This is a genomic window from Bradyrhizobium sp. SZCCHNR3119, from assembly GCF_032487775.1.
GTDB lineage: Bacteria > Pseudomonadota > Alphaproteobacteria > Rhizobiales > Xanthobacteraceae > Bradyrhizobium.
In genome coordinates, this window is sequence record NZ_JAUEUV010000001.1 from 1,306,121 (window position 1) to 1,420,519 (window position 114,399).

The 114,399-nt window shown below is 63.9% G+C and carries 101 protein-coding genes, 1 tRNA gene and 2 pseudogenes (1 of these 104 running past the window's edge); 54 read left to right on the forward strand and 50 right to left on the reverse strand.

Going from position 1 to position 114,399, the window contains the following annotated elements; genetic code table 11:
• Positions 1-245 precede the first annotated feature (245 nt).
• Positions 246-842 (reverse strand): hypothetical protein, encoded by a 597-nt coding sequence (locus tag QX034_RS06320; RefSeq protein WP_315706641.1) that lies wholly within the window; start codon positions 840-842, stop codon positions 246-248.
• Between the two features lie 104 nt (positions 843-946).
• Here QX034_RS06320 and QX034_RS06325 point away from each other — a divergent pair, with 104 nt between their 5' ends.
• From QX034_RS06325 to QX034_RS06350, 6 genes are all read left to right on the forward strand, one after another.
• Positions 947-1,702: a 16S rRNA (uracil(1498)-N(3))-methyltransferase gene (locus QX034_RS06325; RefSeq protein ID WP_316195078.1), complete on the forward strand. Its 756-nt coding sequence runs from the start codon at positions 947-949 to the stop codon at positions 1,700-1,702.
• Between the two features lie 118 nt (positions 1,703-1,820).
• Positions 1,821-2,981: an ATP phosphoribosyltransferase regulatory subunit gene (locus QX034_RS06330; protein WP_315706639.1), complete on the forward strand. Its 1,161-nt coding sequence runs from the start codon at positions 1,821-1,823 to the stop codon at positions 2,979-2,981.
• A complete protein-coding gene (gene hisG, locus QX034_RS06335; protein WP_315706638.1) occupies positions 2,978-3,955 on the forward strand; it encodes an ATP phosphoribosyltransferase in 978 nt (325 codons plus the stop codon). Before QX034_RS06330 ends, hisG begins: the two co-directional genes overlap by 4 nt.
• Before the next feature lie 79 nt (positions 3,956-4,034).
• A complete protein-coding gene (locus tag QX034_RS06340) occupies positions 4,035-5,078 on the forward strand; it encodes a glycosyltransferase family 2 protein (protein ID WP_315706637.1) in 1,044 nt (347 codons plus the stop codon).
• On the forward strand, positions 5,075-5,914 hold the full coding sequence (locus tag QX034_RS06345; RefSeq protein ID WP_315706636.1) for a ChbG/HpnK family deacetylase: 840 nt from the start codon (positions 5,075-5,077) through the stop codon (positions 5,912-5,914). The genes QX034_RS06340 and QX034_RS06345 overlap by 4 nt, the downstream gene beginning before the upstream one ends.
• Before the next feature lie 129 nt (positions 5,915-6,043).
• Positions 6,044-6,868: a DUF2076 domain-containing protein gene (locus QX034_RS06350; protein WP_315743992.1), complete on the forward strand. Its 825-nt coding sequence runs from the start codon at positions 6,044-6,046 to the stop codon at positions 6,866-6,868.
• Between the two features lie 71 nt (positions 6,869-6,939).
• On the opposite strand, the gene QX034_RS06355 is transcribed toward QX034_RS06350, so the two are convergent.
• Entirely contained in the window at positions 6,940-7,725 is a 786-nt protein-coding gene (locus QX034_RS06355; RefSeq protein ID WP_315747615.1) for a L,D-transpeptidase, read from the reverse strand.
• Positions 7,726-8,035: 310 nt separating this feature from the next.
• Here QX034_RS06355 and QX034_RS06360 point away from each other — a divergent pair, with 310 nt between their 5' ends.
• Positions 8,036-8,815: a protein phosphatase CheZ gene (locus tag QX034_RS06360; RefSeq protein ID WP_315706633.1), complete on the forward strand. Its 780-nt coding sequence runs from the start codon at positions 8,036-8,038 to the stop codon at positions 8,813-8,815.
• 115 nt (positions 8,816-8,930) lie between these two features.
• Here QX034_RS06360 and QX034_RS06365 read toward each other — a convergent pair whose 3' ends face one another.
• Positions 8,931-9,437, reverse strand: coding sequence for a hypothetical protein (locus tag QX034_RS06365; protein WP_315706632.1), 507 nt, complete (start codon positions 9,435-9,437; stop codon positions 8,931-8,933).
• A gap of 324 nt (positions 9,438-9,761) precedes the next feature.
• Between QX034_RS06365 and groES the strand changes: the two genes are divergently transcribed.
• From groES to QX034_RS06380, 3 genes are all read left to right on the forward strand, one after another.
• Complete coding sequence (groES, locus tag QX034_RS06370) at positions 9,762-10,058, forward strand: co-chaperone GroES (RefSeq protein WP_315706631.1); 297 nt, start codon at positions 9,762-9,764, stop codon at positions 10,056-10,058.
• 118 nt (positions 10,059-10,176) lie between these two features.
• A complete protein-coding gene (groL, locus tag QX034_RS06375; protein WP_315727605.1) occupies positions 10,177-11,820 on the forward strand; it encodes a chaperonin GroEL in 1,644 nt (547 codons plus the stop codon).
• 209 nt (positions 11,821-12,029) lie between these two features.
• Positions 12,030-13,223 (forward strand): hypothetical protein, encoded by a 1,194-nt coding sequence (locus tag QX034_RS06380; protein WP_316195080.1) that lies wholly within the window; start codon positions 12,030-12,032, stop codon positions 13,221-13,223.
• Between the two features lie 57 nt (positions 13,224-13,280).
• Here QX034_RS06380 and QX034_RS06385 read toward each other — a convergent pair whose 3' ends face one another.
• Positions 13,281-13,691: a hypothetical protein gene (locus QX034_RS06385; protein WP_315706628.1), complete on the reverse strand. Its 411-nt coding sequence runs from the start codon at positions 13,689-13,691 to the stop codon at positions 13,281-13,283.
• A 142-nt stretch (positions 13,692-13,833) separates the two neighbouring features.
• Complete coding sequence (locus QX034_RS06390) at positions 13,834-15,498, reverse strand: L-lactate permease (protein ID WP_315706627.1); 1,665 nt, start codon at positions 15,496-15,498, stop codon at positions 13,834-13,836.
• A gap of 340 nt (positions 15,499-15,838) precedes the next feature.
• Between QX034_RS06390 and QX034_RS06395 the strand changes: the two genes are divergently transcribed.
• Positions 15,839-17,605: an ABC transporter ATP-binding protein/permease gene (locus QX034_RS06395; protein ID WP_316195082.1), complete on the forward strand. Its 1,767-nt coding sequence runs from the start codon at positions 15,839-15,841 to the stop codon at positions 17,603-17,605.
• Between the two features lie 290 nt (positions 17,606-17,895).
• On the opposite strand, the gene QX034_RS06400 is transcribed toward QX034_RS06395, so the two are convergent.
• The 4 genes from QX034_RS06400 to QX034_RS06415 form a co-directional block, all read right to left on the reverse strand.
• Positions 17,896-18,891, reverse strand: coding sequence for a TorF family putative porin (locus QX034_RS06400; protein WP_315744106.1), 996 nt, complete (start codon positions 18,889-18,891; stop codon positions 17,896-17,898).
• Positions 18,892-19,341: 450 nt separating this feature from the next.
• Entirely contained in the window at positions 19,342-19,860 is a 519-nt protein-coding gene (locus tag QX034_RS06405) for a hypothetical protein (RefSeq protein ID WP_316195084.1), read from the reverse strand.
• Positions 19,861-19,909: 49 nt separating this feature from the next.
• Entirely contained in the window at positions 19,910-21,229 is a 1,320-nt protein-coding gene (gene glcF / locus QX034_RS06410) for a glycolate oxidase subunit GlcF (RefSeq protein ID WP_315706624.1), read from the reverse strand.
• Positions 21,226-22,464, reverse strand: coding sequence for an FAD-binding protein (locus tag QX034_RS06415; RefSeq protein ID WP_316195086.1), 1,239 nt, complete (start codon positions 22,462-22,464; stop codon positions 21,226-21,228). The genes glcF and QX034_RS06415 overlap by 4 nt, the downstream gene beginning before the upstream one ends.
• Positions 22,465-22,832: 368 nt before the next feature.
• Here QX034_RS06415 and QX034_RS06420 point away from each other — a divergent pair, with 368 nt between their 5' ends.
• Positions 22,833-23,171, forward strand: coding sequence for a putative quinol monooxygenase (locus QX034_RS06420; RefSeq protein ID WP_316195087.1), 339 nt, complete (start codon positions 22,833-22,835; stop codon positions 23,169-23,171).
• 272 nt (positions 23,172-23,443) lie between these two features.
• On the opposite strand, the gene QX034_RS06425 is transcribed toward QX034_RS06420, so the two are convergent.
• On the reverse strand, positions 23,444-23,887 hold the full coding sequence (locus QX034_RS06425) for a very short patch repair endonuclease (RefSeq protein ID WP_316195089.1): 444 nt from the start codon (positions 23,885-23,887) through the stop codon (positions 23,444-23,446).
• Between the two features lie 34 nt (positions 23,888-23,921).
• Between QX034_RS06425 and QX034_RS06430 the strand changes: the two genes are divergently transcribed.
• Positions 23,922-26,003 carry a Z1 domain-containing protein gene (locus QX034_RS06430; protein WP_316195091.1) on the forward strand — a complete coding sequence of 694 codons (2,082 nt, stop codon included), beginning with the start codon at positions 23,922-23,924 and terminating at the stop codon, positions 26,001-26,003.
• A gap of 3 nt (positions 26,004-26,006) precedes the next feature.
• Positions 26,007-27,113, forward strand: coding sequence for a DNA cytosine methyltransferase (locus QX034_RS06435; protein ID WP_316195092.1), 1,107 nt, complete (start codon positions 26,007-26,009; stop codon positions 27,111-27,113).
• Positions 27,114-27,986: 873 nt separating this feature from the next.
• Here QX034_RS06435 and QX034_RS06440 read toward each other — a convergent pair.
• On the reverse strand, positions 27,987-29,480 hold the full coding sequence (locus QX034_RS06440; RefSeq protein WP_316195094.1) for an FAD-linked oxidase C-terminal domain-containing protein: 1,494 nt from the start codon (positions 29,478-29,480) through the stop codon (positions 27,987-27,989).
• Between the two features lie 214 nt (positions 29,481-29,694).
• Here QX034_RS06440 and cycA point away from each other — a divergent pair, with 214 nt between their 5' ends.
• On the forward strand, positions 29,695-30,090 hold the full coding sequence (cycA, locus tag QX034_RS06445; RefSeq protein WP_315706614.1) for a cytochrome c-550 CycA: 396 nt from the start codon (positions 29,695-29,697) through the stop codon (positions 30,088-30,090).
• A gap of 107 nt (positions 30,091-30,197) precedes the next feature.
• Here cycA and QX034_RS06450 read toward each other — a convergent pair whose 3' ends face one another.
• Positions 30,198-31,163, reverse strand: a complete 966-nt coding sequence (locus QX034_RS06450; protein WP_316195095.1) for an alpha/beta hydrolase — start codon at positions 31,161-31,163, stop codon at positions 30,198-30,200.
• A gap of 259 nt (positions 31,164-31,422) precedes the next feature.
• Between QX034_RS06450 and QX034_RS06455 the strand changes: the two genes are divergently transcribed.
• Entirely contained in the window at positions 31,423-31,605 is a 183-nt protein-coding gene (locus tag QX034_RS06455; protein WP_315706612.1) for a hypothetical protein, read from the forward strand.
• 96 nt (positions 31,606-31,701) lie between these two features.
• Here the strand turns inward: QX034_RS06455 and QX034_RS06460 are convergent, their stop codons facing one another.
• From QX034_RS06460 to ykgO, 3 genes are all read right to left on the reverse strand, one after another.
• Positions 31,702-31,944 carry a hypothetical protein gene (locus QX034_RS06460; protein WP_315727581.1) on the reverse strand — a complete coding sequence of 81 codons (243 nt, stop codon included), beginning with the start codon at positions 31,942-31,944 and terminating at the stop codon, positions 31,702-31,704.
• Between the two features lie 151 nt (positions 31,945-32,095).
• Positions 32,096-32,725 (reverse strand): tetratricopeptide repeat protein, encoded by a 630-nt coding sequence (locus QX034_RS06465; RefSeq protein WP_315729669.1) that lies wholly within the window; start codon positions 32,723-32,725, stop codon positions 32,096-32,098.
• A 91-nt stretch (positions 32,726-32,816) separates the two neighbouring features.
• Positions 32,817-32,942, reverse strand: coding sequence for a type B 50S ribosomal protein L36 (gene ykgO / locus QX034_RS06470; protein WP_006611362.1), 126 nt, complete (start codon positions 32,940-32,942; stop codon positions 32,817-32,819).
• A gap of 366 nt (positions 32,943-33,308) precedes the next feature.
• On the opposite strand from ykgO, the gene QX034_RS06475 reads away from it, so the two are divergent.
• From QX034_RS06475 to QX034_RS06485, 3 genes are all read left to right on the forward strand, one after another.
• Positions 33,309-34,193 (forward strand): amidohydrolase family protein, encoded by an 885-nt coding sequence (locus QX034_RS06475; protein ID WP_315706609.1) that lies wholly within the window; start codon positions 33,309-33,311, stop codon positions 34,191-34,193.
• Positions 34,194-34,304: 111 nt separating this feature from the next.
• Complete coding sequence (locus tag QX034_RS06480) at positions 34,305-35,045, forward strand: haloacid dehalogenase type II (RefSeq protein ID WP_315729670.1); 741 nt, start codon at positions 34,305-34,307, stop codon at positions 35,043-35,045.
• Positions 35,042-35,509: a YbaK/EbsC family protein gene (locus QX034_RS06485; RefSeq protein WP_315706607.1), complete on the forward strand. Its 468-nt coding sequence runs from the start codon at positions 35,042-35,044 to the stop codon at positions 35,507-35,509. Before QX034_RS06480 ends, QX034_RS06485 begins: the two co-directional genes overlap by 4 nt.
• 44 nt (positions 35,510-35,553) lie before the next feature.
• On the opposite strand, the gene QX034_RS06490 is transcribed toward QX034_RS06485, so the two are convergent.
• Positions 35,554-35,886: a hypothetical protein gene (locus QX034_RS06490; protein ID WP_315729671.1), complete on the reverse strand. Its 333-nt coding sequence runs from the start codon at positions 35,884-35,886 to the stop codon at positions 35,554-35,556.
• Positions 35,887-36,107: 221 nt separating this feature from the next.
• Between QX034_RS06490 and QX034_RS06495 the strand changes: the two are divergent.
• A pseudogene (locus QX034_RS06495) lies at positions 36,108-37,451 on the forward strand (ATPase domain-containing protein).
• Positions 37,448-39,148, forward strand: a complete 1,701-nt coding sequence (locus tag QX034_RS06500; RefSeq protein ID WP_315729672.1) for a response regulator — start codon at positions 37,448-37,450, stop codon at positions 39,146-39,148. Before QX034_RS06495 ends, QX034_RS06500 begins: the two are co-directional and overlap by 4 nt.
• A gap of 7 nt (positions 39,149-39,155) precedes the next feature.
• On the opposite strand, the gene QX034_RS06505 is transcribed toward QX034_RS06500, so the two are convergent.
• Positions 39,156-40,070, reverse strand: coding sequence for a LysR family transcriptional regulator (locus QX034_RS06505; protein WP_315706603.1), 915 nt, complete (start codon positions 40,068-40,070; stop codon positions 39,156-39,158).
• Positions 40,071-40,215: 145 nt separating this feature from the next.
• Here QX034_RS06505 and QX034_RS06510 point away from each other — a divergent pair, with 145 nt between their 5' ends.
• The 3 genes from QX034_RS06510 (at position 40,216) to QX034_RS06520 (ending at position 41,821) form a co-directional block, all read left to right on the forward strand.
• Positions 40,216-40,914 (forward strand): pirin family protein, encoded by a 699-nt coding sequence (locus tag QX034_RS06510; RefSeq protein ID WP_315729673.1) that lies wholly within the window; start codon positions 40,216-40,218, stop codon positions 40,912-40,914.
• An 81-nt stretch (positions 40,915-40,995) separates the two neighbouring features.
• Entirely contained in the window at positions 40,996-41,595 is a 600-nt protein-coding gene (gene wrbA, locus QX034_RS06515) for an NAD(P)H:quinone oxidoreductase (protein WP_315806222.1), read from the forward strand.
• A 94-nt stretch (positions 41,596-41,689) separates the two neighbouring features.
• The gene (locus QX034_RS06520) at positions 41,690-41,821 is read left to right on the forward strand and encodes a hypothetical protein (protein WP_315706600.1); all 132 of its coding nucleotides are present in this window, start codon (positions 41,690-41,692) and stop codon (positions 41,819-41,821) included.
• Between the two features lie 16 nt (positions 41,822-41,837).
• Here QX034_RS06520 and QX034_RS06525 read toward each other — a convergent pair whose 3' ends face one another.
• The 9 genes from QX034_RS06525 to QX034_RS06565 form a co-directional block, all read right to left on the reverse strand.
• The gene (locus QX034_RS06525) at positions 41,838-42,698 is read right to left on the reverse strand and encodes a D-amino-acid transaminase (protein WP_315729674.1); all 861 of its coding nucleotides are present in this window, start codon (positions 42,696-42,698) and stop codon (positions 41,838-41,840) included.
• A 67-nt stretch (positions 42,699-42,765) separates the two neighbouring features.
• Positions 42,766-43,497: an amino acid ABC transporter ATP-binding protein gene (locus QX034_RS06530; protein ID WP_315706598.1), complete on the reverse strand. Its 732-nt coding sequence runs from the start codon at positions 43,495-43,497 to the stop codon at positions 42,766-42,768.
• Between the two features lie 208 nt (positions 43,498-43,705).
• Positions 43,706-44,398, reverse strand: coding sequence for an amino acid ABC transporter permease (locus tag QX034_RS06535; protein ID WP_315706597.1), 693 nt, complete (start codon positions 44,396-44,398; stop codon positions 43,706-43,708).
• The gene (locus QX034_RS06540; protein WP_315706596.1) at positions 44,399-45,130 is read right to left on the reverse strand and encodes an amino acid ABC transporter permease; all 732 of its coding nucleotides are present in this window, start codon (positions 45,128-45,130) and stop codon (positions 44,399-44,401) included.
• A gap of 219 nt (positions 45,131-45,349) precedes the next feature.
• Entirely contained in the window at positions 45,350-46,267 is a 918-nt protein-coding gene (locus tag QX034_RS06545) for an amino acid ABC transporter substrate-binding protein (protein ID WP_315769722.1), read from the reverse strand.
• Positions 46,268-46,362: 95 nt separating this feature from the next.
• Entirely contained in the window at positions 46,363-47,643 is a 1,281-nt protein-coding gene (locus QX034_RS06550) for an MFS transporter (RefSeq protein WP_315729675.1), read from the reverse strand.
• Positions 47,644-47,671: 28 nt separating this feature from the next.
• Positions 47,672-49,054: a M20 family metallopeptidase gene (locus QX034_RS06555; RefSeq protein WP_315764652.1), complete on the reverse strand. Its 1,383-nt coding sequence runs from the start codon at positions 49,052-49,054 to the stop codon at positions 47,672-47,674.
• 837 nt (positions 49,055-49,891) lie between these two features.
• Positions 49,892-50,371: a GFA family protein gene (locus QX034_RS06560; RefSeq protein ID WP_315706592.1), complete on the reverse strand. Its 480-nt coding sequence runs from the start codon at positions 50,369-50,371 to the stop codon at positions 49,892-49,894.
• Between the two features lie 146 nt (positions 50,372-50,517).
• Entirely contained in the window at positions 50,518-51,642 is a 1,125-nt protein-coding gene (locus QX034_RS06565; RefSeq protein ID WP_315706591.1) for an alkene reductase, read from the reverse strand.
• Positions 51,643-51,779: 137 nt separating this feature from the next.
• Between QX034_RS06565 and QX034_RS06570 the strand changes: the two genes are divergently transcribed.
• On the forward strand, positions 51,780-52,154 hold the full coding sequence (locus QX034_RS06570) for a LysR family transcriptional regulator (RefSeq protein ID WP_315706696.1): 375 nt from the start codon (positions 51,780-51,782) through the stop codon (positions 52,152-52,154).
• Positions 52,155-52,333: 179 nt separating this feature from the next.
• Here the strand turns inward: QX034_RS06570 and QX034_RS06575 are convergent, their stop codons facing one another.
• Entirely contained in the window at positions 52,334-53,830 is a 1,497-nt protein-coding gene (locus QX034_RS06575) for an aldehyde dehydrogenase family protein (protein ID WP_315706590.1), read from the reverse strand.
• Positions 53,831-54,055: 225 nt separating this feature from the next.
• Between QX034_RS06575 and QX034_RS06580 the strand changes: the two genes are divergently transcribed.
• Positions 54,056-54,907 (forward strand): SDR family NAD(P)-dependent oxidoreductase, encoded by an 852-nt coding sequence (locus tag QX034_RS06580; protein WP_315706589.1) that lies wholly within the window; start codon positions 54,056-54,058, stop codon positions 54,905-54,907.
• 47 nt (positions 54,908-54,954) lie between these two features.
• Here the strand turns inward: QX034_RS06580 and QX034_RS06585 are convergent, their stop codons facing one another.
• From QX034_RS06585 to QX034_RS06605, 5 genes are all read right to left on the reverse strand, one after another.
• A complete protein-coding gene (locus QX034_RS06585) occupies positions 54,955-55,332 on the reverse strand; it encodes a hypothetical protein (RefSeq protein ID WP_315706588.1) in 378 nt (125 codons plus the stop codon).
• A 158-nt stretch (positions 55,333-55,490) separates the two neighbouring features.
• Positions 55,491-56,690 carry a hypothetical protein gene (locus tag QX034_RS06590; protein ID WP_316195098.1) on the reverse strand — a complete coding sequence of 400 codons (1,200 nt, stop codon included), beginning with the start codon at positions 56,688-56,690 and terminating at the stop codon, positions 55,491-55,493.
• A complete protein-coding gene (locus QX034_RS06595; RefSeq protein ID WP_316174449.1) occupies positions 56,687-57,691 on the reverse strand; it encodes a hypothetical protein in 1,005 nt (334 codons plus the stop codon). Before QX034_RS06595 ends, QX034_RS06590 begins: the two co-directional genes overlap by 4 nt.
• A 240-nt stretch (positions 57,692-57,931) precedes the next feature.
• Entirely contained in the window at positions 57,932-58,207 is a 276-nt protein-coding gene (locus QX034_RS06600; protein WP_315706585.1) for a YiaA/YiaB family inner membrane protein, read from the reverse strand.
• Positions 58,208-58,256: 49 nt separating this feature from the next.
• Positions 58,257-58,946: a PspA/IM30 family protein gene (locus QX034_RS06605; RefSeq protein WP_315706584.1), complete on the reverse strand. Its 690-nt coding sequence runs from the start codon at positions 58,944-58,946 to the stop codon at positions 58,257-58,259.
• Positions 58,947-59,048: 102 nt separating this feature from the next.
• Between QX034_RS06605 and QX034_RS06610 the strand changes: the two genes are divergently transcribed.
• From QX034_RS06610 to QX034_RS06620, 3 genes are all read left to right on the forward strand, one after another.
• Positions 59,049-59,657 carry a TetR/AcrR family transcriptional regulator gene (locus tag QX034_RS06610; RefSeq protein WP_315706583.1) on the forward strand — a complete coding sequence of 203 codons (609 nt, stop codon included), beginning with the start codon at positions 59,049-59,051 and terminating at the stop codon, positions 59,655-59,657.
• 149 nt (positions 59,658-59,806) lie between these two features.
• Entirely contained in the window at positions 59,807-60,292 is a 486-nt protein-coding gene (locus QX034_RS06615) for a hypothetical protein (RefSeq protein WP_315706582.1), read from the forward strand.
• Between the two features lie 117 nt (positions 60,293-60,409).
• Entirely contained in the window at positions 60,410-60,667 is a 258-nt protein-coding gene (locus QX034_RS06620) for a hypothetical protein (RefSeq protein WP_315706581.1), read from the forward strand.
• A gap of 13 nt (positions 60,668-60,680) precedes the next feature.
• Here QX034_RS06620 and QX034_RS06625 read toward each other — a convergent pair whose 3' ends face one another.
• The 3 genes from QX034_RS06625 to QX034_RS06635 form a co-directional block, all read right to left on the reverse strand.
• On the reverse strand, positions 60,681-62,168 hold the full coding sequence (locus QX034_RS06625; protein ID WP_315706580.1) for an MFS transporter: 1,488 nt from the start codon (positions 62,166-62,168) through the stop codon (positions 60,681-60,683).
• Between the two features lie 83 nt (positions 62,169-62,251).
• Positions 62,252-63,997, reverse strand: coding sequence for an amidohydrolase (locus QX034_RS06630; protein WP_315706579.1), 1,746 nt, complete (start codon positions 63,995-63,997; stop codon positions 62,252-62,254).
• A 130-nt stretch (positions 63,998-64,127) separates the two neighbouring features.
• Positions 64,128-65,624, reverse strand: a complete 1,497-nt coding sequence (locus tag QX034_RS06635) for an amidase (RefSeq protein ID WP_315706578.1) — start codon at positions 65,622-65,624, stop codon at positions 64,128-64,130.
• Positions 65,625-66,055: 431 nt separating this feature from the next.
• Here QX034_RS06635 and QX034_RS06640 point away from each other — a divergent pair, with 431 nt between their 5' ends.
• Together QX034_RS06640 and QX034_RS06645 are read left to right on the forward strand one after the other, a co-directional pair.
• Positions 66,056-66,346: a GlsB/YeaQ/YmgE family stress response membrane protein gene (locus tag QX034_RS06640; RefSeq protein ID WP_315706577.1), complete on the forward strand. Its 291-nt coding sequence runs from the start codon at positions 66,056-66,058 to the stop codon at positions 66,344-66,346.
• 343 nt (positions 66,347-66,689) lie between these two features.
• A complete protein-coding gene (locus QX034_RS06645; protein ID WP_315706576.1) occupies positions 66,690-68,324 on the forward strand; it encodes an ABC transporter substrate-binding protein in 1,635 nt (544 codons plus the stop codon).
• Between the two features lie 41 nt (positions 68,325-68,365).
• On the opposite strand, the gene galE is transcribed toward QX034_RS06645, so the two are convergent.
• Complete coding sequence (galE, locus tag QX034_RS06650; RefSeq protein WP_315706575.1) at positions 68,366-69,361, reverse strand: UDP-glucose 4-epimerase GalE; 996 nt, start codon at positions 69,359-69,361, stop codon at positions 68,366-68,368.
• Positions 69,362-69,759: 398 nt separating this feature from the next.
• On the opposite strand from galE, the gene QX034_RS06655 reads away from it, so the two are divergent.
• From QX034_RS06655 to QX034_RS06665, 3 genes are all read left to right on the forward strand, one after another.
• Positions 69,760-70,899, forward strand: a complete 1,140-nt coding sequence (locus QX034_RS06655) for an HlyD family secretion protein (RefSeq protein ID WP_315744317.1) — start codon at positions 69,760-69,762, stop codon at positions 70,897-70,899.
• Positions 70,886-72,514, forward strand: a complete 1,629-nt coding sequence (locus QX034_RS06660; protein ID WP_316195100.1) for an MFS transporter — start codon at positions 70,886-70,888, stop codon at positions 72,512-72,514. The genes QX034_RS06655 and QX034_RS06660 overlap by 14 nt, the downstream gene beginning before the upstream one ends.
• A gap of 246 nt (positions 72,515-72,760) precedes the next feature.
• On the forward strand, positions 72,761-74,347 hold the full coding sequence (locus QX034_RS06665; RefSeq protein ID WP_316195102.1) for an OprO/OprP family phosphate-selective porin: 1,587 nt from the start codon (positions 72,761-72,763) through the stop codon (positions 74,345-74,347).
• Between the two features lie 519 nt (positions 74,348-74,866).
• Here the strand turns inward: QX034_RS06665 and QX034_RS06670 are convergent.
• Positions 74,867-76,333 (reverse strand): M81 family metallopeptidase, encoded by a 1,467-nt coding sequence (locus QX034_RS06670; protein ID WP_316195104.1) that lies wholly within the window; start codon positions 76,331-76,333, stop codon positions 74,867-74,869.
• A gap of 365 nt (positions 76,334-76,698) precedes the next feature.
• Here QX034_RS06670 and QX034_RS06675 point away from each other — a divergent pair, with 365 nt between their 5' ends.
• Positions 76,699-77,346 carry an HAD family hydrolase gene (locus tag QX034_RS06675; RefSeq protein ID WP_315806199.1) on the forward strand — a complete coding sequence of 216 codons (648 nt, stop codon included), beginning with the start codon at positions 76,699-76,701 and terminating at the stop codon, positions 77,344-77,346.
• Positions 77,347-77,679: 333 nt separating this feature from the next.
• Here QX034_RS06675 and QX034_RS06680 read toward each other — a convergent pair whose 3' ends face one another.
• From QX034_RS06680 to QX034_RS06690, 3 genes are all read right to left on the reverse strand, one after another.
• Positions 77,680-78,009 carry a hypothetical protein gene (locus tag QX034_RS06680; protein ID WP_316195106.1) on the reverse strand — a complete coding sequence of 110 codons (330 nt, stop codon included), beginning with the start codon at positions 78,007-78,009 and terminating at the stop codon, positions 77,680-77,682.
• A 260-nt stretch (positions 78,010-78,269) separates the two neighbouring features.
• The gene (locus tag QX034_RS06685) at positions 78,270-78,536 is read right to left on the reverse strand and encodes an HAD family hydrolase (protein ID WP_316195107.1); all 267 of its coding nucleotides are present in this window, start codon (positions 78,534-78,536) and stop codon (positions 78,270-78,272) included.
• 713 nt (positions 78,537-79,249) lie between these two features.
• The gene (locus QX034_RS06690) at positions 79,250-79,579 is read right to left on the reverse strand and encodes a hypothetical protein (protein WP_316195109.1); all 330 of its coding nucleotides are present in this window, start codon (positions 79,577-79,579) and stop codon (positions 79,250-79,252) included.
• Positions 79,580-79,848: 269 nt separating this feature from the next.
• On the opposite strand from QX034_RS06690, the pseudogene QX034_RS06695 reads away from it, so the two are divergent.
• Positions 79,849-80,061 (forward strand): annotated as a pseudogene (locus QX034_RS06695) (MerR family transcriptional regulator); the annotation flags it as partial.
• A 36-nt stretch (positions 80,062-80,097) separates the two neighbouring features.
• Positions 80,098-80,886: a MerR family transcriptional regulator gene (locus QX034_RS06700; RefSeq protein ID WP_315764799.1), complete on the forward strand. Its 789-nt coding sequence runs from the start codon at positions 80,098-80,100 to the stop codon at positions 80,884-80,886.
• Positions 80,887-81,582: 696 nt separating this feature from the next.
• Here QX034_RS06700 and QX034_RS06705 read toward each other — a convergent pair.
• Entirely contained in the window at positions 81,583-82,182 is a 600-nt protein-coding gene (locus QX034_RS06705) for a TetR/AcrR family transcriptional regulator (protein WP_315747602.1), read from the reverse strand.
• A gap of 214 nt (positions 82,183-82,396) precedes the next feature.
• Between QX034_RS06705 and QX034_RS06710 the strand changes: the two genes are divergently transcribed.
• The 6 genes from QX034_RS06710 (at position 82,397) to QX034_RS06735 (ending at position 91,716) form a co-directional block, all read left to right on the forward strand.
• Positions 82,397-83,635, forward strand: a complete 1,239-nt coding sequence (locus tag QX034_RS06710; RefSeq protein ID WP_315747601.1) for an efflux RND transporter periplasmic adaptor subunit — start codon at positions 82,397-82,399, stop codon at positions 83,633-83,635.
• A 234-nt stretch (positions 83,636-83,869) separates the two neighbouring features.
• Positions 83,870-87,058 carry a multidrug efflux RND transporter permease subunit gene (locus QX034_RS06715; protein WP_316195111.1) on the forward strand — a complete coding sequence of 1,063 codons (3,189 nt, stop codon included), beginning with the start codon at positions 83,870-83,872 and terminating at the stop codon, positions 87,056-87,058.
• A 528-nt stretch (positions 87,059-87,586) separates the two neighbouring features.
• Positions 87,587-88,627, forward strand: a complete 1,041-nt coding sequence (locus QX034_RS06720; protein WP_315747599.1) for an ABC transporter substrate-binding protein — start codon at positions 87,587-87,589, stop codon at positions 88,625-88,627.
• A 67-nt stretch (positions 88,628-88,694) separates the two neighbouring features.
• Positions 88,695-89,789, forward strand: a complete 1,095-nt coding sequence (locus QX034_RS06725) for an ABC transporter ATP-binding protein (protein ID WP_315706565.1) — start codon at positions 88,695-88,697, stop codon at positions 89,787-89,789.
• 35 nt (positions 89,790-89,824) lie between these two features.
• Complete coding sequence (locus tag QX034_RS06730) at positions 89,825-90,940, forward strand: ABC transporter permease (protein WP_315706695.1); 1,116 nt, start codon at positions 89,825-89,827, stop codon at positions 90,938-90,940.
• The gene (locus QX034_RS06735; protein ID WP_315706564.1) at positions 90,937-91,716 is read left to right on the forward strand and encodes an ABC transporter permease; all 780 of its coding nucleotides are present in this window, start codon (positions 90,937-90,939) and stop codon (positions 91,714-91,716) included. The genes QX034_RS06730 and QX034_RS06735 overlap by 4 nt, the downstream gene beginning before the upstream one ends.
• Before the next feature lie 40 nt (positions 91,717-91,756).
• Here the strand turns inward: QX034_RS06735 and QX034_RS06740 are convergent, their stop codons facing one another.
• The 3 genes from QX034_RS06740 to cpdR form a co-directional block, all read right to left on the reverse strand.
• On the reverse strand, positions 91,757-92,656 hold the full coding sequence (locus QX034_RS06740) for an NAD(P)-dependent oxidoreductase (protein ID WP_315706563.1): 900 nt from the start codon (positions 92,654-92,656) through the stop codon (positions 91,757-91,759).
• 511 nt (positions 92,657-93,167) lie between these two features.
• Positions 93,168-93,242: transfer RNA gene (locus tag QX034_RS06745), tRNA-Val, on the reverse strand.
• Between the two features lie 126 nt (positions 93,243-93,368).
• A complete protein-coding gene (cpdR, locus tag QX034_RS06750) occupies positions 93,369-93,728 on the reverse strand; it encodes a cell cycle two-component system response regulator CpdR (protein ID WP_006610087.1) in 360 nt (119 codons plus the stop codon).
• Between the two features lie 362 nt (positions 93,729-94,090).
• Between cpdR and QX034_RS06755 the strand changes: the two genes are divergently transcribed.
• Both QX034_RS06755 and hisN read left to right on the forward strand, forming a co-directional pair.
• Positions 94,091-94,975, forward strand: coding sequence for an N-formylglutamate amidohydrolase (locus QX034_RS06755; protein ID WP_315706562.1), 885 nt, complete (start codon positions 94,091-94,093; stop codon positions 94,973-94,975).
• A gap of 648 nt (positions 94,976-95,623) precedes the next feature.
• Positions 95,624-96,406: a histidinol-phosphatase gene (gene hisN, locus QX034_RS06760; RefSeq protein WP_315706561.1), complete on the forward strand. Its 783-nt coding sequence runs from the start codon at positions 95,624-95,626 to the stop codon at positions 96,404-96,406.
• 26 nt (positions 96,407-96,432) lie between these two features.
• Here hisN and QX034_RS06765 read toward each other — a convergent pair whose 3' ends face one another.
• Positions 96,433-97,323, reverse strand: a complete 891-nt coding sequence (locus tag QX034_RS06765) for a LysR substrate-binding domain-containing protein (protein WP_315727574.1) — start codon at positions 97,321-97,323, stop codon at positions 96,433-96,435.
• Between the two features lie 221 nt (positions 97,324-97,544).
• Here QX034_RS06765 and QX034_RS06770 point away from each other — a divergent pair, with 221 nt between their 5' ends.
• Entirely contained in the window at positions 97,545-98,297 is a 753-nt protein-coding gene (locus QX034_RS06770) for a sulfite exporter TauE/SafE family protein (RefSeq protein WP_315706559.1), read from the forward strand.
• Between the two features lie 2 nt (positions 98,298-98,299).
• On the opposite strand, the gene QX034_RS06775 is transcribed toward QX034_RS06770, so the two are convergent.
• Entirely contained in the window at positions 98,300-98,938 is a 639-nt protein-coding gene (locus tag QX034_RS06775) for a LysE family translocator (protein WP_315706558.1), read from the reverse strand.
• 120 nt (positions 98,939-99,058) lie between these two features.
• Between QX034_RS06775 and QX034_RS06780 the strand changes: the two genes are divergently transcribed.
• From QX034_RS06780 to QX034_RS06790, 3 genes are all read left to right on the forward strand, one after another.
• Positions 99,059-100,849, forward strand: coding sequence for an adenylate/guanylate cyclase domain-containing protein (locus QX034_RS06780; protein WP_315706557.1), 1,791 nt, complete (start codon positions 99,059-99,061; stop codon positions 100,847-100,849).
• Between the two features lie 175 nt (positions 100,850-101,024).
• Positions 101,025-103,817: a di-heme-cytochrome C peroxidase gene (locus tag QX034_RS06785; RefSeq protein ID WP_315706556.1), complete on the forward strand. Its 2,793-nt coding sequence runs from the start codon at positions 101,025-101,027 to the stop codon at positions 103,815-103,817.
• A gap of 98 nt (positions 103,818-103,915) precedes the next feature.
• Complete coding sequence (locus tag QX034_RS06790; protein WP_315706555.1) at positions 103,916-104,725, forward strand: hypothetical protein; 810 nt, start codon at positions 103,916-103,918, stop codon at positions 104,723-104,725.
• 728 nt (positions 104,726-105,453) lie between these two features.
• Here the strand turns inward: QX034_RS06790 and QX034_RS06795 are convergent.
• Both QX034_RS06795 and QX034_RS06800 read right to left on the reverse strand, forming a co-directional pair.
• Positions 105,454-105,972, reverse strand: a complete 519-nt coding sequence (locus QX034_RS06795; RefSeq protein ID WP_315706554.1) for a hypothetical protein — start codon at positions 105,970-105,972, stop codon at positions 105,454-105,456.
• Positions 105,973-105,984: 12 nt separating this feature from the next.
• Positions 105,985-106,815: a class I SAM-dependent methyltransferase gene (locus QX034_RS06800; protein WP_315706553.1), complete on the reverse strand. Its 831-nt coding sequence runs from the start codon at positions 106,813-106,815 to the stop codon at positions 105,985-105,987.
• A gap of 92 nt (positions 106,816-106,907) precedes the next feature.
• On the opposite strand from QX034_RS06800, the gene QX034_RS06805 reads away from it, so the two are divergent.
• The 3 genes from QX034_RS06805 (at position 106,908) to QX034_RS06815 (ending at position 110,759) form a co-directional block, all read left to right on the forward strand.
• On the forward strand, positions 106,908-107,849 hold the full coding sequence (locus QX034_RS06805; protein ID WP_315706552.1) for a LysR family transcriptional regulator: 942 nt from the start codon (positions 106,908-106,910) through the stop codon (positions 107,847-107,849).
• Between the two features lie 288 nt (positions 107,850-108,137).
• On the forward strand, positions 108,138-108,647 hold the full coding sequence (locus tag QX034_RS06810; protein WP_315706551.1) for a Spy/CpxP family protein refolding chaperone: 510 nt from the start codon (positions 108,138-108,140) through the stop codon (positions 108,645-108,647).
• 552 nt (positions 108,648-109,199) lie between these two features.
• Complete coding sequence (locus QX034_RS06815; RefSeq protein WP_315706694.1) at positions 109,200-110,759, forward strand: TadE/TadG family type IV pilus assembly protein; 1,560 nt, start codon at positions 109,200-109,202, stop codon at positions 110,757-110,759.
• Between the two features lie 82 nt (positions 110,760-110,841).
• Here QX034_RS06815 and QX034_RS06820 read toward each other — a convergent pair whose 3' ends face one another.
• The gene (locus QX034_RS06820; RefSeq protein WP_315727562.1) at positions 110,842-111,516 is read right to left on the reverse strand and encodes a GntR family transcriptional regulator; all 675 of its coding nucleotides are present in this window, start codon (positions 111,514-111,516) and stop codon (positions 110,842-110,844) included.
• A 145-nt stretch (positions 111,517-111,661) separates the two neighbouring features.
• On the opposite strand from QX034_RS06820, the gene QX034_RS06825 reads away from it, so the two are divergent.
• A complete protein-coding gene (locus QX034_RS06825; protein ID WP_316195113.1) occupies positions 111,662-112,864 on the forward strand; it encodes an ABC transporter substrate-binding protein in 1,203 nt (400 codons plus the stop codon).
• Positions 112,865-113,018: 154 nt separating this feature from the next.
• Entirely contained in the window at positions 113,019-113,729 is a 711-nt protein-coding gene (locus tag QX034_RS06830; RefSeq protein ID WP_315727560.1) for a hypothetical protein, read from the forward strand.
• On the opposite strand, the gene QX034_RS06835 is transcribed toward QX034_RS06830, so the two are convergent.
• A protein-coding gene (locus QX034_RS06835; RefSeq protein WP_315706547.1) for a tetratricopeptide repeat protein crosses the window boundary here: on the reverse strand, positions 113,726-114,399 show its 3' portion. It continues 148 nt past the right edge of the window; only the last 674 of its 822 coding nucleotides appear in the window; its start codon lies off the right edge, out of view; it ends in the stop codon at positions 113,726-113,728. The genes QX034_RS06830 and QX034_RS06835 overlap by 4 nt on opposite strands.

Genomic DNA, 114,399 nt, shown 5'->3' on the forward strand with positions numbered 1-114,399 from the left:
AGCGAGGGCCACCAGCGGTTTCAACGAACGTCTGATCATCAACTCGGTCCTCCGCCCGGGCATCATGCGCTCCCGGACGCCCTCGGAAGAAGGCCTGCGGGTCACAATCGATTTTGGCGAGGAATAGAGCTTGAGAAATCTGTCAGGAGCGCGGCGCGGCTTGGTTCCGCATTGCCGGCCCATGATTGCCGGCTCATGGCCCGCATGCATCTGCGCGGAAATCGCGTCGCCGCGCCGTTGAGGTCTTATTTTATGCTTTCGAAATCCCCGGTCGGCCCATTGGGAGGCCAAACGCGAGTCGGGGCCGTCGGCGCCGGACCCAGCATGTCTGGGCCCGCCTTTCCCGCCGGTTGTTGCGTCACTTGCTCCGCCAGCGCGCAGACCTTCTGCAGTAGCCGCTTCGTGTTCTCGTGACCGCTCTTGAGCTGATCGGAGACCTGAACGGAAATTCCGCAAGCGTGTGCGTGGGTCTCGACATATTTGACCATCTTGGCTTCCGCCTGCTCGAAGCTTCCGATCAACCGGCAGGCTTCGTCGGGCGGCGCGTGGCGATCGCTCGCCGCCTTGATCAGCCTGCTGCGCTGCTCGGCTTCCCCTCGCAGAGAAACCAACTCCACCGTGCAGTCGTCGCTCGGGGCGGCAGCTGGCGCGCTGCTGCCGGAAAAAGGGCTATCGAGAAAACCGATGGAGCCGTTGCCGGCATCTTTGCTCGGGGAGAACGTCGGATCGCTCGTCTGGGCCTGATTCGGCAGAGGCGCAGGAAAAGTGTCTTGGGCCAGGGCCTGTTGGCATCGGATGATTCCCACAGAGATGAGCAGCAGAATCAGCAAGCGAAGGGTCAAGGCGCGCTCCGAGCCCGATCGAGATTTCCGCAACGCGCGCTATTCGCGCTACAAGTGTGCGTCCGAGATCATCTTACCTCGTTCCAGCCAGCCCGAACAACCGCATGCCGAACTACGATTTCTCCGCTCCGCGCCTGTTCATCGATGCGTCCTTGAGCACCGGCCAGGTGATCACGCTGGAACGCGACCAGAGCAACTATCTCGGCAATGTCCTGCGGCTGTCCGCAGGCGATGCCGTCCTGGTGTTCAACGGACGCGACGGCGAATGGCGCGCGGCGATTGCCGGCCGCAAGTGTGCCGAGCAACTGACCATCCAGGAGCAGATGCGGCCACAGGACCACCTGCCCGACGTGGCCTATGTCTTTGCGCCGCTGAAGCACGCCCGCCTCGATTACATGGTGCAGAAGGCGGTGGAAATGGGCGCCAGCCGACTGCAGCCGGTCATCACGCGCTTTACCCAGGTCTCGCGGGTCAATAGCGAGCGCATGCGGGCCAATGTGGTCGAGGCCGCCGAACAATGCGGCATTCTCAGTCTCGCCGAGGTGGCCGACCCGGTGCCGCTCGCGCGCTTCCTTGCCCAGCGTCCGCCCGAACGGCTGCTGGTGTTCTGTGACGAGGCCGCTGAGGTCGCGAGCCCGCTTCAGGCTCTCCACGCCGCCGGCGCACCGGCCACCGGCATCGATTTACTGATCGGACCGGAAGGCGGCTTCGCCGACGAGGAACGGGCCTTGCTGCTCCGGCAGCCGCGACTGGCCCGGCTTGCGCTGGGACCGCGCATCTTGCGGGCAGATACCGCTGGCGTCGCTGCGCTCGCCCTGATTCAAGCGGTCCTTGGCGATTGGCAGGGCGACATCCGTTAAGACCGCCGCGAAGAGTCCGGCCGGAGCGACCCGTTCCCTGTCGAAACCGCGGATGTGGCATGCTAAGGGGGCCGCGCGCCCGGCCGGGCGCTACCCGAGTTTTGGAACCTTGAAGACGATGACCGGATCCGCCACTCCCGGAACCGCCGCCTGGGCGGACACGCTGCTGCAATCCCTTGCCCAGGCCGGCTATGTCAGGGCCGAGCCGGCCATCCTGCAGCCCGCCGAGCCGTTCCTGGACCTTTCGGGCGAGGATATTCGCAAGAGCCTGTACCTCACCACCGACGCAAGCGGCGAGGAACTGTGCCTGCGTCCCGACCTGACCATCCCCGTCGCCCGCGATTATCTCAGCTCGCCGCAGTCCGGCCAATCGGCCGGTTTCAGCTACCTCGGACCGGTGTTCCGCTACCGCGACGGTCGCCGCAGCGAATTCCTGCAGGCGGGCGTCGAATCCTTCGGCCGCCATGACCGTGCCGAGGCGGATGCCGAGATGCTGGCGCTCGCACTCGAAGCCGTCACAGCCGTCGGGATCAAAGACGTTGAGATCCGGACCGGCGATGTTGCGTTGTTCATCGCGCTGATTGACGCGCTCGATCTTTACCCCGTCTGGCGCCGCCGGCTGATCAAGGATTTTAATCGCAAGATCACGCTGGAACAGGATCTGGAACGGCTCGCCCTCGCCTCGTCGACGGTCCGTAACGAATATGAGGGCGTGCTGGCCGCGCTTGCCGGCAGCGACCGCAAGGCGGCGCTGGCGCTGGTGACGGACATGATGTCGATCGCGGGAGCCACCGCCGTCGGCGGCCGCACCGTGGCCGAGATTGCCGACCGCTTCCTCGAACAATCGACCTTGAAGGGCGGCGCCCTGCCCCGCGACGCCCTCAATCTGATCAAGCGATTTCTTGCCATCAGCGGCGCTCCGGACGAAGCCATCGCGACCTTGCGGAGCTTGGCCGGCGAGGCCAAGCTCGACGTCGGCGCCGCCATCGATCAGCTCGAAGCGCGGGTCGGCTTCATGGCCAAGCGCGGCATCGACGTGAAAACGATCCGCTTTGCCACTGCATTCGGACGGGGCCTGGACTACTACACGGGTTTCGAATTCGAGCTGCATCGCAAGGGGGGCGGCCCCGAGCCGCTGGTCGCCGGCGGGCGCTATGATGGGCTGCTGAGCCAGCTCGGCGCGCCGACGCCGATTCCCGCGGTCGGCTTCTCGATCTGGGTCGAAACGCTGACGCAAGCGAATGCTTCGCGTGCCGCCTCGCGCGGGAGAGTATCATGAGCGGTCCCCTTGTCGTCGCCGTCCCGTCCAAGGGACGCCTGCAGGAAAACGCCGAAGCGTTCTTCGCTCGGGCCGGCCTGACCTTGTCCAAGCCCGGCGGCGCCCGCGACTATCGCGGCACGATCGCCGGCCTGGACAATGTCGAGATCGCCTACCTTTCGGCCAGCGAGATCGCCTCACAGCTCGCGCGCGGCGCCGTCCATCTCGGCGTCACCGGCGAGGACCTGCTCCGCGAGAGCATCGTGGATGCCGACAGACGCGTGCTGCTGATCGACACGCTCGGCTTCGGCAGCGCCAATGTCGTCGTCGCCGTGCCGCAGGCCTGGATCGACGTTCGCACCATGGCCGACCTTGACGACGTCACCACCGGCTTTCGCGCCCAGCACGACCGGCGCATGCGGGTCGCGACCAAATATATCAACCTCACCCGCAGCTTCTTCGCCGCCCATGGCGTGGTGGATTACCGCATCGTCGAAAGTGCAGGCGCCACTGAAGGCGCGCCGGCCGTCGGAACGGCCGAGCTGATCGTGGACATCACCACCACGGGCGCCACCCTCGCCGCCAACGGGCTGAAGGTCCTCGACGACGGGGTGATCCTGCGCAGCCAGGCCAACCTGGTCGCCTCGCGCGAGGCCGATTGGTCGGAGGGGCCGCGCGAGAGCGCCCGGGTGATCCTCGACCACATCCACGCCCGCGCGCGCGCCAGCAAATACCGCGAGGTGCGCACCCGCTTCAAAGGCTGTGACGCCGCCATGCTCACCGAGGCCCACAACCGCTTCGGCGTGGTCGCCCCGTTCGGCGGCCCGACCTCGTCAGGGATGCTGACCCTTCATTGCCCGCCCGGGCAGATCTACGCGCTCGGCACCTTCCTGCGCAGCCATGGCGCAGAGACCGTGTCGGTCGCTGCGCTCGACTATGTGCTGGACCGCGAAAATCCCCTGTTCGCGAAACTCGAAGCCTTCCTGCGGTCATAAGTCGCCGTTCATCGTAGCGACAGGTCGTCGCGCCTACCATATGTTGAGGCTATGACCCGGGGGCCTGGGAACCTGACCGATGATGCTGGGTACTGACGTTTCGGATCTTTCGACGACCAAGGCCGATGCCGCGGCGCAGGGGCTGTCGATCGTGATCCCTGTCTACAACGAAGCGGCCGGACTGGTCGCGCTGCATGAGCGTCTCAACGGCTTGGCGCGCACGCTCCGGCAGCGCTTCGGGCTGCCGTGCGAAGTGGTCTATATCGACGACGGCAGCACCGACAATACGCTCGCGGTCGCGCGCAACCTCTCCGCCGACGCGTTCGACGTGCAGGTGATTTCGCTGTCGCGCAATTTCGGCAAGGAAGCCGCGCTGATGGCGGGGCTCGATCATGCCCGGCGCGGCGCCGTGATGTTCATGGATGGCGACGGACAACACCCGCCGGCACTGGTCGAGCAACTCGTCGCGCACTGGATCAATGACGGCTACGATGTCGTCTATACCGCCAAAGCCCACCGCGACAACGAGCCTTTGCTGCGCCGGGTCGCCGTGCACGGCTTCTACGCGCTGATCAATTGGGGCGCGCGGCAGAAGATCCCGGAGGACGCCGGCGATTTCCGTCTGTTGTCGCCGCGCGCGGTGGCCGCCTTGCGGCAGCTTCCCGAGCGCAACCGTTTCTTCAAGGGGCTTGCGAGCTGGATCGGCTTCCGCCAGATCCGGGTCGATTATGAACCGGCGCCGCGCGCGCACGGCGTCACCACGTTCAACCTGATGCGGCTGCTCGGGCTGTCGATCGAGGGCCTGACCTCGTTCTCGGTGGCGCCGCTGCGATTTGCCAGCCTGCTCGGGCTGCTGCTGGCGACGGCGGCCTTCCTGTTCGGTCTGTCGATCCTGTGGGAGACCTTGACGACGGGCAAGTCCGTGCCGGGCTATCCGTCCCTCGTGGTCGGACTGATGACGATCGGCGGCGTCCAGCTGATCATGATCGGCATCATGGGCGAATATATCGGCAAGATCCTATCGGAGTTGAAGGCACGCCCGATCTACTTCGTCGCCGAGCACAACGAGAAGCGCGCGGCGGATGCAGCCGCCGGCCGGCCCGAAAGGACTGCGGCTGAATGAGCGAGGCACACCGGCGCATCTGGCTGTGCGCCGATGATTACGGCATCAGCCCGGGCGTGAACCGCGCCATTCGCGACCTGATCGGGCGCGGCCGGCTGAATGCGACCTCGGTGATGACGGTCGGCCCGGCCATCGGCCGCGACGAGGTCGCCGAACTGCGCAAGGTCGCGGCTGACAGCGCGCGCTGCGCGATCGGCCTGCACGTGACCCTGACCGCGCCGTTTCGTCCGCTGACGATGCATTTTCGTCCGCTCCACGGCGGGCTGTTTCCGCCGTTTCCGAAGCTGCTCCGCACCGCGCTCATGCGTCGCATCGATCCTGAGATCATCCGCGCCGAAGTGATGGCGCAACTGACTGCGTTCGGCGAACTGTTCGGACAGGCGCCGGACTTCGTCGACGGCCATCAGCACGCGCAGCTCTATCCGCGAGTCAGCGAAGGCTTCCTGGCGGCGGTCAAGCATGCGGCGCCGTCGGCCTGGGTGCGGCAGGGCGGCCGCAATGCGCCGCTGTCGCAGAGTCTGCGATCACCGAAGGCGCTCGTGCTCGACATGCTCAGCGCCCGATTCCGGCAGCGCGCGGCGCGTGCCGACATCACCTTCAATCCCGCCTTCGCGGGGGCCTACGACTTCACCCGCGATTCCGACTTCGGCGCGCTGATGGGTGGCTTTCTCGCCGGCTTGCCCGAACACGGTCTCGTGATGTGCCATCCCGGCTTCGTCGATGACGTCCTGATCGAGCTCGACCCGCTGACCGTGCAGCGCGAGCATGAGCACAGCTATCTCGCCGGCGAACAATTTCCCGACCTGCTTGCCGAACACGGCGTGCGGCTGGATTGACGACGCTGCCGTGAACGCGGCGGTCACTTTGACGCATACAGAAATTTAATCCGCCCCCCACTAGCTGCCACATAAACCGCCCTTAGATTCTTGGCCGCGCTTCGCCAGACGAGGCGGCAGGAGGATCTGATGACACCGCAAGAACGCCAACTGATCGACGATCTGTTCGACCGGCTTGCAAAGCTGGAGAGTGCACCGCGTGATCCGGAGGCCGCCGCCGCTATCTCCCAGGGACTGCAGCGCGCGCCGCACGCGGTCTATCCCCTGGTGCAGACCGTGCTGGTGCAGGACGAAGCGCTGAAGCGGGCCAATGCGCGAATCGAAGAGCTGGAGCAGCAGGCGCAGGCGCCGCAGCAGAGCCAGTCCGGCGGCTTCCTGGACTCGATGCGTGAGACGATCTTCGGCTCCGGCCAATCCCGCGGCTCGGTCCCCAACGTTCCGCCTCCAAGTGCCCCTAGCCGGCCGGTGTGGAACAGCGGCCAGGCGATGCCCCAGGGGCAACCCGGCTATTACGGTCAGGGCGGCTACGGCCAGAGCGCCGGCTACGGCCAGGGCGGCGCCTACGGTCAAGGCGGCTACAGTCAGCCGCAAGGCGGTATCTTCGGCGGCGGCGGGGGCTCGTTCCTCGGCACGGCTGCAGCCGCGGCAGCCGGCATGGTCGGGGGCTCGCTGCTGTTGGGCGGCATCCGCAACATGATGGGCGGCGGCCAGCATCAGGCCTTCGGCGACACCACCATCATCGAGGAACGTCCTGGATCGAGCTCGCCCTGGAGCGATCAGTCCAACAGTTCGCTGGCGCGCGATGCCGGCATCGACGATATCGGCCGCTCCGGCGACAGCGGCCGCTCCGGCCTGTTCGACCAGGCCTCTAATGATGACAATGATCGCGACGACATGGATGCGGATGCCGGCGATTATGACAATGGCGGTGACGACGGCAGCGACTACGCGTAATAGCCCCTCCCTCTGCTAAGAAAAAAGGCCGCCTATTGGGGCGGCCTTTTGCTATTGAAAGCCGATCGGCTTCAAATGACGATCACCCTGGTACCCACATTGACGCGGCCATACAGGTCGATCACATCCTCGTTGCGCATCCGGATGCAGCCGGACGACACATTGGTCCCGATCGTCCAGGGCTCGTTGGAGCCGTGAATCCGATACAGCGTGGACCCCAGATACATCGCGCGCGCGCCGAGCGGGTTCTGCGGCCCGCCTTCCATGTGCCGCGGCAGGTCGGGCCTGCGGGCCAGCATCTCCGCCGGCGGCGTCCAATCCGGCCACTCGCGCTTGTTGGTGATGGTCTTGACGCCCGACCAGGTGAAGCCGGGACGGCCGACACCGATCCCATAACGCAACGCCTTTCCGTCTCCCTGAACCAGATAGAGGAACTTGTTGGGCGTATCGATCACGATCGTGCCCGGCCGTTCTCTGCCGTCATACTCAACGATCTGCTTCTCGTATTTCGGATCGAGCGGGCGCTGCGGATCATAAGCCTCCTCCTGCTCGGGGACTGCCCCGCCGGAGCGCTCCGGCTCATAGTAGGACGGCTGCTGCTGATAGATCGGCCGCTCCGCCGGATCGTCGCGGTAGCCCCGTCCCTGCGGGTCGCCAAACAGGAATTCGATGAAGCCCCCACCCATGCGCGAACGCTCGACATAGGCGGAGCGGACGGGGGCGCTCTGCTCCGGTGGGCCGGCATAGATCACGGTCGGCTGCTGAAATCCCGCGGCGTCGATCGCCGCGGCCCGATCGACCGCCATACAAGAGAAGCACGCGCCGGCAATCAGCGCTGGAAAGATGGACTTGAACATCGACGTACTCTGTACTGTTTCGTCTTGAAGATTGTTCATCGCGCGAGGTCGAGCATCCGCCCGCGCATGCCGCCAACTAAGATCAAAAGCCGATCGGTTTGGTAAACACGGGCCGTGTTTTGATTCACCATCGCGCCAAGCCGGGGCGGATTCGGCGGCTAGCGTTTATTTTGGATGAAGGGCTCATCGGCATGGTTAACCGCGGCTAACCGCGGCCGCAAACACGTGTCCGTTGAGAGTTTCCGTTGTGAACGTGATGTTAAATAGCGTTCGCTTAGAACAGACTGAAGTTGAGGACAGGGATTATCTCATGTCGGTTCGCAAGCGTTTTCGTATCGAAGAAGGAATTCTCGGCCATATGCCCGAGCCCGATTTCGCGGGCGGCGAGATTGGCCCGCAGCACAAGGAAATCATGGACGAGCTCCGCGCGATCCGCACTCAGATGGCCAATGTCATGCGCAACGGTGGCACCAGCTCGGCAAACGCCGCGATCGAAGAATCCGCAGCTCGCGAGGTCGCCGAAGCGCGCGCGCTGCTCGAGACCTACCGTGCGCAAATCGAGCAGTGCGAGAAGCTCAAGGTCGAACTCGACCTGATCCACGACGCGATCAACCGCACCAAGGGCGAGATCGCGGTACTCCATGCCAAGAGCTTCGACGGCCAGGAAATGGCCAAGGTCAATGGCGAACTCGGCGCGGTGGTCGGCGGCACCGAACAGGCGACCCAGCAGATCCTCGAAGCGGCCGAAGCGATCGACCAGGCGGCGAGCGCGCTAGCCAAGGTCGACTCGGCGGATCAGCAGCGAATCCTTTCCGAGGATATCCAGGAGCGCGTGGTCTCGATCTTCGAGGCCTGTAACTTCCAGGACCTCACCGGTCAGCGCATCAACAAGGTGATGACCACGATGAAATTCATCGAGCACCACATCGTGGTGATGATGGAGATCTGGGGCGGCGTCGACGCCATCAAGGCGCATACCCCTCCGATCGTGGACACCCGCGAGGGCGATGCGCGCCTGCTCAACGGCCCGAAGGCTGAAGGCGAGGTCGGCCATGCCTCGCAGGACGACATCGACGCCATGTTCAACTGAGCCATCGACCGCGCCGGACGGAGGGGCCGGCGTCAGGGCGAGAGACAAAACGCCGGCACAATGCCGGCGTTTTTCATTTTGATGGATGAAGACCGTCCAACGGTCGGTTCGATCGTCAGGCCCGCGGCCCACAACGGACATAGACCATGTTGCCGTAGCGGGTCGCGGCATCCTTGTCGACGAAACGGGTCACCAGCACCCGCCCGTCGAACGACAGCACCTCGCGATCCTGCTCGCCGCCGGGAGGCCCGGCCGGGCCGATATAGTTCTTGCCGCTGGATGAGCCTTTCAGCCGCAGCTCCTGCGGCGTGGCCTGATCGGCGAGATGCATCACCACGCCGCCCGAAGTGCCGGCCCCGATCGTATAGGGCTGCTTGCACTGCGCCACCGCCATCTTCTCGGTGCGCGCGCGGTCGGTGGGGTTCTGATACGAGGCGAGCCCCCACTTGCCGACCAGCTCATCGGGGCGGATCGTCGACGGGACCTCAGGTTCGACGCCGGGTTCGGGCGCGACGGGAGCCGAGGGCGATAGGCTGAAGCTGCTGCACGCGGCGAGAAAGATCGTGAGCGCTGAAGCGATTCCCAGATTGGCAACCGCCCGCGCGCACCGTGAACTCTTCATGGGATCCCCTTAGAAACAAGATCATGGCTGCCCCGTCCGGCAACCAAGCGCAAATCAGGCGCAAGGGCAACGACGTCGGATGCCGCCGTTGCCTCGCCACCATGGTTTACCCCAGGTAGCATCTTATAACAGCCTCAAGAACGGCTTAACCGGTTTGCTTGACAGGATCGGCGTCAAGCCATATTTCCCGAGCGACCTTAGCACTCGGAGGGCACGATTGCCAAAGGGGCGAGTCAGTTGGCGCCAGCTTCGCGCTAAATGTGGCCGCATTCAGATTCTTTTCCGACAGCAACCCCGTTCGAAGCGCCCGCAAAGGGAAACGTCATGGCCAAATCGAAATTTCGTCCGCTGCACGACCGCGTCGTGGTGAAGCGTATCAGCGCCGAGGAGAAGACCAAGGGCGGCATCATCATCCCCGACACCGCCAAGGAAAAGCCCTCGCAGGGCGAAGTGGTGGCTGTCGGCCCCGGCGGCCGCGATGAAAGCGGCAAGCTGGTGCCGATCGACCTCAAGGTCGGCGATCGCGTGCTGTTCGGCAAGTGGTCCGGCACCGAAGTCAAGCTCGACGGCGAGGAACTCCTGATCATGAAGGAGTCCGACATCATGGGCGTGCTGGCCTGATCCCCTTCGCGCCCCGCGCGTCCAAGCGCGACGGGGCGACAGATTTTGCAAACCTCATCAGCCACCGAAGGGCGGACACAGCCCTGGCGATGAGGTCCCACCAGAGGAACATTCAAAAATGGCAGCCAAGGACGTCAAATTCGCCGGAGACGCGCGCGATCGCATGCTGCGCGGCGTCGACATTCTCGCCAACGCCGTCAAGGTCACGCTGGGTCCGAAGGGCCGCAACGTCGTGATCGAGAAGAGCTTCGGCGCCCCCCGCATCACCAAGGACGGCGTCACCGTCGCCAAGGAGATCGAGCTGGAGGACAAGTTCGAGAACATGGGCGCGCAGATGCTGCGCGAGGTCGCCTCCAAGACCAACGACACCGCCGGTGACGGCACCACCACCGCGACCGTGCTGGCCCAGGCCATCGTGCGCGAGGGCGCCAAGGCGGTTGCCGCCGGCATGAACCCGATGGATCTCAAGCGCGGCATCGACATCGCGGTGGCCGCCGTGATCAAGGACATCGAAAAGCGCGCCAAGCCGGTCGCCTCGTCCTCCGAGGTCGCCCAGGTCGGCACCATCTCCGCCAATGGCGACGCCGCGATCGGCAAGATGATCGCCCAGGCGATGCAGAAGGTCGGCAACGAGGGCGTCATCACGGTCGAGGAGAACAAGTCGCTCGATACCGAGGTCGACATCGTCGAAGGCATGAAGTTCGACCGCGGCTATCTCTCGCCCTACTTCGTCACCAACGCCGAGAAGATGACCGCCGAGCTCGACGACGTCTACGTGCTGCTGCACGAGAAGAAGCTGTCCGGCCTGCAGGCGATGCTGCCGGTGCTCGAAGCCGTGGTGCAGTCGGGCCGTCCGCTGCTGATCATCGCCGAGGACGTCGAGGGCGAGGCGCTCGCGACCCTGGTCGTCAACCGCCTGCGCGGCGGCCTCAAGGTCGCCGCCGTCAAGGCGCCGGGCTTCGGCGATCGCCGCAAGGCCATGCTCGAGGACATCGCGATCCTGACCGGCGGTCAGCTGATCTCGGAAGACCTCGGCATGAAGCTCGAGAACGTCACCATCAAGATGCTCGGCCGCGCCAAGAAGGTCGTGATCGACAAGGAGAACACCACGATCGTCAACGGCGCCGGCAAGAAGGCCGACATCGAGGCGCGCGTCGGCCAGATCAAGGCGCAGATCGAGGAGACCACCTCGGACTACGACCGCGAGAAGCTGCAGGAGCGGCTGGCCAAGCTCGCCGGCGGCGTGGCGGTGATCCGGGTCGGCGGTGCCACCGAGATCGAGGTCAAGGAGAAGAAGGACCGCGTCGAGGACGCCCTCAACGCGACCCGCGCCGCGGTGCAGGAAGGCATCGTCCCCGGCGGCGGCGTCGCGCTGCTGCGCGCCAAGAAGGCGGTCGGCCGCATCACCAACGCCAATTCGGACGTCCAGGCCGGCATCAACATCGTGCTGAAGGCGCTCGAGGCTCCGATTCGCCAGATCTCCGAGAACGCCGGCGTCGAGGGCTCCATCGTGGTCGGCAAGATCCTGGATGAGAAGTCCGAGACCTTCGGCTTCGACGCCCAGACCGAGGACTATGTCGACATGGTCGCCAAGGGCATCATCGACCCGGCCAAGGTGGTCCGCACCGCGCTGCAGGACGCCTCGTCGGTCGCCGGCCTCCTGGTCACCACCGAGGCCATGGTCGCCGAGCTGCCGAAGGAGCCGGCACCGGCCATGCCGGCCGGCGGCGGCATGGGTGGGATGGGCGGCATGGGCTTCTGAGCCTGCCCTTTCGCACCTGCCAGAGATGACGAAGGCCGCCTCCGGGCGGCCTTTTTCTTGCGAAAGATGAGTGAGGCGCGGACCAACCGTTCGGAACTTCAAATTCGCCACACGCGATTTGCTTAAGGCGGATCACGGCGGATATGTAGCGGACCTCGAAGTCGGGACATTCGGGTCATTCGATTCTTACCCAAAGCAGGATTTTCATGATGCGCGCGATTTTGCTTGCTGGTGCCGTGGTTGTCGCGGCAGTGCCGGAACTCGGTTGGTCCCAGAGCAAGGTGGGCAAGACTGCCCCAAGCACGAGCGAGACCAGATACTTCACCGCGATCGACGGGCTGATGGACGGCAATGCGGATGTGATCCTGAAGGAAACCAGGCAGGGCAAGACAATCACCGCGGCGACGCTGGATGTCTGCTATCCGGTGGAGAAGAATTCCGAACGCAAGGATCGCTTCGTGGCCAATCTGGCGGTGAACGGCCAGACACTGACCGGCACCGCGCAGAGCAACGGCACCAAGGATCCCGTATCGGTCAAGCTGACCCAGAAGGCCAGCGGCGACACGTTCGAATTCCGCGGCCAGATCACGGTCGGCAAGACGGTCACGGAAGTTGCCTCGACGGACAATTCCGACATCAGCGAAAAGGAGTTCCAGGACAGTCAGTCGACCGACGACGGTATCGTTGCGCAGCCGAAGGATTTCACCGACGTGTCGCCGGAAGCCGTCGCCGTGCGCATCAAGCTGGATGCGGCGCTCGATTTCCTGAAGAGCCTCAGGGGCCAAGACGTCGAGCTCGGGCTGTCCAGCCTGACCGTTGGCTGCGATGCGCTGCGTGCGGGTGAGCAGACCATCAGCATGACCGTCGATCCCGATCGCGCCCCGGCGCTGATCGCCAAGGCGCGAACGATGAACGGAGTCGTCACTGCCGGCTGGACGGCGGGTGCCGTCGAGATGGACCGCACCTTGCGTTTCGCCGCGGCCGACTGGCGCGATGGCGACAAGATCAACCGGGACAAACTGGCAGCGACGGTCTCCGACGTGCTCGCCAAGAGCTACGGCGCCAAGGCCGTGGCTACGACCTGGAGCCCTGTCTCCGGCAAGATGAAGCTCACCTTCAAGCGGCCGAGCCAGTTGATGCCGGGCCTCGATCTCACCGAGGTCATCGAAGTCACCGGCTTGGTCGCACCGGACAAGCCGGGTGAATCGGATGCCTTGATGTTGTGGGTCGGCAGTCCCGTCACGACCACGGTGGACGAGGCCGGCGGCACAAAATTGATCCTGGCGGAGGAATCGTCCGGGGACGAGGAAGGCGACCAACGCGACGATGGCGGCACCATCGCTGAGCTGGCCAAGGTGCTGAAGGCGAAACGCTGGGACGCCGACAACTCCGTCTGGAAATAACTGCGGACCCGATCCGCTCGGTCGCAGCCGAACCTGCGACCGGGCGCGTCCACGGGCTCAATTGGTATTGAGCCGAAAGTGAAGCGTCTTCGGTCCGACGAAGAAGATCGAATCACCCTGCCGTTTCCAATTCGTTGCTGCCGTCAGTGCGGCAATCAGCTCGTCATCGGCCTGCGCGCGCGAGGCCGGGCAATTGCGATCCTCGATGGTTCTGGCCAGGAAAATCACGCTGTCGCCCGCGACCGAGAACTGCCCTTTCGCGCCTTTGCACCACAGCTCCAGCACGGTCTCGCCGTTGTCGCCAATATCGAGATCGGGCACCCGCTTCGATCCAGGTTGCGGCAGCGCGTCGAGGGTCATCTCCATGCCGAATGGAAAGCCCGCGTCGGCACGGGCCGCCTGCAAGCCTGCTATCGCGACAAACAACACGGCCACGCATCCAGCAGCCCCTCGCTTCACAGAAACCATAGCCCCCTCTCGATCGTTCAACGTTCGCCTTCATCCACTGGCGATCACGGCGGCGGCACGGCTCCCGCATAATTGTGACCCAAAAATAGCAATCCCCGCGCGAGCTGGCCTCGCGCGGGGATTTTTCCAAAGTGAAGCGGCTTTACTTCAGCACCATCGCCGTGAACGGATAGACGTAAGCCTGCAGCGTCACGAAGATGCCGACCAGGCAGGCCAGCACGATCGAATGCAGGAAGACGTAGCGCAGGATCGAGCTTTCATGCCCGTACCAATTGGTCGCAGTAGAGGCGACGACGATCGACTGCGCGTCGATCATCTTGCCCATCACGCCGCCGGACGAGTTCGCCGCCGCCATCAGAATCGACGGCAGGCCGAGCTGCTCCGACGTGATCTTCTGCAGATTGCCGAACAGCACGTTTGAAGCGGTGTCCGATCCTGTCAGTGCCACGCCCAACCAGCCCAGCAGGGTGCCGAAGAACGGATAGAGCACTCCGGTTGCAGCGAAGGCGAGACCAAGCGTGGCGTCGACGCCGGACAGCCGCGTCAGCGTTCCGATCGCAAGCATCGCCGAGATGGTGATCAGCGAGATCGCGCAGAGCCTGATCGTCCGGCCATATTCAGCGATGAGCTTGCCGGGCTTCACCCCCATCAGGAAGCCGGAGATGATCGCCGCGATCAGCATGCCCGTGCCGGTAAACGACAGGTAGGTGAACGAGAACACCGCTCCCTCCGGCGTCGGCTTCGCCGCAACCGGCGGCATCTTGTAGATCATCTTGTCCAGCTCGGGCACGGCGTAGTTCCAGGTGAAGATCGAATTCGCCCAGGTCTTGAAGCCGCCATTGCCCCAGATCAGCATCACGATGCAGACGATGATCCACGGCAGCAATGCGCTCCACAGCTCGGCTTGCGTCAGCGGCGTGCGATCGAGCGGCTTCGGCGCGGTCATGGTCGCAGCCGATTCGTCGCGGCCACGCAGGGCGGGCGACAGCCACAATTGCTTCGGCTGCCAGACCCGCAGGAAGAGGATCAAGGTGCCCATCGAGATCAGCGAGGCGCCGATATCGACGATCCAGGGGTTGACGTAGTTGGAGATCAGGAATTGCGGGACCGCAAAGGAGATGCCGGTGACCAGCACGGCCGGCCAGACGTCCTTCATGCCCTTCCAGCCCGCGAATGCCCACACCACCCAAAACGGAACGATCAGGGAGAACACCGGCAGTTGGCGTCCAACCATCGCGCCGAGAATGTAGGGATCGAGACCCGTCACCGAAGCGAGGCCCTGGATCGGCGTGCCCAGCGCGCCATAGGCCACCGGTGCGGTGTTGGCGATCAGCGACAGGCCGGAGGCCGCCAGCGGCGAGAAGCCGAGGCCGATGAGCACGGCACCGGTGATCGCCACGGGCGTGCCGAAGCCGGAGGCGCCTTCGAAAAATGCGCCGAAGGAAAACGCGACCAGCAGCAATTGCAGTCGCCGATCCTCGGTCACGCCGCCGACCGCACGCTTCAAGAGTTCAAAGCGGCCGGTCGAAACCGTAACTTGGTAGAGGAAGATGACGTTCAGCACGATCCAGCCGATCGGGAAAAAGCCGGTCACGATGCCGAGCACGGTGGCCCGGATCGACATATTGGGTGGCATCGTGAAGATGAAGATCGTGATCAGGTTGGTCACGATCACGGCGATGATGGCCGCGATATGCGCCTTCACCTTGCCGCTGGCGATCAGCACCAGCAGCGTGACCACAGGGATTGCGGCCGCGATGGTCGACAGCGCGGCGCTCCCGAGTGGGTTATAGATTTGGTTCCACATGACTTTCCTCCCCAACTCCCCATTTGAGCTTCTTGGGCCTTTGCCCGGCAGGGCGGGTCAGGCCGATATGGCGCCGGGGGCGCGAATCACGCCGGAACACGGAACCTGATCACATGCTTGGCAGCGCCAAACTGTGCTCAAATTCTCGCGAAATCTTCGGCAGTTCCCACCCCGCGCCGTGGCCCATGCTAGGGTCTGAGGCAACTGAACCACAAGTGAACCCCGGTCGCGCCGCTTACGACTTTAGTCTACCCTCCATGAGGGTCCACCCCGGCTATTTGCGCCGCGGCATTCTTTCCCGGTTGGGGGCCATGAGCCCTGTCTTCGGAGCAGTCAGCTAGTGAACAATCTGCGCTCGACCATCGCCATCGTCTGGCGGATCGCCATCCCCTATTTCCGGTCCGAGGACAAGCTCGCCGGCCGGGTTCTGCTCGCGGCCGTGATCGCGATCGAGCTCTCGCTGGTCGCCATCCAGGTCCTGGTCAATGAGTGGCAGAACCGGTTCTACAACGCCCTTCAGCAGTACGACTGGAACACCTTCGTTTGGCTGATCGGCGTCTTTCTCGTCCTCGGAGCGGCCTTCATCGTCCTGTCGGTCTACCAGCTCTATCTCAATCAGTGGCTGCAGATCCGCTGGCGACGATGGATGACCGAGGTCTATCTCCGCCGCTGGCTCGACGGAGCCAACCACTATCGGATGCAGCTCAAGGGCGATGCGGCCGACAATCCCGACCAGCGCATTGCCGAGGACGTCAAGCAGTTCATCGAGCAGACATTGGGCATCACGATCGGTCTGCTCAGCTCGATCGTGTCGCTGGCGTCCTTCGTCGTCGTGCTGTGGGGTCTGTCAAACGCCGCTCCGCTGCGCCTGTTTGGCGGCGAAGTCGCGATCCCCGGCTATCTCGTCTGGATCGCCTTGATGTACGCGATTTTCGGCACCGCGCTCACGCAGTGGATCGGCTCTCCGCTGGTCAACCTCAATTTCGAGCAGCAGCGGTTCGAAGCCGATTTCCGCTTCAATCTGGTCCGTGTCCGTGAAAACTCCGAGCAGATCGCGCTGTTGAGAGGCGAGCAGGCGGAGCAGGGACAGCTGTCGACGCGCTTCGGCCGCGTGGTGAACAACTGGTACCAGATCATGAGCCGGACCAAGCGGCTGACAGCATTCACAGCCGGCTATTCGCAGGCGGTCGTGATCTTTCCTTATGTCGTGGTTGCACCCGCCTATTTCGCCAAGACGATCGCGCTGGGCGGCATGATGCAGACTGCTTCCGCGTTTTCGACCGTACAAGGTGCATTGTCGTTTTTCGTCAGCGCATACCGAACGCTTGCTGATTGGCGCGCGACAGTCGCCCGCCTCGACGGCTTCGAGATGTCGATCGACAGCGCGATATCGCTGTCCAGCGAGCCGGAAACCGTCGACCTTGTCAGTGCGGCCGGCCGCGACGCGATCGAGATGGAGCAGCTGCTGCTCAAACTTCCGAACGGCCTGCCGTTGATCTCGGCGGATGGCTTCAGCATTCGCGGCAGTGAAAGCACCCTGGTGACCGGCCCATCAGGGGCAGGCAAGTCGACCTTATTCCGCGCCATCGCCGGCGTCTGGCCATTTGGCGCCGGCGTCATCAGCGTGCCCGCCCATGCCAAGCTGATGATGTTGCCGCAGCGGCCCTATTTCCCGATCGGGGCTCTGAAAGCGGCGATCGTCTATCCGGCGCCATCCGATGCCTTCAGCGACGACCAGGTCAGGGCTGCGCTCGCGGCGGTGGGGCTGCCGCAGCTCAGCGAGCAGCTGGAAGACGATGGACACTGGAATCGCACGCTGTCGCTGGGCGAACAGCAGCGGCTCGGGATCGCGCGGGCGTTGCTGCATGCGCCTCAATACCTGTTCCTGGACGAGGCGACGGCCTCCCTGGACGAGCCGTCCGAGGCCACGCTCTATCGCATGCTGCAGGAGCGCCTGCCCGATACCACCATCGTCTCGATCGGCCATCGCTCGACGCTTCACGAGCTTCATGACCGCAGGGTCGAACTGACCCGCGAGGGCGATCGGTTTGCCCTCCGCAACAAGGACCAGCAAGCGAAAGCCTACTCCGCCGGAAGCGGCGAGTAGAGGGAACGGCGAAGCCGCTGGCGGCCTACGGTGCGGAGTTGGCCTGTTGCAGGCTGCAACGGAGGTATTGCTGGCGTTGCGCATGTCGCAATCCTCCGCCGTCCAGTGCCAACGGCGGAGCTGGACCGATGCGGTCGCGAGCGCCAATCATCGGCTTCCCCGCGAAGTCCCATTGGTTCGCATGTCGATCCGACGCCGGCCGTTTGTCCGCCTTCGATGATCCCCACGCAAAAGCAAAGGGGCGGCAGATCGCTCTGCCGCCCCTCGTCCTCAAGTCTTGAGGACCGAACTTACTTCAGATTGCTCATCGCCGTCAGGTCGAACGAGAGCTTGGCGATGCCAGCCGCGCCGCACCAGTTCGAACTGGCTCCCAGCGGATTGTTGCCGGTAACGGGCGCCGCTCCGACGGTCGCGTTGAAGGCACCGGTGAAGACGCTGCAATCACCCTTCGACAGGTTGGTGTCGGAGTAACGCAGGTCGAGCGTGAACACCTTGTAGGTGAAGCCGATGCCGACGTTCCAGGTGTTGTAGTCGGCGTAATGGATGCCATTCGGGAATACCGCAGTGCCGTAGAAGCTGTCGGTGGTGCCGAACCACTGACGGCCGAACTCACCGGAGACATACATGCCGACGCCGCTCGAACCGAACAGATCAGCCGGCGCGGTCCACTTGCCGGTGACCGAGGTGTAGTTGCCCCAGGCGCCGGAGTTCAGGAAGCTCGGCGTATAGAACTCGGTGAAGCCGACGGCCCAGTTGTCGTTGATGGTGTAGGTGCCCTTGCCGTAGACCTCGAAGAAGCTGACGTCCTTCTTCATGGTGTTGCCGTTGAGCAGGAAGTTGGTGGCGCACTCGGTGCCCTGGAAATTCCCGGCGAAGTCAAACCCGGTGCCGCCGAACTGGCAGGTGCCGCCCGGATACAGATAGCCCCACACGCCGATGTCGAAGGCGAAGGCGCCGAAGGTCGGGCGGATACCGCCGTAGACGTCGATCTCAGCCGCGGCGCGGTTGGCGAAGGAAATGCTCTCGCCGGAGACGCCCAAATAGAGCTGCAGGTCCTTGGTGACGTTGTAGCGCGGCTCGATGTAGGCGGCGACCGACGGCTTGTGGTTCGACTGGGTGACGCCGCGGAAGATGTAGTCGTTCATGATCGCGCCGCCGAAGGCGACATCCCAGGGCTCGAAGGCCGGAGCCGGAGGCGCCTTCAGAGCTTTCATCGGCAGATCCGCCGCGAAAGCCGACCCCGATACCATTGCCAGCGCCGTTGCCAACAAAGTCCATTTCCGCATGACGATCCCCATCACCTAGCTTCCAAACATCAGTCCGATTTCCGATCCCCCCGGGACACAAACAAACCGACTGCGTCAAACCATCGGCAATTTGTGTCAGGTCCCAGGCATTGGAGAAGCAAAAAAGCGCGGCATTTGCCGCCTTTTTAGGCGTTTTGGCGCTTCTACGGCAGGTTGTCGGCAGCTGTTGCATTTGAACAACAAACTTTACCGCGAGTAGAAGTATCGGGAATGCATCCGAGACATGACAGCCACACCAGGATGGCACGGGGCGCAGCCGAGCGAATCAGCCCGCGCATTTTGCGCCGGGCGTCGAGATCAATGTCGCGGCGGGAAACCCTGGCCCGCGAGTAGGTTCGAGCCAGCGCAAGCAAGTTCGAGCCGGCGCAAGCAAAAAGCCGCAGCAATCGCTGCGGCTTTCCGAATGATTCAAGCAGGGACTAGCTTCAGCTACCGGCCCGCGCCGGCGGCCGTTTCATCGTCGCCGGTTTCGACGGGCTCGGACGTCGGTCCCGCCCAGCTTTCACCCTGCGCCGATTCGGTTTCGGGCGTTTCGGCGTGGCTCATGTCGAAGATCGGCTCGGCTGGCGCGGCCTTCGGGGCGCGCTTCTTGGCGGCTTTCTTCTTCGGCGCCGGTACGGCTGCCGCCGCCTTCTTGGCGGGCGCCTTGGCCGCCTTCTTCGCCGCAGCCTTCTTGGCTTTCTTCGCCGGAGCCTTGGCTACCTTCTTCGTCGCCTTCTTTGCAGCTTTCTTCGCGGTCTTCTTGGCGGCTTTCTTGGTGGCTTTCTTGGCTGCCTTCTTCGGAGCCTTTTTCGCGGCCTTCTTTGCAGACGTCTTGGCGGATTTCTTCGCCGTCTTCTTGGCTGCCTTCTTGGCCTGCGCCATCAGCTTCTTTTTCTTTTTATCCTTCTTGTCTTTCTTGTCCTTTTTGTCTTTCGCCATCGTGATCCTCCTGTTGCCGCCGAGCATTCCGGCGGACGCCGGATGGGGCCGGCTGGTCGCGCACGACGCCCATCGCTCAATTGATTCCTGGCCGAGGACCGCCCGTCGCCCAGTCGAGAAGCTCAATCGTGTGGACCACAGGAACTGACGTGCCACTGGCGATCTGCATCATGCAGCCGATATTGCCCGCAGCAATCACATCCGGCTTGACGGTTGCGATGTTGGCGACCTTCCGATCACGCAGCCTCACCGCGATGTCAGGCTGGAGAATGTTGTAGGTCCCCGCCGAACCGCAACACAAATGACTCTCCGGCACATCTTTCACTACGAATCCCATCTTGGAAAGTAATTCTTTCGGAAGGGCCGTGATTTTCTGACCATGTTGCAGCGAACATGCGGAGTGATAGGCCACCACGATCTCAGCTTTAGGTGCGGCCGATCTCAGTTCGATCGCGCCGAGATACTCGGTGATGTCCTTGGCCAGGGCCGAGACGGTCGCGGCGGCCGCGGCATATTGCGGGTCTTCCCGCAGCATATGGCCGTAGTCCTTGATCACGGTTCCGCAGCCGGATGTGGTCACCAGGATGGCGTCCAGGCCGCCGCGATCGCGCTCCGCGGTCCACGCCCGGACGTTGGCGCGGGCCCGCGCCAGCGCGTCTTCGTCCCGTCCCATGTGATGAGTTAGCGCGCCGCAGCATTGCTCGTCCCGGACCAGCACCACCTCGACGCCGTGCCGCGTGAGCATGTTGATCGCGGCCTGATTGATGCGCGGCGCCAGAGCCTGTTGCGCACACCCCTGCAGCAGGGCGACCCGGCCACGGCGCTCGCCCTGGGCCGGAAACACCGCGCCGCCGGAGGGGCCTGGCGGCGGCAGCTCGGCCGGCGCCAGGTCCAGCATGGCCCGCACCCTGCGGAGCAGGCTCGGTGTGGGGCCACTCGACGCCGAGGGCTTGGGCAAGAGGGCGGTCACCGGCCGCCCCAGCCGCGCAAGCCGCGTGGCGAGCCGAAACGCCTTGGGGCTCGGCAGGACGGCGGCGAGCACGGCCCGCAGCAGTCGATCGGCCAGCGGCCGCCGATAGGTCTTCTCGATCCGCACCCGCGCCTGGTCGACCAGGTGCATGTAGTGGACGCCGGACGGACAGGTCGTCATGCAGGACAGGCACGACAGGCAGCGGTCGATATGCTTGACGACGTCAGCGGTCGGCGCCTGGTCCTTCTCCAGCATCTGCTTGATCAGGTAGATCCGGCCGCGCGGACTGTCGAGCTCGTCGCCGAGCAGCACATAGGTCGGACAGGTCGCGGTGCAGAACCCGCAATGCACGCAGGCCCGCAGGATCTTGTCGGCGACTGCGATATCGGGATCGGCGAGCTGCGCCAGGCTGAATTCGGTTTTCATGGCGCAACACTCCGCCGCAGACGGCCGCGATTGAGAATGGCTTTCGGATCGAAGGAGGCGCGCACGCGCTCCTCGAGTGCGGCCACACCGGCCGATTGCGGCTGGAAGACGTCCACCCTGTGCCGGACGTCTTCGGAGGCGCGCAGCAGCGTCGCGTGGCCGCCGGCGGCGCCGACATGCCGGCGCACCTGCGTCGCCGCGGCCTCGGGCTGCGGCGGCAGCGCCAGCCAGATCAGGCCGCCGCCCCAATCGTAGATCACCTGCCCGCCCGTCTCCCGCGCGAGAACCTGGCCCAGCCTGCCGCCCGAGCCCGGCGGACAGACGATGCGCCACACCGGCCAGGTCCCGAGCGGACCGTGGGCGGCGAACGGCAGCACGTCGCGCACGGCGCTCCAGATTGCGGCCGATGCGTCATCCTCAAGGATCTCGGCCGTTCCGAACGGCATCAGCTGCTTGGCAAGCGAGGCGGCGCGATCCACCGCCGACGCGGTGATGCCCTCCAGGCGCAGCAGGGTCATGGACTGTCCCGGAGCAGCAATTTTCGTCAGCCCGTCGGCCTCGGTGCCGGACAGCGATGCAGGCAGATGCGCCGCCCCCGACACGTCGAAGGCCGACCCAAGTGCCGCCGTCATCGCCTGATTGGCCCTATCGGCGTCCAGGCCGCGCAGCACCAGCGTCCGCTCGGCCTCGGGACGCGGCATCACCTTCAGCGTCACCTCGGTCATGACGGCGAGCGTGCCCCAGGACCCCGCCAGCAGCTTGCAGAGGTCGTAGCCGGTGACGTTCTTCACCACCTTGCCGCCGGTCTTGAAGCTCTCGCCGAAGCCGGACACCGCGTGCGCGCCGAGCAGATGATCGCGCGCGCCGCCGGCCTTGATCCGGCGCGGACCGGCCAGCCCGGCCGCGATCATGCCGCCGATCGTCCCCCTGCCCGGCAGGCCCAGCAGCGGCCCGGTATCGACCGGCTCGAAGGCGAATTGCTGGCTTTTCGAATCGATCAGCGACAGCACGTCAGCGAGCGGCGCGCCGGCCTGCACCGTGATGATCAGCTCGTTCGGCTCGTAGGAAATGACGGCGTTCAGGGCCGAGAGGTCGAGCACCGCATTGGTCGCCGTCGGCTGGCCGATTGGCCGCTTCGAGCCGTGCCCGATGATCTCGAGCGGCTGATCGCCGGCGATGGCGGCGCGCACCGCCTCCTCGACATCGGCTGCATTCCGTACTTTGAGGGCGTCCACCACTGCTGCCTTGCTTGTTGATGATCCCAGGCGGCCGCGCGAGGCGCCGCCACCGGCGTTGGCATCCTTCTAGAGCATGAGCTGCGAAAAGTGCAGCCCGCTCTGGCGAAAAAATCGTGCTCAATCAAGCAGATGAGATCATGATGCGATTCCTGCCGATCGCATCATGATCCCGAGCGTTGGAGGCCGGACACAAGGGTGGGCGTGACGGAACGTGCAGCCTGCGCGTGGCGCATCCGGTTCGATGCCGCGGAACGCTCGGGCGCGCGCGCCATCCCGCATCCATTGTTCATCCACGATCGAACTATCCGCTACCGGAACGGAGCTATCGATGGCCTCGCGGAACCCCGAACGAGAGGATGACGACAATGGCGCGATATGCAATCGACACGACAACGGTGAACGAGGCCGTCAGCGGCGGCGGCCTGCTGGTGGTGGCGCAATGGGAAGCCAAGGACGGCGAGGCCGACCGCGTCGCCGAGATCCTGTCACGCTTCCTCCCGGAGGCGCAGAAGGAGCCCGGCGCCCAATTGTTCCTGATCTCCCGCGCCAAGGACAACCCGGCGCAGTTCCTGTTCTACGAGCTGTTCCGCGACGAGGCCGCGTTCCAGGCGCACCAGGAGAGCGCCCACTTCAAGACCTACATCGCGGGCCAAGCCTTGCCGCTGCTGGCGCGGCGAGAGCGGATGCAATACGGGCTGATCTAGGCCGTGACCCATAAAGGCCGGGGTTAGGGAGATAGCGGTCTGTCCGTTTCCTGCGAGGTAAGGGACAGACCGGCGTCAGATGCGATTTTTCAGCGGCAACGTCCGGCGCGCTACGCCTTAATAAAATGCACTGTCACCGCAATTCTGTCACTGAAATTATCGTGTCTCACTTCAGGGGTGCAGTCCAGCACTGTCACCGCAATTCCACAGCCCATGGTTCGGCGATTTGGCCAAGGCGCTGGCGGAGTTTGGCGAAACCGAATACGGAGGTTCTAGCGTTCCGCCTTCGACAACTGCTTCTTGATCTTATGGACAACCCCAGCGGGATCGATCTTTATCTCGGCCTCGCCAAACCGCATCACGGTCCAGCCGTCCTTGCGCAAGGCTCGATCGACCTCTTTGTCGCGCTCCATGTTGCGCTCGATTTTGGCCCGCCAGAAAGGCGTCATCCGCGACTTTAGTCTAGGATAGTTCCGGCCATGCCAAAAATCGCTGTCGAAAAAGACCGCGATCCGGAGCCCGACGAAGGCGATGTCCGGCGTTCCTTTGGCAGCGCGATAGTGTTTTCGATAGCGATAGCCGAGAGGATAAAGCTCGGCGCTGAGCCTGCGCATCATCGCTAGTTCGAAGCGCGTATTTCGGCTTCGCACTAAGCCCATATGTCGGCTGCGTTCGGCCTTTGACATCCAATCGGGCATTATGAAATGATACTTCATTTACACGTTTCAACTTAAACTATAATCGAGAATCATGATCACCGACGGTCCATATTTCACGAGAACGCTTGATGCGCTGGAGCTACGGGATGCCCAGCGCGACGACACTGTACGAAATGCCCGCAATATCGTCAGCGCCGTAATGACGTCTTATGGAGTTCCGCCCGCCAGAGACGTCACTGTGGCACCCGCGCCAAACCGTCCTCCGACCGGCCTCGTTTATGGTCGCATCCAGAGTGGCAAAACACGGGCGATGATCGCGAGCACGGCCCTGGCCTTTGACAATGGATTTAGGGTTTCGGTCGTAATGACCAGCAACATCAACGATTTGGTGTCGCAAACTCATATCGACTTTTCCAGCGGGCTGCCAGGTATCGTAACCTTCACCAAAGATAACGATCTTGACCGCGAAGTGCCGACGACGCGCCTACATCTCGAGCGCGGCGACGGGCGATTGCTGCTGATCTGCTCGAAAGGCTCCCAGAGCTTGTCGAACATCGCCGCCTTTCTGCGGGAAATCGCCGCCGACCGGTTTCCGGCGATCATCTTCGACGATGAGGGCGATCAAGCATCGTTGGACACCAATATGCGGCGGCGCTCGAGAGGCATCGCCGTCGCGCCTAGCGCCATCAACAACATCATTCAAAGCACATTGCGTCCGGCCTTGCCGCGGCACGTGTACGTCAGCGTGACCGGAACTCCACAAGCCGTCCTTCTACAGAGCGCCGATTCCAACAATCGGCCGTCTTTCAACGTAATGCTGCCGCCCGGCTCCACGTATGTCGGTGGAGATCAGTTCTTCGACACGGACGAGCCCGAAAACAATGCCGCGTTGATCTCGCTAGTTGACCGGAATGATCAACAGCTGCTTTTGAATCTCGCCCGTCCGATGCCGGCGGGCCTCCGGTCCTCCATCTTGTTCTTCCTCGTGTCGGCTGCATCGGCAATCATCAATCGAGGCCTGCCGGAGCGTGGATACTCTTACCTCTGCCATCCCAGCTTGAAAAACGACGAACAAGCGAACGCCGAGCAGAGGATCAACGTCTTTTTGACCAACGTGTACGGCGTCACGCTTGGGGCGACCGACCCGACCGACATCATGGGCGGGCTTAGGACGGCCTATACAGAACTGACCGCGACGCTTGGCACCAATACCCCCCAATTTGATGATGTCGTGCGAACGATCCGCGAATATCTCCCCGGACGCCGGATACTCGTCGTCAACGCTCGGACGAAGCGGACGGGCATAGACTATGGCCGTTGCCTCAATTTCTTGATCGGCGGGAATACCTTAGGGCGTGGCATTGCAATCCGCGACCTTCTGGTCACATACTACGTGCGGGAAACGAAAATTTCTCAAATTGACACGATGCATCAGCACGCTCGCATGTACGGCTACCGAACCGATACGCTTCCGTACACGCGGCTTTTCATTCCCCGTCACTTGTACTATCGGTTCCGCGACATTCACCGTTCCGACATGGACTTGAGGCAGTTCGTGGAAGACAACATCGCGCGGCTGCCGACGACATTTCCGGTCCAGGTGGCGTTCAGCCTCCGAGCAACGCGGCAAGGCGTGCTGGAAGTCGGCAAGATCGACACGCTTCAGCCAGGGCAGCACATCTATCCGAATGTAATTGTCGTGCCGCAGAACCCGCGCGCCTATCAGCGAGTGCTGGGACAGCTTCGGGTGCTGTTCAATGTCGCAAACGGTACCCCTGATCAAATCGAGGCCGCCGCAGCGGCCGGAGTAGTGATCAATCCTGGTACCGCGGCGGCGCTCGTCGCGCCCATTCGCACGAATTCGCGTAATACCTGGCGGGATGGCACGATCGCCGACGTAATGAAGAAAGTCGCTGGCGAATTTGGCGACCAAATCCGCGTTCGGTTCCGTACTGCCGATCGTACCGTTGGTCAGGACGGCTTCATATCGACTGGTACGCTTTCGGGCGACGAGTTGCGCCAAGCGCGCAACGCGGCGATACCGACCCTCTGGATCATGTCCGCGACAACGACGGCGGCGAGCGCGGTTGGCGGCGGCCAGCTTTTCATGTACCCGACGTTCGTCATTCCGAACGGCTTCCCCAATCTCTTCATCTTCAATCGCGGTTCTTGAGTCATGTCCGGTGTGCGGCGCGTGGCGAAGCGGAAGCTTCCTTCCTTTCACAAACGCAAAATAAAAGTCGTCGACGCTTATTGCGGCATCGGGGGCCTCTCGCACGGCCTCGTCCTCGAAGGCTTCAACGTCGTGGCTGGTATCGACAGCGACGCGAGCTGCAAAACAGCGTTCGAAGCGAACAACGACGCGATTTTTATTTCAAAAGACATCGCGCGATTCACGGCGCGCGAACTAAATGAGCTATTTGGCGATGCCACGATCCGAGTGCTAGTCGGCTGCGCGCCTTGTCAGCCGTACTCGACGCTTACGCGGCGCAAGCTCTCCGAGAAAGAGAAGCGCGAACGTTGGTACCCACTTTATCGTTTCATGCGGCTCGTGAGGGCGACGAAACCCGAGGTCGTCTCCATGGAAAACGTGCCTGATCTGTCCAACACGGACAAGTATCCGGTATTTGCCGATTTCGTCAGGGCGCTGAAGAAGGCGGGCTATCACGTCGCATATGAGACGGTCGATGCTTCTCGCTACGGCGTTCCTCAACGCCGCAACCGGCTCGTTCTCCTCGCGTCGAAGCTCGGCGAGATAAAGCTGATTCCGTACACGCATGACGACGCTACGCTGGTCACCGTGCGTGACACGATAGAATCGCTTCCACGGCTTAAGGATGGCGGTGTCGATAAGAATGATCCTATGCATCGGGCGAGCAAATTGAGCGAGCTGAACAAAAGGCGCATTGCTGCTACGCCGAAGAACGGTGGAAGCGCCAAGAGCTGGGGACCGGATCTGAAACCCAAGTGCTATCGCCGCGAGTCCGGCCGGTCGTACATGGTCACGGTTTACGGCCGCATGCGATGGGATGATCCGGCGCCGACGATGACAACGCAGTGCACGACGTTGGGTACGGGAAGATTCGGTCATCCTACGCAAAATCGCGCGATCTCGTTGCGCGAGGCAGCGCGATTTCAGACCTTCCCAGACAGCTACATTTTTGGCGATCCGGCGGACGTGGGAATCACGCATACAGCCCGACACATTGGTAATGCTGTTCCGGTAATGCTTGGCCGAGCCATCGGGAGAAGCATTAAGCGGCATGTCAGACCCTATATGTGATAGATAGTCGGCTTGGGTTCAAGCTTGCGTTCTCGCGCGCCGGCCGGCGCGTTGGGCAAATCACCTCAGCGGTTTTGCGCGATCGATGCGCATTCGCGGTCGGCTGGGGCACGATAGCCCCGCGCGGAAAAACTCATTTCGCGAGCGATTTCAACGCAGAACAGCGAGCCTGCTTCGAGACGACAAATTTTTCTATTTCGTTTTTACAGAAATCGTGCAATCCTGCGCGTATCCTGCCTTGCCGAGAGGGGCGTACGCGCGGTCGTCACGATACGTGAGGTGGGGATGCGGTGGCCGTGTCGGGTCGCAGCGTGGCAGCATGATCCGGAAAAGTGCGAAGCGGTTTTCCGATAAGATCATGCTCAATCAAAGCCATGCCGACGAACGACTGCGACGCGGACGTGAAATCGTGTGGGCCTGGCCTCCCGGTGCTGAGGCCTAGCGCAACGCGCTGACAGCGCATTGCGCGACGCGATGAAGCTTTGCTTCACGCGGACGGGGGCAATCGAGCCGGTCCCCGGGGCGAGCACGTATAAGCGTTAAAACCAGCGCGCGGGGAATGCCGGATGACCGGCTGAACCTGTGGTGACTGCCGCCTGCTTTTTTTCTGCAGGCGGGCCATGGGTGAGGCCTTCACCCGGCATTCCCCGCGCCCTCTCGATCGTTTCGAAGGGTGTGTCGGTCGCAACACCCGGGCGCAACGCGCCGCGGGACTGCTGACGTGTGTCTGCGGGGTGGGATGTGATGGGATGAGGACGACTCTCTGCGCCGTCATTGCGAGCGAAGCGACGCAATCCAGAGTCCCGCCCACGACTCTGGATTGCTTCGTCGCTTGCGCTCCTCAATGACGACGCTGAAGCGCCGGCGCCCCCTTCAGAACCGCGGAATGTCCGGGAAGGCGAGCTTGCCGCCATGGACGTGCATGCGGCCGAGTTCGGCGCAGCGATGCAGGGTCGGGAAGACTTTGCCGGGATTGAGCAGGCCTTGATTGTCGAAGGCGCATTTGACGCGCTGCTGCTGATTGAGGTCGATCTCGGTGAACATCTCCGGCATCAAATCGCGCTTCTCGATGCCGACGCCATGTTCGCCGGTCAGGACGCCGCCGAGCTCGACGCAGCAGCGCAGGATGTCGGCGCCGAAGGCTTCCGCCCGCTCGATCTCGCCGGGCTTGTTGGCATCGTACAGGATCAGCGGATGCAGATTGCCGTCGCCGGCATGGAAGACGTTGGCGCAGCGCAGCTGGTATTTTTCGGACAGTTCGCGGATCCGCGCCAAGGCCTTCGGCAGCGCGCCGCGCGGAATCGTGCCGTCCATGCAGAGATAATCCGGCGAGATGCGGCCGACGGCCGGAAACGCCGCCTTGCGGCCGGCCCAGAACAGGTTGCGTTCCGCCTCCGAGGTCGAGATGCGGCAGGTGGTCGAGCCGCAGCCATTGGCGATCGCCTCGACGCGGGTGATCAGTTCGTCCACTTCGACGGCCGGCCCGTCGAGCTCGATGATCAGGAGCGCTTCCACGTCGAGCGGATAGCCGGCATGGACGAAGGCTTCCGCCGCATGAATGGCCGGCTTGTCCATCATCTCCATGCCGCCGGGGATGATTCCGGCGCCGATGATGCGCGCGACGCATTCGCCGGCCGCCTCGACCTCGGCGAAGCCCACCATCAGCGCGCGAGCCGTTTCGGGCTTTTGCAGGATGCGCACGGTGACTTCCGTGACGACGCCGAGCAGGCCTTCCGACCCCGTGATCAGCCCCATCAGGTCGTAGCCCGCGTTCTCCGCGCACTTGCCCCCGATTCGCAACACCTCGCCCGTCATCAGCACGAACTCGCAGCCGAGCACGTTGTTGGTGGTCATGCCGTATTTCAGGCAATGCACACCGCCGGAATTCTCAGCGATGTTGCCGCCGATCGAACAGGCGATCTGCGAAGACGGATCGGGCGCGTAGTAGAAGCCGGCATGCGCGACCGCCTGGCTGATCGCGAGATTGGTGACGCCAGGCTCGGTGACGACGACGCGGTTGTGGAAATCGATTTCGCGGATTCGCTTGAACTTGCCGAGGCCCAGCAGCACGCCATCCGCAAGCGGCAGCGCGCCGCCGGAGAGGGAGGTTCCCGAGCCGCGCGGAACCACCTTGATGCCATTCTCGTGGCAGTATTTCAGAACTTTCGAGACCTGTTCCGTCGAGTCCGGCAGCACGACGACCATCGGAGGCTGCCGGTAGGCCATCAGTCCATCGGACTCATAAGGAAGCATCTCGGCAGGGCTGTCGATGACGCCTTCGCCCGGTACGATAGCGCGCAAGGCGGCGACGATTTCGCTGCGGCGCATCAGCACCGCCTGATCGGCTTCCGGCATCTTGATGGCCATCGCGGCTCTCCCAGCGTTTCGATTTATCGAGCCATATCAATCACAACGACAGCGGCTTGGATAGGCTGCGAGACCGGCTTTCGATCTTTGCTGCTGCGCAAACAGATCGGAAAGATTGATAACTCCAACGGGAGCGTGGCGGCTTGTCTCTGCGGAAACGTCATGCCACAACCGCAGTGCACATTTGTCTCGCAACCACAGAGCCTGAAAATCCATGAACAAGCTGACTTTGAGTGCGCTCGTTGTCATCACCGCATCGTCGCTGGCTTCCGCTGCGCTGGCGGAGGATCTGGCGGCCGGCAAGACCTCGTTCAACAAGTGCCTGCCCTGTCACTCGATCGGCGAAGGCGCGAAGAACAAGGTCGGCCCCGAGCTCAACGGGCTCGATGGCCGCAAATCGGGCACGGCACCGGACTACAACTATTCGGACGCCAACAAGAACTCCGGCATCACCTGGAACGAAGCCCAGTTCAAGGAATACATCAAGGATCCGAAGGCCAAGATCCCCGGGACCAAGATGACCTTCGCCGGAATCAAGAACGAGAACGAGGTCAACAATCTGTGGGCCTACATCTCGTCCTTCGACAAGGACGGCAAGCAGAAGCAGTGATAGACGGCGATGTTGCAGCGCCGCATGGCGCTGCACATTGGCTCTGTGAGCAACAGCGCCTGATCATAGCCCCGGTCCCGCGGCCGGGGCTTTTTCATGCCGAGCGATCAGAGCCCCGCCGGCAACGCGTCCGCGAGCGCGATCCCGGCGACCATCCGATCGATCTCGCCGATCACGAGCTCAGGCACCGCGTTCTGCACCATGTGCCCGAGACCCGCCCGCACGATCAGCCTGGTCTGCGGCACGGCCTGCGCAAACGGGCGCGAGTGGATATCCGTAAAGACAGTCCGGTCGGCGTCTCCCGCGATGATCGTGACCGGGACCTTGATCTCGCCATAACGCGGCACCTGCTCGATGACCGCCTGCTTGAGGGTCACGAGATCCTGCGCATTGGCGATGAATTCCCGCGGCCGGAGCAGCAGGGGCGTTGCGGTCCGATCCAGGAAATCCTCCGGCACGGGCTGGGGCAGGAACACGCTCCTTGCGGCAGGCCTCGCCAGCAACAGGCCGAGCGGCAGCGTGATGGTATGGGCGAGGAGCGGCCCAAGGAGAGGCGTCGTGACGGCCTTGTTGTACCGGCCGACGCCGCCACGCCAGGGATAGGCCACCGGCGCCAGCATCACGAGGCCGGCCACGCGTTCCGGGAAATCCAGCGCCATCCGGGCGCCAAGGGCGCCGCTCCAGGAATGGACCACCAGGATCACGCTGGTGATGCCGAGCTTCTGCAGCGCATCCGCCAGCATCCGGGCCTGGGCGGCGGGGGTCGAATCCCGCACCCGGTCGCGATCGCTCCAGCCATGACCGGGACGGTCCACCAGGAGCACCCGGTACCGCTTGGCGAGGAGATCGCCGAGCGGCTGGCGCATGGCTTCGAGGTTCGAACTCGCGCCGTGGAGCAGCAGGAGCGGCGGCGCATCCGGCCTCTCGAAACCGATATCCACAAGATTAATGTTCGCGCCGTCGATTTTGATCGCCGTGCCCTGTGCCGGGTAGCGGCGCTCGACCAGCGCCACTCCAAGACGCGTGACCGCAGCAAGCAACCCCAAAGCGCAGATAATGACTATTGAAATCATTGATAATTTTCTGCCCGTCACATTCCCGATACGAAGTCAGCATGGCAAAGGTTGCGAATCATCGCTGCTCTGCAGCCGGTTACGCGCGGGAAGGCTGTCATCAGCGCGTCGTCGGCCATTTTATAACCATGGTCCGGACTTTTTGTTGGACGTGGGCGCATGCCAAGAACCGTTCGCGATCCGATCCATCCACGTGATTCACAGCAACAAGGATCGGAGTGCCGGAGTTAGTCGAGTAGGTTTTGGGAGGGGGTATCCGATGAGTTTACGTTCAAGCGAGGCGGCTATCGACGAGATCGTCGCGAGCTGCAATGGCGATCTGCGTGGCGCACTGAAGGCGCTCCTCTTGGTCAACGAGCACCTGGAAGCGGAAATTGCCCAGCTCTATGCGGCCGCCGCCCAATACGGCCTGACCGAGCGTCGCAGCAACGCGCTGCACTGATCGCGGCCTGCGAAGGTTCCGATGACGGGTGTGCGGGGAAATTGATCGCAAGCTCAATTCGCCGCGCTCATCTTGCCCGCATCAATCCTGCCCGCATCAATCGTCGGCAGGGTCATCCTTGTTGGGACAGGCGCGGATCGTCGATCGCGCCAGCTTCGCATCGGCAAGCGTCTTGTAGGGACCGTCGGCGAACCAGATATCGCCGTCCACGACCGGATTACTGGTGACGATGGCGCATCGGTCGGTCGCGCGGTTGCCGACCACCCAGAACAGATCTTCCGCCGAACTTGGCGTCGTGACCAGGACGGTCAGGCTCGCGGCCAGCATCCAACGGTTCATCGCAACAGGCTCCTGCCCCATTCATGGCAGCCGATCGCGAGTTAAGAACGACCGCTCCGACGGGCAAGGCCGCCGCAGCAATCATGGTTAATCGAGCGTGAATTCGCTGACGATGTCGCTGCGAATGCAGTGCGCCTTCGGGATTGCCGCACTAGATGTCGCGCCCTTCGACCTTCTCGCTCAGCGTCTTGACGAGCTCCGGCACCTTCTCCAGGTGCGGATTGATCTCCAGCGCTTTGCGGAAGGCGTCCAGCGCGCGCTTATCGTCGCCGAGATCCTGCATGATCATGCCGAGCCCGGCCAACGCGCCGAAGTGCCGGGGCTCTCGGATCAGAACCTGCTGAATGTCGGCGAGGGAATGCGCGTAATCGTTCTGCAGATAATACAGCGTCGCGCGGCGATTCCAGGCCTCGACATAATCCGGGCGCAGCTTGATCACCGCGTCCAGCAGCTTGCGAGCCACCTCGGTCTGATGCCCGTCCAGGGCGGCCTTGGACCGCGACATCAGCAGCGCGACCGTGTCGCTCGGTGTCTGCAGCCAAGTCGCCCAGATTCGCGCCTCGACATGGCGGGCGCTTACCTCGTCCGGCGCGGCCTTCAGCGCTCCGAAGAGAAAGTCGAGGCCGCGCGTCTTGTCGGCGCCGACCCTGGGCAGCTTCGCCGGAGCTTCCGGCAGCTTGGGCTTGGGCTTGGCGTGCGGATTGTCCTGCGCGCAGGCAAGGGAGGATGTCGCAGCGAAAAGCGCGGCGAGCAGGATCGCGCGGAAAGATCTCAGTGTCATTGCCGAAGTGTAGATGCTCTCAACCGACCTTGCAAAGCAAGGTCCGTCTCAAACACCCGTGAGCAGCACTTCGGCGGCGCCGAGCCGTCAATCAGCCCTGGCGGGCCTTGAAACGGCGCTGCACCTTGTTGATGACGTAGACGCGGCCCTTGCGACGGACAAGGCGATTGGCGCGATGGCGGCCACGCAGCGATTTCAGCGAGTTACGGACCTTCATGGGACGTCCTGATGCTTCGAAAGGCCGTGTTGAACAGGCCGAAAGTGGCAAAAACGAATTCTTTCCCGCTGGCGGCCGAGCCGCCCGAGACGACCGGTTCTTAACCACCGTCCGGCCCGATGTCAACCAAATGGGCCACTTGCCGTGGCGGGAACCTTCGCCATTTGTCGGGACCGGATTGAACGGCAGCGCGTTTCCGTCCGAATTCACACGCGCCAGACGGCTCCGCTCACGATCAGGCTGGAGACGGCGCGGCCACAGCCCTGCTCCGGCAAGTGCAGGGAAACGGCGCGAGTCCTGCTTGCCAAATTTGTTATATCATATAATCAATTTTCCAACGCCTAAAGAAGCAATCCAGGAACGCCCATGCCCAAGCTCGCTCTGCCGAAGATCGACGACGTCGTCGCCATCGACATCCACACCCATGCCGAGGAGCCTTGCGGCATGCATCCCGACGACGGCTATGACGACTTCCAGGCGCAGATGGCTGACTACTTCAAGTCCCCGCACAAGCATCCGCCGACCGTGCCGGAGACTGCTGCCTATTATCGTTCGAAGAACATCGCCGCCGTGATCTTCCCGGTCGATGCCGAGCGCGAGACCGGCTTCCGCCGCTACAACAATTACGAGATGCTCGAGGTCGCCTCAGATCATCTCGATGTGCTGATTCCCTTCGTCAGCATCGATCCGCACAAGGGCAAACTCGGCGTGCGCGAGGCGCGGAAGCTCATGGAAGAGTACGGCGTCCGCGGCTTCAAATTCCATCCGACCATGCAGGGCTTCTACGCCAATGATCAGCTGGCCTATCCGCTTTATGAAGCGATCAATGACGGCGGCGCCATCGCACTGTTCCACACCGGCCAGACCGGCGTCGGCTCGGGCATGCCCGGCGGCATGGGCATGCGGCTGAAATATTCCAATCCCATGTATATGGACGACGTCGCAGCCGACTTCCCCGACCTCAAGATCATTCTCGCGCACCCCTCCTTTCCCTGGCAGGAAGAGGCGCTGTCGGTCGCAACCCACAAGCCGAACGTCTATATCGACCTCTCCGGCTGGTCGCCGAAATATTTCCCGCCGATCCTGGTCCGCTACATCAACTCGATTCTGCAGGACAAGATGCTGTTCGGCTCGGACTGGCCGGTGATCACGCCGGACCGTTGGCTCGCCGATTTTGCCAAGCTCGACATCCGCGACGAGATCCGGCCGAAGGTGTTGAAGGCGAACGCCCGCAAGCTGCTGGGCATCTGATCGGCTCACGTTTCAAAGCAAACGTGATCCGGTCCCCGGTCTCCTGTGCGGCGTTGACATGATACGGTCGAGCGCGGCGGAACGCCGCGCTCATGCTGTCGGGAGAGTGCCGTGCCGATCAAAGCCGTGGTGTTCGATGCCTATGGCACGCTGTACGACGTGCAGTCTGTCGCCGCCGTGACTGAACAGGCGTTTCCCGCCCGCGGCGATCTGATCACGCAGTTGTGGCGCATCAAGCAGCTCGAATATAGCTGGCTGCGCTCCCTGATGGGCCGCTACGAAGATTTTGCCACGGTCACTCGCGACTCGCTCGCCTACACCTTGCGGGTGCTCGGCCTCACGGCTGATGCCGCCGCCTTCGAACGCATCATGGCGAAGTATCTGCATCTCGATCTTTATCCGGATGCGCTGGCGGCGCTCGCCGCGATGAAGGACCGTAAGCTCGCCATTCTGTCGAACGGCAGCCCCGCCATGCTGAACGCGCTGGTTCGGAACAGCGGTCTTGAGCCGGTGCTCGACGCCACGATCAGCGTCGATATGGCCAAGATCTTCAAGCCGAACCCACAAGCCTATGCGCTGGTCGAGCCGGCGCTCGGCATCGGTCCCGCCGAGGTGCTGTTCGTCTCCTCCAATCCCTGGGACGCCTGCGGGGCCAAGGCATTCGGCATGAACGTGGCATGGATCGAGCGCGTCACTCCCGAATCGATGGCAGCGGCCTGCGCCAACAGCGTATCCCTACCGCCGCTGACCATGTTCAAGGCGTTGCGGACGCAGATGGACGAGTTGGGTTTTGCGCCAGACTATCGTATTACTGCTTTGTCCGAATTGCCCGAGATCGTCACCTCAGCATGAGCCTAGAATCCGTCCGCGCCTTCTTCGCCGAAAAAGCCCCCGACATCGACGTCCTCGTCTCCAGCCAGAGCTCGGCCACGGTCGCGCTCGCGGCAGAAGCCTATGGCGTTGAGCCGGCCCGTATCGCCAAGACGCTGAGCCTGCGGGTCGGCGAGCGCGTCATCCTGATCGTCGCGGCCGGCACCTCGCGCATGGACAACAAGAAGGTGAAAGCGCTGTTTGGCGGCAAACCGAAGATGCTCGGGCTTGACGAGGTCGCCGAGATCACAGGGCATGAGGTCGGCGGCGTTTGCCCGTTCGGGCTGAAGGCACCGCTGCCAGTGTATTGCGACCTCTCGCTGAAGGCGTTCGACATCGTCGTTCCCGCGGCAGGCTCCACCCACAGCGCGGTCAAGATCACACCCGCACGCCTGTCCGAATTGACCGGAGCCGAATGGGTCGACGTATGCGAATCCAAGGATTGATGACGTGAGCAAAACCGAGGAACGATAGGGAGCGCCCGAAGGGCTCACTCCTCGTCATCGGCGTCATAAGTCCGCCGCTGCGCCGGATAGGCTCGGGGCGACGCCCGCCGATGCTGTACGACGCGCCGCGCCGAATGCTGCTGAACCTGTGCCGTGCTCGGCTCAAAGACGGCGCGACATGGCCCCGACAACTGCGGCGTGTTCTGTTTCAGGCATGCGACGATGCTGTCGCGATCCGGAATATACGCGCTGCAGAGCCGCCATACGTCCGGCGTGCAGGCCATCTGTTGATCCATCGTGCCGCGGTTGTCCTCGGCGAGGGCGGCACCAGCAGCGAACATCGGAGCCAGTACGATCATCATGTGCTGCAGGCGCATGCCTAAGTCCCTTTCGTCCAAATTAACGGCCCGGCCCCGCCGCTCTGCCAATGAACGGAACATTCAAAGGTTCGGTCCAGACAAACAGACGTGATCAGAACACCGCCGAGGCGACATGCGGCAGCGATTGTTCCCTGGGCAGCCACTACGGAACTCGCCCTGGTGTCCCGCGTTAGAGGTTCCGTTAAAGCTCATTATCGCAAACGACCTCTTTCAGCCGGATGACCACGACCTTTCAGCCTCTCCCGCGCGTTCTTCCGCGCGCTAACACGGGAATTCCGGGCCTCGACGACGTGCTCGTAGGCGGGCTGGCTCGCAATCGCCTTCATCTGCTGGAAGGAATCCCAGGTACGGGAAAGACCACCATCGCACTGAGATTCCTGCTAGCGGGCGCCGAGGCTGGTGAGAGCGGGCTCTATGTAAGCTTGGCGGAAACCGAGGAAGAACTTCGTGACGGCGCGGCATCGCATGGTTGGCGGATCGGAAATCACATCAAGATCTGCGAGCTCGTGCCGCCCGAAAGCATTCTCGACGCGAGCCAGCATCAGAGCCTGCTGTATTCGTCGGATCTCGAACTCGGCGAAACCGTAGAACGCATTTTCGAAGCGATCGAAAAGCGCCGGCCGCAGCGCATCGTCATCGACAGCTTGTCCGAGATCCGCCTTCTGGCGCAAAGCTCGCTGCGCTACCGCCGTAAGATCCTGGCCCTGAAGCACTATTTCGCGCGGAACAAATCCACCGTCATCACGCTGGACGATCTCACGACCGAAAGCACCGACCGTGCCGTTCACAGCATCGCCATAGTGTGATCCACCTCGATCAGCTCGCGCCGACTTACGGCGCCGATCGCAGGCGGCTGCGTGTCGCAAAATGCCGCGGCCAGAGTTTTCGCGGCGGCTATCATGACTTCACCCTCGCTCACGGCGGCGTGCAGGTGTTTCCGCGCCTGGTTGCGGCCGAGCATCGCCGCGGCTTCACCGGCTCGCTCATCGGAAGCGGCATCACGCAACTCGACGATCTCTTGGGCGGCGGCATCACCGGCGGCTCCAGTACTCTGATTATCGGTCCGGCGGGCACCGGCAAATCGCTGCTCTCGCTGCAATTCCTCGCCAGCTCCGTTCGCCGCGGCGAGCGCGCGGGCCTGTTCGTCTTCGATGAAGAGCTTGGGCTTCTGATATCGCGCGCCAAGAGCCTCGGCATCGACATCGAGGCGATGCGCAATCCTGCACCTGCACGAACTGCTGCAATATCTCAACCGCCGCGGTGCCGCCACGCTGCTCACCGTCGCTCAGCACGGCATGATCGGCGAAATGAGGCAGCCGATCGACGTCACTTATCTCGCCGATACCGTGATCATGCTGCGCTATTTCGAAGCGCGTGGTCGGGTGCGCCGCGCCATCTCGGTGATCAAGAAGCGCACGGGCGCTCATGAGGACACGATTAGAGAACTGATGATCAACGGTGGCGGCATCAAGATCGGCGAACCGCTCGTCGACTTCCAAGGCGTACTCCGCGGGATTCCGACCTATGTCGGAGGCGCCGCGCCGCTGATGGAAACACCGTGAACAGGTCCGACAGCATCGAACCGGCTGAGCGAACGCTGATCCTGGCGCCACGCGGAAGGGATGCCAAGCTCGCGCAGAGCATCCTGCAGGAAGCGGATATCAGCGCGCAGATCTGCGGCTCCCTCCAGGAGCTCCTTGGCGGAATTGCCCGAGGCTGCGAGCTTGCGATCGTGACGGAGGAGGCATTCCGCGGCATCGACATTCGCCCACTCGTCGACTGGGTCAGCCGCCAGCCGGCCTGGTCGGATTTTCCTTTCATCGTGCTCACCGAACACGGCGGCGGCGTCGAGCGAAATCCGACCGCCGCGCAGCTTACAGAAGCGCTCGGCAGCGTGAGCTTTCTCGAGCGCCCGTTTCATCCGACCACCCTGATCAGCGTCGTCCGCACCCATCTGCGCGGACGACGACGACAATATGAGTGCCGCAGACTAAACGAAGAGCTCGAGGAACGGGTGCAGGAGCGGACCAAGGAACTCGGCGCAGCCAATCGGCAGCTGCTAGCGCAGATGGAGGAACGCGAGCGGGTCGAAAGCACGCTCCGCCAGATGCAGCGGCTCGAGGCGATCGGTCAGCTGACCTCCGGCGTTGCGCATGATTTCAACAATCTGCTCACCGTCGTGCTCGGCAATATCGCCTTCATGGAAAGGGATTTCGCTGCCCGCGGCATCGACGGCAAGCTGTCGCAGCGGCTCCAATTCATGCGCGGGGCGGCCGAGCGCGGCGCCAAGCTGACGGACCTGCTCCTGTCGTTCTCGCGCCGCCAGCGGCTCGAGCCGAAGGTGCTCGACCTCAATCACACCATTGCCAATATGCACGATCTCCTGCACAGCACGATCGGCGGCAGCGTCCAGATCGAAACGTCGCTTGCGGACGGGCTCTGGCACGCCCTTGTCGATCCCACGCAGCTCGAGCTCGCCGTACTTAACCTCGCGATCAATGCGCGCGATGCCATGGGCGTCGGCGGCCGACTGACGGTATCGACGAACAACGCGACGTTGGGAGAGCCGGTTTCGCCGGAAGAGCCTGCAGCCGGTGACTATGTCGAGATCTGCGTATCGGACAGCGGCTCCGGCATGAGTCCGAGCGTGCGTGCGCGCGTGTTCGAGCCGTTCTTCACCACCAAGGAAATCGGCAAGGGCTCGGGCCTCGGCCTCAGCCAGGTGCTTGGTTTTGCCAAACAGTCAAATGGCGGAGTCCGCATCGACACCGTCGAGGGTCGCGGCACCTCGATCCGCATATTCGTGCCGTGCTCGGACTTGGCCGAAGATCGCGCCGAGACCGCCGAGCCCTATGACGGTGGAGCTCCCAGGATGCCGACACGTATCTTGATAGTCGATGACGACGACGCCGTGCGTCAGATCGCCGCCGACATCTTGCGCGACCGTTGCTATGATGTCGTCGAGGTTGGCAGCGCCGGCGCTGCCTTCGACGTGTTGCAGTCGCAGACCGATATCGACCTTTTGCTGCTCGACTTCGCGATGCCCGGCATGAGCGGCGCCGAGGTGGCGCAGCGGGTCCGCACCCGTTATCCGAAACTCCCTATCCTGTTCGTGACGGGCTACGCCGACCGCACAACGCTCGCCGGCATCAACGAGGCCCAAACCATCGGCAAGCCATTCCGCAGTGATGACCTCTGTACGAAGATCGCATCGGCATTGAACCGAGACGCGAGAGGCATCGCGCAGCAAACGGCATAGCAAACCCTCAGCCTGTGCGCTTGCGATCCTTCGCGAGTTGTTTGACCAGAAAATCGGCCAACGCTTCGACGCGGGCGGGGCGCGGCCCACCGGGCGGCATGACCAGATGCATGGCGCCTTCCGGCTGTTTCCAGCCTTTCAAGATCACTTCGACCTGGCCGGACGCGATGGCATCTCCGACGATGAACTCCGGCAGATCCGCGATGCCGAGCCCCGCAATCACCGCAGGCAGGACCGCTTCGCCATTGTTGACCCGCAACTGACCGGCGGGGCGGACGCTCGCCTGCTCGCCGGCCGCATTGGTGTAGTGCCAGACGCCGGCGGTCGCGAGATAGGCATAGCCAAAGCATTTGTGCTCGGCGAGATGCATCGGATGCGTCGGCCGGCCGTAACGCTTCAGATAGGACGGCGCCGCCACCGTGTAGCGCGGAATCGCACAGAGCCGGCGCGCAATCAGCGAGGAGTCCGGCAGTCGGGCGATCCGCAGCGCCAGATCAAAGCCTTCACCGATCAGATCGACCGTGGCATCACTGAGATGCAGATCGATCGCGACTTCCGGGTACTGCTCCAAGAAGCTGGGTAGGAGTGGCGCGATCTTCTTGACGCCGAAGGTCATCGGCACTGCGAACCGTACCAGCCCACGAGGTACCACGGACTGGGCGAGCGCTTCGGTCTCGGCCTCCTCACCGTCCGCAAGCAGCCTGATCGCGCGCTCCGACAGCCGCTGCCCGGCGTCAGTGAGGGCGAGACGGCGCGAGGTGCGGTTGAACAGCCGCGTGCCGAGCCGCTCCTCGAGCCGGCTCACCGCCTTGGAAACGGTGGCCTTCGAGAGCGTCAGTTCCTGCGCGGCGCCAGCAAAGGAGCGCTGCTCGACCACCTTGGCGAAGATCGCCATCGCTTCGAAATCGGGGAGTTTTGCCATCGGACCATTGGTACGTTTTTAGAAACAATACGTTTCAACAGTTTCTATTTCTATATCACGGGGAACTGCATATCCAAAGGCCAACAGCGCGGACCAAAGCATCTTTCGCCGGAGGTCTCGCGTTCAGATCACAAGGAGCAGTTCGATGATTGAACTCAGGCCATTTTCGAAGCTGGGCGGCGCCGACCACGGCTGGCTGAAGGCCAAACATCATTTCTCGTTCGCCAGCTACTATGACCCCAACAACATGGGCCATGGCGCGCTCAGGGTGTGGAACGACGACGAAATCGCGCCCAACACCGGCTTTCCGGCGCATCCGCATTCCAACATGGAGATCATCACTTACGTCCGCGAAGGGGCGATCACCCACCAGGACAGCCTGGGCAACAAGGGCCGCACCAAGGCCGGCGACGTCCAGGTCATGAGCGCGGGCAGCGGCATCCGGCATTCCGAGTACAATCTGGAGCCGACCACGACCCGGATCTTCCAGATCTGGATCGAACCGACCACGGACGGCGGCCAGCCGACCTGGGGCGCCAAGCCGTTCCCGAAGGCGGACCGTTCCGGCAAGCTCGTGACGCTCGCCAGCGGCTTCGCCGAGGACAGCGATGCGCTGCCGATCCGGGCCCAGGCGCGCGTGCTTGGCACCACTTTGAAGGCTGGCGAGTCCGCCGAATATGCCGCCGACACCTCGCACCATCTCTATCTGGTGCCGGCGGCCGGCAGCCTCGAGGTCAACGGCGTCCGGGTGAATGCCCGCGACGGTGCAGCGATCCGGAACGAAGCCACGCTGAAGATCACCGCGCTGGAAGATTCCGAGCTGGTGCTGGTCGACGCCGCCTGAGCCACGCTCCCCGACACGGCCGGAGGTCCGGCCGTGTCCCCTTCTTTTTTCCCTGACCGTTCAAGCCTACGGAGCACTTCAATGACCAAGGTCCTCGTCCTCTATTATTCCGCCTACGGCCACATCGAAGCGATGGCCAAGGCGGTGGCGGAAGGCGCCCGCGAAGCCGGCGCGACCGTCGACATCAAGCGCGTACCGGAGCTGGTGCCGGACGAGATCGCCAAGGCCTCGCACTACAAGCTCGACCAGGCCGCGCCGGTCGCCAAGGTCGAGGAGCTCGCCGATTATGACGCGATCATCGTCGGCGTCGGCACCCGCTTCGGCCGCATGGCTTCGCAGATGGCGAACTTCCTCGATCAGGCCGGCGGCCTCTGGGCCAAGGGCGCACTCAACGGCAAGGTCGGCGGCGCCTTCACCTCGACCGCGACCCAGCATGGCGGGCAGGAGACGACGCTGTTCTCGATCATCACCAACCTGCTGCACTTCGGCATGACCGTGGTCGGGCTCAACTACGGCTTTGCCGGCCAGATGAAGCTCGACGAGATCACCGGCGGCTCGCCCTATGGGGCCACCACGATCACCGGCGGCGACGGCAGCCGGCTGCCGAGCGAGAACGAGCTGGCCGGCGCGCGCTATCAGGGACGCGTGATCGCGGAGACGGCCAAGAACCTCCACGGCTGAGATTCACGGCTGACTGCATGGCAGATGCGATGCGGTCGGCACTTCTCCAAGAGATGTGCCGACCCATCTCTCACGTCGCGGGAAGGAGATCGCGATGCTTGATCTATTGATGTTCGCGCAACTGGCGCGCAATCCGCTGCAGGTGATGGCGCGCCGTTGGTATTGCAAGAGCCTGTACCGCGCCACGCGCGGACAACGCCGCTGTGCGGAATGCGCGCGCGCATAGCGCGCGCCTGTCCCGCTTACACCGCCGTCGCGCGGGCAAACTCGATATAGATCTCGCGCAAGCGCGCGGCCATCGGCCCCGGCCTGCCCTCGCCCACCGGCTTGCCGTCGATCGAGATCACCGGCTGCACGAACGAGCTCGCGCTGGTGATGAAGGCCTCCTTGGCAACAAGCGCTTCCGCGACCGTGAACGGTCGCTCCTCGACCTTAAGCTGACGCTCCTCGGCGAGCGCGACCACCGCTTTGCGGGTGCAACCCGGCAGGATCGCGTTGGAATTCGGCCGCGTCACGATGACGTCGTCCCGGGTCAGGATGAAAGCAGACGACGAGCCGCCCTCGGTGACAAAGCCGTCCTCGATCATCCAGGCTTCACCCGCCCCGGCGGCGGCCGCCGCCTGCTTCGCCAGCACCTGTGCGAGCAGCGCCACGCTCTTGATGTCGCGGCGTTCCCAGCGGATGTCGGGCACGGTGATGACCCCGATGCCGGCCTTGGCCGAAGGCGCGTTGACGATGTCCTTGGCGGTTACGAACATGACCAGCGTCGAGGACACCTCGCCCTTCGGGAAGGCGAAGTCGCGGCCCGTGTCCGCGCCGCGCGTCACCTGCAGATAGACCATACCGTTGTCGAGCTGGTTGCGCGCGACCAGCTCCTTCTGCAGCGCCTCGATCCGGGCGATGCTTTCAGGGAGCGCAAGCTGGATCTCGCCGACCGAGCGCTCCAGCCGGGCGAGATGAGAAGCGCTGTCGACCAGCTTGCCCTCGAGCACCGCGGCAACCTCGTAGATGCCGTCGGCGAACAGGAAGCCGCGGTCCAGCACCGAGACTTTCGCCTCGGACAGCGGGATGAACGAGCCGTTGACGTAAGCGATCGGGTCCAAGTTCTTTCTCCTAACTTCGAGATTCCGGGCTCGCTCGCGCCGCGAGCGCCCCGGAATGACGTGCCTGTCAATGCGACAAGATCTTCGACAGGAATTTTTGCGCCCGCTCGCTGCGCGGTTTGCCGAAGAAATCCTCTTTCTGCGCGTCCTCGACGATCTCGCCCTGGTCCATGAATATCACGCGGTTGGCGACCTTGCGGGCAAAACCCATCTCATGGGTGACCACCATCATGGTCATACCTTCGCGGGCGAGGTCGACCATCACGTCCAAGACCTCGCTGATCATCTCCGGATCGAGCGCCGAGGTCGGCTCGTCGAACAGCATCGCGATCGGGTCCATCGCAAGCGCCCGCGCGATGGCGACGCGCTGCTGCTGGCCGCCCGACAGCTGCGCCGGAAACTTCTGCGCATGCTCCTTCAAGCCCACGCGCTCCAGCAGCTTCATCGCCTTGGCTGCCGCCGCCTCATGACCGCGCCCCAGCACCTTCTCCTGCGCCAGGCACAAATTATCGATGATCTTCAGGTGCGGAAACAGCTCGAAGTGCTGGAACACCATGCCGACCCGCGCGCGCAGCTTCGGCAGATTGGTCTTGGGATCATTGACCCTGATGCCATCGACCGTGATCTCGCCGTCCTGGAACGGCTCCAGCGCGTTGACGCATTTGATCAGGGTCGACTTGCCCGAGCCCGACGGGCCGCAGACCACCACGACCTCGCCTTTGGCGACGGAGGTGGTGCAGTCCTTGAGAACCTGGAAGGCCGGGCTGTACCATTTGTTGACGTGGCTGATCTCGATCATGGAACGTTCGTCGCCTGCTTCAACGAAGACGGTGCGCTCCCTCTCCCGTTGGAAGAGAGGTGGGGTGAGTGGTTCGGGTCTATCCGGGGAGCGTATCCCCTCACCCGGATCGCTGCGGGGCGATGCGCCGCATCGCCAGCGGCGATCCGACCTCTCCCCATGGGAGAGGTGAACGACCGCGTGTGTAACTGCTTGCTCATTCCGGCAACTACCTGATGATGGCGATGCGCGACTGCAGGCGGCGGACGCCGAAGGACGCGACACAGGAGATGGTGAAATAGACCAGGGCTGCGAACAGATACATCTCGACCAGCCGGCCGTCGCGCTGCGCGACCTTGGAGGCGGCACCGAGAAAATCCGGGATCGACAACACATAGACCAGCGAGGTGTCCTGGAACAGCACGATGGTCTGGGTCAGCAGCACCGGCAGCATGTTGCGGAACGCCTGCGGCAGCACGACGTAGCGCATGGTCTGGCTGTAGGTCAGGCCGAGCGCCGAGGCCGCCGCCGGCTGTCCACGCGAGATCGACTGGATGCCGGCGCGCATGATTTCGGAGAAATAGGCCGCCTCGAACAGGATGAAGGTGATCAGCGACGAGGCGAAGGCGCCGACCTTGATCGGCTTGGAGGCGCCGGTCAGCCACTGCCCGATATAGGGGACCAGGAAGTAGAACCAGAAGATCACGAGGACCAGCGGCAGCGAACGCATGAAGTCGACGTAGAGCCCCGCCAGCCAACCGAGCATCCGGTAGCTGGAGAGCCGCATCAGCGCAATCAGCGTGCCGAAGACCAGCCCGCCGGCCGCCGAGAGCGCGGTCAGCGTCAGCGTGAAGGTCATGCCGTCGACGAAGAGATAAGCGAGCGAGCGGCGGATGACGTCGAAATCGAAATTGGCGAACATCTATTTCCCCGTGATGTAGCCGGGGATCGCGACGCTGCGCTCGATCAGGCGCATCGCGACGACGACGACGATATTGATGGCAAGGTACATCAGGGTCGCGGCGGTGAACGCCTCGAACACCTGAAACGAAAACTCCTGCATCGACCGCGCAGCTCCGGTCAATTCGATCAGGCCGATGGTGATCGCCACCGCGCTGTTCTTGACCGTGTTGAGAAATTCCGAGGTCAATGGCGGCAGGATGATGCGAAACGCCATCGGCAACAACACGTAGCGATAGGCCTGCGTGGTCGTCAGGCCAAGCGCGGTCGCTGCCATCTTCTGCCCGCGCGGCAGCGAGCCGATGCCGGCCGCGAGCTGCACGGCGACGCGCGCCGACATGAACAGGCCGATGCCGACCGCCGCCGTATAGAACGCCGCGTTCGGCAGCTGCTTCAGCCACAGGCCGGCCGCCTGCGGCAGCAGCTCCGGCAGCACGAAGAACCAGAGGAAGAGCTGCACCAGCAGCGGCATGTTGCGGAAGAATTCGACATAGAGGAAGCCGAACCAGCCGGCCGTCTTCGACGGCAGGGTGCGCAAGACGCCGACGATCGAGCCGCAGACCAGCGCAATCGCCCACGCCAGCAGCGAGGTCCAGATCGTCAGCTTCAACCCCGACAACAGCATGTCGAGATAGGTCCCGGCCCCGGTCGGGTCGGGCTCAAAGAAGATATGCCAGTTCCAGTGATAGTTCACGAGAAAGTCCTGAGAGGGATGACCTGAGCTACATCTTCGATTCGAGAGCTTCGGAAGCTGCCGTTGCGCATGCGGTATGCCCCCTCCCCCTTTGCGGGGGAGGGTTGGGGTGGGGGGTAGCCCCAAGCAAGACTGCCGTTGGAGACCCCCACCCCCAACCCCTCCCCGCAAGGGGGAGGGGAGCGCACCGACTTCGTGGCGACAAGCCCACGCAACGAATTACTTCACCTTGTACGAATCCGGATCCGGCGAGTCCGACGGCTTGGCGAATTCGGCCTTCAGCTCCGGCGAGATCGGCGTGTTCAGGTTCAATCCCTTCGGCGGGACCTTCTGCATGAACCACTTGTCGTAGAGCTTGGCGCCCTCACCGCTGGTGTAGATCGCAGCCGTCGCCGCATCGACCACCTTCTTGAACTGCGGATCGTCCTTGCGCAGCATGATGCCGTAAGGTTCCGGCTTGGAGAACGCGTCCGTCGAGATCGCATAGAGGCTCGGGTCCTTCGAGCCGGCCACAAGGCTTGCCAGCAGGATGTCGTCCATCACGAAGGCGACGGCGCGATCGGTCTCCACCATCAGGAAGGCCTCGGCATGGTCCTTGGCCGGAATGATGGTGACGCCAAGATTACGCGCGGCGTTCGCCTCGGTGAGCTGCTTGATGTTGGTGGTGCCGGCGGTCGACACCACGGTCTTGCCCTTCAGATCGTCGATCGACTTCAGGTTGCTCGACTTCTTGAAGACGTAGCGGCTCGCGGTCAGGAAGTGGGTGTTGGTGAAGGCGATCTGCTTCTGCCGCTCGGCATTGTTGGTGGTCGAGCCGCATTCGAGATCGATGGTGCCGTTGGCGAGCAGCGGAATGCGCGTCGACGACGTCACCGGATTGAGCTTGACCTCAAGCTTGTCGAGCTTCAGCTCCTTCTTGACGGCATCGACGATGCCGTAGCACAGGTCCATCGCGAAACCGACCGGCTTCTGATTGTCATCGAGATAGGAAAAGGGAATCGAGGAATCGCGGTAGCCGAGCGTGATCGCCCCGGTCTCCTTGATGCTCTTCAAGGTGCCCGTCAGCTCCTCGGCTTGCAGCCCGCTCGCGCATAGTGCGGCTGCAAAGGCAAAGCTCAAAACTCGTAACTGCTTCATTCGTCGTCTCCTCAGTCCGCCCAGCGCGGGGGATTCAAAGTCGGATGCTTGCATAAATCAGGCCGAAATCAAAATGGCCCCGCCCTCCTCCACAATCAGGCAGTGGCACCAAGCTTACGGATGGTAAACAGCGATGCCAGGCTGAGCAGCGCTATTAGGCTTAAGTAGTAACCCGGCGCCATGTCGCCGATGAAGGCGACAGTGCCGAGCGCCGTCATGATCGCCGGCCCCATGCCACCGAAGATCGTGACTCCGATGTTGTAGCCGAGACCAAGCCCGGTAGCCCGGGTCTCGGCGGGCAACAGCTCTGCCATCAAGGCCGCGAGCGGACCATAATAGAGTGCCTTCAATGTCGCGACGACGAAGACCGCAGCGATGATCACGGCCGGCGTCGGGTAATTGGTCAGGACGTAGAAGGCCGGGTAGATCGTGATCAGCAGCAGCAGATTGACCGTGATCATGTGGGTGGTGCGGCCGATGCGGTCGGAAATCGCGCCCGCGACCGGCGTCAGCACCATGACCGCGAGGCTGCCGACCAGCGAGGCTGTGAAACCGACGGAAGCCGACAGGTTCAGCGTCTTCACCACGTAGGTCGGAATGTAGACGATCAGATAGTTGATCGCGGTGGACACCGCGAGCGCACCGATGCCGAGCAGCACCGCAAGCTTCTGGCGCAGGAACACGTCCTTGACCGGAGAACCATCCTTGCCGGCCGGCGGCGCACCGGCGTCTTCCATGTTGTTGCGGATATAGAGGCCGACCGGCCCGATCAGCACGCCGAAAAAGAACGGCAGACGCCAGCCCCAGGCCTGCAGGTCGGCAGGACTCATCGCTGAAGTCAGCAACGCGCCGAAGCCGGCGCCGAGCACGGCGCTCAAGCCTTGGCTGGCGAACTGCCAGCTGGCGATGAAGCCGCGCCGCTCCGGCATGTGCTCGACCAGAAACGCGGTCGAGCTGCCGAACTCGCCGCCGGCGGAAAAGCCCTGCACCAGGCGCGCCAGGATGACGAGCAGCGGCGCCAGCACACCGATGGTCTGATAGGTCGGCATCACCGCCACCGCGAGCGTCCCGAAGGTCATCATCACGATCGAGACCAGGAGCGACACCTTGCGGCCGTGGCGGTCCGCATAAGCGCCGAGCACGATGCCGCCGATCGGACGGATCAGATAAGACAGACCGAAGGTGCCGAAGGTCAGGAGCAAAGACGTGGTCGCGTCGTTGCTCGGGAAGAACGCCTTGGAGATGTAGACCGCGAAGAAGCCGTAGACGGCGATATCGAACCATTCCAGCGCATTGCCGACAGACGTCGCGATCACCTGCCTGGCAAAGCTCTTCTTGCGCTTGAGCTCCGAGGAAAGCGGGGCTGCGAGGGTCATCTGAGGTCCTTTATCGCTCGGCGTTTGGTCACAATGGCTTCTGCAGTTCGCCGAGATCCCAGAACAGGCCGGCCATGATGCCGAGCGCCTCTTCGGTAACGTCGAGCAGGATGTGCTCGTCCGGCGCATGCTGCGAGCAGCCGGGATAGGAGTGCGGCAGCCACATGGTCGGCATCTTCAGGATGTCAGCGAACACGTCGTTCGGCAGCGAGCCGCCGAAATTCGGCAGCACCGCGGGCGCCTTCCCGCTCGTCATCTTGACCGACTCCGCCGCCCATTTGATCCAGGGGCTGTCGAGATCGGCCCGCGAGGCCATGAAGCTTTGCGTGGTCGACACCTCGATCATCGGAAAGCCGTGCGCGACCAGATGCGCGCGGATCACCTCCGCAATGGTGTCGACCTTGGTGCCGACCACGAAGCGGAGCTGCAGCACGGCGCGGGCGCGGCCGGGAATCGCATTCGCGGGCTTGTCGATATTGCCGGAGGAGATCGCCAGCACCTCCAGCGTATTCCAGGCATAGAGCCGCTCGGCCGGCGACAGCCCATCCTCACCCCAGTTCTCCGACAGCTGCGGCTCGTCCGCGGTGGGCTCGACCTTGACGTCGGCCAGCGCGGCGCGGATCGCATTGGTCAGGCGCGGCGGCTTCAAGGCGTCCAGCTTGATGCGGCCCTGCCCGTCGACCAGCGTCGCAATCGCGTTCGCAAGGATGGTGGCGGGATTGGCCAGCACGCCGCCCCAATTGCCGGAGTGATTGCCGCCCTCGCGCAGGTTCACATCGAGATGGATGCGGACACCGCCGCGGCAACCGAGGAAGATGGTCGGACGCTCCGCCGACAGCCGCGGCCCATCGGAGCCGACGAACAGATCGGCCTTCAATTCGTCGCGCAGGAGATCGCAGACCTTGCCGAGATCCGGTGAGCCGGTCTCTTCCCCCATTTCGATGATGAACTTGGCATTGAAGCCGAGCTTGCCGCCGCGCGTTTCCTTGACCGCGCGAAGCGCCGCGATATTGATGCTGTGTTGGCCCTTGTTATCGGCGGTGCCGCGGCCATAGGCGCGGTTGCCGACTGTCGTGATCTTCCAGGGATCGAGCCCGTCGCGCCACTCGCCGACCATGCCGTCGACGGTATCGCCATGGCCGTAGCTCAGCACCGTCGGCGCGGTAACGCTCTCGTGATAACTGGCGATCAGGAACGGCGACCGGCCGCTCGGGGACTCCACGATGCGGGAGGTGAAGCCGAGCGCAGCCAGCGACGGAGTCAGCTCATCCTTCAGATAAGAGTAGAGCTCACCCTTGCGCTCGGCATTGAGGCTCTCGGTCCGATACGCCACCCGGCGGTCGAGTTCGGCAAGGAATTCGCCGGTCTTCAGATACTGGCGAGCACGGGTGATTGCATCATTCCTGGTCATGGCGCTTTTCCGGTCACGAATGGACGGCGCGTCTTATCGGGATCGTGACGGGAGCGGAAGAGACTCACGGTGGATTCTGTGGGGCCGAAGGTGGAATCCCGGATTTTGGAACTGCGCTGCGATTGCCTGAACGCGCGAACCATCATGTGCCGTCGTCTCCGCTATCATCACCCGCGAAAGCGGATGATCCAGTATTCCAGAGACGGCAGTGTTCTCCCGATACGCATCGGCGTACTGGATGCCCCGCATGCGCGGGGCATGACGACTGGATATGCATCATCATCCTCGCCACACGGTTCGTGCCCGAGCTTTGCCAATTCGTCGCCCTCCCGAGAGAGAGGGCGCAGGGAAGGCCAGGCGTCGGCTGACGCCTGCGGCCCGCCTGCGAAAAAAATGCAGGCGGCAGGTACCACAGGTGCAGCCGGAACGACCCGGCCTTCCCTGCGCGATGGTCTTCACGTTTATACGCAGTCTCCCTGGTGCGCCGGGCTTTCTGGCCACCATTGCCGCGCGAAGCGAAGCTTCGTCGCGACGGGACACCAGCATCGGGGTGTCAGGACGCTGCGATTTCACGTCCGCAAGAACATCGTTCGTCCGCATGCCAAAGAACATGCTGCGACATCCTGCGGCCATCGCATCTCGATCCAACGTTTCGTGACGATCGCGAAGCGCCCCTCATCGGGCCGAGATGCGGTGAAATGTGCCGGTGATTTGCCCGACACGGCAAGGCCGAGCAGCTGCGGCAGATTGGCACGACGGGCAGATCGGGCATGGCTTGCATGCACCGAATGCCCGCCGGGCAAGCCTGCGAGGACACTGGATCGCTCCAGGCGACGATCAGAACATGCCCTCGCGATCGGAGCGTTTCTTTCTCTTCGATCGCTGCCAGACCACGCCCGGAAACCCCTTCAGCGGGACCAGCGGCGCGCCGGTATAAGCCCAATCCGGCGCCTCCTCGATCGCGATGTGATAGAGCGGCTCGCGACCGGTACGCGAGGTGAACAGCGCGCGCGGGATGTTGATCATGTGCGACGAACGCGCGCGCTCGTAAAACAGCGGCGAGCCGCAACCGCTGCAGAAGCTGCGCGCGGTCTTGGTCGCTTCATCCTCGTAGCGCGAGATCGCATCCGCGCCTGCCGTGATGCGGAAGCGCTTGCGCCAGCTGCCGACATAGGTCGCATAGGCCGCGCCATGGGCGCGGCGGCTCGCCGACGAATGGTCATGCCAGGCCCAGCGCGCCGGCACGTCGATTTCGAACGTGACGCGACCGCAGAGGCAGTGGCCGGAGGCGATTCCAGCGGAAGGGGATTTGGGCATGGGCTGCAAATCCATCTACAGCGTCATTCCGGGACATCGCGCAGCGATGGGCCCGGAATCCATAGCCACGATCGCGAGTATGGATTCCGGGCTCGCTCGCTTTGCGAACGCCCCGGAATGACGGAATTGAACTTGACGTGACGTCCTCACGCCTCCGCCATCGCGTCATACGCCGGATAATCCGTGTAGCCCTTCACATCGCCGCCATAGAAAGTCGGGCGGTGATAGGGCGTGAGCGGGAAGCCGTGGGCGAGACGGCGCGGCAGATCCGGGTTGGAAATGAAAGTGCGACCGAAAGCGATGGCATCGGCATGCCCTTCCGCGATCGCGGCATTGGCGGTGTCGCCGACGAAGCCGCCGGCCGCGATCAGGACGCCCTTCCAGATCGGCCGGAACAGCACCATGGCCGACGGTACGTTCTGCCAGTTCACGTCGGCCCGTCCGGCGCCGGAGGAACGCGGCTCCAGCAGATGCAAATAGGCAAGCCCGAGCGGATTGAGCGCCTCGACGACGTGGGTGTAGAGCGGCATCGGATCCGGCTCGCCGGACCCGTTGGCAATGCCATAGGGCGATAGCCGCACCCCGACGCGGTCGGCGCCGTAGACCTCGATCGCGGCCTGCGTGGCCTCAAGCAGGAAACGCGCGCGGTTCTCGATGGAGCCGCCGTAGCGATCGGTGCGCTGATTGCTGCGCGACTGCAGGAACTGCTCGATCAAGTAACCATTGGCACCGTGGATCTCGACGCCGTCGAACCCGGACTCCCTGGCGTTGCGCGCCGCCTGCCCATAGGCTGCGACGATGCCAACGATTTCGTCGGTCTCGAGCGCGCGCGGGGTCTCATAAGGAACGACCCTGCCGTCGGATGTCATCGCCTTGAGGTCGTCGCCGATCGCAATCGCCGACGGCGCGACCGGCAGCACGCCGCCGGGCTGGAATGACGAATGCGAGACGCGCCCGACGTGCCAGAGCTGCAGAAAGATGATGCCGCCCTTGGCGTGCACGGCATCGACCACCCGCTTCCAGCCCGCGATCTGCGCCTCGCTATAGATGCCCGGCACGTTCGGATTGCCGAAGCCGGTCGGCAGCACCGGCGAAGCCTCGGCGATGATGAGGCCGCCCGGAGTGGCACGCTGCGCGTAGTATTCGGCATTCAGCGCGCGCGGCGCGAGCGTCCCCGGCTCGGCGCGCATCCGCGTCAGCGGCGCCATGACCACACGGTGCTTCAGTTCATAAGGCCCAACCTTCAGCGGCGAAAACAGCGCAGGCAGCATCACTCCCCCAATTGTGTCGTTGATCCGGATTGTCCTCATCTTGTTCGCAAACGGGTGGAGTGGCAATGTCCCGGCGTCACCTCACCACGTCGGCCACCTGGCGTGTCTGGCACGGGACACTGGAAAGCATCGCCGCCATGCCGAAAACGAGCGCCCTTCCCTCTCTCAGCCTGCGCATCGACCTTGAGTCCGGAGACCGGATCGGACCGGGCAAGATCGCGCTCTTGGAGAATATCGGCCGGCACGGCTCGATCTCGGCCGCGGGCCGCGCCATGGACATGTCGTACAAGCGCGCCTGGGATCTCGTCGACGAGATCAACCGCGTCTGTCGCCAGCCGGTGGTCGAACGACAGGCCGGCGGCAAGAACGGCGGCGGCGCGGCGCTGACCCCGTTCGGGGAAACGCTGGTCGCGCGTTATCGCCGGATCGAACGCGAGGCGGCGAGCGCGGTGAAAAAGGAGCTCACCGCCTTGCGCAACGATATCGCGAAGCCGAAGAAGGGCGCGAAGTAGTTCGGTTGTGACGAATGTGCATTGAAGCCGCGGGGACGGTGCGCTCCCCTCCCCCTTGCGGGGAGGGGTCGGGGGTGGCGGTCAACAAAGGCAGTCTTTCCTGCGTACCCCCCTCCCCCGCAAGAGGGGGAGGGAGCGCACCACCGATGCCTTGAGAGCTTCACCAAATCTCGTCAGGCTCAAGCCGTCTTCACCCACACCGCCTTGACGTTGAGATATTCCTCGACGTGCTGCTTGCCTGACTCGCGGCCATAGCCGCTCATCTTGTAGCCGCCGAACGGCACCGCCGGATCCATCGCCTGATAGCAGTTGACCCAGACCGAGCCGGCGCGCAACGCCCTGGCGAGCTGGTGCGCCTTGCTGACATTGCTCGTCCACACCCCGGAGCCGAGGCCGAACATGGTGGCATTGGCACGCTTGATCAGGTCATCCATATCCTCGAACCGGATCGCGGAGATCACCGGGCCGAAGATCTCCTCCTGCGCGATGCGCATGGAGTCGGCGACATTGGCGAACACGGTCGGCTGCACGAAATAGCCCTTGGCGAGCGCCCCCTCGGTGAGACGTCCGCCGCCGGCGAGCGCACGCGCGCCCTCCTTCTGGCCGATCGCCAGATAATCCGAGACGCGGTCATATTGCTGCTGCGACACCAGCGGGCCGACCTGCACGTTCGGATCGAGGCCGTTGCCGACCTTGAGCTGCCTGCCATATTCGGCGACGCGGCCGACGAACTCGTCGTAGACCTTGCTCTCGACGAACAGCCGCGTGCCGGCGCTGCAGATCTGTCCGGAATTGGCGAACACCGCCATCGCCGCACCCGGCACCGCCGCATCGAGATCGGCATCCGCGAACACGATGTCCGGCGACTTGCCGCCGAGCTCGAGCGAGACGCGCTTGAGGTTGCCGGCCGAGGCGCGGATGATCGATTGGCCCGTGACGTGCGAGCCGGTGAAGGCGACCTTGTCGACATCCGGATGCGAGGCGAGCGCCGCGCCCGCCGTCTCGCCATAGCCCGGCACAACGTTGACCACTCCTGCGGGAATGCCGGCCTCCAGGCACAATTCGGCAAGCCGCAGCGAGGTCAGCGGCGCCTCCTCCGCCGGCTTCAGCACGACGGTGCAGCCGGTCGCGATCGCCGGCCCGATCTTCCAGATCGTCGCCGTCAGCGGCCCGTTCCAGGGAATGATGGCGCCGACCACGCCGACCGGCTCCTTCAGCGTGTAGGAGAAGATCTCGCCGGGCAGCGAGTTCTCGATGGTCTCGCCGTGGATCGCGGTGGCCTGGCCGGCGTAGTAACGCAACATGCCGAGCGCGCGGCCGCGATAGGCGCGGGTGCGGCTGAGCGGCGCGCCCATGTCGACGGTATCGAGCGCGGAGAGCTCGTCGAAATGCTTCTCCACGAGGTCGGCGAGCTTGAGCAGCAGCATCTGCCGCTCATAGGGCCTGACCTTGCTCCAGGGGCCCTCGAAGGCGCGGCGCGCCGCGGCGACCGCACGGTTGATGTCCTCGGCATCGCCCTCCGCCACGGTGGCCAGCAATTCGCCGGTCGCCGGATTGCGCGTCTCGAAGCGCTTGCCCGAGGCGGCATCGATCCACTGCCCGTCGATCAGCATCTTCTTGTAGGACCCGTCGGCGAAAGGATGGCGCGCGAGCGAAATGGCTTCGGTCACAGCCATGGTGTTTCTCCCTCGATCTCTGGTGGTTGCGATTTGCTGGAGCTCGGATTGCGGCAAAGCGCAATGCCGTTATGTCCGAAAATCTACAGCGAAGCCAACTCGCGGTAAAGTGAAGGCCGCGTTACGTCCGCGAAGACCACCCATGCCGACAGCGTGGATGATGACGCCACGGCTGTGGCATAAGTCGAGCCCAGCATCACGATCACAACCGCCGGGAGATCCACCGTGCCCCATCCTGCCCTGTCGCCCGATCACACTGCCGTCATCACCGGCGGCGCCTCCGGCATCGGCCTTGCCGCCGCAATGCGGCTCGCCGGCCTCGGCATGAAGGTCTGCATCGCCGATGTCGATGACAAGCGCCTCGAACAGGCCGCCACAAGACTGTCATCGATTGCAAAGCACGGGGCGGCCTCGGTGATGACGGCAAACGTCGACGTCAGCCGGCGCGAGAGCGTGGTCGAACTGGAGGAAGCGGTCCGGACGCGCTTCGGCGGCACCGACCTGCTCTTGAACAATGCCGGCATCCAGCCCGGCAGCAAGATGTTCGGCCCGCTCGACAACTGGCAGCGCATTCTCGGCGTCAACCTCTGGGGCATCATCAACGGCTCGCAGGTGTTCGCGCCCGGGATGATCGCGCGCGGCAAGCCGGCTCTCATCATCAACACCGGCTCCAAACAAGGCATCACCACGCCGCCGGGCGATCCCGCCTACAACGTCTCCAAGGCCGGCGTGAAGGCCTTTACCGAGGCTCTGCAGCACGAACTGCGCAACACGCCCGGTTGCCAGGTGTCGGCGCATCTGTTCATTCCGGGCTTCGTGTTCACGCCGCTGACCGCCAACGGCCGCATCGAGAAGCCGGCTGCCGCCTGGACGCCGGAACAGACGGTCGATTTCATGCTGGAGCGTGTCAACGCCGGCGACTTCTACATCCTTTGTCCCGATAACGACGTGCCGCGCGCGCTCGACGAGCGGCGCATCCTGTGGGCGGCCGGCGACATCGTCGAGAACCGCCCTCCTCTGTCGCGCTGGCACCCGGACTATGCGGATGCGTTCGCGGCGTTCGTGAGAGGGAAGTAGTCCATCCGTCGTCGCGACGAGCGCAACTTCCGGCGGAGCGAGCAGGATCAATTCGCTCGGATTGCGACCGGCTCCGGCTGCGCGACCAGCGCCTCGCCGAGTTCGCATTGCTGATCCCGTGGCATCGAGAAGCAGACCGAAAAACCATCGACGGTGCGGAAGGTCAGCATGCGCTGGGTCGGATCGGACGACTGCTCGACCGCCCATGACGCCAGCGGATAGGCATAGCGCAGCGACGCGTCGCCGAACCGCGTCTGCAGCGCCTTGTCGATCAGCCCAGGCAAGGTCATCGCCAGCGCGCCGACTTGGTTGAGCGACAATTTCAGCCTCGCCTCCTGCCCCTGCGCATCAAGGAATCCGAGAGAAATGGCGCCGCCGTCCTCGGACACAGTGCAGCAGGTCAGGGACTTGGGCTCGATCTCCATCGAGGTTCGCCTCCGTCGCGTTATATACGTCTAACTATATCGCAGCTTGGACGCAAGTCCAACCGTCATAGTAGCAAATGCGGGATCGCCGCGACCCCGGCGAAAGCGATTCTAGATTGGAATGCTTCGCGCGTTTGGGATTGATGCGGACATCGCGCTCACGTCCGGTCCGGCGTCAGCACCAGCAATTGCCGCACCAGGGCCAGCGCGGTCTCGGTCGCGGGATCGGCCGAGATCACGGGCACCGCGAGCACGATCAGGTCGACCGGCTGGTGCGACAGGACGATGATGTGGGTGGCGCTTTCGGCCAGCATGAGCGCGACCAGGCGCTCAACCGCCGCATCGGTCGGCGATAGGCCCCATGGCGCGTCGGCACGCCGCAGCACGCGGTGGCGCGCGAGCAGGTCACGCAACAGCTGCGGATCATAGGCCGCGAGCTCCGCCTCGCGATGGCGGCGCGCAGTCTCGAATACCGGCTGCCGCGCCAGCTCGCTGATCAGCTCGTCGCGCGTACGCGCGCTCGAAGCACCGATCGAAGCGAGCACGCCGGGCTCGCGCGCCTCCAGCAGCGCCCGCAACGCGTCCGTCATCAGACCGATGGTCAGCACCCCGGCCATCGCCACCGCGCCAAGGCGGACGATCTGCGCCGCATCGACATCGGGCCAAACGCAGGCCGCCGCAATGCCGAGCAAGGCGGAGGCGACGAGCCGCAGCGCGGTGAGCCAGAGGCCCTGCCGCTGCGTCTCGGCGCTGGAGCCCGCGAGCAGGATCGCGGTGACGACGAGCAGCGCACCGAGCGCGCCGAGCCGCACCGGCATATCAGGCGCCAGCGCCTTGAAATCGGTCACGATGAAGGGGATCACCAGCAGCGCACCAACCGCGACGCGATCGATGGCGCGATTTTCCGCGGCGAGCAGCGTGCTCCGGTCGCGCGTGAGCAGGAGAAGCGCGCAGACCGCAAAACTTGCGAGCTGGAAGGCGGACAGCACGAGCGTGTAGATGGTCTCGATCCCGGCAGGCGCGACCGCTCCTACAAGACCCATGAGGATGCCACCGAACAGCGCCAGCGCCTTCAAGGCCCGATGCGCGTGCCGCCGCAACAGGCCCTCCGTGACGAGCAGCGCGCCAAGCGGGATCAATGCGGCAGGAATGACCGAAATGCGATCGAGCGCCGCGTTGCCGCTCCACCAGGCCACCCCGCGCAACAGGAACAGAACTGCGACGATGCCGAGAACGAACACGAGCCGTGCGGTCAGCGCGCCGCGCGGATCACGCCGATACAGCATCGCGCCGGCAATGGTCAGCCCGATGCCGCCACACAGATTGACGATGGAATCGGCGACGAGACCCGGCGTCATGCCGCCCCCTTGACCGCCCGCACTCGCGGCCGCAGGCTGCCGAAAGTCCTGGTGTCGTCGAACCAGTGAAGGAGCGGCAGGATCAGCCGCTGCAGCGCCAGCACGGCGGAGGTTGCAAGCAGGGCCGGCAACGAGCCCGACGGCAGCTCGCGCAACAGATAACGGCGCGCGGCCGCCAGATCGATGCGGCCGAGCTGCAGCAGGTCGTCCCCTCTGACATAATCGAGCTCGCGGGCGCAGAAGTCGTTGTAGATCTGATCGCGATGCCTGGGCGCGACCTCGAAGGTCTTCTTCAGCGCGTCGGATCCGCCGGTATAGGCATTGGTGATGACGAAGCGTGCCTCGTCGAAGCCGGCGTCCTCGCCGACACCGAACACGGCGCGATGCGCCTGCATGATGCCGCGCGCGAGCTGCAGATGGATGAAGCTCGACCGCGCCCCCTGTTGCGGAGTGGGAAATACGTCGGAGAAGGTCTCGCAGACCATGCCGACCACGGCCGGCACCTGCGTCACGTTGGAGATCCATTTCGGACGCAGGCCGTCGCGGATGAAGAGCAGCAGCGTCGTCAGGCCGTAGAGCACGCCCGACAGGCCCCGGCCGCGGACATCAGGATCGACCATCACGAGGCCGAGATGGATCACCTGCTGCGGCTCGCCGTCCCGCACGACCTCCATCACCGAGAGCGCATTGAATGCGATCGGCCGGCCGCCGGCCTCTTCCGACACCAGGGTCACGATCGCGCGCGATAAAGTCCCGCGATCGCCGGAGAAGATGCCGTAGGTGAGGCTGCCTTCCGGCATCGTCTTCGCGGCGACCGTCCTGAGATCGGAAACGAGTGCCGCAAGCGCGGCCTCGTCGAGTGTCCGGCCCGGGCTTTCGATGATCCGCGTGCGCAGGCCGGCATGGGTGCGCAGGGTGAGATTCATATCCTCCTGCGCCAGCGCCTTCAGCCAGAAGACAGTGTAGTCATAGCCCCTGCGCAGCACCGTCCAGATCCTCATGCCGCGCGCGCTCCGTCCAAGAATCCCTAGAAGACCATGATGCAGCGGTTAGGACCCATCCGCCAGGCTTCCTGCTTTGCCGCAACCCATGCACCACCCCGCATGAAGACGCCACAGACGCGTCGACGCGCTGCCTGTCACAGTAAACGCAGATTGAACAAAAAGTCGGGCAACACGAAAGACGGTGGGCGCTGCCGCGGCCACCGCCTCTCTGGTCCATGGAGGAAGTCAGACCGTCTTCTACGCCGCCTTGGAGACCTCCATCAGCAGGCGCTCGGCTTTGGCATCCTCGATGCGGTTCACGAGCCTGCTGCTCTCGTGGTTGTCGCGGACGGTCTTGGTCAGGGTCACGCAGGTCTGCACCAGCATCACGATGCCCATCGTCAGGTAGCCTTTCATCCAGAGATCGATCGGCAGGAAGAAGATGCCGAGCGCGACGAGGAAGGCGGAAGCGGCGAAAGAGCCGTAGGTGAAGGTGACCCAGGCACCGGTGTGGGGTTGAGCATTCTGATTCATGGTCGTCTCCTGTTGAGATTGGGTGGCGGTTGATCGGATATGAATGGGGTCAGGCGGCGCGCTTCGCCTTCAGCCGGGCCAGCACGTCGTCGGCGGTGCTCTTGATGCGCGGGCCAAAACCCTGCGCCGCGAGCTTTTCGGCGACGCTGAGCGGGGCTGTGGCCGCATCGAGCTCCATCAGCGCCTCGTCGGCCGCCTGCACTTCCAGCTGCCGTTCGCGCAACCGCTTCAAGGTCGCTTCCGCTTCCGGCAAGGTGCATTCATAAGGCCGCGCCGCCTCGATGCCGCCACGGCGTAGCGCGCGAACGGCTTCAGCAGCGCGCGCGATGCGCCGGCCGCGATCGAGCTCATTGATCCGCGCTTCGGCATTCGCCACATGGCGCTTCAGCCGCACCGTCTCAGCCGCGAACAGCGCCCGCGCCGTACTGGCCGCATCGCGCTCGGCCTCCAGATTGGCGATCGCCTGCGCCGCCTCGCGCGCGAGATCTTCGCGCCCGCCATCCAGTGCGGCGGTGGCCCGGATTTCGAGATCGGCGATCCGGCCCTGGACGGCCTCCAGCCGCCTGCCCTCCTGCTGGTCCTGCGCGATCGCGATCGCCAGCGCCCGCTTGCTGCGATCGAGGGCGGCGGCGGCATCGCGCATCTGCTGGTCCAGCAGCACGAGCGCAGTGCGGTCCTGCAGCTCGTCCTCCACCACAGCGGCGCTGCCGCGAAACAGTGTCAGAACGGTCTTGAACATTGTCGGCTCCCTGCTATGAGCATTGCTCATGGATTTGTTATAGAGAAAATATGAGCGGCGCTCAAGACATATTTTGAACGTCGCTCAAGAAAATGGTTAAGGATGTCCAAAACCTTGGAACGACGCGCAAAGCAGCGCGAGGCGCTGATCGATGCCGCAGAAAAAGCAATTGCTGCCAAAGGCTTGGCTGGCCTGAAAACCCGGGACCTGGCCCAGGAGATCGGCGTTGCCAATGGTGCCGTCTATAATCTCGTGGCCGATGTCGACGAACTCGTGCTCTTGGTGGGATCGCGCACCCTCGCCCGACTCGATGCCGAATTGGCCGCGGCGGACAGCGGCGGGCCGTCCATCCCTGAAGCAGCCCTGGTCCGCATCGCGCTCGCCTATTGTGATTTCGCGGCCAAGAATCTCGAACTCTGGCGGGCCCTGTTCGAGCATCGGATGGCGCCGGACAAGCCGCTGCCCGATTGGGCGGTCAGCGAGCAGATGCATCTGTTTCGCCACATCCACCAGCCGCTCGCTGTTCTCTTCCCGCGCCGCTCGGCGGAGGAAAGCAGCATCACCGCGCGGAGCCTGTTCTCCGCGGTGCACGGCATGGTGGCGCTGGGGCTCGAACGGAAGCTAGTCGCCGTCCCGCTCGCCCTCCTGCGCCGGGAGATCACCACCATGGTGAAAGCGATGGTGACGGGCCTGGTGGCTGCGGCGGGATGAACCGTGCTGGGGATGGCCGGCTTATTGCATTCACGGAGAATTCACAGCGAAACCGTCAATGCATTTATGGTTGTCAGCGGCAACGGGGATTATGGAGCGCTGACCGGTCTGGAGGCTCCGCTCCAGTGAATCGGCAAGGAAGCATCACCATGAAACGATCGATCGTGACTGTCCTCATCTTCGCCGCAACGCTGCCGCCCTCGGCGGCGCTGGCCGCCGGTGCCAACACCGTCAATGGCGCGGCGGCCCTGGCGCTGGCCGGAGTCGTGGCGCCTTATTCTCCGCTGCTTCCGGCTGTCTACAAGAAGGCGGTGGCGGGCATCTTCGACGGCAATCCCGATGCCTCCTACAAGGACAAGATCACCGTTGCCGCCGACAAGATCGTCTGCCGCACCTCCAACGTCGACATCACGGCGCGGTCCTGCGAACTGACCTTCGGCAAGAGCACGGAGAAGTTGACCGGCCGCGCCGCCAACGAGATTTACGCAACCCTCGCCACGGCCGGCATTCCGTCCGACGGCGCGGCAGGCTCGGTGTTCGAAAGTCTCTCGAAGCTCGATTGCACGCTCGATCCGGCGGCCCTCAAGGACAAGGCCGGTGGCGGTGCCACCTGCAGTTACGGGCCGGCGGATTGATCCGGCCGCAACCTGATCGACTTTGCGGATCCCCGCTCGCGCTGACGTTTAAACGTGCGCGCATTTACCGGTCGGAAAGGCCTGTTGTCGTTCAATCGAACGATGGCACAGATACGCATGGAAGTTCGCGATATAAACGGCAGGCCGCTGCCGGACCATTGCGACGATTTTCTCGACCTTCGCCTTCCCGTCGATCATTCGCGCCTGGCGCAGAGCCTGCTGCGGATGATCCGCGACGATCACGGCCAGCTCTCGGCGCGAAGCGTCCATTTCTTCCGCGATGGCGAGGAGATCGGCTCCTGGTCGCTCGAGCGTGAGCGCGCGGAGATGGCCTTCACGGGACCGCGTGAACAGACGCCATCTGCCGCCGCGTGACGGTCGAACCTGTTCAAGCAGCCTTATTCGAAGCTGTTTGTTTCGTCCGCACCAGCAGAGCTGTGCCTAGCAGCAACGCGCTGGCGAGGAAGATGACCGCGACGAAGGCATGGTCGAAGGCAGCATGGGCGTTTGAGGTGACGAGCGCCGCCGCTTCGGCCGGCAGGCGCTCTGCCGCGATCAGGGCCTCGTCGATGCTGTCGCGCGCGGCGTCGGGGACGCCGAGCCCGTCCGGCAGCACCATGAAGGCGGTATAGACCCCGGACAGGATGCTGCCGAAGATACTGATGCCGATGGTGCCGCCGAGTTCGACCGAGACTTCCTCGATCGAGGCGGCCATGCCTTCGCGGCCCTCGGGCGCGTGATTCATGACCGCGTTGGACGCGGCCGCCATGGATGCCCCCAGTCCAAGGCCGTTGATTGCGAAGCAGATCAATTGCAGGACGAGGTTTGCGTCGTAGCAGAGGAGATAGCCCGCTGCGCCGAGACCGCCGATCAGCAGCGCGCCCCCCATGGTGTTCGCCGCTCCCACGCGACGGAGCGCCAGGCTCGCCAGCGGTCCGCCGACGAACGCCGCCAGGGGGGCCGGCAGGATATATAGCGCCGCCTGCAGCGGCGAATATCCGAGCACAAGCTGCAGACGCTGGCTGATCGCCAGTTCGGGACCGGCGATCGCCAGCGCCGCGACGATCGCTGTCATCACGCCGAGCGTGAATTCGCGGTTGCTGAACAACGTGAAGTCGATGAGGGGCTCCTTGAGACGCAGTTGACGGCGGACGAAGACCAACAACATGCCGACCGTGCCGACTGCCGCGGCCGCCATGACGGCGTAAGGGGGACTGGCGCTGCCGAACTCCTCGACGACATAGGCGAAGCCGACCAGCCCGGCCATCGCCTGTAGCGACCCCACCAGGTCCCAGTTGCGGCCGGGGCGGTCGCCCGGCGCAGGAATGAGCAGCAGCGCGGCGGCGAGGGAGACGACGACCAGGGGAACGTTGATCAGGAAGACCGATCCCCACCAGAAATATTCCAGCAGCACACCGCCGACGAGCGGGCCGACGGCCGCGCCGCTCGACGCAACGGCTCCCCAGATGCCGATGGCGAGCGCCCGTTCGTGATCGTCGGTGAAGGTGACGCGAATGATCGACAGGGTCGCCGGCATCATCAGCGCCGCACCGATGGCGAGCAGAACCCGCCCGCCGATCAGAACCGCCGGCGTTGGCGAGTAGGCCGCCACGATGGAGGCGATCCCGAACACCACAAGACCGCCGACGAATGTCCGTTTGTGACCGAGGCGATCACCGAGGGCGCCGAAGCCGGGAAGCAGACCGGCAACGACAAGGCCGTAAGCCATGACGATCCACAGCTTCTCCGACGCCGTCGCCGCAAGCTCGCGGGTGAGGCTGGGCAGCGCCGTATACAGCACCGTCATGTCGATGACGATCAGAGCCAGCGCGCTGGATACGGTCAGCAGGATCAGCCAGCGATTACGTTTCGACATCAGTGCACCCGTCCGCGAACACCATCGATCCAAGCTCTGTTCCATCCGTGCGTCGCTCGGCTCCAGCACGTTCACTGCTCCTGCTAGATCCCATCGCGGTGAGTCATCCGACCGTTCATCATTGTCAGCTGAATATTGACCTTGCCGATTTCGTGAGGCGCGACATCGAACAGGTTCTTCTCGAGCACGATCAGATCGGCCAGCTTGCCGACCTTGATGGAGCCGATCTTATCCTCCATGCGAAGCTGGTAGGCGCCGTTCAGGGTATAGCCTCGGATGAGTTCCGGCAGGCTCAGGCGTTCGGTCGCGGGCGGATGAACCAGGCCGTCGGGCTTGCCTGGCTCCTGACGCGTATGGCCGGCCTGCAACGCCTCGAGCGGCTTGATGACGACCTTGGAGCCGGTCGCCAGGGCATCCATTCCGAACGACACTGTGACGCCTTCGTCGATAAACGTCTTGAAGGTGTACATGCGGCTCCAGCGCTCTTCGCCGTAGATCTCGCGGACCCGACGCTGGCTGATGTCCGGCACGCCCCACTGGATCTGGGTATTCGCGATCACGCCAAGCTTTCTGAAGCGCGGAATATCCGACGGCGCGGTGAGGAATGCGTGGCAGATGGTATGGCGGCGGTCGCCGGGGCCGTTCTTGCCAAACGCGGCTTCGTAGCCGTCCAGGCTCATTCGGACCGCGGCATCGCCCACGGCATGAAGGTGCGTGTCGATCCCCTCCGCATGCGCCTGGCGCAGGATCCGGTTCAACACGGGCGAGGGCAATAACGGCTCGCCGCGCCGATCCGGCTGCCCGGCATAAGGCTCCAACAGATAGGCGGTACGGCTCAGCTCGGTGCCATCGACGATCAGCTTGAGCACGTCCGCCTTGACCAGCGGGGTGCGATAGCGCTTCCGATAGGCCCGAATGGTCGGCAACGGATCGACATTGGGATCATTGTGATAGAGGCTGCCAATCACGCGCTGCAACAACTTGCCGCGCTTCTCGAGGTCGACCAGCATGTCGAAACCGTGATGCTGCTCGGTCGGCCACGCGCTGAAGCCCGCATCGAAGAAGGTGGTGATGCCGGCAGCCGCGAGCTTGGGCTGCCATTCCTCGATCGCCGCGGCAGCCGACTTCAGGCCGAAGGGTTCGATGCCGTGCTTTTCGAGCGTCTGCAGCACCGCGAACAGCGCCGGCACTTCCGAGATGAAGCCGGTCGGCTCGCCATTGGGATCCTTTTCGTACCAGGAGGAGCCGGGCACGACATCGCGCGGGGTATCCTTCGTAATGCCGGCCATCTCCAGCAGCCTGGAATTGACCCAGTAGCTGTGCAGGTCGCAGCTCACGAGCAGTACGGGCCGGTCGGGGAAGATCGCGTCCAGCGCTTCCTTGCGAGGCCCTGAAGCAGGAAACGCGGCAGCGATCCATCCGAAGCCAAGGATGAACTTTTCGTCGGGATGCGTTTTCGCATAGTCGCGGAGGATGGCGTAGATGCGCTCCGGATCTTCCTCATTGACCCAGGCGCCGCGGGCGAACGCAAGCGTGCAAAGGTGCCAATGCGCCTCCACGAAGCCCGGCATCAACATGCGTCCCTGGAGGTCGATGATCTCCGCCCCGCGTCCGGCAAACTTCATGGCCCCAGCATCATCGCCGACGTAGGCGATCTTTTCTCCCTTGACGACGACAGCCTGCGCCCAGGGCTTGGACTCCTCCACCGTGTAGACGCGGCCACCGCGAAAGACGGTCGTACGGTTGGGGGCGGCCCAGGCTGGAGCCGAGGAAGAGGCCGCGAATGTTGCGGCCGCAGCAGCGGTCGCGACCATCTGCCGACGCGTCATTCCTCCGGCGTCCGACTTCGATGCCGCAAAAAGCGAACTGATGGTTGGACCGCATGCAATGCACATTGTTTTCCCCTTCAGGACGTCCGCAGCCCGGCAAGCTGCGTCGCTGCCGAATGTCTCCCCAGCATCAGGTGAAGCTCGGGAATCGGCCGCCAGCAAACAGGGCCGGCCGGAGTCGAGACCAGTTGGACGCGAACTGGAAAGTGTCGAGATCGGTGTAGGTCTGACCGATCACCTGCATGCCCGAGGGCATCCGATCCTCGACCACGCCAAGCGGGACATCGATGACCGGATAGCGGTTGAGGAGGTTCCAGTGCCAGGTCAGCGCGAAGCCCAGTCCGGTGCCCACCCACGGGTCCACCTTGTCCTCCTTGCTCTTGAACATGTCGGCGCGGACAAGCGGCGTCGCCATCGTCGGCATGAGCAAGACGCGGTAGCCTTTCCCGAACACGCGTTGTTGGACTTGCCGGTGCAGTTGGTCCAGCAGCTGTTCGGCTTCTTCGGCCTGGCGCGGTCCGACGGCTCCGATCTGGTCGAGCATCTCGGTCATATAGGGCGAGAGCTGATCTCGATGGGCATTCGAGATCTCGATCGCAGTGCCGATGGAGGTCGACATCAGCCCGCGAATGTAGACGAACTTCTGGGACTTCGAGAAGCCGCAATCGACCTCGTCCACGACGCAACCGGCCGCGCGCAAGCTCTCGATCCCCTTCAGCATGGCCGCCTTCACCGGCGGGATGACGTCGGCAATGGCGGCGCCCCAATCCACGGCGATGCGCCACCCCGAAAGGCGCGGGTAATGGGCGGGATAGTCCAGACGAGGCCGCATCGTCGCCATGCTCTTCTCGGAAGGCCCGACGATGGCGTTCTGGAAATGGACGATGTCGTCGAACCGCCTCGCGAGCGGGCCCGAGGTCGCGAAGGGGATTTCCCCACCCGCGACGCGCCCGAATGGCGGCCTGAAGCCATAGAGGCCGCATTGCGAGGCGGGAATCCGGATCGAGCCGCCCATATCCGAACCCATGGCGAGCGTCGCGAAACCTGCGGCCAGCGCCGCCGCCGATCCGGCGGACGACCCGCCCGGGGAGTATTCGAGATTCCACGGATTGCGTGTGGTGCCCCAGGCGCGGGTCGAAGCGCCGAGGAAGAGGTAGAACTCCGGCACCGTCGTCTGGAACGGCATCACGGCGCCGGCCGCCTCGAGCGCGTCGGTGATCGCCGAGCTTTCCGTTGCGGGCGGCGAGTCCTTGAGGAGGAGCGAGCCTTGCGTGATCCGCCAACCCGGCCTGCTGAATTCATCCTTGATGGCAACCGTGATTCCTTCCAGCGGCCTTGCGGTCCCGCGCCGATAGCGGTCTTCGGACTGTTTGGCCTCCTTGAGCGCCTGATCGAAGTGCTCATAGGTGATGCAATTGACCTTCGAATTAAGGGCCTCGATCCGCTTGATCTGCGCCTTCAAGAGATCGACCGGCGACGCCTTCCTGGCCCGGAACATGGCGATGAGATCGTCGACGGAGGCGTAGGAGAGCGGATCGTCGGCCTCGGCCCGCGCGGCCGCAAAGCCAAGCTCGGACGCAACCAACGCCGCGCCGGCGCCTTTGATGAGCGTTCGTCTATCGATCATATGCGCCTCCGCGCTTTCGTCCACGCGCCCTCGCGCATGACTGCGTTCGCGAAATTGAAGCTCACGGGGCATTCCAAACCTTTGCGGTAGATCAAGCGCCATCGCGGTCCGCGATGGAAATAGTTGCGATTGCCGACATGGCGGGAAACCAAGCTCTGTCAGGCGATGCCTGAGAGGATGACAATGAGCATTGCCGCAACCAGATCGGTCGCAAGATGCAAAAGGTTGCTTGTGCGAGTCGCACGGCCGCACCGCTCGCATTTGCATTTGCGGAAAATTGTCTTCGACCTGTTGCCGAGATCGTCGCTCGGTCGCCAGTGATGCGTCCGTAACTTTCCGGACAGGAGAGTAACGATGTGCTTCGTCCTAGATAGTGGCGGATTGGGCTGTCTGCTCGCGAGATCGGCGAGATCAACGATAGAGCAAGGGGGATGAGAATGTTTACGATCGCGCACGCAGCGACCTGGCTCGTGGTCGGGCTGATTGGCGGCAGCCTCGCCGGGATGCTGGTGAAAGGCCGCAAAGCCGGATTTGGCTTGCTTGCAAACATCGGGCTCGGATGCGCAGGAGCCGTCATCGGCGGCGCGTTGTTCGCATTGTTCGGGCTCTTCCCCAGCCTGGAGAGCATCGTCATTTCGCTGCGAGACGTCGTGGCAGCCTTCATCGGCTCGCTCGTCGTGCTGGCGGCAATCTGGCTGTGGCACGCGCGATCCGGCGCGTGAACTGCATCAGGGCACCTGAGTTCCAATATGACATGTGTTGGATTGGAACCGCGCGATTCGCACAACATCGCTGTACGGAGGCGGCCTCGTTTTCTTCGCGCACATGTCGCGAAGAACAAACTGCCGCCGCATTATGCCATATCATCTCGGCTCAAGATCGTCGGGATGATCGACTTCGACTCACGCGACGATACTCTCAAAAACACTTGACGATTAGTCGATGAGGCGCCGCGGCCTCGAGCAACCTTCACCGGCTGCGAGACCGCAATGCGCGACTGCGCAGCAATCCCGAAAAAAGATCCAACGACAACATGGGATGCGCGAGGCGAATTGGGGAGCCATCATGGGACGTCTGTCCGATCGGCGCGGCGAGAGCGAATATCCTAGATATGTGACTGATGGCGGCGACGACCCGGATTCGCTGCCGGAAATGTTCTGGCATGCCGAGCAGGACCGGATCAGGGCGCCTGATCGCTTTCCGAGGCTGGGCGTACAGGACGTTCCTCCGCCGCCCCGCGAGCGCAGATCATTCAACGTGCTTCTCCTGCTGGGTGCCGTGGTACTGGCCGCGGCAGCGGCCAGCTACGCCGCGCTGGTGCTGGTGCCGCGCTGGTCCGGCGCGCCTCTCAGCGATAGCCGCGCCGATGCGTCGGTGGGTCCGCCAACGACCGCAGCCGCGCCGCCGATTGCAACACCCGCCTTCGTTCCGAGCGTGACCTCGGCCAGTGCGGCCCCTGCCGCTGCGTCCGCTCCGCCAATCTCGGGCTCGCCGCTGCGCGAGGACGATCGCTTGGCGAGTCCCGAGACGCGGACCGCCAACGTTGCGCCGACCGCACGCGCCCTGCAGACGACGAGCGCGGTCCAGGGCGTCACCGACACCGAGATCCGCCTCGGCATGGCAGCGCCGTTCGGAGGGCCCGGCAGGGACATGGGCCGCGAGCTCAAGCTGGGTATCGAGACCGCGTTCAACCAGGTCAACGACAATGGCGGCGTCCACGGCCGGCAGCTCAAGCTGGTCACCGCCGACGACGGCTACGAGCCGACGCGAACGCTGGACGCGATGAAGCAGCTTTACGAGAAGGACAAGGTGTTCGGCTTCATCGAAAACTACGGCAGCCCGACCGCCCTGATCTCCGTCCCCTACGCGCTGGAGCACCATGCGCTCTATTTCGGCGCGTTCACCGGCGCGCCCTCGCTCCGGCATGATCCACCGGACCGTTACGTGTTCAACTTCCGTGCCGGTTATGCCGAGGAGGTCGATGCCATCATTCATTATCTGGTGAAGATCCGGCGTCTGCGTCCGGAGGAGATCGCAGTCCTCACTCAACAGGACGCCTATGGCGATGCAGGGTGGGACGGCGTGACCAAAGCCCTTCGCACCCTCCGCGGCGGCGATGCACCCGCCATCCTCCGCATGTACTACAATCGCAACACCGTCAACGTCGATGCAGCGGTGGCGCAACTGCGCCGGAAACCCGGGATCAAGGCAGTCGTGCTCGTGGCGACGTTTCGTCCGGCGGCGAAATTCATCGAGAAGACTCGCGAGCTTTATCCGGACATGATCTACGCGACGATCTCGGGTGTCGGCAGCACCGGCCTCGCCAATGAGCTGATGCTGCTCGGCCCGCGCTTCGCGGACGGCGTCATCTGCACCCAGGTCACGCCGCCGGTGGACAGCTATGCCTCGGTGGCGCTGAACTACAAGAAGGCGCTCGCCAAATACTTTCCCGGCGAGCAGCCGGATTACGCGTCACTGGAAGCCTACCTCACGGCCAACATCCTGATCGAAGGATTGCGGCGGGTCGGCCCGGCGTTCGACACCGAGGCGCTGGTGGACACGATGGAGAACATGCGCAACTACGAGCTCGGGCTCGGGCCGAAGGTGAATTTCGGGCCGTCCGACCACCAGGCGGTGCACAAGGTCTGGGGCACGCAGCTCGACAAGTCCGGGCAGTATCACGCCGTCGATCTGGAATAGGCTTGATCAGGCCGTGGCCTGACGCGGCGCACTTGCGATCGTCAGGCGATGCGCGGATGCGCCTTCTGGTGCCAGGCCCAGGCCGAGCGGATGATATGGCCGAGGTCGGAGCGGCGAGCTTTGAATCCGAGCTGCCGTTCGGCCTGGGAGGGATCTGCGACCAGGATGGCGGGATCGCCGGCGCGGCGCTCGCGATAGACCAGCGGCACGGACTCGCCGGTCTCGTTGCGGATCGCATCCACGATCTCGCGCACCGAATAGCCGGTGCCGGTGCCGAGATTGAAAGCGCCGCCTGGATCGTCCTGAAGCAGCCGCTCGATGGCGGCGATATGCGCCGCGGCGAGATCGTCGACGTGGATGTAATCGCGCACTGCCGTGCCGTCCGGCGTATCATAATCGGTGCCGAAGATCGCGAAATCATGCACGTGGCCGAGGATCGCCATCAGCGCGCGCGGGATCAGATGCGTCTCGGGATCGCGCAATTCGCCGATCACGCCCGACGCATCGGCCCCGCAGGCATTGAAATAGCGCAGGCTGATCGCGTTGAAGCCATAGGCAGCGCGATAATCGGCGAGGATCTGCTCGATCATGTATTTTGAGCGGCCGTAAGGATTGACGGTCGGCCCCGCCGCGCTTTCCGGGATCGGCTCGCGGCCCGCATTGCCGTAGACGGCTCCCGTCGATGAGAACACCAGGCGGTTACAGCCGGCCTCACGCATGCCCTGCAGCAGACCGAGCGTGCCGGCAACATTGTTAACGTAATATTTTTGCGGATGGGCCAGCGACTCGCCGACGGCACTCGACGCCGCGAAATGCATCACTGCCTGGACATCGTATTGACGGATGGTCGAAGCGACCTTGGCGCTGTCGCCGACGTCGCCGAACACCAGCGGTCCCCAGCGGACGAAGCTCCGATGGCCCGAGGTCAGATCGTCATAGCACACGGGCAGAAACCCGGCCTCTGCGACCGCCTTGCTGCAATGAGATCCGATATAGCCGGCGCCACCAGCAATCAGGATCGCGCCCCTATTCCGCATCAGTACGCATTCCTTTGTTCAATCGCTTTAACCGGCCTGCCGGCGGTGCCGGTCGCAGCCAAATAAATCCCGACGATAAGCCATTCGCGCTGCAAGCACAAAACGGCATCTCCGATAACGTTAATCCGCGGCGGAGCGATTGCCCAAGCTGGGAGAACCACGGGGTTCCACATTCGGCGGCCCGCCGCAAGGGCTGGACTGGACGAAGCTATCGCGACAATCCTGGGGCGCCTCTGCGATCAACAGGGGTGGCCCACCGCATGGTTCTATCGTATGAGAGTCGTCATTCTCTTCCGGCTCGCGCTCGCTCTCCGATTTCGCGCCGTATCGCGGTGGCCTCGTTGGCGAAATCCGGGATCGTGACAGCCCCCGCGGAAGGGACGGAATGGAGATGCGCCGTGAGTGAGCAATCGGGCAGTGTCGTCGCGCCACAAGCCAGCCCCGCTCCCGCCGGTGTCCCCCGCACGACGAGCGCTCCAACTGGCGGTGCGCTGGCGCGGCTCGCGATTCCGCTGTTCGCCGTCGTGGTCGCGCTCGCATTCGTGGGTCTCGCCACGCTGCGCTGGGATGCCTGGGTCGGCAACGCCGCGATCCAGACCACCAACGATGCCTATGTCCGGGCCGAGCTGACGAAACTCTCCAGCCGCGTCGCCGGCGAAGTGCTCAAGGTGGCGGTCAGCGATTTTCAACGCGTCAAGACAGGTGACCTGCTGGTGCAGATCGATCCCGCCGATTACGAGGCGCAGGTTGCGCAGGCCGAGGCGACAGTGGAGGCAGCGCAGGCCGCGCTCGACAATCTGAGCAACCAGATCGAGCTGCAATATGCGACGATCGCCCAGGCCGAGGCGCAGCAGGTCTCGGCGACCGCAGCCGAAGTCGAAGCCCAGCAGGAACAGCAGCGGCAACAGTCGCTGTCGCAGAGCGAGGCCGGCACGAAGCAGAGGCTGGAACAGGCGACCGCGGCCTATGCCAAGGCGCAGGCCGACGTGCGCGCGAGCCGCGCGGTGATCGCCGCGCAACGCCACCAGCTCGACGTCTTGACCGGCACCAAGAAGCAGCGCGGCGCCGACCTCGCCGGCGCCAAGGCCGCACTCGCGGCCGCGAAGCTGAAGCTCGGCTATACCCGGATCACCGCGCCGTTCGACGGCGTCGTGGGCGAGCGGCAGGTACAGCCCGGCGACTACGTCAATATCGGCAGCAATCTCATCGCGGTGGTGCCGCTGCCGCACGTATATGTGGTCGCCAACTACAAGGAAACGCAGCTGACGCATGTCACGCCGGGCCAGCCTGTCGACATCTCGGTCGACACCTTCCCCGGCCAGCGCTTGCACGGCCGCGTCGAGCGGATCGCACCGGCGTCCGGCTCGCAATTCGCGCTGCTGCCGCCCGACAACGCCACCGGCAATTTCACCAAGGTGGTGCAGCGGATCCCGGTGCGCATCCAGCTCGACGACGACCAGCCGCTGCTGGCACGGCTGTTGCCGGGCATGTCGGTGGTGACCCATATTCACACCGATCGCACCGATGGCGGACGCTAGCGCCGCAAATCGCGGGCCGGTCTCGCGCGGCGAGGTCGCGCGCTATCCGCTGTTTGCCGTGGTCGCCGTGCTGCTCGGCGCGTTTCTCGCCAATTTCGACAGCCGGCTCACCTCGGTCGGCCTGCCGGACCTGCGCGGCGCGTTCTCGCTCGGCTTCGATGAAGGGGCGTGGCTTTCCACCGCTGGGATCGGCTCGCAGATCTTCATCGCGCCCGCGGTCGCCTGGCTTGCGACGGCGTTCGGACTGCGGCGGGTGCTCGGCATTCCGAGCCTGATCTATGCGCTGACCTCGCTCGTGATTCCATTCGTGCACCACTATCCGACGCTGATTGCGCTGAGCATCGTGCACGGCATGCTGCTCGGCACCTTCGTGCCGGCGACCTTGATGATCATCTTCCGCAACCTGCCGATCCGCTGGTGGCTGCCGGCGATCTCGCTCTATTCCATCCGCGTCGGCTTCGCGCTGGATTCGTCGACCTCGCTGGTCGGCTTCTATGTCGAGCATCTCGGCTGGCAATGGCTGTACTGGCAGGGCGTCGTGCTCGCACCGCTGATGGGACTGATGGTCTATCTCGGCACGCCGGCCGAGCCGGTCAATCGCGAGCTGTTGAAGGACGCCGACTGGGGCGGCATGCTGTTGCTCGGCACTTCGGTCGCGATGATCTATGCCGGCCTCGACCAGGGCAACCGGCTCGATTGGCTGCAATCCGGCACGGTGATGGCGCTGCTGCTCGGCGGCGCCGCGCTCCTGGCCATTTTCCTCATCAACGAGGCGCTGGTCCGCCAGCCCTGGGCGCACGTGAACGTGCTGTTCTCGCGCAATATCGGGCTCTCTCTGACGGTCATCCTGCTCTACACCTTGACCAGCCTCTCCAACTCCTCGCTGGTGCCGAACTTCCTCGGCACCATCACCCAGTTGCGGCCCGAGCAGAGCGGCATGCTGCTGCTGATCTACGGCGCACTGCCGATGGTCGTGCTCGTGCCGGTCTCGATCTGGCTGCTGCGGCATCTCGATCCCCGCATCGTCGTCGTCATCGGTTTTGCGGCCTTCGCCAGCGCGAACCTGCTCGGCACCCAGGTGACGCATGATTGGGCGCGCGAGGACTTCGTCCCGATCGTGCTGCTGCAGTCGATCGGCCAGGCCTTCACGCTGCTGCCGATCATCATCGTGGCGCTGGCCAATTCCGATCCCTCGCGCGCGACGGCGTTCGCGGCCTATATCCAGATCATGCGGCTCGGCGGCGCCGAGATCGGCGTCGCCTTGATGGGCACCTGGCTGCGCGTGCGCGAGCAGGTGCACTCCGCCTATCTCGGGCTCAATATCCAAAGCGGGGATGCCGACGTGGTGCGGGTGCTGCAGCGGCTCATCAGCTATTTTTCCAGCCACGGCGCCGGAGAGGCGCAGGGCCGCGCGATCGGCACCCTCGCGGGCCAGGTGCAGCGCGAAGCCAACGTGCTCGCTTATATCGACGGCTTCTGGCTGTGCTTCTGGCTTGCGATCACCGCGCTCGGCTTCATCGCCCTGATCACGCGCGCCCCACAGGGGCCGTTCTCACCGACACCGTTCAAGCTGATAGGCAGGCCGACGCGGCAGCTCGACGTCCCGCGGTCCTGAGCCGACGCTCTTACATATGATGGCCTTGTGTTGCAGACCTGCGACACCGGGACCCGGAGGCATCCAACATTTCCGCCGCGCCGAGGATTGGATGATCGACATCATCCAAGCGTCCCCTCCCCTCATGCAGCTTTCACATAGGTGGAATCAGCAATCGCGACTACGCTGTCGCAGGACCTTCACCCGAGTTTTTTACGGTTGGCGCCGTTTGCAGGGGTGGTGACGGCAATAACGAAGGGGAAAACCATGAGGATACGGACGGCAACGATGGTCGCCGTGGCGGGGCTGCTGGCGGCCTCGTCGGCGCGTGCGGCCGAGGGCACAGATGCCGAGATCGCGCTGTTGAAGCAGCAGCTCAAGATGCTCGAGCAGAAGCTCGACAGGTTGCAGAAGCAGACGACGGCCAATACGCAGGCCGCGGCGACAGCCAACGCCAAGGCGGACACGGCGAAGGCCGACGTCAAATCCGCGGTCGCCAACGCCAATGCGGCGATCCCGACCAAGGGACCGGTGGTGGCGACGGGCGTGGTCGTGACGATGCCGAACAACCGGCCGACGATCTGCACCGCCGACGAGCAGAACTGCATCGCGCTGACGAGCCGCCTGCATTGGGACGTCGGCGGCTATGATTATCGTCCGAACAGCGCAGCGACGTCGCCACAGAAACTGGACAGCGGCGAGAATGTCCGTCGCGCGCGCATCGGTGTATTGGGCAAATTTCTCGGTGATTGGAACTACGCACTCATTTACGACTTCGGCGGCTCCTCCGACGGCTTCGGCGGCACGGCGCCCGGCTCCCTTCCCGGCGGCGGCACCTCCGGCATCGAGAACGCCTATCTGAGCTACACCGGCCTCAAGCCGTTCGGCGGCAAGATGGCCATCGAAGGCGGCATCATGGACCTGCCGTGGACGCTCGACGAAGCCACCAGCTCGAACGACATCCTGTTCATGGAGCGCGCCTCGGCAGGCGTCGTCGCCACCAACATCGCTGCTGGCGACTTCCGGTCAGCCATCGGCACGCGCTGGTGGAACGACACGTTCTGGGCTGGCGGCTACGTCACCGGACCGACGACCGGTGCGATCCACTCCGCCTCCAGCGTCACGCCCGCTGGCACCAGCGAGCAATATGGCGCGGTGGCGCGCGTTGCCGGCCAGGTCGTCAGCGGCCCGGATTATTCATTCCACCTTGGCGCCGACGCGGAATGGCTGATCCAGCCGCCGCGCAACCTCGTCACGCAGGCGCAGACGCTGACCCTGAGCGACCGTCCCGAGCTGCGCATCGATCCGACCTCGCTGGTCTCGACCGGCGCCATCGCCAACGTCTCCGGTGCCCAAGTCTACGGCGTCGAGGCCGCGGGCAATTACGGACCACTGTTCTTCCAGGGCGAATACTACTGGTTCAACATCGATCGCACGGCCAACACCGGCTTGCCGCCGTTCGGCGCATCCAGCCTGAAATTCCAGGGCGGCTACGCCGAAGCGAGCTACGTGCTGACCGGCGAAAGCCACAAGTACAATCCGGCCTCGGCCTCCTATGGCGGCATCGCGCCGGCGCATCCGTTCTCGCTGCAGGGCGGCAGTTGGGGAGCCTGGGAGGTCGCCGGTCGCTTCAGCACGATCGACCTGAACGATCAGCTCGCGACTGCCGCTGGCATCGCCGGCGGACGGCAGAACATCTACACGGCGGGCCTGAACTGGTACGTCAGCAGCAACATCCGCTTCATGTTCAATTACCTGCATGGCGACATCTCCAAACAGGCCAGCTCGACCAGCACCGTCAATGCAGGTTCGAGGTTCGATGCCTTCGCGATGCGCACGCAGGTCGCGTTCTGATCCGATCGTGCTCTGACCTGACGGCTTAAGGACTAGGGCCCGGCGCTTGCGCCGGGCTTTAACGTTTCGGAGCTGAGATCGCCTCGCCAGGCGAACGCTTCGGCTGGATATTGTATGCCGCTGCGGCAGAGCGCGAGATCTAGCCGTGAACAGACGACGCACCTGACGGCGCCAGCGATTCGGACATGCTTCGTTCCAGGCGCGTTCCAGAAGTTAAGAGGCGCGCTGAGGGCGTTTCGTTTTGAAGCATCTGGCGTACGCGACCGCTCATGCCCTCGCCAGCGCGAGCAGGCCCGGCGTCCGCCGCCGGGCCTTAACTTTTCGAGCTTGTACCGAATGCTCGCGTCGTCCTCGTTCGGCGGGACTATGGCGTGCGAGGCACGCCAGCACCGATATCTAGCGGTGAACAACTAACGTACTCGGCTTCATCAGCGATTCGGACATGCTTCGTTCCGACCGCGTTCCGAAAGTTAAGAAGGACACCGCTGGCGTCGCATTCTGGCACAGCGCCGCTGCGCCTCACGCCTTCGGCAATTCGTCCAGCGGCCATTTCGGGCGCTTGATCGTCTTGTACGGCAAGGTCGTGAGATCGCGCGCCACCACGCCCGGCGCGTCCACCGTGATCACGGCGGTTGCGATCGGTGCATAGGCGGCACGGAAATGCTGCGCCGACTTGACCACCACGAGCTTATGCGTCGCCGGATCGCAGCCGAGCTGGGTGAAGAGATCGGTCCCGAAGGCCTGGCAGCGGAAGGTGGTGATCACGACCTCGACGCCGCCACAAGCGATCAGGGCGCAATCGCCGAGCTTGGCCGGCGTGCCGGCGAGACCCGTCATCACCATGTCCTGCTTCAGCGCCTTGATCTCCCAGACCGCATCGATGGGATCGCCGGAGAGCGGCCCGATCTTGCCGCCGATCCGCAGCGGCAGCTTGGCGCCGACACCGGCATCGAAGGCGATGCGCACCGCGATCGGATCCCACACCGGGCCGAGGCAGACATTGTCGATCTTTCGTTCGATGATCCGCTGCAGCAGGAAAGTGGAATCGCCGGGCGCGCCGCCGCCGGGATTGTCGCTGGCGTCGGCCAGCACAATCGTGCCTTCGGTCGCGAGCGCCTGGTCCAGCGCCGCATCGACCCCGGGCATGCGCTCGGTCACGGCCTCGCGCATCGCGATCAGTTCATCGGCGAGCCGACGCGCCAGCGCCGCGGCGCGCGCGCCGTCCGGATCGACAGCAGCATCGCTGTAAACGAGCACCTTGGTGCCCATGGAAGGCGTGTCGCCCCAGCCGAAGCCGTGCACGATCGAGACCGAGACGATGCCCTCCTTGCCTTCCAGCGCGCTCACGCGGTCGACGAAGCTGCGCACCGGCTCGCGCGTGGTGTGCAGGGTGACGATCATGTTGGTGTCGACCAGGGCATGCCGGAGCATCAAGCGCTTCTCGGCCAGCGCGGCGCAGAACTCCACCAACTCCTGCGCGCGCTCGAAGATGTCGGTGTGCGGATATTCCTTCCAGCAGATCAGCAGGTCGGCGCCTGCGACCATCGCCTCGCTCATATGGCAGTGCGGATCGAGCGTGCCGCCGATCACCACGTCAGGCCCGACGATCTCGCGCACCCGCGTGATCAATTCGCCCTCGCAATCGCCATAGCCGTCGGCGATCATCGCGCCGTGCAAGCCGAGCAGCACCATGTCGACCGGCAGCGCCGCCTTGAGATCGGCCAGTATCTGGTCGCGCAGCGTCTCGAACGCCTGACGGGTGACGACGCCGTTGGGCACCGCCGCCGCAACCAGCCCCTCGATCAGCGTCCAACCTCTGGACGGGCCGACCTGCCGCGCCGCCCAGAGCGGCCCGCCGTGCATCTGCATCTTGTCGGGATGGCTGCCGGCGGGGAAATAGGCCCGCTCATGAAAGGTGGCGAGCCCGGTGGGCATCGGCGCGAAGGTGTTGGTCTCGGTGGCGAGGGCGGCGGAGAAAACACGCATGAAGGCTGAACCTGTTTGGTCGCGAGAGAAAACGGCGCGCATCGTCCCGGCCGGCGATGCCCGTCCCAGAGAAACCAAGCTGGTTCGGAAGCACAAGAGACCAACGCGAAGGGCGACCGCCGCCCAGCGCATGGGACGGCACACCGCATCATCGAGGAGCGGTCATGAGTCCCGCCGACTGATGTCCGCTTGCCCGCCGACAGCCGCACGCAAGCGGAGTTCGCCCGAGGTCGCAGAAGGGCCAATTTCGGAAGTGATTGGGACTCGCGTCGTCGAACAACAGTTGTGCGAAGCATCGAATATACTCTACTTAACCAAATCCTCGTGCCGGTCATGCTGTGACCGTCTTTCCTGTGGACCTAATCGTGATTGAGCTAGTCATCTTCGACTCGGATGGTGTGTTAGTCGACAGCGAGATCATTGCGCTGACTGTCTTAGCCCGAGCGGCATCCGAGGAGGGCGCTCCAATTGACGTGGAGGAGGCGATCCGGGCTTTCCGGGGGCTAAAAATGGCGGACTGTGTGCGAGAAATTGAGCGCCGCTTAGGTCGCGACGTTCCGGAAACGTTTGTGGCGGATGTCAGACAAGCAACGGCATTGGCGTTCGATGCCGAACTGAAGCCTGTCGAAGGAATCCATGCAGCTTTAGCCGAAATCTCTGTTCCTGTTTGTGTAGCGTCAAACGGGCCGATGTCGAAGCTCACGCACACGCTCGGATTGACCAAGCTTCTGGAGCGCTTCGAGGGACGTATATTTAGCGCGTATGAGGTGGGTTCGTGGAAGCCAGACCCTGGCCTGTTCCTGCACGCGGCGCAAACGTTGGGCGTTCACCCTTCACGCTGCATCGTCGTCGAGGACTCATTATCCGGAGTTTACGCAGCTCGGGCCGCGGGGATGCGGGTCCTGGGTTTTACCGACGGCGATCCCGGAGTTGACCAGGAATTGCGAGCGATCTGCGAAGATCTCTTTCATCGGATGAGCGACCTTCCAGATTTGCTGCAACGAGCGCATTGAATGATCGTGACCTTAACCGGTTTCCGAGTCGGGTCAAATCCGGCCTTTCGGTTTCCGATTGCTCACTTCCGAATCATTCCTGAAAGCCGACATCCCGGCCAGACCAGAGTGCCCGAGACGGGCAGAGAGGCGACATCGCGATTGACTGAAAAATGGGACAAGCCACCAATTATAACGAAGGTTTGAGCAGGCGTAGGTGGGCAAAGCGTCGCCTTGAGGCGGCGCGTGCCCACCATCGCTATTCAAGTTCAAGCAGCAGTTGGTGGGCACGGCGCCGTTGAGAGCTCGCGCGTGGAGACATCACGCATGCGCCCTTGCCCACGCTACGGCTGGCTAATCGTCGTCTTCGTCGTCCCAGTCCGACACAGTGCCGTAGCCGTGGTCGCAATTGCGGTCCCGGTAAGCCGGCGCGTAGCGGTAGTGGTTGTCACCGTAGCTGTCATAAGCCGGGTGGCGATAGTAGGAGCGGTAGACCGGCGCAGGCTCATACGCTTGCGCTTCCGACGCCAGCGCGCCACCGATGAGGGCCCCGGCAACCAGGCCGCCGATCAACGCCGCGTTGCGTCCATCATGGGCTTGAGCCGGCGCCGAGCCGGCGAACAGGGTTGCGGTCACGGCGAGCGCGGCAAGGCCGCCTAAAAGAGATGTCTTGAGCGAAACCATTGTCCCCTCCATTGGAACGATGGTGACGTTCTACATTGCCCGCTTTGAAGCCATGCTGAACATGCCGTTGTTCGCCGTTCATTTCCGAAACCGACCTCGGTCGCCCGGCATCGGAATCCCTTTTTGAGACAAGAGCGCCCTCTCGCGCCCGGAGCCATGACCTTCGGTCGAACCCGGTGACGGAATACTCGGAGCCGAATGCAAGGTCCGAGCCGGCCCACGGAAGTCGTCAATTGTCACCACTCGACATGCGAACGTGTCTAACCAAGCGGCACAGAGAGCAAGCTTCTGAGTTCTTCGACAGATCGAACGATGCGCTGCGCGCCAGCAGCAGATAGGCGCTCGGCCGTGTGGTATCCCCAAGTCACCCCAATTCCTCTAAGCTTTGCTGCCTGCGCCATTTCCATGTCAAAGGAGGTGTCGCCGATGAAGACCGCCTGTTCGGCCTTTGCGGCTGTTGCATCAAGTGCCTGAAGCAGAAGGTAGGGTGGGCAAAGCGCCGCCATCAGGCGGCGCGTGCCCACCATCGCTATTTCATGAACCAGTTGGTGGGCACGGCGCCGTTGCGAGCTCGACCGTGGAGACATCACGCATGCGCCTTTGCCCTACCCTACGGCTGGCCAAACCGAGCGTGGATTGATCTTCGTCAATGTCGTTGGCCGCAAGATATCACTATATTTTATAATTCTCTGAAGAGGGGACACGATATGAGACAAGCCGTGGTGATATTGGTCGCGATTGCGTTCATGGCCGCAAATGTATCGTCTGCATTCAGTCAGGGCGGCGAGCCGAGCCCGCCGAAAGGGGACCCGAAAAGCGGAAAGAAGAGCAGCACCGGCACGCCGAAGGGGACGACCTCCTCCGACTCCACCAGTACCGGCCAAACGAAGAAGTAAAGGCCGCGCCGCTCTCAGTCAGCAGAAAGGGTACATCGCGGGCTTCGACTGCATAGAACAATGTCTGAGTTTTGCGCCGGAGTCTGTCCGCAATAGATCAAAACGGTCCTTTAGTCGCTCGACGGCCTGCTTCCGGTCGCCCTCCGGGAGCAGATGTCGGCAGCGCCGACCGGAAAAGCTCGCGTTGGGCCATCAGCAAGCGTAGGGCGGGCAAAGCGCCGCCTTGAGGCGGCGCGTGCCCACCATCGCCATTTCAAGTTCATGAACCAGTTGGTGGGCACGGCGCCGTCGAGAGCTCGCGCGTGGAGACATCACGCATGCGCCTTTGCCCACCCTACGGCTGGCTAATCGTCGTCGTCGTCATCCCAATTCGAAACATTGCCGTAGCCGTGGTCGCAATTGCGGTCCCGGTAGGCCGGCGCGTAGCGGTAGTGGTTGTCACCGTAGCTGTCATATGCCGGGTGGCGATAGTAGGAACGATAGGCCGGCGCAGCCTCATAGGCTTGCGCTTCCGACGCCAGCGCGCCGCCGATGAGAGCCCCGGCAACCAGGCCGCCGATCAGCGCCGCGTTGCGTCCGTCGTGGGCCTGAGCCGGCGCCGAGCCGGCGAACAGGGTTGCGGTCACGGCGAGCGCCGCGATGCCGCCTGAGAGAGATGTCTTGAGCGAAACCATTGTCCCCTCCATTGGAACGATGGTGACGTTCTACATGGCCTGCTTTGAAGCCATGCTGAACATACCGTTGTTCTCCGTTCATTTCCGAAACCGACCTCGGTCGCCCCCGGCGTTGGAATGCCGCTTTTCGGCCATTTGCGGAGTCAGAAGCGCTGGTAGCGGCCTGGGCGGTAGCCCCTTTTTACCCAGAAAGGCGCAATGACGTTGTTGACCTTGTCCCTGGGGCAGCCTCGATAAAGCTCGCCGAGCAGCGAACAACGAGGTGAGTCGTGGGGACTTCCATACGATTCTTGAGTCCATCCGAGGCCGCGAAGCGGCTGGGCGTCTCCACCAAGGCTCTCCGAATCTATGAGCAGCGTGGCTTGGTTGCTCCGGGCCGCACTGCGGCCGGTTGGCGAGCCTATAGTCCAGAGCAAGTCGCCCAGATCGCCGAGATCGTGACACTTCGTAGGCTCGGCCTCAGCCTCGCTCAGATAGCACGCGCGCTGCGAGGTGAACACAAGGGCCTGGAGCCTGCCTTGGCCGCGCACCAAGCGACGCTTGAAGATCGAATCTGCGAGCTTGTTGGTATGGTCGATAAGGTCCGCGGTATCCGGGCGGACCTCGTCCGTGGCCGGACACCGACCACCGGAGAACTGTCGCGTGCATTGAAGCCAGTAGAGCAGCTTAGCGTCACCTTTGAGCTGCCCTGGCCATGGGGCGGCGAACAATTTGAGCTGAGCGATATTCGCCCGCTGAACTACATCGTCGGTCCGCTCGGCAGCGGAAAAACCAGGTTGGCCCTGCGTTTGGCCGAAACTCTGCCCGATGCCGCCTTCCTCGGCCTGGACAGGTTAGCGGATGCCGGAGCAGCGGCTCGATCGCGGTACGACGCCGATCCCACCCTCAAGTCGCGGGTTGATCAGAAACTGATTTGGTTGATGGATGAGGGAGCCGTCTTGTCGGATGCTCTTATTGCCTTGATCACCGGCCTGGAGGCCGAACGACGGTCCTTCCTGGTTGTCGACATGGTGGAGCACGGACTGGACCAGAACACGCAGGAGGCCCTAAGCGCCCACCTGCGCCAACGCGCACGAGCCGGAGGAGGCCCGCTCTTCCTACTCACGCGGTCATCGGCGATTCTGGACCTGTCCGCCGTCGGTTCGGACGAAGCAATTATCCTTTGCCCAGCGAATCACAGTCCACCGAGCCGTGTTGCGCCCTATCTCGGCGCGCCCGGATACGAGGCAGTCGCTACTTGCCTCGCCTCGCCGGTGGTGCGAGCTCGTACGGAAGGAGTCATCGCGTGGCGCCCCGATGCGGCGTGACGGTTGGCCCGCCCGCTCCAGGTCGAAAAAAGCGAAACACTCGAGTTGAGCGATTGCGGGCCGCATATTTTCCCCGAACTCCCAAAGGGAACGCTTTGATTGCGCGCCGAACGCGCAATTTCGTCCACAGCATCAAGCGCATGCGGCGGGTCAAGACGCTGCGCGAAAAATATATCTGTTTCGTTTTTTCAGAAATCATGTTCTGATGCCGCCATCCCGCCTCACGCGGAGGGGCGTACGCGTCGTCACGATACGTAGAGGCGGGCTGCGATGGCCGTGATGGGGTGCGCCAGACGAGCGCATGCCGGCACGGACGGCGAAATCGTGTGGTCCTGGCATCCCGGTGCTGATGCCAAGCTCGCCGCGTGACGCGGACGGGCGACAGGGGCAAGAAAGCCGGTCCCTGGGGAGAGCACGTATAAGCCGTAAAGCCATCGCGCAGGGAAGGCCGGGTGAACCGGTCGAACCTGTGGTGACTGCCGCCTGCTTTTTTTCTGCAGGCGGGCCATGGGTGCGGCCAGCATCCGGCCTTCCCTGCGCCCTCCCGATGTCGAGGGCCGCCTCTGCCATCAACTCGGACGCGAGACGCGTCGCGAGACTGACGTCTCATGGAGACTGACGTCTCATGTCTTGGCCACGCCCATGAACGAGCCTTGCCAGCGAACTCTCTTTCAAATTGCGCGTCGATGCCCGGCGTCAACGCGCCGACTGCTCCTCGATCGCCTTGATCGCAACGGCCGCGACCTGCGCCAGCGCCTCGCGGTCGGCGCCGGAGGAGGCCATCACGCCCATGCCGACACTGACGGCCGAGACGTAGCGCGCGAGCGCCGCCGGATCCGCGGAGGGCTTCAGATCGCCCTCCTCCTTGGCCCGCGCGAACCGGTCACGCAATTGCTCTTCGGTCTGGGCACGGCGTGCCGCGAGTTCGAACGGCACGCTGGCCGAGCCGGTGCCGCAGGCAATCCCGCCCTGCACCAACAGACAGCCGGGCGGATTGGCGGGATCGGTCTGCTTCTCGGCGACCCCCATCAGCATCCGCTCCGCAACCTCGCGGGCGGTCGGCGCGCTCAGCACCTCTTCCATCCAGGCGGCCCGCCGCTCGGTGTAGCGGTCGAGCGCGGCCTTCAAGAGACCTTCCTTGCTGCCGAAGGCGGCATAGAGGCTGGGCGGGTTGATGCCCATCGCCTCGGTCAGCTGCGCGATCGTCGCCCCCTCATAGCCATGGCGCCAGAACACCTCCATCGCGTGGTCCAGCGCGACGTCGCAATCGAATGTTCGGGGTCGTCCCACAGCCATCGGCCTTCCTCTCCTGCCCTGCTCCCGGTAGCGGCAACGTCCGCCTGCTGTCCAGGGTTCGCGCTATCTTATTGTTCTTTCGAGGGCTTTCTTTGATCTCGCGCAGCTTTCCCACAAGGGGCTACCATTTTCGTAGTATCCGATACATAAGTCTCTTGCGAACTGGTTGCCAGACGCACATCTGTAGCGCGCACTACATTATTGGAGCGCGCGAATGCCTTCGTCCAAAAATCCCCCTTACGGCCGTCTCAAGCGCCTGCTCGGCACCGTCGCAGTCGCTGCCATCCTTCTTGCCGGCGCTTCGGTGGCCGGAAATCGTTACTTCAATACCTCCCCCAACGCAGCGAAGGCCGCGGCCCCTGAACAGGCCGTCCCGGTCACCATCGCGGTCGTCGAACCGCGCCAAGCCACGCTGTGGGATGAATTTTCGGGGCGGCTGGAAGCCGTCGAGCGGGTCGAGGTCCGGCCACGCGTCGCCGGCGCGATCCTGGCGACCAATTTCACCGAGGGCGCGCTGGTGAAGGCCGGCGATGTCCTGTTCAAGATCGACCCGGCACCTTACGCCGCTGAGGTGGACAAGGCGCAAGCGCAGCTCGAGGCCGCGAAGGCCCGTGCTGCTTTTGCCGCCAATGAACTGGAGCGTGGCGCCCAACTGGTCGGCAATGCCGTGGTGACCCGGCGCGACTACGACCAGCGCGACAACGGCAATCGCGAGGCCATCGCCAACGTCAAGGCGGCGGAAGCCACGCTGCAGACCGCCAGGCTCAACCTCGACTACACGCAAGTTCGCGCACCGGTGGACGGCCGCGTCGGCAAGATCGAGGTCACCGTCGGCAATCTCGTCGCCGCCGGTTCAGCCTCGCCGGTGCTGACCAGCCTGGTCTCGGTGAATCCGATCTATGCAAGCTTCGATGCCGACGAAGAGGTGGTGCTGCGCGCGCTGAACGCGATCGCGGACGCCTCCGGCAAGCGCGGCAATCTCGATCGCATCCCGGTGGAGATGACGACCTCCGGCGGCCTTTCGGCGAAAGGCCACATCCAGCTGATTGATAACCAGGTCAATGGCCAGAGCGGCACCATCCGCGTGCGCGCGGTGTTCAAGAACGAAGACGGCCGATTCATCCCGGGCCAGTTCGCCCGCGTGCGCATGGGGCAGCCACAGCAGCAGACCTTGGTGCTGCTCGACGATCGCGCCATCGGCACCGACCAGGACAAGAAGTTCGTGATGGTGGTCGGCGACGACGATCGCGCGGTGTACCGCCCGATCACGATCGGCGGCAACGTGGAGGGGCTTCGCATCGTGCAGACCGGCCTCAAGCCGGGCGATCGCGTCGTCGTCAACGGCCTGCAACGCGTGCGGCCAGGTGCGCTGTTGAAGACGCAAGTTGCGTCGATGGGCGCGCGCGATGGCGACGCCGCCTCGCCCGCCTCCAGACAACTGGCGCAGCGCTGATCATGATCGCCCGCGTCAACCAAAGCCGTCGTCCCCGCGAAGGCGGGGACCCATAACCACCGGCCCCCTTTGCAGACGACGGAAGATGACCCGAAGCCTTTTCCACCAATCGGCCATCCGCAGCATGGGTCCCGGCGTGCGCCGGGACGACAGCTTGTATGCGGATGGGTCGCGCACAATTGCTCACCCCGATTTCACATCAGGCGCTGACATCTCCCGACCACAGGTCCACCCATGAACCTCTCGAAATTCTTCATTGACCGGCCGATCTTTGCCGGCGTGCTGTCGATCCTGATCTTCCTCGCCGGGCTGATCGCGCTGTTCGCGATGCCGATCTCGGAATATCCGGACGTGGTGCCGCCCTCGGTCGTGGTGCGCGCCACCTATCCCGGCGCCAATCCGAAGGTGATCGCCGAGACGGTGGCGACGCCGATCGAGGAGCAAATCAACGGCGTCGAGAACATGCTCTATATGAGCAGCCAGGCCACCACCGACGGCGCGATGACGCTGACGGTGACCTTCCGGCTCGGCACCGATCCCGACAAGGCCCAGCAGCTGGTGCAGAACCGGGTGCAGCAGGCCGAGCCGCGCCTGCCCAACGTGGTGCGCCAGCTCGGCATCATCACCAAGAAGAGTTCGCCCGACCTCACCATGGTCGTGCATCTAAATTCGCCGAACGGCCGCTACGACATGACGTATTTGCGCAACTACGCGGTGCTCAACGTCAAGGACCGGCTGGCGCGGATCGACGGCGTCGGTGACGTGCAGCTCTACGGCGCCGGCGACTATTCGATGCGGATCTGGGTCGATCCGCAGAAAGCTGCCGAGCACGGGCTGACCGCCAGCGACATCGTCAAGGCGATCCAGGCGCAGAACGTCGAGGCCGCGGCCGGCGTGGTCGGCGCCTCCCCCAGCGTCAAGGGCCTGGACCTGCAGCTTTCGGTGAATGCCGAGGGGCGTCTTTCGACCGAGGAGCAGTTCGGCGACATCGTCGTGAAGGCCGGCGGGCGGGGCGAGGTCACACGGCTGCGTGACGTCGCGCGTCTCGAGCTTGGCGCGTCCGAATATGGCCTGCGTTCGCTGCTCGATAACAAGCAGGCGGTGGCGATCCCGATTTTCCAGGCGCCCGGCTCCAACGCGCTGCAGATCTCGGACAATGTCCGCGCGACGATGGCCGAGATCAAGAAGAACATGCCGGAGGGGGTCGACTACCAGATCGTCTACGACCCCACCCAGTTCGTGCGCTCCTCGATCGAGGCCGTGGTGCACACGCTGTTCGAAGCGATCGTGCTGGTCGTGATCGTCGTCATCCTGTTCCTGCAGACCTGGCGCGCCTCGATCATTCCGCTGCTCGCCGTGCCGGTCTCCATCATCGGCACCTTCGCGGTGATGCATCTGTTCGGCTTCTCCATCAACGCGCTCAGCCTGTTCGGCCTCGTGCTCGCGATCGGCATCGTCGTCGACGACGCGATCGTCGTGGTGGAAAATGTCGAGCGCAACATCGAGAACGGGCTGTCGCCGCGCGACGCCACCTATCAGGCCATGCGCGAAGTGTCGGGACCGATCATCGCCATCGCGCTGGTCCTGATCGCGGTGTTCGTGCCGCTCGCCTTCATCTCCGGGCTGACCGGACAGTTCTACAAGCAGTTCGCGCTGACCATCGCGATCTCGACCGTGATCTCGGCCGTCAACTCGCTGACATTGTCGCCGGCCCTGGCGGCGCTGCTGCTCAAGGGCCATCACGATCCGAAGGACCGGCTGACGCGGTTTCTCGACGCAGTGCTGGGCTGGTTCTTCCGCGGCTTCAACCGCGCCTTCGTGAAGGCGTCCGACAATTACAGCGGCAGCGTCAGCAAGGTGATCGTCGGCAAGACCGTCGTGCTGGGGCTCTATGTGCTCCTGGTCGGCGCCACGGCCGTGCTGTTCAAGCAGGTCCCCGGCGGCTTCGTTCCGGGGCAGGACAAGCAATATCTGGTCGGCTTCGCCCGCCTGCCTGATGGCGCCACCCTGGATCGCACCGAGGAAGTCATCCGCAAGATGGGCGACATCGCGCTGACGCAGCCCGGCGTCCAGAGCTCGGTGCAGTTTCCGGGGCTGTCGATCTCCGGCTTCACCAACTCCTCGAACGCCGGCATCGTATTCTCGACCCTGAAGCCGTTCGACGAGCGCAAGGATCCGTCACTTTCGGGTCCTGCCATCGCGATGGAGCTGAACAAGAAATATTCCGGCATTCAGGATGCCTTCATCGCCATGTTCCCGCCGCCGCCGGTCAATGGCCTGGGCACGATCGGCGGCTTCAAGCTGCAGATCGAGGATCGCGCGGGGCTCGGCTATGACGCGCTGAACGACGCCACCAAGGCATTCCTCGCCGGCTTGCAGAAGGCGCCGGAAATCGCCGGGGTGTTCTCGAGCTTCCAGGTCAACGTGCCGCAGCTATTTGCCGACATCGACCGCACCAAGGCACTGCAGTTAGGCGTGCCCGTCACCGAGGTCTTCAATACGCTGCAAATCTACCTCGGCTCCTACTACGTGAACGACTTCAACAAGTTCGGCCGCACCTATTCGGTTCGCGTGCAGGCCGATGCGCCGTTCCGCGCCCGCGCCGACGACATCCGGCAGCTTAAGGTCCGCGCCGCCTCCGGCGACATGGTGCCGCTGTCCGCGCTGCTGCATGTCCGCCAGAGCGCAGGCCCTGAGCGGGCGATCCGCTACAATGGCTTCCTGTCGTCCGACATCAACGCCGCAGCCGCCCCGGGCTATTCGTCGGGCCAGGCGCAGGCGGCGGCCGAGCGTGTCGCCGCGGAAACCCTTCCCCCCGGCTTCACCTTCGAATGGACCGACCTGACCTACCAGGAGTTCATCGCCGGCAATTCCGGATTGTGGGTGTTCCCGCTCGCGATCCTGCTCGTGTTCCTGGTGCTGGCGGCGCTCTATGAAAGCCTGGCCCTGCCGCTCGCGATCCTGCTGATCGTGCCGATGGCGCTGCTGGCGGCCATGTTCGGCGTCTACATCTCGAAAGGCGACAACAACATCTTCACCCAGATCGGGCTGATCGTGCTCGTCGGCCTTTCCGCCAAGAACGCGATCCTGATCGTGGAGTTCGCGCGCGAGCTCGAATTCGCGGGCCGCACCCCGATCCGCGCCGCGATCGAGGCGAGCCGGCTGCGGCTGCGGCCGATCCTGATGACGTCGATGGCGTTCATCATGGGCGTGCTGCCGCTGGTGCTCTCGACCGGCGCAGGGTCGGAGATGCGGCGCGCGATGGGGGTGGCGGTGTTCTCCGGAATGATCGGGGTCACGGTGTTCGGCCTGTTCCTGACGCCCGTGTTCTACGTGCTGCTGCGGACCGTCACCGGCATGAAGCCGCTGACCCAGCACGGCGATCACGGCACGGTCGGTCACATTCCGCAGGCGGCGGAATAAACGCCCCGAATGTGAGTTCGATCATAGAACCGCGCGGCGAAATGGAGGACGCCACCTCGATTACGCCGCGCCGACCCGGCGGCCGGACCCGCGACCGGCCGCCGGGTCATTCTCCTTGAAGGAGTTGGCTATGGAACTTTTGAATCACCTGGTCGCAGCCAATCTGATGAAGACGGCCGAAATGTTCGAACGCATCGGCCAGCATGGCGCGACGCCTCGGTTGGAGGCGCGAAATCGTGCTGCTGCCCCATCCGTGGTGGAGTTGGCCGCGCGGGAGCGACCGCCGTCGCGAGATGCGATGGAATTGCGCCGGCCATGTCGGCATGACAGAACCGATTCGCCCTGCAGTTGAGCACGTGGCCGCCGAGAAACTGGGCTTGCAAGGCCGTTGGCTTGCCGATAGCTTTTTTTCGGCCGATCAGTGGTGTGGTGGATCTCGCAGCGTTGACCTTGCAGCGTGATCCTTGACGTCCAGTCCCCGTGCGCTGGTCAGGCAACGACTTGCTTCGGCCAAAGAGGGGGATGCCGATGAAGGCCTTGAAGGCGGCGCTCGTGGCCGCAGCCGCGCTGGCGAGCGTCACACTGCCGGCTTACGCGCGCGATCTCACCGTCGTCTCCTGGGGCGGCAATTACCAGGATGCCCAGCGCAAGATCTATTTCCAGCCGTTCGCCGCCAAGATCGGCGCCACCGTGCTCGACGAAAGCTGGGATGGCGGTTATGGCGTGCTGCAGGCCAAGGTGAAGGCCGGCGTTCCGAACTGGGATGCGGTGCAGGTCGAGGCCGAGGAGCTCGAGCTCGGCTGCAGCGACGGCATCTACGAGAAGATCGACTGGCAGAAGCTCGGCGGCAAGGGCGGCTTCATTCCGGCCGCCGTCAGCGATTGCGGCGTCGGCGCGATCGTGTGGTCGACCGGCATCGCCTATGACGCCGACAAGATCAAGGACGGGCCGAAATCCTGGGCCGACTTCTGGGATACCGCGAAGTTTCCCGGCAAGCGTTCCCTGCGCAAGGGCGCCAAATACACCCTCGAATTCGCCCTGCTCGCGGACGGCGTGCCCGCCGCCGATCTTTACAAGGTGCTGAAGACCCCGGAAGGGGTCGACCGCGCCTTCAAGAAGCTCGATGCGATCAAATCCGACATCGTCTGGTGGGAGGCCGGCGCGCAGCCGCTGCAGCTGTTGTCGTCCGGACAGGTCGCGATGACCTCGGTCTATAACGGCCGTATCAGCGCCATCAACCGTTCCGAAGGCAAGCACTTCACCTTCATCTTTCCGGGCAGCATCTACGCCGTCGACAGCTGGGTCATCCTGAAGAACTCGCCGAACAAGGACGCCGCGATGGATTTCATCGCCTTCGCGAGCCAGACCGAGAACCAGGCCAAGCTGCCGGAATACATCGCCTACGGCCTCCCCAACATCGCCGCGGCCAAGCTCGTGCCGGAAAAATACGCCGCCGAGTTGCCGACCACCCCGGACAATCTCAAGCAGGCGATCGCGCTCGACGTCACCTTCTGGACCGACAATTCGGAAGCGCTCTCCAAGCGCTTCAATGCCTGGCTCGCACGTTGAGATGGCCTGAGTTGAGACCCTCCGCATCTGTGCTCGCGCTGTCTGCAATCCCGTGAAGCTGCCGGACATGGACAATCCGTTCATCTCGTTCCGGCAGGTCACCAAGCGCTATCAGACGCTGACCGTGGTCGATCATCTCGACCTCGACATCGCCCGCGGCGAGCTCGTCAGCCTGCTCGGCCCATCCGGCTCGGGCAAGACCACGCTGCTGATGATGCTCGCCGGCTTCGAGCAGCCGACCAGCGGCACCATCGCGATCGATGGGCGTCGCATCGACGAGCTGCCGCCCTACAAGCGCAATATGGGCGTCGTGTTCCAGAACTACGCCCTGTTCCCGCACATGACGGTGGCCGACAACATCGCCTTTCCGCTCAAGATGCGCGGCGTGGCGAAGGCCGAGACCGCCGAACGCGTCGCGCGCGCGCTCGACATGGTCAAGCTCACGACGATGGCCGCCCGCAAGCCGGCCCAGCTGTCCGGCGGCCAGCAGCAGCGTGTCGCGCTCGCCCGCGCTCTGGTGTTCGAGCCGCAGGTCATCCTGATGGACGAGCCGCTCGGGGCGCTCGACAAGAAGCTACGCGAACAGATGCAGCTCGACATCCGCGACCTGCATCGGCGGCTTGGGCTCACGATCGTGTTCGTGACCCACGACCAGGACGAGGCGCTGACGATGTCGGACCGGATCGCCGTGTTCAACCACGGCCGGATCGAGCAGATCGGCACGCCCCAGCAGATCTACGACCTGCCAAGCACGCCCTTCGTCGCCGAGTTCATCGGCGAGACCAACCTGCTGCCCTGCAGGATCGCGCAACGGACGGGCGATACACTGGACCTGACCTCCGACTCGGGCCTGACCTTTTCGGCTTTGGCCGCGGCAAGCTCGATCGATGACGCGCAGGTGCAGATCTCGATTCGCCCCGAGGCGATCCGAATCAACGATCCCGCGCCCGCCGCGAACGGGCTGACGGCGCGCATCATCGACGCGGTCTATTTCGGCGATCATATCAGGCTGGTCGCGACAGTCGGCACGCAACGGCTGATCATCAAGAGTGAGCGCGCCAGGCGGGCGGTCGATGTCGGAGACGAGGTCGCGCTGTCCTTTGCAGCGTCGGACGTGTGGGTGGTTGGATCATGCAAGGATCGAGCATCGCCCATCGGCTGAAGCCGGTCGTGCTGCTGGCACCGCTTTTGGCCTTCATGATCTGCTTCTTCGTGGTGCCGCTGGTGACCATGATGAAGTCGGCGGTGTCGGACCCGGTCGCGACCAATGCCCTGCCGCGCACCGCGCAAGCCTTTTCGGGCTGGGACCGCACGGCCGTCCCGACGCCGGCGCAAGAGGCCGCGTTCGTCGCCGACCTGCGCGCGCTCACTGATCATGACGAGCAGTTCGGCGATCTGGTGCGGCGGCTCAACAGCGCCCAGTCCGGCTTTCGCAGCCTGCTCGGCAAGACCCGCCGAGCCGTCGACGGCGCGGCCGGATCAGTCGATCTCGCCGCCATCGACGCGCGCTGGCGTGAGCTGACCTACTGGACCACGATTGCCGAGGCGGTCGCCTCGCGCTGGACCGACCAGAACCTGCTGGCGGCGGTCGATCTCGAACGCAACGCAGCCGGCGCGGTCGCCGCGATGCCCGAGGGCACATCCGCCAACCGGCTGATCCTGACCCGGACTTTCGTGACCGCGGCCATCGTAACGCTGGTCTGCATCGCGATCGGGCTGCCGTTTGCGATGGTCGCTGCCTCGGTCGAGGGATGGCGTCGCCAGCTCCTGCTCGGTGCGGTGCTGCTGCCACTATGGACTTCGCTGCTGGTGCGCACCGCGGCCTGGTACATCGTGCTGCAGGACAACGGCTTGATCAATGTGACGCTGAAGGCGCTCGGCATCATCTCAAATCCGCTTCCCTTGATGTTCAACCGGCTCGGCGTGGTCATCGCCATGACCCATGTGCTGCTGCCTTTCATGGTGCTGCCGATCTTCAGCGTGCTGGTCGCGATCCCGAAAAACCTGATGCCGGCCGCGGCCTCGCTCGGCGCGCATCCGCTTCGCGCCTTCCTCCACGTGCTGCTGCCCCTGAGCCTGCGCGGCGTGGTTTCGGGTGCGCTGCTCGTGTTCATGGCGGCGCTCGGCTACTACATTACCCCCGCCCTGATCGGCGGCGCCAACGACCAGATGATCTCGTCCGTCATCGCCTACTACGCCACCGCGGCCGCCAATTGGGGCATGGCCGGCGCGCTCGGCCTCGTGTTGTTGGCAATGACGATGCTGCTCTATGCGGTCTACATCAGGCTCGCGCAGGAGGAGGAGCACGCATGAAGGCGCTTCCCCTCATCAAGGCTCTCTTCGCGAGCCTGGTCGTGCTGTTCCTGCTCGGCCCCCTGGTTGCGATCCTGCCGCTCTCGCTGACCGACAGCGTGTTCCTAAATTATCCGATCCCCGGCTACTCGACGCGCTGGTTTCGCGAACTGATCGAAGCCGATTCCTGGCGCCTGTCTATCCTTAACAGCCTCATCATCGGCACCGGCACCACGGTGCTTGCAACGCTACTCGGCACGCTGGCCGCACTCGGCTTGCGCGGCAAACGGGCGTCGTTGACGTTCGCTGCCATGCGCACCTTATTCCTGTTGCCGATGGTGGTACCGGCGGTCGTGCTCGGCGTCGGCATGCAGTTGATGTTCGCGCGCTATGCGCTGGTCAACACCTATCTCGGTGTCATCATCGCCCACACGGTGATCGCGGTCCCGTTCGTGCTGGTCAACGTATCCTCGGCGCTGCAAGGCGTCGACACCAGGGTCGAGCGTGCCGCCGCGAGCCTCGGCGCCTCGCCGCAGACCGTGCTGTTCGCGGTGACGCTGCCGCTGGCCCTGCCCGGCATCGTCTCCGGCGCGCTGTTCGCCTTTGCGACTTCGCTGGACGAGGTCGTGCTGACCCTGTTCGTGGCGGGTCCGAATCAGCGCACCCTGGCACGGCAGATGTTCGCCACCATCCGCGAGAACATCAGCCCGGCGATCGTGTCGGCCGCCGCCGTCTTCATCGCCGGAACCATCGTGCTGTCGCTGCTGATGGTCGCGATCCGCCGCCGCCTTTCGTGAATACCAGCCGCAGCGGGCGCGGCAACTGTGCCCACGATCGCTACCCGGCTTTGACGTAGGATCGCCAGTTGTGCGCTTCCTTGAAGCCGAGCACCTCGCGTGCCTTGCGGTTCGACAGCGGCGCCTCGTCGTCGCCGAGTTCGCGGGTCACCGGGACATCGGGACAATAACGGCGCAGCAACTCGCGCGTCGGGATGTTGGCGGTGACGGTGTCGTTGACGGCGTTGAAGACCTGAAAGCCGAGCCCGTCCTTCTGGATGGCGAGGTGTACGATCTCCCCCAGGTCGCGAGCGTCGATGTAGGACCACGCATTGCGCTTTCGCGACGGAGGATCGGCCAGGAAGCCGGGGAACATGTCGTACTCATGCGGCTCGATGACGTTACCGATACGCAGCGCATAGATGTCGATGCCGTAGCGCATGGCAAAAGCGCGCGCGGTCTTTTCGTTGACGACCTTGGACAATCCGTAGGAGTCCATCGGGTCGGTGTCGTAGTCCTCCTCGAGCGGGAAGCTCTTGAAGTCCTTATCGCCTTCGGCAAAGCAGACGCCATAGGTGGTCTCGCTGGAGGCGATCACGACCTTGCGGACGCCGAGCTTCGCTGCGGCTTCGATGACGTTGTAGGTACTGATCGTGTTGACACGGAAGGTCTCGTTGTCAGGCGCAATGAGAACGCGCGGAATTGCCGCAAAATGAACCACGGCGTCCGGCGCCTGCGGCGCCCTGCCGGCTTTGAAGCCGTCGAAGCCGAAATGCGTGGTCAAAGCGTTGAAGGCCTCGCCGCTGTCCGTCAGATCAGCGGTTAGGGTATTGATGCCAGGGTGATCGAACGGCTTGAGATCGACGTTGAGAAGCTCGTAGCCCTTGCTCTGCAGATGCGGCAGCACATGCCTGCCGGCCTTGCCCGTTCCCCCGGTGAACACCACGCGCTTGCCTGTCATTGATTTCTCATCCTCGTTAGTGCGCGAATTCGTTTCTAGCAGTTTCGGCTGCACCCGCTCCATAGGAACTTCCAACTTGCCGCGCGAGGACGATGTGCGCCGGCCACTCAAGCGCAATCGCTCGGGCGATTGTGCCCTGCTCCCGATACGCCTCCAAAGCGCTGAACCTTGCCCGCCGGTTGCAGCGCGCACTTGGCTGCGGCCAGGTCGCACCATCAGCACAGGGGCCGTGATGAATGCCGGCTACTTTTTTGCAAACGAGCCGTTGGGCGGGGCCAGCGCCCGTGCGCCTCTGGCTTTCGAGGACGGTCGTTCGGCACAGATCGGACGCGAGGGGAGCGCCGCAAGAGAGCACGCTCATGCCCGCCGTCATCCGTCATATCTGGCGGCTCTGGCGGCGATCCGGACCACCCTGCGGAGCGGTCACATCCACCACAGCGCGAACCACAAAATTCTGCGATCTCGCGTCAATTGAGATATTCGAGGCTGGGTCACCGGCCGGATCAGCCGATGGTGGGCACGACAGGGATCGAACCTGTGACCCCTACCATGTCAAGGTAGTGCTCTCCCGCTGAGCTACGTGCCCTGGAACCAGGAAGGTCATTATCGGGTGGGGGTCCGTATATCGGCTCCCGCGCGGGCAAGCAAGGACGCAAAACCATGGAATGCGGGATATTTCGCCCGCAGGCCGGCCTGCCTCCCGAAATACGGCTCAGGCCGCCAGCATCTTATTCACTTCGCTGACCAGCTCGCGCAGATGAACCGGCTTCGACAGTACCTTGGCGTTCTTCGGCGCTTCCGAGTCGGAGTTCAGCGCCACGGCGGCAAAGCCGGTGATGAACATGATCTTGATGTCGGGATCGAGCTCGGAGGCGCGGCGGGCCAGCTCGATGCCGTCCATCTCGGGCATCACGATGTCGGTAAGCAGCATCTCGAACGGCTCCTCGCGCAGCCGCTGATAGGCCGACATGCCGTTGTCATGCGGCGAGACCTGGAAACCGGCGTTTTCCAAGGCCTTGACCAAAAAGCGGCGCATGTCGTTGTCGTCTTCGGCGAGGAGGATCTTGTGCATGGCGAAAGGTCGTATGTCCCGGTGAAAACGGAGCGGCTAGCGTCACTTAGCCCGACGGACGGTAAATTTCGGGTGAAGGGTTGAGGATGTTGATCCGATATCCGCAAGGCATTTTCAGGGCCGTCGCGCCACCACATGCTCCGGAGCGTTCTGCCGTAATCTCAGAGTTGTTCCAAGCCGGCGTTGAACTTTTTCCTTGCTTTTCACTTGGCAGAACGGCTGGGATTACCGACAATGTTCGCTCATCATGAACGAGTCCGCGTTGTCCTGGCCTTGGCTCTCGGCCGTAAAGGTCCGGCGGAGTCGGCGACATGGTCAAGGGACCGCTCCAAGGGATCACTCCAAGGGACGGCACTTAAGGGATGACGGAGTTGACTGGGGAACTGCCGCCATTTGAGATCATGGAGCCCTCGACGTGGCGGGCGCCCATCATCTTCAACTCGCCGCATTCCGGCTCGGTCTATCCAGACGAATTCCTCAAGGCCTCGCGGATCGACCTGCCGACGCTGCGCCGCTCCGAAGATTCCTTCATGGACGAACTGGTCGGGGGTCTCGTGACCAGCGGTTTCCCGGTCGTCCGGGTGCATTTCCCGCGCTGCTATGTCGACGTGAACCGCGAACCTTACGAACTCGATCCCCGGATGTTCACCGGACGGCTGCCGAGCTTTGCGAACACGCGCTCGATGCGGGTCGCCGGGGGTCTCGGCACTATTCCCCGCGTGGTCGGCGACGGTCAGGAGATCTATCGCGACCGGCTCGGTGTCGAGGACGCGTTGCACCGCATCGAGACCTTGTACAAACCCTACCACCGGGCACTGCGACGGCTGATCAACCGCGTGCACCAGCACTTCGGCACGGCAATCGTTGTCGACTGTCATTCGATGCCGTCGGTCGGCGTCTCGCGCGACGAGCCGCGGCGTCCGGACATGGTGATCGGCGACCGCTATGGCACGAGCTGCGCGGCGCTGCTGCCCGACCTGATCGAAGACGTGATGGGCCGGCTCGGCTATTCGGTTGGACGTAACAAGCCCTATGCCGGCGGCTTCATCACCGAGCATTATGGCAATCCGGCCAGCGGGCTGCACGCGGTGCAGATTGAGCTCAATCGTGCCATCTATATGGACGAGCGCCGGCGCGAACGCGGACCGCGCTTCGCACAGATCGCCTCCGATCTTGCCGTGCTCGCCGAAGTCTTGGCGACCGTGCCGCTCGACGATCTCGGCCCGTTCCAGGCCGCGGCGGAATAGCCACGACGCCCGTCGCAGCGCTGGCCGACTCGGCCAGTGGCCGCATGAGCAGCGACGACTGTTACGATAGCCGAAAGCGCCGCCACAAAAAAAAGGGCCGCTTGTGAAGACAAGCGGCCCAAGTCTAGGGAGGAAACGCCCAAGGAGGGCAGCGGTAACGCGAAGCGCTACCGCACCGCAACAATATGCAATCGCGCTGCACAAAGCGCAAGGGTTTTTCTGCCGTTTCCCATGCGAAAATCGCAGGCCGGGTTGCGCCTTCCGCGAACCTAGCTTCGTTTCATAAGCTATTTCAATTGCTTGATCGAGAGATCGGAAGAGACCTGGATACCGTCCGATTTCGTTCTCCGTTTCGTGATGGCAAAAATCGAAAATAGACCGCGCCTGGAAGACCTCAGCGGCCGAAAGATATTTGATATCTTGACCGATGGTTCCGCCAACGGTGCATCTCCGCGGCATTTGGGCTAGGGCATGCCGGCATGGGCGCGCACTCCACGACCAGGCGGTTACGGCCATTCGGCCCGCGGCGCTTGAGACGTGGCGGGCGCATCTCATTCTAATAAGTCGCCTTGATTGAGAGCCCGCAAATGACGCGGAGGCTGCAATCGGCGATACTGGTTCCGCCGAATTCGCATTGAAGGACCTATTGTGACGGTTATCGACTTCTCCGCCTTCATTGGCCGCCTGGCAACCGCCTCCGGCGAAACCATTCTGCCGTTCTTCCGGACCTCGCTCTCCATCGACAACAAGAGCATCCGGCAGGATTTCGATCCGGTGACCGAAGCCGACCGCGCCGCGGAAGCCGTGATGCGCCGGCTGATCAAGGCCAACTTCCCTCAGCATGGCATCGTCGGCGAGGAGTTCGGCAATGAACGCGAGGACGCCGATTACGTCTGGGTGCTGGACCCGATCGACGGAACCAAGTCCTTCATCGCGGGCTTTCCGATCTGGGGCACGTTGATCGCGCTGCTGCACAAGGGCACGCCAGTCTTCGGCATGATGCACCAGCCCTTCATCGGCGAGCGTTTCTCGGGCGACAACGGCTCGGCAACCTACCGGAATTCCGTCGGCGAGCGCCGGCTCTCGGTGCGGCGCTGTGGATCCCTGAAAGAAGCCGTCTGCTACACCACGAGCCCGTTGCTGATGAACAAGGCCGACCGGGCCACCTATGAGCGGGTCGAAGCCGAGGTGCGGCTGTCGCGTTACGGAGGCGATTGTTACTCCTATTGCATGCTGGCGGCGGGTCACCTCGACCTCGTGATCGAGACCGAGCTCAAGCCCTATGACATCGCCGCGCTGATTCCGATCATCAACGGCGCCGGCGGCATCGTTACCAATTGGGACGGCGGCCCGGCGCAGACCGGCGGCCGTATCATCGCCGCCGGCGACAAGCGCGTGCACGAGGCGGCGCTGAAGATGCTGGCTGGCTGACCTTGCAGCTGAGTGCGTGCGTGCACTCATCCCGCCGCCTTGCGCAGATGATCGACCAGGAGCTTCGCGGGCCGTGGCAGCGCCTTGAAACTGCGCGCACAGATCACGAGCCGGCGATTGGCCCAGCTGTCACGCAGCGTCACCACCGAGATCGGCATCGTGCGCGCGCAGCGCCGGGCGGCGGCTTCCGGCACCACCGCGATGCCGACCCCCGCCGCCACCATCTGACAGATCGCGTCGAAATCGCGCAGCCGCGCCCGGAAATGCTGGCGGATGCCGAGTCGCGCTGCGTGCTTGCCGATATGGACCTGCAGCGCGGTAGCCTGGGTCAGCCCGACGAAATCCTGGCCTGCGGTCTCGACGAAATCGATCTGACGGCGGCCCGCAAACGGGCCGCGCCGTCCGGCAACCAGCGTGAGCCGGTCCTCGCCGAACACGAAGCGCTCGACATTGTCGGGCAGCGCATGCTCGGCGGCGAAGCCGAGATCGGCGCTGCCGGCCGCGATGGCGGCGGCAATGTCGGTACTCTCCCGCTCCTCGACGTCGACGCTGATATCGGGATGGTCGCGCAGGAACGCGGCCAGAGCCCGCGGCAGATGTTCGGCAAGACCAACAGTGTTGGCGAGCAGCTCCACATTGGCACGCAGGCCTGAGGCGAAGCGGGCCATCTCGCCCTGCATCGTCTCGACATTGTGCATGATGATGCGGGCGTGATCGAGCAGGCTTTCGCCGGCGGCGGTCAGCGCGACGCCGCGACGGCCGCGCTTGAACAGCGGCACGCCGAACGCGTCCTCCAGGCCCTTGATGCGCGCGCTCGCCGAGGCCAGCGCCAGATGCGCGCGATCGGCGCCGCCGGTGATGCTGCGCGCATCGGCAACCGCGATGAACAGCCTGAGATCGACCAGGTCGAACCGCATCGCCTCATGCTCCCTTAGATCATGACGCGATTAAAAGGAATCGCATCATGATCCCATCCCTGTGATTGAGCATGATCTCCGCGCAAACGCCTATGGCGTTTGTCGCGAGGGGAAACCGGTTTCCACTTTTCCGGATCATGCTCTAGGCTTCGGGCAGGCCGAAGGCTTGCTCCGTAACCTCCAGATTGTGCCCTTCTCCGCGATCGGTCAATCTCCGGGCCATGATCGACCCCATCCTGATCTTCATCGCGTTCGCGCTCACGCTCGCCGGCTTCATCAAGGGCGCGCTCGGGCTGGGCTTGCCGACCGTCTCGGTCGGGCTGCTGGCGGTGGCGATGCCGCCGGGCCGCGCCCTCGCCATCGTCATCGTGCCGGCCGTGATCACCAACATCTGGCAGACCTTCGTCGGCCCCTATTTGCGCGACATCGCCCGACGGCTGTGGCCATTGATGCTCGGCACCGCGATCGGCATCTGCCTGAACGCATCGGCACTGAGTCACGGCTCGACCCATTACGGCAACATCGCGCTCGGGCTCCTGCTCGTCGTCTACGCGCTGCTCGGCCTGTCGAAGCTCGCCTTCAGCGTGGCACCGCGCCACGAGAAATGGGTCGGCGGCATCGTCGGCCTCATCACCGGCCTGATCTCGGCCGCGACCGGCGTGCAGGTGGTTCCGTCCGTTCCCTACATGCAGGCGATCGGGCTGCAGAAGGACGAGCTGGTGCAGGCGCTCGGCGTGTTCTTCACCGTGGCCACCATTACGCTGGCCTTCAACCTCACGAGCTCCGGCCTGCTCTCGACCGCCACCGCGCTCCCGGGCGCGGTGGCGATGGCGTGCGCTTTCCTCGGCATGTTCATCGGCCAGAGCGTGCGCTCGAAAATGCCGGCCGAAACCTTCCGCCGCGTCTTCCTGATCGCGATGATCCTGCTCGGCCTTTATCTCGTCGGTAGCGCGGTCCTGGAACTCTATTGGTAGATCTATCGCGCCTCCAGCAGCGCGATCCGGACGCCCAAATAGACGAACAGACCGCCGATCGCCCGGTTGAGCCACGCCATCACCTGCGAAGAGCGCTGGACGCGCTTGGCCGTCCTCGCCGCGACCGCGGCGACGCCGAGGCACCAGATCGTGCCGTTGAAAATAAAAATTCCGCCGAGCAGCAGAAAGGCCAAGGCCTTCTGCGGCGCGTCGCCTGCGACGAATTGCGGGAGGAAGGCGAGGAAGAACAGCGCCACCTTGGGGTTCAGCACGTTGGTCAGCGCACCCTGCAGGAACACGCTCCGAAGCGGAAGTGCCGTGCAGACGAAGCTCGTGCCCTGGGCAGATGAATGCTGCCGCGTGAGCAGCATCTTGATACCAACATAGGCCAGATAGGCCGCGCCGAGCCATTTCACGGCAAAAAACGCGGTCGCCGACGCCGCGAGCAGCGCCGAGAGCCCAACCGCCGCGGCAAACACATGGACCAAGCACCCGGCGCTGATGCCGACCGCAGCGGCGGCACCCCCCCGCCAGCCCATCTGCACGCTGCGGCCGACGATATAGGCCGTGTCCGGCCCCGGCGTAACGTTGAGCAATAAGCCCGACAGGATGAACAGCCCGAAATCGTGAATCCCCAACATGGATGGCTCCTTTCAAAGTGACCGAACCGACGAGCGTTCACCTAGACGAATTATCAGTTGCAAAAGCATTGGATTCAAGAGCTGCAGCCATGGTATCGGGAACGCAGGAGCGGGAGTGCGATGGAAAGACGGCTGGCTGCCATTGTTTGCGCCGACGTAGCCGGCTACTCGCGGATGATGGGAGCCGACGAAGCCGGCACGCATGCCGCGTTCAAGGCCCATCGCGGCGCGATCCATCCCATCATCCTCAATCATGGCGGCCGGATCATCAAGAAGACCGGCGATGGCTTTCTGCTCGAATTCCCGAGCGTGGTCGGCGCCGTCGAGGCGTCGGTCGCGATGCAGACCCTGATGGCCGAACGCAATGCGCATCTGCCGGCGGAACGCACCATGCGGTTCCGCCTCGGCGTCCACATGGGCGATGTCATTGCCGATGAGGATGAGGTGTTCGGCGACGGCGTCAACCTTGCGGTGCGGTTGGAAGCGGCAGCCAACCCCGGCGGCGTTGCGATTTCCGCCAAAGCCTATCAGGAGGCGAGCCGGCACGTCGCGGTCAGCTTCGCCGATGCCGGCAATTTCCGCTTCAAGAACATCGAAGACACCATCAATGTCTGGACCTGGGAGCCCGGCGGACCGGATAAGGTCCGCGAGCCGCGCACCGCTTCGGTCCTGCCCCCACAATACCGGACCGCGATCGTCGGCGTTCTCCCTTTCGTCAACCTGAGCGATGCAACCGACGATTATTTCTCCGACGGGCTGGCCGAGGACCTCATTCATGCGCTCTCGCTGCAGTCGTTCTTCCGCGTGCTGAGCCGGAATTCGACCTTCGTTTTCAAGACCGCAGACCTGAGCGCCCGCCTGATCGCGCGCGAGATCGACGCCACCTATCTGATCCAAGGCTCGGTGCGGCGCGCCGGCGCCAAGATCCGGGTCACGGCCGAGCTGGTGGCGCCGGAGAGCGGCGAACAACTCTGGGCCGGGCGCTATGACCGGGATATCGGCGACGTGTTCGCCGTGCAGGACGACATCACCAGCAATCTGTGCGCGGCGCTGATCCCCGAGATCTACCGCGCCGAGGCCTCGGTCCCGACCCGGTCGCTCAACACCGATCTCACCGCCTGGGACCGCTTCCTGCGCGGGCTGTCGCACTATTATCAGCCGACCAAAGCGGATTATGAGCGGTCGATCGCGCTGTTCCGCGAGGCGATCGCGCTCGATCCGGCGCTTGCGATCGCCCACACCTATCTCGGCACTATCCTGCTGCAGGGCATCCATTTCGGCTGGATCAGGAGCACCCACCAATTGTGGGACGAGGCGATGCAGCTGGCCGAAACCAGCGTGCGGCTCGCCCCCCGCTCCTCCTTCGCCTATTCGCTGCTCGCATACGTCAACGCGATGGAGGGGCAGCCGGACGCGGGCATGGCCGCGGCGCGGAAAGCGCTCGAGCTCAACCCTTACGACATGGGCGCCCGTGGCGTGCTCGGCGTGTGTCACATGGTTCGCGGCGAGCACCGGCAGGCTGTGGAGCTGTTCTCGATCGCAGCGCAACGCGGCAACAGCGACCCTCGCTATCAGTGGAACGTGCTGAGCGCGTTCAGCCATTATCTGCTCGGGCACTATGATGCGGCGCTGTCCTGGGCGCGGGAGGCCTACTACGAGAACCCCGACCATCTGCAGGGCCTCTCGATCCGGGCCGCCAGCCTCGCGCAACTTGGGCGATGCGCCGAAGCCAAGGAGGTCGTCGCCGCGATGCTCGAGCTCTATCCGTGGCTCACGGTGGAGCGGTTGTTGAGCAACCGTTGGAAAAGTTCGGATGACATCGCGCATTACCGTGACGGTCTGGTGAAGGCGCGCATGCCCTCGTCGAAGCTCACATTGGTGGAGACGGTCGCGCCCCGCGCGCGTGGATGAGAGCAGACGTCCGGCAGTGGACGCCCCGCGACTTCTGGTTGACACCAAATCCGAATACGCCATCATCCGCAGACTCTCGTGAAAATCCTCGCGTAGATGTGGGCTGGCTCACGTCCGGCCGCCTTGGTCCGCGCTACTCCTTTCATCACCGGTTTCTTCCCAAGGATGCGATTGCATGCCCCCAGACCCCGCCCCCGGCAGCAACGCGCTGCCTGAGCAGATTCCGGTGTCGGCCAACAATCCCTGCCCGTTCCTGCGCGCACTCGTGGCCGGCGGCTTCGTCGATAGGCACACCGTTGCGCTGCCGAAGATCAGCAGCACGATCCAGGCCGCGAGCGGCGAGACCGGCTTGCGGCGGCGGATGGTCTGGCCGCAGACCTTTGGTGTGGCACTGATCGCCAACGGGTTCGGCCCGCTGCGGCTGATCCACAGCCTGTGGTCGGGCGTGAATCTGGACCAGCTTCGCAACGGCCCGCTGGACAAGCACGGCGGCGGCTCGCGCATCCTCGATGCCGAGGCCCATGTGCACGAAGGCGAGATCGACCGCCTCGCCTGTTTCGGCAGCGACTATCCCAACCCTTGCGGCGGCACCGAGCGCGGGCTGAACGCGGCGCAGATCAAGACCTACATGCGCTCCAACATCGATCGGGACGGAGCCGATGCGCGCTGGTACTTCCCCTTGCTGATGCGAGGCGAATGGCCGGTGCTGCTGCGCGTGATGGGCAAGGGCGAAGGCGACAATCGCTATCTCAGCGTCGCCGAGGTGCGCACCTTGTTCGTCGACCGCCACCTGCCCGAGCGGATCGTGACACGGCTCTTGACCAAGCCGAGGCCCGCGGGCCTGCTGTGGCGCCTCGGCCGGGCGACGATCGGCTTCGCGGTCGCGCTGGTTGTTCTGCTCGGCGTCGCGTGGATCGCCTTCCCCGACCAGACCGATGAGACCCTGAGCAGCATCCTGCCAAAGTCGATTGCGGAAATGGTCCCACCGGCGCTGCCGGCCTATGAGGCGCCGAAGACGGCGCATTGGCTGAATCAGGGCTGGACAGTCAAGGACCGCCAGTGGTTTCACCACGCAACCCAGGGCACGGCGACCTTCCCGGTGCCCTACAAATGGTTCATGGCGCTGGAGCAGCCTTATCTGTCGCCATTCGGTACGCCCGGCCGGATTTCCGACAGCAGCTATCTCGAACGTTTCGGCTTCATCCCGAGTCCCAAGAGCACCGATGGCGATTCCGCCGGCCTCAAAGCCTATGGCTTCGATGCAGCCGCGGATGCCAATGCGAGCCCTGCGCCGGCGCCGCTGCCGGGCCTCGCGCCGACCCCGGCCGCCAACAACGACGGCCTGCCGGTCGGCTTCGCGCGGCTGAGCGGCGCGGTCGATCCCGCAACCGGCGCGGCCGAGCCCGACAAGATCGGCCTCACCTGCGCGGCCTGCCATACCGGCAGCATCCGCTACAAGGGCACCAGCATCCGCTTCGATGGCGGCCCGGCGATGGTGGACTTGCGCAAGCTCGAAAAGGCCATGGGCTTTGCAATGATGCTCACGCAATGGGTCCCCACGCGCTTCTCGCGCTTTGCCGAGCAGGTGCTCGGCGCCGGCGCGAGCGAGTCGGAGCGCACGGCCCTGAAGAAAGGGCTGAAGGCCGCGACCGATTTCGCGCTGACCATGCAGGCCAAGAACTATCAGAAAGCGATCGAGGCCAAGGGCCAGAGCGAAACCCAGGAAGGTTTCGGCCGGCTGGACGCGCTGAACCGCATCGGCAACCAGGTGTTCTATCTCGACATGGCGGTCGGCGGCCTGCCCGGCTACCTCGACAATCAAGAGGCCATCGCTGCTCCCGTCAGCTATCCGCCGATCTGGACCGTGCCGTGGTTCTCCTGGGCGCAATATGACGCCTCGATCTCGCAGCCTTTGATCCGCAATGCCGGCGAGGCGCTCGGCGTGTTCGCCGCCGTGAACTTCTCGCCCGATCGGCCGGCGAACCGGCTGTTCCGCTCCTCGATCGCAATCGAGAATCTCGTGTACATCGAGAACATGCTGCACGGCCCGGATCCGTTCGCGGCCGACCCGCCGCGCTTCGGCGGCCTGACCTCGCCGAAATGGCCGGGCAAGCTGTTTCCCGGCGACAAGGCGTGGACCATCGATCAGGCCAAGGTCGATGCCGGCCGCAAGCTCTATGGCAAGATCTGCGTCGAGTGCCATCTGGGCCCGGTCGACGATCAGAGCTTCGACACCGACGAAGACACCAAGGCGCTCAGCTTCTGGCGACGCGACGGCGGGCCTTGGAACAAGTCCGGCGACGCCGTGAATCTGGTGGAGAAGCCGGTCGCCGACATGAGGACCGACCCTGGCCAGTCCAGCATCCTGCGGACGCGAATGGTCAAGGTGCCCGGCTTCTTCGGTCTCGATCCGGCCAAGGACCTGAAGGGCTGCGGCCTGCCGCCGAGCACATCGACCACCGACATGCCTTACGCGCTGGCGCTGATGGACGTCGTGCAGCGCGCCAGCGACAAATGGTTCGACGAGCATCCGGTCGTCGATCGGAGCCAGGTGTGGGGCAAGCGCAAGAACTGCCCCAACCCGGCGCCAAAGCCGATCTATCGCGCCCGGCCGCTGAACGGCGTCTGGGCCACCGCGCCCTATCTGCACAACGGCTCGGTGCCTTCGCTCTACTGGCTGCTGAGCCCGGCCGCGGACCGGCCCACCTCGTTCTGCCAGGGCGCGCGCGACTATGATCCGATCACGGTCGGCTTTGCCGTGCCTGCCGGCGGCGAGGCCTCCTGCAAGACCGGCCAGACCCGCTTCATGGCATCCGACAGCAAGGGGCCGATCAAGGGCAACAGCGTGATGGGCCATTCCTTCGAAGGACCCGAGCGCGATCCGCACGACTATCCCCCGGGCGTGATCGGCCGCGGCTTCAGCGACACGGAGCGCTGGCAGCTGATCGAATATCTGAAGACGCTGTAGGGCACGTCGCGACGAACTGGACAGCCCGGCATCGCGCCGAGCGACATAATGACAGCAGAGAGCTGCGGAGCGTTCTCGGTGTAGATTGGCAGAAACAGATGATCGGCAATAAGGGAGATAAACAACATCACGGCGATCGCAGCGGAGAGCTTGCCAGACAGCATGGCAGCACCGCCGAGGAAACTGCTGCCCTCAACAAAACATTTAAAGCCTTTGCCGAAAGCTATCGCAAAAGCGATCCAATGGAACGCCGGCGTGCGGGCATAAAGTTTTGGGTCGAAATCGCCGTCGCGGCAGGTGTTGCAATTAACATCGCGCTCACTCTTGGTATCTTGATCGTCGGCGGCCGACAAGTTACTGCAAGCCAAAACCAATTAGAAATCATGAGGGATTCCGAACGCAAGCAATTGAAGGCTTACGTCGGATTGACTCAGCACGGTATCCAGAATTTCGGAACGCCAACCCAGACATTGAAAATCAGCCGCAAGAACTACGGGTTGACGCCGGCCATAGATCTTTTCATGACGCCTCCTAACATCGCAGTCGTTCAAATCGATAGACTCACGCAGTTTGCCCCGACTCTTTGCACTCCTGCTCCAACTGTAGTTAATTCCTTCACTCTGTTTCCCCAACAAGAATCCAATTTCGAGATGCGCGGACACAACATAACTCTCGAGCAAGTCGATTTAGTGAAAAAGGGCACCACCTTTGTCATCATGTATTGGGGTGCGCTGTTCTACAAAGACGTATTCGGAAATCGGCACTGCAGCCGGTACTGCTGGACCTTCAAAGGCGCTGACATGTCCGAAGCCGCTGCTGACACCTGCTTTCAACACAATGATTTCCATGATCTCACTGAAGAGGAAGAGCGGGCAAAGCAAGCAACTGAAAAAGCTGCCTCCAAGTAGACAAAAGACTCCCTTCATCAAAAATGCGGGATCACCGCCTTCCCGGAGAGCTCGCAGAGTAAATTCTCTCCATTCGAACCGAACATCGCCGCCACAGCGACGCATGCGTGCGACTCCGTTCAACTGTTAAACAGGCTCGGTGCATGCATCCACGCTCTCGCGGCATGAGTTGCCCGAGCTTTGCTGACGACTTCGCCTTCGACAAAATCGGAGGCGCAGGGAATGCCGGGTGAAGGCCTCACCCATGGCCCGCCTGCAACAAAGAAAGCAGGCGGCAGTCACCACAGGTTAAGCCGAACATCCGGCATTCCCTGCGCGATGGCTTTACGACTTACTCCGCGCTCTCCCCAGGGACCGGCTTTATTGCCCCTGTCATCCGCGCAAACGTCAGCGCGAACTTGGCCTCAGCACCGGGAGACCAGGACCACACGGCTTGATCGTGCGCATCGGATTGTTCGTCCGCATGATTGATCACGCTGCAACCCGACACGCCCACCGCATCCCGCTGCCAACGTCCGTGACGATCGCGAAGCGCCCCTCCTGAAAGGAAGCGGGACAGCGCTGATTAATGCACGACTTCTGAAAAAACGAAAGTGAAATATTTTTCGCGCGGGGACTGGACAGGGTTTGGCAGAGCGCGCCTGGCGGGCAAACCACCCATCTCGCGGCGAAGCGCCGCCATGCCTGAACTCGAACGCACGATCAGCGTGTCTATCAGGGTCGCATCGCTACGCGGACGCACCGCCGACCGCGATCCGCGTCGCCCTGAGTTGCCGGAACAGCAGATAGAAGGCGGCGACATGCGTGATCATGAGCAGAGGCACGTAGATGACCGGGATCGCATAGGCGGCACCCAACTCGCCCGCCATCGATGGAAGGTCGACGCTGACGGCCTGGGCGTAGTCGACGAAGAGATCGATGATACCCACCACGTTGAAGGCTGTGACGAACAGCCAGAACAAGGGACGCATCCTGACGGCCAGCAGCGCCAGCGTGGCAAGGAGCCCGGTCACGAAATCCCAGTACGCGGCGAAGGTCGCGAAGTCGGCCGAAAGATGGGGCCCGACGTAGCCGGGCAGGATAAAGACCAGGCCGAAAAAGCGGAAGCTGTGCAGCGTCGCGATGGCACGCTGGGCTTCGACATGGTCCATGGATCTGAGACGCGGCCCGATATAGGTGGCGAAGCAAAGCAGCCACGCGACATAGCCGAAGACGAGCTGAGTGCGGAAGATGGCCTCGGGTGACATGATCTCCTCCTCTCAGGCGCTCGCCGGCGCGGCTTCGAACACGGCGGTCAGAATGACGATCCGGCCTTCCAGCAGATTCCGTCCGAGATTGGCGGACAGTTCTGCGAAATCCGGACCCATCACCACGCCGAGATTGGGCGACGGTGGCGGCCCCGAGGCGCGCAGTCGCGCGATCCAGGCTTTTGCCGCCTCGGTATCGTCGCGCCAGACCAGCGTTCGGAAGCCCGCCGATTCGATCGTCTCGCGCGTTGCGTCCGCGGTCAGCAGAAAGCTCGTCGCCGCGGTCCGTGCCCAGGGTACGGGATAGTGCGGCTCGGCGCCGTTCGAGACGACGTCGAAGATCGCGAACCTGCCGCCTGCCTTCAGCACGCGCCGGATCTCGCGATACAGCCGTGCCCGTTCCGCGATATTCATCGCGACGTGCTGCATGAGAACGGCATCGAATGCGCCATCGCCGAAGGGCAGCTCCAGGGCGCTTGCGACTTGGAATGACACCTGCCCGCTTTGCCTCGTGCGCTCGGTCAAATAGCGCGCGGCCTCCACGAACGGGACGCTGAGGTCGATGCCGGTCACCTTGCAGCCGCAGCTCGCGGCGACAAAGCGCGCCGGACCGCCAACGCCTGAGCCGACGTCCAGAACCGACGTGTCGGCGGTGATTCCGGCCAGCTTGGCCAGTTCGTCGGTCGCGGCAAGCCCGATGCTGTGAAACTGGTCGAGACCAGCGAGCTGTCGCGGGTCGAGACGCTGATCCTCCGAGCCGAACGCGGCGAGCGCCGCCTTCAGCCGCTCCGTCAGACCCGTCGCCCGGTAATGGTTGCGTACACCATCAAGCGCATCGTTCATGGCGGTCCTCCTGATCGGCACGGATGCCGGTTGCAGCTCATGAGATACGCTCGCTTTCCCCGGACAACTATTCGCGATAATGTCGATGGGCCATGAAGCAGAGCTTCACAGTCCGGCAGGGTGCGCTCGACGGCATCGAGGCCTTCCTCGGCGTCGCGAAACACCGCAACTTTCGCAGAGCGGCGGCGGAGCTTGGCGTGACGCCGTCCGCGATCAGCCAGGCGATCAGGGCGCTCGAGACACGTCTCGGCGCAGCCCTCTTCATTCGCACGACCCGCAGTGTCGGGCTGACGGAGGCTGGCACGCGTTTCCTGTCCCGTGCGAAGCCGGCCTTCGAGGAACTCGTGGCCGCCAGCGAGACCGCGCGTGACCTCGGACGGCGGCCAACCGGACTGCTGCGGCTTTCGGTGCCGCGCGCGGTTCTGCCGGTCCTCCTGCAGCCGCTGATCGCATCCTTCTGCAAGGCCTATCCGGAGATCGAAGTCGAGATTGCCGCAGGCGAGGAGCTGGTCGACCTTGCGGCCGCGGGTTTCGATGCCGGTATCCGATTGGGGCAATTCATCGCGGCCGACATGGTCGCGGTGCGGCTGTCCCCGCCGTTTCGCCTCGTGATGGTCGGCAGCCCGGCTTATTTCGGCGGCAACCGGCGGCCCCAACGCCCGGACGATTTGCGTCATCACCGCTGTATCAGGCTGCGGCGCTCCAACGGTGCAGTCGGATCGTGGACGCTCAACGATGGCGACCGCTCCATCGAGATTGCGGTCAGCGGTCCGCTCATCGCCAACGATTTTACAACCATGCTCGGCGCGGCCGTCGAAGGCGTGGGGTTGGCGCAACTTCCCGAGCCGGTGGCCGCCGAGCCATTGCGCGCTGGAAAGCTCGTACAGGTTCTGGCGCCGTTCGCGCCAACCGCGCCGGGGGTCTTCCTCTACTATCCGGCGCATCGCGAGATCATGCCGAAGCTCCGCGCCTTCGTCGATCATGCGAAAAGCCACTCGCCGGCGATGCGGCGGTCCCGAACCAGGACCGCCTGATAACCTGCTGGCCAGTCGGAGGTAGCAGCCGGAATGCATGCCGCGATCAGGCCTTTTGGCGTTGAGAATGACGGTGGCGAGCGCTCGCCAGTCTCGCGGCAGGCCCGCGCGCGCCCTCAAAGGAGGCGGGACGCTCCTAATCGATTTTCGAAGATGAAACCGGAATATTTTTTGCGCGCATGATGGCCACCATGCCCAAAGCCGTCGGGTGGCCGTAAGTTGACCTACGTCAACAGTGCATTGCTTCGGGCTTCTTACACTGCGTGACGTCACCTGAGGGAGAGCCCCATGCGCGTGCAGGCAACCACATTCTTTGCAGCGACTTTGGTGTTGGCGATCTTCGCCTCGCCCGCCTCAGCCCAACCCGGGCCAAGCGCGACGCAAGGCTGGGGCCCCGGCATGATGATGGGCCCCGGAATGATGGGAGGACGCGGCTTCGGCTTTTTCTGCCACCCGCGCATGGCGGGGTTTGCAGAGTGGCGCATCTCCGCGATCGAGGCCGCCGTCAAGCCGAACGACACCCAGCGCGCACGCCTCGACGAATTGAAGGCGGCGTCCGCCAAGGCAGCTGACATCATCACGAAGGACTGTCCGACGGCGCTCCCGGCCAAAGCGACCGACCGCCTCGCCCTGGCCGAACAGCGGCTCGATGCCATGCAGCAGGCCATCAAGATAGTCCGGCCAGCCTTTCAGGCCTTTTACGATTCACTCGACGACAAGCAGAAGGCGACGCTGGATGCCAGCGGACCCCGCCATTGGGGATGGCACCACTGGCACTGGCCCTGGAGCGAGGATTAGTGGAATCGCCGCTTGCGCAGCGTCACGGCGTGCGCAGTCGGTCCCAACGTGCGGCACGACAACCGGCCAAAGGAAAGCGCACCACCTGACCAGCGGGCGAAACGCACAGGTTGCGCCCGCATCGGCCACACTTGACGCAGCGGCCCATCGCACAAACGACGTCCGACTGCGCGATCACGGAAGATCCGTAGCAGCGTAATGCGCCGCCGTTCGTGAGCAGCTCAGCGTGAGAACACGCGCGTGCCTCTGCACGCCACGCGTGCATCCGCAAGCACGCTTCCCCTCTCCCGCCCAGGCCGAGCTGCAGGGGTGTCTGCGCCGCGCGGTATTCGAAGACGGCGCGAGTCGACATTCACGTAAACCCAATCGCAACAGCCCGATGCGATCTTTCGCAGGTTGGCCGAACTCGCCTGGATCCGTCTGCACGCGCTGGGAACGCGATCCCGCTGCACGAAAACGGTCAAGGGCGTCTTCGCCGCGAACATCGCCAACAAGCAAAGAGATCAAAGGTCTCTACCGCGTCGAGAACGGGATCTTGGAGGGCATGGCATGATGGGCGTCAGCCGAACAGCAAACCGGGCGATCGCCCTCTTGGCCCGCTTTTCGCGGGACAGCAACGCCAACATCGCGGTCACATTCGCAGTGGCGCTGTTGCCGATCCTCGCGGCGATCGGCTGCGCGACCGACTACTCGATGGCGATGCGCATCAAGACGAAGCTCCAGTCCGCGGCAGATGCCGCGAGCATCGCCTCGATCGCGGTCAATTCGGCAGGCTACAACGCGGCGATGTCGATGACATCGGACGGATCCGTTGCGGCCGGCATCACCGAGGCGAACAACATCTTCAACGGCGATGCGTCCACGGCGAGCGGCTACACCATAGTGTCGGAAACCAGCACCGTCACCAAGACCGGCTCCACATTGACGTCGCAAGTGCAATTCACGGCCAACGTTCCGGTCACCTTCCTGGTCGTGCTCGGCTATCAGAACCTGACGGTCAGCGGCAAATCGTCTTCCTCGACCACGTTGCCGCTCTATCTCGACTTCTATCTGACGCTCGATGTCTCGGGATCGATGGGGCTGCCGTCGACAACGGCGGAAGCTCAGCGGATGCAGGCTGTCAGCCCGGACAACTACAGGCAATACCCCACCGGATGCACCCTCGCCTGCCATTTTTCCCCGCAGAACAGCGCCTGCACCGATTCGGGCACCCAGGGATATCCCACCAACAATTATTGCCTCGGCTATGCGATCTCGCGCGTCAGTCAGAGCGGATACAAGAACCTGCTGACCACCAACCGCAACTACCCCAAGGGCGTTCAACTGCCGTCCTGGATCGTGTCCGGCCTGCCGAACTCGCTCTACAACAACCTGCCGACCGTCGCGAACTGCCCGACCGACGGCACGGATGCGTGTATCCAGCTGCGGCTGGACGCGGTCGGCTATGCCGTGAACCAGCTGTTCGTGACGGCGAACAATACCAAGAAGGTCAGCAACCAGTTCAGGATCGGCCTCTATCCCTTCATCCGCTATCTCTATTCCTACTTCCCGCTCACCAGCAACATCAACGGCTCGACGACCGATTCGTCGACCATCAACTATGCCGCGGCCAACCTTGCGACGCTTCTCGACACGAACACCAATAGCTATCTCGGCTCGGGCGGCACGCATATCGACACGGCCTTGTCCAGCGTCAACAACCTGATCGTCAGCGTGGGCAACGGCAGCGCCTCGAACAACACCTTGCCCTATGTGTTCCTGGTCACCGACGGTGCGCAGGACCCGCAGGTGAAGGGCGTCCCCAACGGCTCCTGGTCCGGCAGCAACCATGCCACCGTGATCGATCCGAGCACTTCCTGCAGCCCGCTGAAAAGCCGCGGCATCATCATTGCGGTGCTGTACATTCCCTATCAGCCGATCAATCCGGTCAACGCATCGTTCGCCGGCGACGAGGACGACTACGCCAACAACAACATCCCGTATATTCCACCGAGCCTGCAGGCCTGTGCGTCGCCGGGCTTCTTCTACACGGCGAACTCGCCGGCCGACATCACGTCGGCGCTGAATGCGATGTTCAACCACGCGGTGGCCGAAGCCCATCTGACGAAATAGCAGCGAGGACGGTTTGCGAGGATCCGCCCTGGTTCAGGCTGCGGCGAACGAAACGCTCCGCCGATCCGGCCTGACCGTTCCCTCATCCCGCCGCGTTCTTCGCCGCCGCCTGCAGCAGCACCGCTTCGATCGTGTGCCGGGTCTTGTCGATGTGCTCCGTCATCGCGCTGACCGCGCGCTCGGTATCGCGCGCCAGCGCGGCCTCCATCAGCTCGCGATGCTCGCGTGCGGCATCGCGATTGCCCCGGTCGGTCTTGCGGGCGAGGTCGAGATAACGCTCATTGTGGGCGAACAGCAGATCGCGCACCCGCATCATCCAGGCGCTGCCGCAGGCCTGAGCGAGCGCGGCGTGAAACTCGCCATGCGCCACGATCCAGCCCGGCGAGAAGCTGCCGTCCGCGGCCGCGATCGGCGTGGCAGCCAGCCGATGGTGCGCGGCAACGATTGCCGTTTCCCAGGAGAGATCACCGTTGGCGATGGCGCGGCGCAGGCACTTGGTTTCGATCTCGATGCGCATGTCGGTGAGATCGCGCAGATCGGCGACCGACACCGGGGCGACGCGAAAGCCGCGCTGCGGCATCGCGGTGACGAGCCCTTCCGCCGTGAGCCGGGCGAGCGCCTCGCGGATCGCCCCGGTGCTGACCGAGAAAGCCGAGCCGAGCTCGCTGATCTTCAGCTTCTCCTCGGGCCGATAGAGGCCCGTCAGCAGGCTGGCGCGAAGCTGTTCATAGACGGTCTGGGTGGCGCTTCCGGACATGGGCGATTCTCGCTGCGGGCCGAGCCAGACTATCAAACCAAAAGTTCACTTTCTTCGAAAAATATATTTTTTGTTGCGAGACGTCAGCACGGTCCTTATGGTTGGCAAAAAGCCGCCGCCAGCGCGGCCCACCAGGGAGGTGTCCATGCGAAGCATCATCGCGATTGCAGGGCTGTTCGTCGTCTCGTCCGTGCTCGGCGCGCCTGCTCAGGCCGAAGACCCGCCCGGCATCACCGCCACCGAAATCCGCATCGGACAGACCATGCCCTATAGCGGGCCGGTCTCCGCCTTCGGCATCCTGGGCAAGGGCGAGGTCGCCTATTTCAAGATGGTCAACGACCGCGGCGGCATCAACGGCCGCAAGGTCAACCTGCTCTCCCTCGACGACAGCTACGTGCCGCCCAAGACCGTCGAGCAGACGCGGCGGCTGATCGAGAGCGATGAGATCTCCTTCATCTTCTCGACCATGGGCACCGCGCACAACACGGCGATCGCCAAATATCTGCAGGGCAAGAAGGTGCCGCAGCTGTTCGTGGCCTCCGGCGCCTCGAAGTTCGGCGATCCCGCGCAGTTTCCGCTGGCGCTGATGGGCGTGATGGCGCCGTTCCGCAACGAAGCCCGCATGTATGCGCGCTACGCGCTGCAGAAGAAGCCCGACGCGACCTTCGCGGTGCTGGCGCAGAACGACGATTTCGGCCGCGACTATCTCGCCGGGCTGAAGGACGTGCTCGGCGAGCGCTTCGACAGCGCGGTCACGGTCGCGAGCTACGAGTCGACCGAGCCGACGATCGACTCCCAGATCGTGAAGCTGAAATCGACCGGCGCCGACGCGCTGATCATCGCCGCGACACCGAAATTCGCCGCACAGGCGATCCGCAAGACCTTCGAGATCAACTGGCGTCCGATGACGTTCCTGACCAATGTCTCGGTGTGGATGTCCTCGGTGATGGAGCCGGCCGGGCTCGAGGCCGGTACGGGCATCATCTCCACGGCCTATGTGAAGGACCCGCTCGATCCGGCCTGGGCAGACGATCCCGGCGTGAAGGGCTGGCGCGACTACATGGCCAAATACGTTCCCGACGGCGACATCCGCGATTCCAACTACGTCAACGGCTACAACAACGGCATGCTGCTGGAGCACGTCCTGAAGGCCGCGGGAAACGACCTGAGCCGCGAGAACATCCTGCGGCAGGCGCTGTCGATCAAGGACCTGGAGCTGCCGATGCTGCTGCCGGGCATCAAGGTGAACACCAGCGAGAGCGACCATCTCCCGGTCGAGCAGGTGCAGTTCATGCGCTTCACCGGCAAGCAGTGGGAGCGCTTCGGCGAAGTGCTCTCGACCAAGTAGCGAAACGCTGCACCCGGCACCGCGTGATCGCGGCAAGCAACCAGGGCGAGCGGATGCCGCTCACGCTTATCCGGGCTGCGCTTTGGCTTGGCCGTTGGACTTTCGGCGCTGAAGGCGTAGAGCTTTCCGTCGAGAACAAGAGAGCCGCGGCGCCATGTCCGAGACCGATCCCCTCACGCTCAAATTCCGCTGCCCGAAGGAGCTCGAAGGCCTGATCCCACAGCCAGTCCCGGCGACGCTGGGGCTTCCCGATTGGCTCAAGGCCATGCCGTCGACGGCCTTCAGCGCGCTCAACCAGGGCGAGGAGCAGACCATCAAGCGCTGCCCGCCTTTCGTCGACGCGATGACATCAGGCTTTCTGATTCCGCTGGTGTGCGACCTCAAGGTCGAGGACGGCGGAATCAGCTGGGACAACGAGCTGCCGCCGGGCGGCGCGATCGATTTTCCGCGCTCGCCGGTCAGCTTCCACGATGTTGCGCAGGTCACGGGATCGCCGCTGTTCGAAGCCGACCGCTTCCTCCTCAAGTTTCACAATCTGTGGACGATCGAGGCGCCGGAAGGCTGGGCGGTGTTGTTCACCCATCCGATCAACCGTTTCGATCTGCCGTTCACCACGCTGACCGGGCTGGTCGACAGCGATCGCTATCACGACTCCTTCGTGCATTTTCCGGTCCATTGGCACGACACGGCGTTCCGCGGCGTTCTTCCGAAGGGCACGCCGGTGGCTCAATGCATTCCGGTGAAGCGGCAGGCGTGGACGATGCAGACGTCCAGCTTCACCGATGAGGAGATTGCAGAGGTGCACGAGGTGCGCGACGCGCTGAAACGCGAGCAGGGACTCTATCGCAAGAAGTTCAGGGCCTAGCCGTTCCCTGCGCCATCGGCTTGCAGAAATTTCGCGGCGGCGCTCGGGCGGAAGAAGAAGCGGCCATGCGAGCTGGCCGCCAGCGCATAGGCGGCGCGGGTGAGCAGATGCGGCCGGCCGCGCAACAATGTGCGCAGCGCCGCCTGCGCGCCGTCGCGCTCGCCCATTTCGAGCAGGCACATCGCCAGACTGGCGCGCGACTGCGTATCGTCGGGCCGCAAGCCGAGCGCGCGGCGGAAGGTGTCGGCAGCATCGGCATAGGCGCCGTCCAGAAACTGCACCGAGGCGAGCTCGATCAGGATATCGGGACGTCCGGGTGCGGCGTCCCGCGCCGCCACGAGGTTCGCATGCGCGCGTGCCCGGTCATTGGTCCGCAGACACAGGCGGGCGAGGTCGAGCTTCAGGTCGACGCTGTCAGGAGACAGAGCCAGCGCATCCTCGATGACGCCGATGGCGTCATGGATCTGGCCCGCCTTGGCCAGCCGACCGGCCAGCTCCTGGAACGACGGCAGATAGGGCGGACGCCGCGCCGCGGTCCTGCGCAGCTGCGCGATGCCGTCGGCCGAACGCCGTGCATCGCAGAGCGCTGCGCCCAACAGGGTTTCGATCTCGGGATCAGTGCCGCGAAGCGCCGCCTTCTCCAGCGGTCCGATCGCCTCGCCGGCGCGCT

Coding starts and splice junctions, on each gene's coding strand:
- QX034_RS06430 (WP_316195091.1), top strand. CDS start 23,922: ATGATCACCGACGGTCCATATTTCACGAGAACGCTTGATGCGCTGGAG.
- QX034_RS06475 (WP_315706609.1), top strand. CDS start 33,309: ATGCCCAAGCTCGCTCTGCCGAAGATCGACGACGTCGTCGCCATCGAC.
- QX034_RS06720 (WP_315747599.1), top strand. CDS start 87,587: ATGAAGGCCTTGAAGGCGGCGCTCGTGGCCGCAGCCGCGCTGGCGAGC.
- QX034_RS06435 (WP_316195092.1), top strand. CDS start 26,007: ATGTCCGGTGTGCGGCGCGTGGCGAAGCGGAAGCTTCCTTCCTTTCAC.
- galE (WP_315706575.1), bottom strand. CDS start 69,361: ATGCGGAATAGGGGCGCGATCCTGATTGCTGGTGGCGCCGGCTATATC.
- QX034_RS06545 (WP_315769722.1), bottom strand. CDS start 46,267: ATGAAGCAGTTACGAGTTTTGAGCTTTGCCTTTGCAGCCGCACTATGC.
- QX034_RS06380 (WP_316195080.1), top strand. CDS start 12,030: ATGCGCGCGATTTTGCTTGCTGGTGCCGTGGTTGTCGCGGCAGTGCCG.
- QX034_RS06585 (WP_315706588.1), bottom strand. CDS start 55,332: ATGGAGATCGAGCCCAAGTCCCTGACCTGCTGCACTGTGTCCGAGGAC.
- QX034_RS06685 (WP_316195107.1), bottom strand. CDS start 78,536: ATGGTGGGCACGCGCCGCCTGATGGCGGCGCTTTGCCCACCCTACCTT.
- QX034_RS06765 (WP_315727574.1), bottom strand. CDS start 97,323: ATGCGGTTCGACCTGGTCGATCTCAGGCTGTTCATCGCGGTTGCCGAT.
- QX034_RS06715 (WP_316195111.1), top strand. CDS start 83,870: ATGAACCTCTCGAAATTCTTCATTGACCGGCCGATCTTTGCCGGCGTG.
- QX034_RS06820 (WP_315727562.1), bottom strand. CDS start 111,516: ATGTCCGGAAGCGCCACCCAGACCGTCTATGAACAGCTTCGCGCCAGC.
- QX034_RS06620 (WP_315706581.1), top strand. CDS start 60,410: ATGGAAGTTCGCGATATAAACGGCAGGCCGCTGCCGGACCATTGCGAC.
- QX034_RS06420 (WP_316195087.1), top strand. CDS start 22,833: ATGGCGCGATATGCAATCGACACGACAACGGTGAACGAGGCCGTCAGC.
- QX034_RS06575 (WP_315706590.1), bottom strand. CDS start 53,830: ATGGCTGTGACCGAAGCCATTTCGCTCGCGCGCCATCCTTTCGCCGAC.
- ykgO (WP_006611362.1), bottom strand. CDS start 32,942: ATGAAGGTCCGTAACTCGCTGAAATCGCTGCGTGGCCGCCATCGCGCC.
- QX034_RS06345 (WP_315706636.1), top strand. CDS start 5,075: ATGAGCGAGGCACACCGGCGCATCTGGCTGTGCGCCGATGATTACGGC.
- QX034_RS06705 (WP_315747602.1), bottom strand. CDS start 82,182: ATGGCTGTGGGACGACCCCGAACATTCGATTGCGACGTCGCGCTGGAC.
- QX034_RS06365 (WP_315706632.1), bottom strand. CDS start 9,437: ATGAAGAGTTCACGGTGCGCGCGGGCGGTTGCCAATCTGGGAATCGCT.
- QX034_RS06780 (WP_315706557.1), top strand. CDS start 99,059: ATGGAAAGACGGCTGGCTGCCATTGTTTGCGCCGACGTAGCCGGCTAC.
- QX034_RS06450 (WP_316195095.1), bottom strand. CDS start 31,163: ATGATTTCAATAGTCATTATCTGCGCTTTGGGGTTGCTTGCTGCGGTC.
- QX034_RS06725 (WP_315706565.1), top strand. CDS start 88,695: ATGGACAATCCGTTCATCTCGTTCCGGCAGGTCACCAAGCGCTATCAG.
- QX034_RS06535 (WP_315706597.1), bottom strand. CDS start 44,398: ATGTTCGCCAATTTCGATTTCGACGTCATCCGCCGCTCGCTCGCTTAT.
- QX034_RS06605 (WP_315706584.1), bottom strand. CDS start 58,946: ATGTTCAAGACCGTTCTGACACTGTTTCGCGGCAGCGCCGCTGTGGTG.
- QX034_RS06815 (WP_315706694.1), top strand. CDS start 109,200: ATGGGCGTCAGCCGAACAGCAAACCGGGCGATCGCCCTCTTGGCCCGC.
- QX034_RS06510 (WP_315729673.1), top strand. CDS start 40,216: ATGATTGAACTCAGGCCATTTTCGAAGCTGGGCGGCGCCGACCACGGC.
- QX034_RS06635 (WP_315706578.1), bottom strand. CDS start 65,624: ATGATCGATAGACGAACGCTCATCAAAGGCGCCGGCGCGGCGTTGGTT.
- QX034_RS06735 (WP_315706564.1), top strand. CDS start 90,937: ATGAAGGCGCTTCCCCTCATCAAGGCTCTCTTCGCGAGCCTGGTCGTG.
- QX034_RS06460 (WP_315727581.1), bottom strand. CDS start 31,944: ATGAACCGTTGGATGCTGGCCGCGAGCCTGACCGTCCTGGTCACGACG.
- QX034_RS06325 (WP_316195078.1), top strand. CDS start 947: ATGCCGAACTACGATTTCTCCGCTCCGCGCCTGTTCATCGATGCGTCC.
- QX034_RS06485 (WP_315706607.1), top strand. CDS start 35,042: ATGAGCCTAGAATCCGTCCGCGCCTTCTTCGCCGAAAAAGCCCCCGAC.
- QX034_RS06560 (WP_315706592.1), bottom strand. CDS start 50,371: ATGCCCAAATCCCCTTCCGCTGGAATCGCCTCCGGCCACTGCCTCTGC.
- QX034_RS06830 (WP_315727560.1), top strand. CDS start 113,019: ATGTCCGAGACCGATCCCCTCACGCTCAAATTCCGCTGCCCGAAGGAG.
- QX034_RS06530 (WP_315706598.1), bottom strand. CDS start 43,497: ATGATCGAGATCAGCCACGTCAACAAATGGTACAGCCCGGCCTTCCAG.
- QX034_RS06400 (WP_315744106.1), bottom strand. CDS start 18,891: ATGCGGAAATGGACTTTGTTGGCAACGGCGCTGGCAATGGTATCGGGG.
- QX034_RS06610 (WP_315706583.1), top strand. CDS start 59,049: ATGTCCAAAACCTTGGAACGACGCGCAAAGCAGCGCGAGGCGCTGATC.
- cpdR (WP_006610087.1), bottom strand. CDS start 93,728: ATGCACAAGATCCTCCTCGCCGAAGACGACAACGACATGCGCCGCTTT.
- QX034_RS06730 (WP_315706695.1), top strand. CDS start 89,825: ATGATCTGCTTCTTCGTGGTGCCGCTGGTGACCATGATGAAGTCGGCG.
- QX034_RS06390 (WP_315706627.1), bottom strand. CDS start 15,498: ATGTGGAACCAAATCTATAACCCACTCGGGAGCGCCGCGCTGTCGACC.
- QX034_RS06355 (WP_315747615.1), bottom strand. CDS start 7,725: ATGTTCAAGTCCATCTTTCCAGCGCTGATTGCCGGCGCGTGCTTCTCT.
- QX034_RS06350 (WP_315743992.1), top strand. CDS start 6,044: ATGACACCGCAAGAACGCCAACTGATCGACGATCTGTTCGACCGGCTT.
- QX034_RS06555 (WP_315764652.1), bottom strand. CDS start 49,054: ATGACCAGGAATGATGCAATCACCCGTGCTCGCCAGTATCTGAAGACC.
- QX034_RS06550 (WP_315729675.1), bottom strand. CDS start 47,643: ATGACCCTCGCAGCCCCGCTTTCCTCGGAGCTCAAGCGCAAGAAGAGC.
- QX034_RS06565 (WP_315706591.1), bottom strand. CDS start 51,642: ATGCTGCCTGCGCTGTTTTCGCCGCTGAAGGTTGGGCCTTATGAACTG.
- QX034_RS06710 (WP_315747601.1), top strand. CDS start 82,397: ATGCCTTCGTCCAAAAATCCCCCTTACGGCCGTCTCAAGCGCCTGCTC.
- QX034_RS06505 (WP_315706603.1), bottom strand. CDS start 40,070: ATGGCAAAACTCCCCGATTTCGAAGCGATGGCGATCTTCGCCAAGGTG.
- QX034_RS06800 (WP_315706553.1), bottom strand. CDS start 106,815: ATGAACGATGCGCTTGATGGTGTACGCAACCATTACCGGGCGACGGGT.
- QX034_RS06455 (WP_315706612.1), top strand. CDS start 31,423: ATGAGTTTACGTTCAAGCGAGGCGGCTATCGACGAGATCGTCGCGAGC.
- wrbA (WP_315806222.1), top strand. CDS start 40,996: ATGACCAAGGTCCTCGTCCTCTATTATTCCGCCTACGGCCACATCGAA.
- QX034_RS06825 (WP_316195113.1), top strand. CDS start 111,662: ATGCGAAGCATCATCGCGATTGCAGGGCTGTTCGTCGTCTCGTCCGTG.
- QX034_RS06670 (WP_316195104.1), bottom strand. CDS start 76,333: ATGCGTGTTTTCTCCGCCGCCCTCGCCACCGAGACCAACACCTTCGCG.
- cycA (WP_315706614.1), top strand. CDS start 29,695: ATGAACAAGCTGACTTTGAGTGCGCTCGTTGTCATCACCGCATCGTCG.
- QX034_RS06640 (WP_315706577.1), top strand. CDS start 66,056: ATGAGAATGTTTACGATCGCGCACGCAGCGACCTGGCTCGTGGTCGGG.
- hisG (WP_315706638.1), top strand. CDS start 2,978: ATGAGCGGTCCCCTTGTCGTCGCCGTCCCGTCCAAGGGACGCCTGCAG.
- QX034_RS06790 (WP_315706555.1), top strand. CDS start 103,916: ATGATCGGCAATAAGGGAGATAAACAACATCACGGCGATCGCAGCGGA.
- QX034_RS06440 (WP_316195094.1), bottom strand. CDS start 29,480: ATGGCCATCAAGATGCCGGAAGCCGATCAGGCGGTGCTGATGCGCCGC.
- QX034_RS06590 (WP_316195098.1), bottom strand. CDS start 56,690: ATGACGCCGGGTCTCGTCGCCGATTCCATCGTCAATCTGTGTGGCGGC.
- QX034_RS06645 (WP_315706576.1), top strand. CDS start 66,690: ATGGGACGTCTGTCCGATCGGCGCGGCGAGAGCGAATATCCTAGATAT.
- QX034_RS06630 (WP_315706579.1), bottom strand. CDS start 63,997: ATGACGCGTCGGCAGATGGTCGCGACCGCTGCTGCGGCCGCAACATTC.
- QX034_RS06405 (WP_316195084.1), bottom strand. CDS start 19,860: ATGCTCGGCGGCAACAGGAGGATCACGATGGCGAAAGACAAAAAGGAC.
- QX034_RS06775 (WP_315706558.1), bottom strand. CDS start 98,938: ATGTTGGGGATTCACGATTTCGGGCTGTTCATCCTGTCGGGCTTATTG.
- QX034_RS06805 (WP_315706552.1), top strand. CDS start 106,908: ATGAAGCAGAGCTTCACAGTCCGGCAGGGTGCGCTCGACGGCATCGAG.
- QX034_RS06330 (WP_315706639.1), top strand. CDS start 1,821: ATGACCGGATCCGCCACTCCCGGAACCGCCGCCTGGGCGGACACGCTG.
- QX034_RS06490 (WP_315729671.1), bottom strand. CDS start 35,886: ATGCGCCTGCAGCACATGATGATCGTACTGGCTCCGATGTTCGCTGCT.
- QX034_RS06520 (WP_315706600.1), top strand. CDS start 41,690: ATGCTTGATCTATTGATGTTCGCGCAACTGGCGCGCAATCCGCTGCAG.
- glcF (WP_315706624.1), bottom strand. CDS start 21,229: ATGAAAACCGAATTCAGCCTGGCGCAGCTCGCCGATCCCGATATCGCA.
- QX034_RS06340 (WP_315706637.1), top strand. CDS start 4,035: ATGATGCTGGGTACTGACGTTTCGGATCTTTCGACGACCAAGGCCGAT.
- QX034_RS06595 (WP_316174449.1), bottom strand. CDS start 57,691: ATGAGGATCTGGACGGTGCTGCGCAGGGGCTATGACTACACTGTCTTC.
- QX034_RS06770 (WP_315706559.1), top strand. CDS start 97,545: ATGATCGACCCCATCCTGATCTTCATCGCGTTCGCGCTCACGCTCGCC.
- QX034_RS06680 (WP_316195106.1), bottom strand. CDS start 78,009: ATGGTTTCGCTCAAGACATCTCTTTTAGGCGGCCTTGCCGCGCTCGCC.
- QX034_RS06615 (WP_315706582.1), top strand. CDS start 59,807: ATGAAACGATCGATCGTGACTGTCCTCATCTTCGCCGCAACGCTGCCG.
- QX034_RS06785 (WP_315706556.1), top strand. CDS start 101,025: ATGCCCCCAGACCCCGCCCCCGGCAGCAACGCGCTGCCTGAGCAGATT.
- groES (WP_315706631.1), top strand. CDS start 9,762: ATGGCCAAATCGAAATTTCGTCCGCTGCACGACCGCGTCGTGGTGAAG.
- QX034_RS06600 (WP_315706585.1), bottom strand. CDS start 58,207: ATGAATCAGAATGCTCAACCCCACACCGGTGCCTGGGTCACCTTCACC.
- QX034_RS06690 (WP_316195109.1), bottom strand. CDS start 79,579: ATGGTTTCGCTCAAGACATCTCTCTCAGGCGGCATCGCGGCGCTCGCC.
- QX034_RS06570 (WP_315706696.1), top strand. CDS start 51,780: ATGCCGAAAACGAGCGCCCTTCCCTCTCTCAGCCTGCGCATCGACCTT.
- QX034_RS06755 (WP_315706562.1), top strand. CDS start 94,091: ATGACGGAGTTGACTGGGGAACTGCCGCCATTTGAGATCATGGAGCCC.
- QX034_RS06665 (WP_316195102.1), top strand. CDS start 72,761: ATGAGGATACGGACGGCAACGATGGTCGCCGTGGCGGGGCTGCTGGCG.
- QX034_RS06360 (WP_315706633.1), top strand. CDS start 8,036: ATGTCGGTTCGCAAGCGTTTTCGTATCGAAGAAGGAATTCTCGGCCAT.
- QX034_RS06425 (WP_316195089.1), bottom strand. CDS start 23,887: ATGAAGTATCATTTCATAATGCCCGATTGGATGTCAAAGGCCGAACGC.
- QX034_RS06810 (WP_315706551.1), top strand. CDS start 108,138: ATGCGCGTGCAGGCAACCACATTCTTTGCAGCGACTTTGGTGTTGGCG.
- QX034_RS06385 (WP_315706628.1), bottom strand. CDS start 13,691: ATGGTTTCTGTGAAGCGAGGGGCTGCTGGATGCGTGGCCGTGTTGTTT.
- QX034_RS06795 (WP_315706554.1), bottom strand. CDS start 105,972: ATGTCACCCGAGGCCATCTTCCGCACTCAGCTCGTCTTCGGCTATGTC.
- QX034_RS06465 (WP_315729669.1), bottom strand. CDS start 32,725: ATGACACTGAGATCTTTCCGCGCGATCCTGCTCGCCGCGCTTTTCGCT.
- QX034_RS06660 (WP_316195100.1), top strand. CDS start 70,886: ATGGCGGACGCTAGCGCCGCAAATCGCGGGCCGGTCTCGCGCGGCGAG.
- groL (WP_315727605.1), top strand. CDS start 10,177: ATGGCAGCCAAGGACGTCAAATTCGCCGGAGACGCGCGCGATCGCATG.
- QX034_RS06740 (WP_315706563.1), bottom strand. CDS start 92,656: ATGACAGGCAAGCGCGTGGTGTTCACCGGGGGAACGGGCAAGGCCGGC.
- QX034_RS06625 (WP_315706580.1), bottom strand. CDS start 62,168: ATGTCGAAACGTAATCGCTGGCTGATCCTGCTGACCGTATCCAGCGCG.